The sequence below is a fragment of the Mesorhizobium sp. B2-3-11 genome (genome assembly GCF_006442215.1).
In the GTDB taxonomy this organism is placed as follows: Bacteria; Pseudomonadota; Alphaproteobacteria; order Rhizobiales; family Rhizobiaceae; genus Mesorhizobium; species Mesorhizobium salmacidum.
Map to the genome: position 1 here is coordinate 1 of NZ_VFVS01000025.1, position 82,971 is coordinate 82,971.

At 58.5% G+C, this 82,971-nt stretch carries 71 protein-coding genes, 1 tRNA gene and 5 pseudogenes; 31 read left to right on the forward strand and 46 right to left on the reverse strand.

Going from position 1 to position 82,971, the window contains the following annotated elements; translation table 11 throughout:
• Positions 1 to 1,332: sulfate adenylyltransferase subunit CysN (gene cysN / locus FJ960_RS26310; RefSeq protein ID WP_181174326.1), on the reverse strand; the 1,332-nt coding region annotated here is incomplete at its 3' end.
• Between the two features lie 2 nt (positions 1,333 to 1,334).
• Complete coding sequence (cysD, locus tag FJ960_RS26315; protein ID WP_140510434.1) at positions 1,335 to 2,240, reverse strand: sulfate adenylyltransferase subunit CysD; 906 nt, start codon at positions 2,238 to 2,240, stop codon at positions 1,335 to 1,337.
• A gap of 467 nt (positions 2,241 to 2,707) precedes the next feature.
• On the opposite strand from cysD, the gene FJ960_RS26320 reads away from it, so the two are divergent.
• Positions 2,708 to 4,033, forward strand: a complete 1,326-nt coding sequence (locus FJ960_RS26320; RefSeq protein WP_140717934.1) for an O-antigen ligase — start codon at positions 2,708 to 2,710, stop codon at positions 4,031 to 4,033.
• 17 nt (positions 4,034 to 4,050) lie between these two features.
• Positions 4,051 to 4,998, forward strand: coding sequence for an NAD-dependent epimerase/dehydratase family protein (locus tag FJ960_RS26325; RefSeq protein WP_140717936.1), 948 nt, complete (start codon positions 4,051 to 4,053; stop codon positions 4,996 to 4,998).
• Between the two features lie 45 nt (positions 4,999 to 5,043).
• On the opposite strand, the gene FJ960_RS26330 is transcribed toward FJ960_RS26325, so the two are convergent.
• From FJ960_RS26330 to FJ960_RS26340, 3 genes are all read right to left on the reverse strand, one after another.
• Entirely contained in the window at positions 5,044 to 5,583 is a 540-nt protein-coding gene (locus tag FJ960_RS26330; RefSeq protein ID WP_140718027.1) for a sugar transferase, read from the reverse strand.
• Positions 5,584 to 5,704: 121 nt separating this feature from the next.
• Positions 5,705 to 6,637 (reverse strand): glycosyltransferase family 2 protein, encoded by a 933-nt coding sequence (locus tag FJ960_RS26335; protein ID WP_140717938.1) that lies wholly within the window; start codon positions 6,635 to 6,637, stop codon positions 5,705 to 5,707.
• Positions 6,638 to 6,755: 118 nt separating this feature from the next.
• On the reverse strand, positions 6,756 to 8,744 hold the full coding sequence (locus FJ960_RS26340) for a nucleoside-diphosphate sugar epimerase/dehydratase (protein WP_181174327.1): 1,989 nt from the start codon (positions 8,742 to 8,744) through the stop codon (positions 6,756 to 6,758).
• A gap of 316 nt (positions 8,745 to 9,060) precedes the next feature.
• Here FJ960_RS26340 and FJ960_RS26345 point away from each other — a divergent pair, with 316 nt between their 5' ends.
• From FJ960_RS26345 to FJ960_RS26355, 3 genes are all read left to right on the forward strand, one after another.
• Positions 9,061 to 9,948, forward strand: a complete 888-nt coding sequence (locus FJ960_RS26345; RefSeq protein WP_245262344.1) for an ABC transporter permease — start codon at positions 9,061 to 9,063, stop codon at positions 9,946 to 9,948.
• Between the two features lie 134 nt (positions 9,949 to 10,082).
• The gene (locus tag FJ960_RS26350) at positions 10,083 to 10,655 is read left to right on the forward strand and encodes an ATP-binding cassette domain-containing protein (RefSeq protein WP_246672963.1); all 573 of its coding nucleotides are present in this window, start codon (positions 10,083 to 10,085) and stop codon (positions 10,653 to 10,655) included.
• Between the two features lie 208 nt (positions 10,656 to 10,863).
• Entirely contained in the window at positions 10,864 to 12,009 is a 1,146-nt protein-coding gene (locus tag FJ960_RS26355) for an acyltransferase (RefSeq protein ID WP_181166180.1), read from the forward strand.
• Between the two features lie 32 nt (positions 12,010 to 12,041).
• Here FJ960_RS26355 and FJ960_RS26360 read toward each other — a convergent pair whose 3' ends face one another.
• The 4 genes from FJ960_RS26360 to FJ960_RS26375 all read right to left on the reverse strand — a co-directional run bounded on the left by FJ960_RS26360 (position 12,042) and on the right by FJ960_RS26375 (position 18,949).
• Positions 12,042 to 13,871, reverse strand: a complete 1,830-nt coding sequence (locus FJ960_RS26360; RefSeq protein ID WP_140717944.1) for a rhamnan synthesis F family protein — start codon at positions 13,869 to 13,871, stop codon at positions 12,042 to 12,044.
• A 64-nt stretch (positions 13,872 to 13,935) separates the two neighbouring features.
• Entirely contained in the window at positions 13,936 to 15,828 is a 1,893-nt protein-coding gene (locus FJ960_RS26365) for a rhamnan synthesis F family protein (protein WP_140717946.1), read from the reverse strand.
• 50 nt (positions 15,829 to 15,878) lie between these two features.
• Entirely contained in the window at positions 15,879 to 17,831 is a 1,953-nt protein-coding gene (locus FJ960_RS26370; RefSeq protein ID WP_246672964.1) for a rhamnan synthesis F family protein, read from the reverse strand.
• 59 nt (positions 17,832 to 17,890) lie between these two features.
• Entirely contained in the window at positions 17,891 to 18,949 is a 1,059-nt protein-coding gene (locus tag FJ960_RS26375) for an NAD-dependent epimerase/dehydratase family protein (RefSeq protein ID WP_140717950.1), read from the reverse strand.
• 562 nt (positions 18,950 to 19,511) lie between these two features.
• Here FJ960_RS26375 and FJ960_RS26380 point away from each other — a divergent pair.
• A complete protein-coding gene (locus FJ960_RS26380; RefSeq protein ID WP_281406155.1) occupies positions 19,512 to 20,519 on the forward strand; it encodes a class I SAM-dependent methyltransferase in 1,008 nt (335 codons plus the stop codon).
• A gap of 38 nt (positions 20,520 to 20,557) precedes the next feature.
• Here FJ960_RS26380 and rfbD read toward each other — a convergent pair whose 3' ends face one another.
• From rfbD to FJ960_RS26415, 7 genes are all read right to left on the reverse strand, one after another.
• On the reverse strand, positions 20,558 to 21,436 hold the full coding sequence (gene rfbD / locus FJ960_RS26385; protein WP_140717952.1) for a dTDP-4-dehydrorhamnose reductase: 879 nt from the start codon (positions 21,434 to 21,436) through the stop codon (positions 20,558 to 20,560).
• A complete protein-coding gene (gene rfbB, locus FJ960_RS26390) occupies positions 21,433 to 22,503 on the reverse strand; it encodes a dTDP-glucose 4,6-dehydratase (protein WP_027145914.1) in 1,071 nt (356 codons plus the stop codon). Before rfbB ends, rfbD begins: the two co-directional genes overlap by 4 nt.
• A gap of 29 nt (positions 22,504 to 22,532) precedes the next feature.
• Positions 22,533 to 23,087: a dTDP-4-dehydrorhamnose 3,5-epimerase gene (gene rfbC / locus FJ960_RS26395; RefSeq protein ID WP_140717954.1), complete on the reverse strand. Its 555-nt coding sequence runs from the start codon at positions 23,085 to 23,087 to the stop codon at positions 22,533 to 22,535.
• A gap of 2 nt (positions 23,088 to 23,089) precedes the next feature.
• Positions 23,090 to 23,971 carry a glucose-1-phosphate thymidylyltransferase RfbA gene (gene rfbA, locus FJ960_RS26400; RefSeq protein WP_140717955.1) on the reverse strand — a complete coding sequence of 294 codons (882 nt, stop codon included), beginning with the start codon at positions 23,969 to 23,971 and terminating at the stop codon, positions 23,090 to 23,092.
• A gap of 241 nt (positions 23,972 to 24,212) precedes the next feature.
• Positions 24,213 to 25,025 (reverse strand): class I SAM-dependent methyltransferase, encoded by an 813-nt coding sequence (locus tag FJ960_RS26405; RefSeq protein WP_140718034.1) that lies wholly within the window; start codon positions 25,023 to 25,025, stop codon positions 24,213 to 24,215.
• A gap of 99 nt (positions 25,026 to 25,124) precedes the next feature.
• Positions 25,125 to 26,153 (reverse strand): NAD-dependent epimerase, encoded by a 1,029-nt coding sequence (locus FJ960_RS26410; protein ID WP_140718036.1) that lies wholly within the window; start codon positions 26,151 to 26,153, stop codon positions 25,125 to 25,127.
• A 95-nt stretch (positions 26,154 to 26,248) separates the two neighbouring features.
• Entirely contained in the window at positions 26,249 to 26,839 is a 591-nt protein-coding gene (locus FJ960_RS26415; protein WP_140717957.1) for a biotin transporter BioY, read from the reverse strand.
• A 114-nt stretch (positions 26,840 to 26,953) separates the two neighbouring features.
• Between FJ960_RS26415 and FJ960_RS26420 the strand changes: the two genes are divergently transcribed.
• Positions 26,954 to 27,862 carry an MBL fold metallo-hydrolase gene (locus FJ960_RS26420; RefSeq protein ID WP_140717959.1) on the forward strand — a complete coding sequence of 303 codons (909 nt, stop codon included), beginning with the start codon at positions 26,954 to 26,956 and terminating at the stop codon, positions 27,860 to 27,862.
• Between the two features lie 63 nt (positions 27,863 to 27,925).
• On the opposite strand, the gene FJ960_RS26425 is transcribed toward FJ960_RS26420, so the two are convergent.
• On the reverse strand, positions 27,926 to 28,711 hold the full coding sequence (locus FJ960_RS26425; protein ID WP_140717961.1) for a DUF1499 domain-containing protein: 786 nt from the start codon (positions 28,709 to 28,711) through the stop codon (positions 27,926 to 27,928).
• Between the two features lie 80 nt (positions 28,712 to 28,791).
• Positions 28,792 to 30,420, reverse strand: coding sequence for a fatty-acid--CoA ligase (locus FJ960_RS26430; RefSeq protein WP_140717963.1), 1,629 nt, complete (start codon positions 30,418 to 30,420; stop codon positions 28,792 to 28,794).
• A 320-nt stretch (positions 30,421 to 30,740) separates the two neighbouring features.
• Here FJ960_RS26430 and FJ960_RS26435 point away from each other — a divergent pair, with 320 nt between their 5' ends.
• Positions 30,741 to 31,094 (forward strand): hypothetical protein, encoded by a 354-nt coding sequence (locus FJ960_RS26435; RefSeq protein ID WP_140510466.1) that lies wholly within the window; start codon positions 30,741 to 30,743, stop codon positions 31,092 to 31,094.
• Positions 31,095 to 31,224: 130 nt separating this feature from the next.
• On the forward strand, positions 31,225 to 31,614 hold the full coding sequence (locus FJ960_RS26440) for a DUF427 domain-containing protein (protein ID WP_140717965.1): 390 nt from the start codon (positions 31,225 to 31,227) through the stop codon (positions 31,612 to 31,614).
• A gap of 94 nt (positions 31,615 to 31,708) precedes the next feature.
• On the opposite strand, the gene FJ960_RS26445 is transcribed toward FJ960_RS26440, so the two are convergent.
• The 3 genes from FJ960_RS26445 to ppdK all read right to left on the reverse strand — a co-directional run bounded on the left by FJ960_RS26445 (position 31,709) and on the right by ppdK (position 36,505).
• Positions 31,709 to 32,449 (reverse strand): polysaccharide deacetylase family protein, encoded by a 741-nt coding sequence (locus tag FJ960_RS26445; protein ID WP_140717967.1) that lies wholly within the window; start codon positions 32,447 to 32,449, stop codon positions 31,709 to 31,711.
• Positions 32,450 to 32,602: 153 nt separating this feature from the next.
• Positions 32,603 to 33,703 (reverse strand): glycosyltransferase family 9 protein, encoded by a 1,101-nt coding sequence (locus FJ960_RS26450; protein ID WP_246672966.1) that lies wholly within the window; start codon positions 33,701 to 33,703, stop codon positions 32,603 to 32,605.
• A gap of 123 nt (positions 33,704 to 33,826) precedes the next feature.
• On the reverse strand, positions 33,827 to 36,505 hold the full coding sequence (gene ppdK, locus FJ960_RS26455; protein WP_140717969.1) for a pyruvate, phosphate dikinase: 2,679 nt from the start codon (positions 36,503 to 36,505) through the stop codon (positions 33,827 to 33,829).
• A gap of 224 nt (positions 36,506 to 36,729) precedes the next feature.
• Here ppdK and FJ960_RS26460 point away from each other — a divergent pair, with 224 nt between their 5' ends.
• Together FJ960_RS26460 and FJ960_RS26465 are read left to right on the forward strand one after the other, a co-directional pair.
• Complete coding sequence (locus FJ960_RS26460) at positions 36,730 to 37,074, forward strand: VOC family protein (RefSeq protein WP_140717971.1); 345 nt, start codon at positions 36,730 to 36,732, stop codon at positions 37,072 to 37,074.
• A 127-nt stretch (positions 37,075 to 37,201) separates the two neighbouring features.
• Positions 37,202 to 37,276: transfer RNA gene (locus tag FJ960_RS26465), tRNA-Gln, on the forward strand.
• A gap of 142 nt (positions 37,277 to 37,418) precedes the next feature.
• Here the strand turns inward: FJ960_RS26465 and FJ960_RS30035 are convergent.
• The 3 genes from FJ960_RS30035 to FJ960_RS26475 form a co-directional block, all read right to left on the reverse strand.
• On the reverse strand, positions 37,419 to 38,015 hold the full coding sequence (locus FJ960_RS30035; protein ID WP_246672967.1) for a zinc ribbon domain-containing protein: 597 nt from the start codon (positions 38,013 to 38,015) through the stop codon (positions 37,419 to 37,421).
• Positions 38,009 to 38,830 (reverse strand): recombinase family protein, encoded by an 822-nt coding sequence (locus FJ960_RS30040; protein ID WP_246672968.1) that lies wholly within the window; start codon positions 38,828 to 38,830, stop codon positions 38,009 to 38,011. The genes FJ960_RS30035 and FJ960_RS30040 overlap by 7 nt, the downstream gene beginning before the upstream one ends.
• A 384-nt stretch (positions 38,831 to 39,214) precedes the next feature.
• The gene (locus tag FJ960_RS26475; RefSeq protein WP_181174328.1) at positions 39,215 to 39,922 is read right to left on the reverse strand and encodes a hypothetical protein; all 708 of its coding nucleotides are present in this window, start codon (positions 39,920 to 39,922) and stop codon (positions 39,215 to 39,217) included.
• Positions 39,923 to 40,041: 119 nt separating this feature from the next.
• Here FJ960_RS26475 and FJ960_RS26480 point away from each other — a divergent pair, with 119 nt between their 5' ends.
• Together FJ960_RS26480 and FJ960_RS30045 are read left to right on the forward strand one after the other, a co-directional pair.
• Entirely contained in the window at positions 40,042 to 40,293 is a 252-nt protein-coding gene (locus FJ960_RS26480) for a helix-turn-helix transcriptional regulator (protein WP_140717974.1), read from the forward strand.
• A 208-nt stretch (positions 40,294 to 40,501) separates the two neighbouring features.
• Positions 40,502 to 40,804 (forward strand): annotated as a pseudogene (locus FJ960_RS30045) (DUF4062 domain-containing protein); the annotation flags it as partial.
• Positions 40,805 to 40,926: 122 nt separating this feature from the next.
• Here FJ960_RS30045 and FJ960_RS30050 read toward each other — a convergent pair.
• A pseudogene (locus tag FJ960_RS30050) lies at positions 40,927 to 41,309 on the reverse strand (transposase); the annotation flags it as partial.
• A 225-nt stretch (positions 41,310 to 41,534) separates the two neighbouring features.
• Between FJ960_RS30050 and FJ960_RS30055 the strand changes: the two are divergent.
• The 6 genes and pseudogenes from FJ960_RS30055 to FJ960_RS26505 all read left to right on the forward strand — a co-directional run bounded on the left by FJ960_RS30055 (position 41,535) and on the right by FJ960_RS26505 (position 43,757).
• Positions 41,535 to 41,861: a hypothetical protein gene (locus FJ960_RS30055; protein WP_246672969.1), complete on the forward strand. Its 327-nt coding sequence runs from the start codon at positions 41,535 to 41,537 to the stop codon at positions 41,859 to 41,861.
• A 176-nt stretch (positions 41,862 to 42,037) separates the two neighbouring features.
• Positions 42,038 to 42,424, forward strand: coding sequence for a transposase (locus tag FJ960_RS30060; protein WP_246672970.1), 387 nt, complete (start codon positions 42,038 to 42,040; stop codon positions 42,422 to 42,424).
• Positions 42,421 to 42,597: an IS66 family insertion sequence element accessory protein TnpB gene (gene tnpB, locus FJ960_RS30305; protein WP_348642372.1), complete on the forward strand. Its 177-nt coding sequence runs from the start codon at positions 42,421 to 42,423 to the stop codon at positions 42,595 to 42,597. The genes FJ960_RS30060 and tnpB (FJ960_RS30305) overlap by 4 nt, the downstream gene beginning before the upstream one ends.
• 1 nt (position 42,598) lies before the next feature.
• Positions 42,599 to 42,775 (forward strand): IS66 family insertion sequence element accessory protein TnpB, encoded by a 177-nt coding sequence (tnpB, locus tag FJ960_RS30310; protein WP_181166150.1) that lies wholly within the window; start codon positions 42,599 to 42,601, stop codon positions 42,773 to 42,775.
• A gap of 253 nt (positions 42,776 to 43,028) precedes the next feature.
• Positions 43,029 to 43,328, forward strand: a pseudogene (locus tag FJ960_RS26500) (NAD-binding protein); the annotation flags it as partial.
• A gap of 45 nt (positions 43,329 to 43,373) precedes the next feature.
• Complete coding sequence (locus FJ960_RS26505; protein WP_140717978.1) at positions 43,374 to 43,757, forward strand: EamA family transporter; 384 nt, start codon at positions 43,374 to 43,376, stop codon at positions 43,755 to 43,757.
• Positions 43,758 to 43,828: 71 nt separating this feature from the next.
• Here FJ960_RS26505 and FJ960_RS26510 read toward each other — a convergent pair whose 3' ends face one another.
• From FJ960_RS26510 to FJ960_RS26530, 5 genes are all read right to left on the reverse strand, one after another.
• Positions 43,829 to 44,575 carry a WbqC family protein gene (locus FJ960_RS26510; RefSeq protein WP_140717980.1) on the reverse strand — a complete coding sequence of 249 codons (747 nt, stop codon included), beginning with the start codon at positions 44,573 to 44,575 and terminating at the stop codon, positions 43,829 to 43,831.
• Between the two features lie 117 nt (positions 44,576 to 44,692).
• Positions 44,693 to 45,559, reverse strand: coding sequence for a class I SAM-dependent methyltransferase (locus FJ960_RS26515; RefSeq protein WP_140717982.1), 867 nt, complete (start codon positions 45,557 to 45,559; stop codon positions 44,693 to 44,695).
• Positions 45,560 to 45,647: 88 nt separating this feature from the next.
• A complete protein-coding gene (locus FJ960_RS26520; protein WP_140717984.1) occupies positions 45,648 to 46,625 on the reverse strand; it encodes a hypothetical protein in 978 nt (325 codons plus the stop codon).
• A 220-nt stretch (positions 46,626 to 46,845) separates the two neighbouring features.
• Positions 46,846 to 47,511, reverse strand: a complete 666-nt coding sequence (locus tag FJ960_RS26525) for an acetyltransferase (RefSeq protein ID WP_140717986.1) — start codon at positions 47,509 to 47,511, stop codon at positions 46,846 to 46,848.
• Complete coding sequence (locus FJ960_RS26530) at positions 47,508 to 48,119, reverse strand: class I SAM-dependent methyltransferase (protein ID WP_140717988.1); 612 nt, start codon at positions 48,117 to 48,119, stop codon at positions 47,508 to 47,510. Before FJ960_RS26530 ends, FJ960_RS26525 begins: the two co-directional genes overlap by 4 nt.
• A gap of 251 nt (positions 48,120 to 48,370) precedes the next feature.
• Between FJ960_RS26530 and FJ960_RS30215 the strand changes: the two are divergent.
• Positions 48,371 to 48,723 (forward strand): annotated as a pseudogene (locus tag FJ960_RS30215) (MucR family transcriptional regulator).
• A gap of 247 nt (positions 48,724 to 48,970) precedes the next feature.
• On the opposite strand, the gene FJ960_RS26540 reads toward FJ960_RS30215, so the two are convergent.
• Positions 48,971 to 49,957 carry a glycosyltransferase family 2 protein gene (locus tag FJ960_RS26540; RefSeq protein WP_140717990.1) on the reverse strand — a complete coding sequence of 329 codons (987 nt, stop codon included), beginning with the start codon at positions 49,955 to 49,957 and terminating at the stop codon, positions 48,971 to 48,973.
• 247 nt (positions 49,958 to 50,204) lie between these two features.
• Between FJ960_RS26540 and rffA the strand changes: the two genes are divergently transcribed.
• From rffA to FJ960_RS26565, 5 genes are all read left to right on the forward strand, one after another.
• Positions 50,205 to 51,350 (forward strand): dTDP-4-amino-4,6-dideoxygalactose transaminase, encoded by a 1,146-nt coding sequence (gene rffA, locus FJ960_RS26545; RefSeq protein ID WP_140717992.1) that lies wholly within the window; start codon positions 50,205 to 50,207, stop codon positions 51,348 to 51,350.
• A 356-nt stretch (positions 51,351 to 51,706) separates the two neighbouring features.
• The gene (locus FJ960_RS26550) at positions 51,707 to 52,810 is read left to right on the forward strand and encodes a DegT/DnrJ/EryC1/StrS family aminotransferase (RefSeq protein WP_140717994.1); all 1,104 of its coding nucleotides are present in this window, start codon (positions 51,707 to 51,709) and stop codon (positions 52,808 to 52,810) included.
• A complete protein-coding gene (locus FJ960_RS26555) occupies positions 52,798 to 53,751 on the forward strand; it encodes a glycosyltransferase family 2 protein (protein ID WP_210243298.1) in 954 nt (317 codons plus the stop codon). Before FJ960_RS26550 ends, FJ960_RS26555 begins: the two co-directional genes overlap by 13 nt.
• Before the next feature lie 81 nt (positions 53,752 to 53,832).
• Positions 53,833 to 54,543, forward strand: a complete 711-nt coding sequence (locus tag FJ960_RS26560) for a class I SAM-dependent methyltransferase (protein WP_140717996.1) — start codon at positions 53,833 to 53,835, stop codon at positions 54,541 to 54,543.
• A gap of 145 nt (positions 54,544 to 54,688) precedes the next feature.
• Complete coding sequence (locus tag FJ960_RS26565) at positions 54,689 to 56,665, forward strand: acyltransferase family protein (RefSeq protein WP_140717998.1); 1,977 nt, start codon at positions 54,689 to 54,691, stop codon at positions 56,663 to 56,665.
• A gap of 165 nt (positions 56,666 to 56,830) precedes the next feature.
• Here the strand turns inward: FJ960_RS26565 and FJ960_RS26570 are convergent, their stop codons facing one another.
• The 9 genes from FJ960_RS26570 to FJ960_RS26605 all read right to left on the reverse strand — a co-directional run bounded on the left by FJ960_RS26570 (position 56,831) and on the right by FJ960_RS26605 (position 70,199).
• Positions 56,831 to 58,852: an acyltransferase family protein gene (locus FJ960_RS26570; protein WP_140718000.1), complete on the reverse strand. Its 2,022-nt coding sequence runs from the start codon at positions 58,850 to 58,852 to the stop codon at positions 56,831 to 56,833.
• Positions 58,853 to 59,107: 255 nt separating this feature from the next.
• Complete coding sequence (locus tag FJ960_RS26575) at positions 59,108 to 60,721, reverse strand: hypothetical protein (RefSeq protein ID WP_140718002.1); 1,614 nt, start codon at positions 60,719 to 60,721, stop codon at positions 59,108 to 59,110.
• On the reverse strand, positions 60,714 to 61,202 hold the full coding sequence (locus FJ960_RS26580; RefSeq protein WP_140718004.1) for a GtrA family protein: 489 nt from the start codon (positions 61,200 to 61,202) through the stop codon (positions 60,714 to 60,716). Before FJ960_RS26580 ends, FJ960_RS26575 begins: the two co-directional genes overlap by 8 nt.
• A complete protein-coding gene (locus tag FJ960_RS30220; protein ID WP_210242200.1) occupies positions 61,132 to 62,100 on the reverse strand; it encodes a WxcM-like domain-containing protein in 969 nt (322 codons plus the stop codon). Before FJ960_RS30220 ends, FJ960_RS26580 begins: the two co-directional genes overlap by 71 nt.
• Before the next feature lie 81 nt (positions 62,101 to 62,181).
• Entirely contained in the window at positions 62,182 to 64,995 is a 2,814-nt protein-coding gene (locus FJ960_RS26590; RefSeq protein ID WP_140718006.1) for a rhamnan synthesis F family protein, read from the reverse strand.
• Complete coding sequence (locus FJ960_RS26595; RefSeq protein ID WP_140718008.1) at positions 64,992 to 66,548, reverse strand: class I SAM-dependent methyltransferase; 1,557 nt, start codon at positions 66,546 to 66,548, stop codon at positions 64,992 to 64,994. The genes FJ960_RS26590 and FJ960_RS26595 overlap by 4 nt, the downstream gene beginning before the upstream one ends.
• A gap of 19 nt (positions 66,549 to 66,567) precedes the next feature.
• A complete protein-coding gene (locus FJ960_RS26600; RefSeq protein WP_210242201.1) occupies positions 66,568 to 67,587 on the reverse strand; it encodes an NAD-dependent epimerase/dehydratase family protein in 1,020 nt (339 codons plus the stop codon).
• 171 nt (positions 67,588 to 67,758) lie between these two features.
• Positions 67,759 to 67,920: a hypothetical protein gene (locus FJ960_RS29625; RefSeq protein WP_181174332.1), complete on the reverse strand. Its 162-nt coding sequence runs from the start codon at positions 67,918 to 67,920 to the stop codon at positions 67,759 to 67,761.
• A gap of 299 nt (positions 67,921 to 68,219) precedes the next feature.
• Complete coding sequence (locus FJ960_RS26605) at positions 68,220 to 70,199, reverse strand: hypothetical protein (protein WP_140718010.1); 1,980 nt, start codon at positions 70,197 to 70,199, stop codon at positions 68,220 to 68,222.
• 204 nt (positions 70,200 to 70,403) lie between these two features.
• On the opposite strand from FJ960_RS26605, the gene FJ960_RS26610 reads away from it, so the two are divergent.
• Positions 70,404 to 70,871 (forward strand): VOC family protein, encoded by a 468-nt coding sequence (locus tag FJ960_RS26610; protein WP_140718012.1) that lies wholly within the window; start codon positions 70,404 to 70,406, stop codon positions 70,869 to 70,871.
• 165 nt (positions 70,872 to 71,036) lie between these two features.
• Here FJ960_RS26610 and FJ960_RS26615 read toward each other — a convergent pair whose 3' ends face one another.
• The 5 genes from FJ960_RS26615 to FJ960_RS26625 all read right to left on the reverse strand — a co-directional run bounded on the left by FJ960_RS26615 (position 71,037) and on the right by FJ960_RS26625 (position 73,944).
• Positions 71,037 to 71,960, reverse strand: a complete 924-nt coding sequence (locus tag FJ960_RS26615) for a BBE domain-containing protein (protein WP_210243299.1) — start codon at positions 71,958 to 71,960, stop codon at positions 71,037 to 71,039.
• Between the two features lie 266 nt (positions 71,961 to 72,226).
• Positions 72,227 to 72,418 carry a hypothetical protein gene (locus FJ960_RS29710; protein WP_210243301.1) on the reverse strand — a complete coding sequence of 64 codons (192 nt, stop codon included), beginning with the start codon at positions 72,416 to 72,418 and terminating at the stop codon, positions 72,227 to 72,229.
• A gap of 70 nt (positions 72,419 to 72,488) precedes the next feature.
• On the reverse strand, positions 72,489 to 72,647 hold the full coding sequence (locus FJ960_RS30085) for a hypothetical protein (RefSeq protein WP_246672972.1): 159 nt from the start codon (positions 72,645 to 72,647) through the stop codon (positions 72,489 to 72,491).
• 17 nt (positions 72,648 to 72,664) lie between these two features.
• The gene (locus tag FJ960_RS26620) at positions 72,665 to 73,291 is read right to left on the reverse strand and encodes a DUF2182 domain-containing protein (protein ID WP_246672973.1); all 627 of its coding nucleotides are present in this window, start codon (positions 73,289 to 73,291) and stop codon (positions 72,665 to 72,667) included.
• Positions 73,292 to 73,317: 26 nt separating this feature from the next.
• Positions 73,318 to 73,944 carry a DUF1326 domain-containing protein gene (locus FJ960_RS26625; RefSeq protein ID WP_140718014.1) on the reverse strand — a complete coding sequence of 209 codons (627 nt, stop codon included), beginning with the start codon at positions 73,942 to 73,944 and terminating at the stop codon, positions 73,318 to 73,320.
• 798 nt (positions 73,945 to 74,742) lie between these two features.
• Here FJ960_RS26625 and FJ960_RS26630 point away from each other — a divergent pair.
• The 4 genes from FJ960_RS26630 to FJ960_RS26645 all read left to right on the forward strand — a co-directional run bounded on the left by FJ960_RS26630 (position 74,743) and on the right by FJ960_RS26645 (position 80,334).
• Entirely contained in the window at positions 74,743 to 76,191 is a 1,449-nt protein-coding gene (locus FJ960_RS26630; protein WP_140718016.1) for a TolC family protein, read from the forward strand.
• Between the two features lie 39 nt (positions 76,192 to 76,230).
• Positions 76,231 to 78,363 (forward strand): type I secretion system permease/ATPase, encoded by a 2,133-nt coding sequence (locus tag FJ960_RS26635; RefSeq protein ID WP_140718018.1) that lies wholly within the window; start codon positions 76,231 to 76,233, stop codon positions 78,361 to 78,363.
• A gap of 50 nt (positions 78,364 to 78,413) precedes the next feature.
• Entirely contained in the window at positions 78,414 to 79,703 is a 1,290-nt protein-coding gene (locus tag FJ960_RS26640) for an HlyD family type I secretion periplasmic adaptor subunit (protein WP_140718020.1), read from the forward strand.
• A gap of 79 nt (positions 79,704 to 79,782) precedes the next feature.
• Positions 79,783 to 80,334: a ribbon-helix-helix domain-containing protein gene (locus tag FJ960_RS26645; protein ID WP_281406156.1), complete on the forward strand. Its 552-nt coding sequence runs from the start codon at positions 79,783 to 79,785 to the stop codon at positions 80,332 to 80,334.
• 101 nt (positions 80,335 to 80,435) lie between these two features.
• On the opposite strand, the gene FJ960_RS26650 is transcribed toward FJ960_RS26645, so the two are convergent.
• Positions 80,436 to 81,389, reverse strand: coding sequence for a transglutaminase-like cysteine peptidase (locus tag FJ960_RS26650; protein WP_140718023.1), 954 nt, complete (start codon positions 81,387 to 81,389; stop codon positions 80,436 to 80,438).
• Between the two features lie 323 nt (positions 81,390 to 81,712).
• On the opposite strand from FJ960_RS26650, the pseudogene FJ960_RS26655 reads away from it, so the two are divergent.
• A pseudogene (locus FJ960_RS26655) lies at positions 81,713 to 82,971 on the forward strand (hypothetical protein); the annotation flags it as partial.

The following is an 82,971-nucleotide window of genomic DNA, read 5'->3' on the forward strand; positions in this document are numbered from 1 at the left end:
ATGGATGTTTTCGGCGCGGCGCAGCGAATGCAGGATCATGCCGGCGCCGACCGTGGCGTTTGAGATGCGGTCGACCAAGATGAAGGCGCCGGTGGTGCGGTTCTCGCCAAACGGATCGAAGGCGATCGGCGTCCGCGTCGAGATGTTGCAGATGCCGACTTCGTTCATTTCAAGCGACTTGGCCGCCTCATGGGCAAAGTCGTTGACGTTGATGCGGTATTTCAGATCGGTGACGGTGGCGCTGGTCTGATCGGTCTCGGTGCGCAGGATATAGGACCGGCCAGGCAGCAGCGCATTTTCGTCGAACCAGACGATGCTGGCGGCGAACTGGTCGGCGACCTGCGGCCGTGCGGCCGGCGAAACCAGCATGTTGCCGCGTGAGATCTCGACCTCGTCGTCGAGCACGAGCGTTATGGCCTGGCCGGCCACTGCCTGTTTGAGATCGCCGCCATAGGCGACGATGCGTTTGACATGCGAGGACTTGCCCGATTTGGCGACGACGACCTCGTCGCCTTGCGCAATGATACCGGACGCGATGGTGCCGGCAAAACCACGAAAGTCAAGATTGGGGCGATTGACGTACTGGACCGGAAAGCGGAACGGCAGCTCGGCCGTGGCTTCGTCGACCGACACGGTTTCGAGATGCTCGATCAGTGTCGGGCCGGAATACCACTGCATGGTTTCGGAGCGGCGGCTGACGTTGTCGCCGTAGCGGGCCGACATCGGGATCGGCATGATGGCTTGGAAACCGAGATCGCGCGAGAACTGCCGGTAGTCCTCGACGATCCTGTCGAAGACCGCCTGGTCGAAATCGACGAGATCGATCTTGTTGACCGCCAGCACGATGTGGCGGATGCCGAGCAGCGAGGCGATGATCGAATGGCGCCTTGTCTGGCGCAGCACCCCTTGCCGGGCATCGATCAGCACGATCGCCAGATCGGCGGTCGAGGCGCCGGTCGCCATGTTGCGGGTGTATTGCTCGTGGCCGGGCGTGTCGGCAACGATGAACTTGCGCTTCGGCGTGGCGAAGAAGCGGTAGGCGACGTCGATGGTGATGCCTTGCTCGCGCTCGGCCTCGAGGCCGTCGACCAAGAGCGCGAAATCGATGTCGTCGCCCGTCGTGCCGTGCTTGCGCGAATCGCGTTCGAGCGCGGCGAGCTGGTCCTCGAAAATCTGCTTGGTGTCGGACAGCAGGCGTCCGATCAACGTCGACTTGCCGTCATCCACCGAACCGCAGGTCAGGAAGCGCAGCAGCGACTTCTTCTCCTGCGCGGCCAGATAGTCGCGGACGCCGTCCGTGGGAGCGAGGCTTTTCGCCATGATGTGGCGCATGGTCAGAAGTACCCCTCGCGCTTCTTCTTTTCCATCGAACCGGCTTCATCGCGGTCGATCAGGCGACCCTGCCGTTCGGATGTGCGTGCCGTCAGCATCTCGCCGACGATGGCTTCGAGCGTGTCGGCGTCGGATTCGATGGCGCCGGTCAGCGGATAGCAACCAAGCGTGCGGAATCGCACCAATCGGTTCTCCACGACCTCGCCGGGCAGCAGCTTCATGCGATCATCGTCCTTGAGGATCAACATGCCATCGCGTTCGACGACGGGCCGCTGCTTGGCGAAATAGAGCGGCACGATCGGGATGTTTTCCTGCAGAATGTATTGCCAGATGTCGAGCTCGGTCCAGTTCGACAAGGGGAAGACGCGGATCGATTCACCCTGCGCGATGCGAGTGTTGAAGATCTTCCACATCTCGGGCCGCTGGTTCTTCGGATCCCACACATGCTGGGCATTGCGGAAAGAGAAGATGCGCTCCTTGGCGCGCGACTTTTCCTCGTCGCGGCGGGCGCCTCCAAAGGCGGCATCGAAGCCGTATTTGTCGAGCGCCTGGCGCAACGCCACGGTCTTCATCACATGGGTGTGGGTGTTCGAACCGTGATCGAACGGATTGATGTTGTCGCGCACGCCGTCTTCGTTGACATGAACCAGAAGGTCGAACCCCAGCTTCTGCGCCATCTGATCGCGAAATGCGATCATCTCGCGAAATTTCCAGGTGGTGTCGACGTGAAGAAAGGGGAATGGCGGCTTGGCCGGATAGAACGCCTTCATCGCCAGATGCATCAGCACCGACGAATCCTTGCCGACGGAATAGAGCATAACCGGCTTGGTGAAAGCGGCCGCGACCTCGCGGAATATGTGGATGGACTCGGCTTCAAGCCGCTGCAGATGCGTAAGCGCTGATATCATGGACCGTGAGCGTTCTCTCGTGCCTTGCAACAGAAGTTACTGCGTCAAATCATCGAGCCTTTTTGCGCCCGCTTCAAGCTTCGCTTCTGGACAAAGTGTTTCGTTCGGGCGTTCTAGCAGATCGTCGCGGCCCAGAACAATGCAGGACGAGCCCGGCTGCAGTCGGTTCGGGAATGAATTTTCCATGCTTGTGGCAAAATCCGGAAATTTCTGCTTGAAGGGCCTCCAGCTGGGAAAGGCAGGAAAAATATTGCCTGTGAGAGCGCCGCGGCGGCGCCGCAGGGGTCAACCGGCCCCGAATGCGGGATTTCGGCGGCAATCGATCCGGACGCACTATCGAAACAGCGACCCAGCCGCTATACGCTTTTCGAGAGTGGGCAAGTGCGTGATGAAGCACAGGCAGTTTCGAGGCGAGCACTTTCGAAGATGTGCCGCATAAAATCTCTCTGGAATAGCAGGTCCGAAAATTGAACCGGCTTTCATCCATTAGGCAGCAATTCACGCCTTCGCGGATCAATATCTACTTCTCCATTCTCTGCTTCTTTTCTCCCCCGGTCCTGGGATCGGTGGTTAGCTTCGTGTTCAATGGCGGCGGCTTGTGGTCCGTCCTGTTGATCGCCTTGAAGAGAAGACGCTTCAATGTCGACCGCGCGATGATGCCGCTGACGATCGCGATCTATGCCTATTGCGCAAGCAATGTCCTGGCGTCCCTCGTCAACCACGCGATCGTCAAGGACGCGCGGCATCTTATCCCGCTGATCACCTTTCTGTTTTTTCCCATCTCCTATTCGACCTGGAGCATTACGCAGAAGGCAACGCTCGTCCGCATCATTGTGCTGGCCAGCATGGCTGCCTGTTTCGGGGCGCTGCTGCTGGCGGTCTATCAGCAGTATCGGCTTGGCATACGCGCCGAGGGCGGGGCCGGGAATGCGATCGTTTTCGCTGAGGTCCTCTGCCTTGCAGTTGTGACCTGCGTGGCTGCTGCCCTGTCCGGTATAGAGAGGTACAGGATCGCCCTCATCTGCGCTGCACTCGGCGGAACGGTCGCCATTATCTACTCCGGTACGCGCATCGTCTGGCTGGCGCTGCTGATTGCCGGTATCGCCGTTCTGCTGATCAACCAGCAGAGGCTGAGAGGGAGAAATACCGTTCGCGTGCTTTTGCTGCTAGCCGCGATCGCAGTCACAATCGCGTTTTTCGGGTTCCAGACGATAGCGGGGCGTGTTGCATTTCTGCACTCCGACTGGGATGCGCTGGCGGCCCATGGTGACCACACGACTGCTCTGGGATCGCGCGTCGCGCTTTGGGATATCGGCCTGAAGGCATTTCGGGAGATGCCATTTTTCGGACATGGGGTGGGGGCCACTCACGTCTTGATCAAGCAGGGCTTTCAGGACCAGTTCGGGATGGACGAAGGTTTCAGTCATTTCCATAACGGCTTCCTGACCGCCTTGGTGCAAGCGGGAATCCTGGGTGCGGTGACGCTGGCGGCGATCTTTGTGGTTGCCGCCAGAAATGCCGCCCGGGTCCTTCGCGACAGCGCCGATCCGATCGAGCGGTTCGGCGCCACCATGATTATTGTCGTCGTGATCACCTATCTGACCGCCGGAATGACAGGCATCCTGATCGGCCATGACATTCTGGACTCGGTCTTTATGGTCTTCCTGGTGTCGGGAACATATCTTGCATGTGGGCGCCAGGCCGCGTTGGTGGAAGCACGGACGGTTTCACCAACAAACAGCCAAGCCGTTCCATCAGTAGAGGGCCTGGCACCCCGGCCAGCCGCTCGATAGCCGGTCCGGGCAAGACAATGAAAGTCCTGGTTACGGGCGCGACGGGCTTCATCGGCCGCCAGGTGGTCCACCGACTTCGTGAGGCCGGTGTCGAGCTTCGCCTCGCCTCCCGCCGGCCGAAGAGACTTGATGCGGGGTCCGACGCCATGCCGATGCCGGGTTTCGATGCGCCGGCCGCGGCTTTCCTGGCGCTGACCAGGGATGTGACGGATATCGTCCATTGCGCGGGTCTGAACAATGACCAGGGCAATGCCACCGAAGCCGATTTTCGGGCAGCCAATGCGCAATTGAGCGCACGTCTAGCACATGCCGCCGCCACGCAGGCAAGTGGACGGTTCATCCATCTTTCCTCGATCCGGGCCGTGATCGGCGCGCGTGCCAGCGCAACGATCGGCGAAAACACGGTCCCCGAACCGCAAGACGCCTACGGGCGCTCGAAGCGCGAAGCAGAAATCGCGGTGCTGGAGGCCTACGCCTCGCATGGCCGTGCCGACGCCGCCATATTGCGGCTGCCTCCGGTCTACGGGATCGGCATGAAAGGAAACCTGGCGACGCTGATGCGGCTCGCCGATACGGCTCTGCCGATCCCGACAGGCGCGTTGACGGCAAACCGCTCGCTGCTGTCATCGCAATCGGCGGCACGGGCGGTGTGGCATCTGCTTTGCCATTCGCAGCCGCTTCATCCGGTCTATACCGCCAGCGACGTGCCGCCGGTTTCCGTCGCTGCCATCATCGGTGCCTTTCGCCGCGGTTTCGGGAGGCCGACCCGCCTGGTGCCAATGCCGGCCGGACCGATGCGGGCGGCCGCCATACTGCTTGGCAAGCGGCTGTTCTGGGACAGCCTGACGGCGACACAGATATGCGACCCTTCCCTGCTTGCCTCGCAAGGCTGGGCGCCGGAATCCAGCACACTGGAAAGGCTGACCGAGATAGCGCGGCTCCGAAAGTCCCGACTTCCCGTTTGACCACTGGTCCAAGGACTGGTTTTTTGCTTCTGGAGCACGGCGCGCTCAGCCGCGATAGAGCGTTCCGAACAAGATTCGAAGGTCGAGCCAGAACGACGCGGTCCTGAGATAGCTGGCATCGATTTCGGCCAGAAGTTGCGGGTTCGACATGTCGATGCCCCTGATCTGGGCCAAGCCTGTCATTCCGGGGAGAGCCTGCAAAACCCCCAGCCGCCTGCGGTATTCGATCAGTTCTGTTTGGGTCGGCAGGCAGGGACGCGGCCCGACCAGGCTCATTTCGCCGCGCAGGACATTCCAGAGTTGCGGCAACTCGTCGAGCTTGAATTTCCGCAAGCCCTTTCCAACCGATGTCACGGCGCTCACCGGGGTTTCATGCGAGGGCAAGGATGGCGTTCCCTGGTACATCGTCCTCAACTTGTGGCAGCGAAAAAGCGCACCTTCGCGGCCAACCCGCATTTGGGAAAAAATCACCGGACCAGGTGACGATGCACGGACGGCAAGAATGGCAAGAAACAGAATCGGAGAGGATGCCACCAGCAGCACAGCCGCACCGGCGATATCGAAGATTTTCTTGGCTGTCGTCATGAGTGGCCGATGGGCTCCCTGCCAGGGCTTCACCCGGCAACCGCGAGCGAAACCCATCAATCCGGTCGGCGTAGCATGAGGTCGCGTTCCTGACCAAGCGCCGCCACACAGTCCGCAATATTCAGATACGACCCAGGATAAAGGCGAGATAGAGTCCAAGGGTCCCGGCAAAAGTCTGTCGATAGACGCCGCTTTTGTGCAGGGCGCCCAGGCGTTGGAAAAGGCTACCTTGCCGACCGTTCGCGAACAAATCGAGGCATGTCAGCGCATCCGTCGTAAGGAGGTCGCGATTGACGGCAAGGCCGGCGAGATTGAGATCGGTCCAGTCCGCGAACTGGCCCTTGAAGAGGCGGCCGAGCCGCGAGATCCGCGCCTGCCACGATGCATTGGCGCCGACCAGGTTTGCCGCATGCTGGCGGTAGCGCACCAATGGTCGCGGATCGTAGCGGACGACGCCGCCGGCACCGGTGACGATCAGATAGGCCCACCAATCATGGCTGACGAAACCGGTGCGAGCGGAGGCCTTGGCCAACAGATCGCGGGCGGCGCGGTTGAGCAGGATGGTGTTGCCGCCGGCAATGCTTTGCACCAGCGCGTTGCGGAAGGCCGGCGGGCGGCTAAACAGCGGCGAATGGCCGACCAGGCCTCCGGTTTCGGTCATGGTCGCGGTTCGCGAGCAGAACATCAGCGGTTGCGCCACGTCAAATGTCCGCATCCAGGCAAGGGCGCTTTCAAGCCTGTCGGGCTCCCAGACATCGTCCTGATCGCTGAAGGCGTAACAATCCGCGTCAATGCGCGGGTCAAGGATCATCGACCGGAAATTGGCGGCAAAGCCTTGCCGCGGCCCTTCCACCAAATTTATCCGACCTTTTGCCCAGCGGGGCTTCCAGGCTTCGACGATGGCAACTGTGCCATCGACGGAGCCGTCGTCGGATATCCAGAGGTCGACCAGAGGATGGGACTGGTCGAGCAGCGACTGCACTTGCTCGTCGATGAAGGCGGCGCCGTCCTTCGTGGCCATCAGGACGGCAATGCGCAGATCTGTCTTACCCACTGATGTCAAACGCCTTGCTGCGCGAGGAAAACCGCTACGCACTTTTCCCGGAATTGCTCATCTCTTGCCTTTGCGCAATTCCGGACGGAAAACCGCTACGCACTTTCCTGGAATTGCTTTAGCTCGCCTGCCCGGCCGTCTTCGGGACCGTGTCCTGCCGCGCGCTCGCCCTTGTCTTCGTCGCGCGGTCGAGATCGGCCAGGATGCTGAGCGAGGCGGCCTTGTCTTGGCTCTTCATGGATTGCTGCAACGCCGCAAGTGCTGCCTGGACATCCGACCACTGCGCGACATCGGTGCTCAGGCCAAAAATCTTGGCAATACTGAGCTCGACCAATTCCTCGTCTTCGCCGTGAAGGGTCTCGTGGAGCTTTTCGCCCGGCCGGATGCCCGTGAAGCGGATTGGAATGTCCGTATAGGGGCTTTTTCCCGCCATCCGGATCATCGTTTCGGCCACTTCGACGATCGGCACGGGCTTACCCATGTCGAGCATGTAGACGGCGTAGTCCTGGTCGGCCGGCCGCGACGCGGCATCGGCCGCCGACATGATGACGAGATCGACGGCCTCGGCGACAGTCATGAAATAGCGCGTCATGCGGCGGTCGGTTATGGTGACCGGCCCACCGGCCTCGATCTGCGCCTGGAATATGGTCGCCACCGAGCCATTGCTGCCGAAGACGTTGCCGAAGCGCACCGCGATGAACTTGGTGGCGGCGCGGCGGCCGCCCGGTTCGCCGGCCGGCGTTTCATGCAGGGCGCTGACGATCTGTTCGGCGGCCCGCTTGGTCATGCCGAGCACGGACGTCGGATCGACGGCCTTGTCGCTCGAGACCATGACGAATTGCGCCACGCCGCATTTGGCGGCGACCTCGGCGCAGACGAGCGTGCCGAAAACGTTGGTCTGGATGGCCGATTCCCAGTTCTCCTCCAGCAGCGGAACATGCTTCAGCGCCGCGGCATGGAAGAGGATGTCGGGTCTGAACTCCGTGACGACGCGCGTCATCTGGCGCCTGTCCGCAACATCGACGATGCGGACCTTGAGGCGGTCATGGTCCTTCTCGTCGACATACTGGCTCAGTTGGAAGATGCCGAATTCGGAATTGTCGGCGACCAGCACGGCCTCGGCTCCAAGCTCCAGCGACCGCTTGACCAGCGTTCGCCCGATGGAACCGGCGCCTCCCGTGACCAGGACGCGCTTGCCGCCGACGAAGGCGCCGATGCGCTCGATGTCGGACGGCACAGTCGGGCGGCGCAGGATCGTCTCCATCTCGACGGCATCGAGAACGAGCTTTCCCTCCTGGCCCACCTGCGAAAGCCCAGCGAACTGCACGACCCCGATGTCGCCGTGACGCGCGACGCGGACCAGCTCGGAATATTCCTCGATCTCGTGTTCGGCGCCGCTGCCGAAAATCAGCAGATCGAGGCTCTTGCTGCCGGTCGCATAGTCCTCCAGGACATCGATCAGGCGCGGCCGGGTCGCCACCACGGGAACCCCTTGAATGCGCGTGCCCAGCGGCGCGCCACGCTCGGTCGCCATGATGCCGACGATGGAATGCTCGGCGGGCTGCGCCGTACGCGTGAAACGAATGATCAGGTCGGCCTCGCCGAGCCGCCCGACGAACAGGGCCTGCTTGGTCCGCGCCATGTCGGCCTTGCCGTTCAGAATACCCCAGCTCGCGCCGTCACGCAGGAAGCGGTAGAACAGCCGGGGCGCCGAGATGATGGTGAAGGAGACGAGCAGGAAGACGATGAACTGGCGCTCGTTGAGGCCCGCGACGGGCTGGAAGAAACGCACGACCAGCGAAACGGCGTAGAGCACGAAGGTCAGGATCGCGCAGCTCTTCAGGATGTTGAAGAAATCAGGCGTCGAGGCGAAGCGCCAGACCGTGGTGTAGAGGCCGCAATATCTGAACAGAAGATGGCTGATGAGCACGATGCCGGCCCAGGTGAATAGACCCTCCGTGGAGAGCGCGCCGAACGAAAGATCCGACCGCGACAGGACGAGACTGAGCGCGACCGCGACCAGGACCATGGCCACGTCCTGGACCATGATGAAGGCGCGCCGCATCCCGGGCCTGAGTCCGAACACAGCTTCCAGGGAAGTATTCATTAGGCAGCACTAAACTCCAGACTGTCGGCATGACTACCAGCAAAGTGTGAACACGAGAAATCATTCGTGACCGTCACACTTCCAAGTAGCATCTCCGGCCCTCGCCTGCTGTATCGCATACTGCGGGGGACGAGGCATAGCCAGATGTTTTTTTGGAAGAATGGGGGGCAAGGGAAGCATGAAGCCCGATTCGTGGAAAATTGCCGCGAAGTCCACATTAGCCATTTCTTATAAAGAGTACGTCATCAGCATGTGTGTCCAGTTTTGCCGCAGTTGACTCTGCTCCAGACCCCGCTAGGACGCAATGCGTTGCCATATGTCCATCGAAACGGCTATTAGACAGGGGCTTGGTGGTTCGCTATGGCCAGCGAAGGACAATGCGCCGAAACAACAGATTGCGATACTCCCAGCTATGATTGCTGCACTAAACGGGGCTTTTGACGACATCTCAAAAGCCATGAAATTACACCGGGTCTGGGTGGCGCTTGCCCATGAAGACATTGGCGACCAGCACAGACGCACGACACTCGGCCCGCTTTGGATGCTGGTCAACTATTTCGCTTTCGTCGGCACGTTTGTCTTTGTTTTCGTCACCAAGGACGCGAGCAACCCCAGCTACATAGCCTACGTAGCCATCGGCATGCTGGTATGGTTCTATCTCAGCGAAACAATCACCGTGAGCGTGTCGCTCTTCCAGCGCGAGGCGAGCTTCATTCAAGGCACGACACTGCCGTTGTTCGTGTACGTGATGCGATTGACGATGCAAAGCGTCATCCGGGCTGGTTATTCGCTGGCGGGGTGCGTTCTTATTCTGTTGTTGAGCGGTTACGGCATCGACACGAACTGGCTGTTGTCGTTGCTGGGTCTGCTGCTTATCGTCCTGGCAACTCCTGCATTTGTCATGGTCTTCGCATTCTTGGGCGCTTTTTTTCCCGACAGTGAGTTCATCGTCGGCAACATGATGCGGGTTGGCATGTTCTTGACGCCGGTCTTTTGGGTCTATAGCGGGCAAGAAGGCATCCAAAAGTATGCCTACCATTGGAATCCGTTCACCTATTTCCTTGAGGGCGTGCGTGAACCGATCACGGCGGGCATCTTTCCGACGCATGCTCTGGCGGTGACAGGTTACATCTGTATCGGCGCCTGGGCTATTGCGTTGCTGCTGCTGGGCCGTTACCGCAAGCACGTCGTTTTCCTGATCTGAGCCTCATGACCTCCATCAAACTGAACAATGTCAGCCTCGTCTATCGGCTGTTTGAAAAGCTGACGCTTTCGGCGCCTGGCCGGCGTCGCAGCGCTCTTGGCGGCAACATAGCAAAGGCGGGCACCAAACAGGTCGTGCAGGCGCTCGACGGTGTCAGCTTCGAGCTCAAGGCGGGCGACCGGTTAGGGCTTGTCGGCCCGAATGGCGCCGGTAAGACCACCCTGCTTAAGGTTCTATACGGAATCTACCAGCCAACGGGCGGCACGATGTCCATCGCCGGCAAGGTCGATGCGCTGTTCAACATCAGTATAGGTTTCCGACCCGAGGCCACCGGGCGCAGGAACATCGTGCTGAGGGGATTGATCAGCGGCTGGACGAAGGCCGAGATCGAAGAGAAGATGGAAGAAATAATCGATTTCAGCGAGCTGGGCGACTTCATCGACCTGCCATTCAAGGCTTACAGCCAAGGTATGGCGGCACGGCTGGCATTTGCGGCAGCGACCACGCTCGAGCCTGAGATTCTGCTGATGGACGAATGGATCGGCGCCGGCGACGCCTCATTCCAGGACAAGGCCAAACGGCGGATGGACGAATTGGCGGAAAAGGCCGGCATCATCGTGCTGGCCAGCCACGACGACGCGCTGATCCAGCGCGTCTGCACGAAGAAAATGACACTTCGCGCTGGCCGGGTGGAATCACTTACTTAAGGCGCCTCACGATATTTGATATTAAGGTCGAGCCATGATCGCGATGCGCTACTCACGTCGCGCAATTGCGGCTAACGGCACCATTTCGACTGATAGGTGGTCTGTTTGCCCGAGGCTGACCCCGCAAGCCGGCAACTAACGAGAGGTCAAGTTGCCCCCCAGCTTCAATCCCTATAGTCGACAATCATCACCGTTATGTGGGCACCCAGTGCATACATCTGAAACGAAGACACAGGTTCGATACGCCTATCTCAGCGCCTTGCGGGGCATCGCGGCTCTTTGGGTGATATCGGTCCATGTCGCCCACATGCCGCAGCCTGTCATGGATTTGCCGCCCTGGCTGGATCTCTACGTGGCCAATGGCGTTTGGGGAGTCCAACTGTTTTTCGTCGTCAGCACGTTCTCTCTTTGCCTGATGCAGCCCAGTCATGCTGACGAGCAGCGGCCGCTCTTGGGTTTTGCCTTGCGCCGCTTCTTTCGCATTGCCCCGCTTTTTTATCTGCTAGTCGCATTCACACTGCTTTCCGCCTTCGAGCCGGCCGGCGAAAGCTTCAACTCCAATCCCGCCGGGTTCCCGCTCAACGCCAATACAATCCTCACAAACGTGACGTTCATCTTCAACCTTGTGCCGGGGTATGGCCATCAGACGTCAGTAGTTCTTGCCGGGTGGACGATCGGCACGGAGATGATGTTTTATGTGATCTTCCCACTCGTTTACGCCCGCACGAAGAGCATCTGGATGGCGACGACGGCAATGCTCCTCAGTCTGGCGATTGCAAAGGTCTTCAGCATGACGGTGTCCATGTTCACCGTAGACCCGGCCAATTACCAGATGTATTCGATCTTTCACCACCTGCCGATTTTCATGTTCGGTTTCGTAGCTTTTTGGGGATTGCCCTTGCTCAGAGACCGACCCAACAGCAAGCAGATTGGTGCCGCATTGCTGGCCTCGGTGCCAGTGCAGTTCTATGCGATAGTAGGAGGTTCGGTGCCCTTCATCGAGCCGTACCATTGGCTAGGCGTCATGTTCGCCTGCCTTGTCATCGGTCTGGCCCTTTATCCGATCCGGATTCTGGTCAACAAAGCCACGGTTTGGATCGGTGACATCAGCTACTCGGTTTATCTCGTTCACAGCCCGATCATCGTTTCCCTGTTCCCAGTCTACAAGCAGATACAGGCATCGGGAGGGGGCAGGATAGAAACGTTTGCTTCCTGCTTTGCGTTGACGTTGATGTGCGTCCTTCCGGTCGCCGCGCTGACCTACTATGGCTGGGAAAGATGGACTAACAACATGGGCAAGCGGCTTGCCTCTCGTTTAGCAGGACGAAAAGAGCGCCCGACTGGTCGTTCGTGACGCAGCCTCAGAAGGGGCAGGAAAGCCGACTACTAACCTCTACGTGTAATTATCCTTTGCAGGCAGCGATGGAGTGGCCTGAGGACCCTGAACGCTGTTGGCGATCTGGTCACGATTGATCGCTTGATCGAGAAGATGAGGCCATGAAAGGCTCTTCTCACCCCCAAGTTTCCAAATTCCACCGGAGCTCCATTGGCGCACAATGCCTGCAGTTTGGCCTCCAGCATAACGTAGTTATGAGCAGCGTGCCCCTCAGTCATAACGTGGCGGAAGGTATATCCGGCGTCGATTGCCACATAGGCTAAGATCCGCTCTATGGCGTGGGCCAAACTCCCATCCCGATAGTCCAAATTGGCAAAGTCATCCCAGTTCCATTTCTGTCCGAAAAGCTTCTTTAAAGCTGCGGGGCGAAACCAGTACATCCCACCATAAGGCGCGATGGGCGTACTATCGTCCAAATGAACGATCAGGCGCAGCTGTCTGGCCAGCTTTTCAACACTGGCTTTGTTACCGGCCCATCCATTTCCTAAGGTCGGATAGCCGATATGCACCACTGGCGGCATCACCAGACCGAGCGCTGGATTGTGAACAAAGAGCTCCAGCAAATTTTCAACATACCCAGTCGTGTGAAGAAGGTTGTCGAAATTGTGAAGCTTAAACAACTCTCCCCTTGGGCCGTCCTGGGGAGAGCGTTTTGAATGGATACGGCAGATCAGGTCGTAGCGGTCCTCAAGTATGTAGTCCCGGCACCCGACAAGGAGAGCTGAAGTGTCCCTGCCGTCGTTTGGAACGACCATAACTATCGAGCTTCTGGCGTTCGGCGCCTTCGCGACCGCTTGTTGGATCAACGCCTGCTTGTCGGTATTGTTGGTCGTGATGATCAGATCGTGGCCCTTCGGCACGTTTTCGGCGTAGCCCAGTATCTCATCGAGCATGTCAACGTGATATATATGCGCAAGAACCGCTATCCGGTAATTGTCCCAATTCCTTTGCATACCAATGCGGGTGTCCGGCAGGACGGAGAGCAACGCCGCATTGCCATTTAGCGTACGAGGTGGGCCAAGACGGCCAACGCTTTTCCATATCAGTGATAAATCGTAATCTGATTGGTTTTCTATGATCTCCAAGGCACGCGGCAGGTTGATGGCCTCGCGCTCGAGCGCCAGCGTGTCATGAAAAAAGAGGCGTCGCTTCAGGATCGGGCTACGGTCCTCCAGCGTTTTGTCCGGCTCCATGAAAACCGGGTATGGTGTCTTATATCGTTCCGGATCGAGCAGCACGGAACTGGTGAAGCCCAAGGCCTGGAAATGTTCCGTGAACACCGTCTCATGCTTCGCGACTGAATCCATATAGGAGTTGATGGGCGCCATCTGGTCCCAATAGTCACGAAATGCTCTCGACTGATGCAGGGACCGCCGCACCGCGATGAAATGGGAGTTGAGGTGAAAGGGCAGTTCCGATCTTCTGACGTCGATGGGATTGGGTCTCATCGCCCTGTGAGCGGAGATTCCCCAAAAATCACAGCTTCGTCGGTCCATCTCCGAAAACATTTCCGAGAACGGAAAAATCGGCCCGTAGAAGGTGTGGTTGAAAAGCAAAATCTCGTCGAAGTGTGAAAGCTCACCCCATCCGATGTGTTCGAGGCCAGTTCGATAGGCCCAAACATCGAACCCTTTGTTTTCCCTGATCAGGACGCTATCAGCTGTCTCGGAAAGCCGAGACTGAGCTTCTTTATCAACCGGGCCGTTGCAAACCACTAGGAGTTTCTCGACAAAAGGCCGAATCGACGCAATCAGGTGAAAATAGTAATCATCTACCTTGCCGTATTGATCGTAGTAAAATGCAATGGCCAGACGCCTCATCAGCCTCTCTCTCTGGTGGCTTGATAGATGATCCGCATGCGTATGCCTTTTTCGTTACGAAGTGTTACGATTTCGGCTTGAAAAGGGAGGCCATGCCGCGATGGATCGGCCTGAGTATTTTGAACAAGACAGGCGCTCTGAACTTCAGCGAATTTTTAACGGCGAAATTGAGCCCGGCCAGAGAATGGCGCACTGATAGAGTGTTTGCCGAGGGATAGCCGGCCTTTTTCCACTCAGACAACATATGACACTGCCACTGGAAGTCGCCTGAGGGCATCAGGCTGGCAAGCTTTTGCAGCTTGAACTCCAGCATGGTGTAGTTGTGCGCCGCCTGATGCGCGCACATGATGTGCTGCGTGGTATATCCAGCATCCTGAGCCGCGTAGGCAATCAGCCGTTCGAGCGCGTGAGCCAATCCGCCGTCGAGATGATCCGGCTCAGCATTGAACTCTTCCCATTTCCATCTGTGTTCGAACAGCTTGCGCAGCGCTCGCGGCCGGAACCAAAACATGGTGCCGTAGGCAGCCACCGGCGTGCTCTCATCGAACTTGACGTTGATCTTCAACAGACGCGCGATTTCCTCAACCTTGGGTCTGTTGGCAAACCAGGAATGCCCCATGGTCGGATACGAGATATGAAAGATCGGCGGAATGGCCAACCCGACCGAAGGATTACTCTGAAACATATCCAACACGTTGTGCACGTAGCCACGGGTATTCAGTAGATTCTCGAGCATGTGCCGCTTGAACAGATTGCCTCTCGACGACTGCACTTGCGGCGACTTCTTTGTATGCAGACGGCAGACGAGGTCATAGCGATCATCGATGAGCAAATCGCGCAAGGAGATGAAAAGCGAAGACATGTCACGACCGCGATTCTTCTCGATAACACGGACGATGGTCTGCTTTATGCCAGGGCGCTTTGCCAAGGCGGCTTCAATCTCTGCCTTTTTTTCCGATGTATCCGTGGTGGCGATAAAATCATAAGAAACCGGGATATTCTCGGTCAGGGCCAGCATCTCGTCAAGCATGTCGGTGTAGTAGACATGGGCGCAGACCGCGACGTTGCCGTAGTCGGCGGCCGCCCCATCACCCTTCGCACGTTTATCCGGCAAGACGCTCATCAGCGCAGCGTTTGTGTTGAGATTCCTCAACTCGGAGCTGCGTAAAACATTCCGCCAAACCAAATTAAGGTCATAATCCGAGGTCTCTTGGAGAACACGCAAGGCACGAGGCAAATCAATACCTTCAGCATTCAAGAACACCGGATCATGAAAAAACGGACGCCGCTTCAGCAAAGGGAAGCGGCCGACGATCGTCTCATCAACATTAATAAATGCGGGATATCGCGATCCGTACTGAACTGGATCAACATAAGCTTCAGCTGTATAGCCGATGTCTGTAAAATGCTTGGTAAATCGCGACTCGTGAAGCAAAATGGCGTCGATGTACGTTTTGATTTCTGGGAGGTTCTCCCAGTATTTTTTGAAGGCGCCCGATTTCAACATTTCTTTTCGAACAGCAATAAAATTCGCGGTAAGATGACGGGGCAGATGACCTGCGCCGGTAAATGGGTTTGGCGTTATTTCCTGATGGGCTGCACTGCCCCAGAAATCGCAATCTCGGCTTTCCATTTCTAGAAACATTTCCGAGAACGGGAAAAGAGGCCCGTAGCAGGTGTCATTTAGCAGGATAAGTTCGTCATAATCGGAAAGACCATGAAAGCCAATAGCTTCAATACCGGTCTTATATCCCCATACATCAAAACCCTCATTCTTCCGAACTAGGAGCTGATCACATTTATCCCTTATTGCTATTTCTGAATATTTTGAAAGGTTTCCATTAGAGACGACAAAAATCCTTTCAACAAACTCGCGCAATTTTTCCAGTAAAAAAATGACATAGTCGTCCGCTATTCCACGTTCGTTATAGAAAGAAAATATGGCGACGCGACGCACCTGACGCTCCTGAATAGACGCTGAAACTCTATTGTCTGATGCCCGCATTGTCACGAAATGCGCTGTCCATAGTTACGCCGCGATTTCGGCTTGAAAAGGGAGGCCATGCCGCGATGGATCGGCCTGAGTATTTTGAACAAGACAGGCGCTCTGAACTTCAGCGAATTTTTAACGGCGAAATTGAGCCCGGCCAGAGAATGGCGCACTGATAGAGTGTTTGCCGAGGGATAGCCGGCCTTTTTCCACTCAGACAACATATGACACTGCCACTGGAAGTCGCCTGAGGGCATCAGGCTGGCAAGCTTTTGCAGCTTGAACTCCAGCATGGTGTAGTTGTGCGCCGCCTGATGCGCGCACATGATGTGCTGCGTGGTATATCCAGCATCCTGAGCCGCGTAGGCAATCAGCCGTTCGAGCGCGTGAGCCAATCCGCCGTCGAGATGATCCGGCTCAGCATTGAACTCTTCCCATTTCCATCTGTGTTCGAACAGCTTGCGCAGCGCTCGCGGCCGGAACCAAAACATGGTGCCGTAGGCAGCCACCGGCGTGCTCTCATCGAACTTGACGTTGATCTTCAACAGACGCGCGATTTCCTCAACCTTGGGTCTGTTGGCAAACCAGGAATGCCCCATGGTCGGATACGAGATATGAAAGATCGGCGGAATGGCCAACCCGACCGAAGGATTACTCTGAAACATATCCAACACGTTGTGCACGTAGCCACGGGTATTCAGTAGATTCTCGAGCATGTGCCGCTTGAACAGATTGCCTCTCGACGACTGCACTTGCGGCGACTTCTTTGTATGCAGACGGCAGACGAGGTCATAGCGATCATCGATGAGCAAATCGCGCAAGGAGATGAAAAGCGAAGACATGTCACGACCGCGATTCTTCTCGATAACACGGACGATGGTCTGCTTTATGCCAGGGCGCTTTGCCAAGGCGGCTTCAATCTCTGCCTTTTTTTCCGATGTATCCGTGGTGGCGATAAAATCATAAGAAACCGGGATATTCTCGGTCAGGGCCAGCATCTCGTCAAGCATGTCGGTGTAGTAGACATGGGCGCAGACCGCGACGTTGCCGTAGTCGGCGGCCGCCCCATCACCCTTCGCACGTTTATCCGGCAAGACGCTCATCAGCGCAGCGTTTGTGTTGAGATTCCTCAACTCGGAGCTGCGTAAAACATTCCGCCAAACCAAATTAAGGTCATAATCCGAGGTCTCTTGGAGAACACGCAAGGCACGAGGCAAATCAATGCCGTTCTGCTCCAAAAAAATTGGATCGTTGAAGAATAGCCTTCTCTTTAAAATTGGAGCTCTACCTGCAACAGCTTCATCAATTTCAATAAATACTGGATATTTCGATGTAAATGCACTTGATTCGATATATATCGAAGACTTGTACAAAAGATTTTCAAAAAACTCTGTAAAGCGAGTTTCGTGAATCACCACTGAATCCGTATAGTTTCTAATCGTCGGCATGCTTTCCCAATAGTTCCGGAAAGCATGCGAGATAAGCATAGCCCTTCTTACTGCAATAAAATGAGAATTTAGATGGCTAGGCAAGCTCCCTTGTCCTGCAAAAGGACTGGGCACCATTTCTTTGTGGCCGGAGATGCCCCAAAAATCACAGTCTCGGCTTTCCATTTCCGAAAACATTTCCGAGAACGGGAAAAGAGGCCCGTAGAATGTGTGATTCAGCAGAAGGATTTCGTCAAAGTCGCCGAGCTTGTCGTAACCTATAAACTTGAGTCCATCGCTGTAGGCACCAACGTCGAACCCCGTATTTTCACGGATGACAACTTCGTCGGCAGCAGACCTGGCTGACATTTCTGATGATTTTGAAAGGTTGCCATTGGAGACAAAGATAATCGTCTCTACGAAGGGCCTCAGCTTTCCCAGAAGGAAGAATATGTATTCATCAGCAAGACCATCTTCATCGTAAAAGAAGAAAATTGCCGCACGGCGCATCCCCATACCCTCGCAACCAAATCCATGTGGCATAAGGGACCACGTCTCCCGCTAAGGCTTTTAGCATACTTTCGTGTAACGATGCCGCAGTTCTAGCCAAGCCGTGAATCGATCCACTCTGAAAGTTTGCCGATACCGCGCTCTACGTCATATAACGGTCGCCATTCCAGTTCGCGCACCGTCCTGTCAATGTTGGCGACAGAGCAGCGCACATCACCGTTCCGGAACATGCCGTTGACGTGCGGCTCGGGTGCCCCATACCGCTTCGCGATGATTTTCGCCAGATCAAGGACCGTGGTCTTGGAGCCCGTGCCGACATCATAGGCGAGCGATTGCGACAGATTTGTTGTCGTGGCCTTGTCGATCGCCGAGGCGACATCGTCAATGAAGACAAAATCCCTTCCGATATCGCCATCTTCATAGATCGGGATGCTCTTGCCTTCCTTGGCCATCCTGATGAACAACGACACAATTCCCGTGTAGCTATTCGTCAAGGACTGGCCAGGGCCATATACGTTTTGAAGACGAAGCACGTTGACGGCCGTTCCGAATGACAGGGCCCAGGCCCGCAGTATCTGTTCCTGGGTTAGTTTGGTCGCCCCGTAGATACTGGTCGGATTCGGTGTCGTTTTTTCCGCATCCATTGGCAGAGGTTCAAGGCCCGGAAAATCCCACTCCGCGCGCTCAAGCTGCTGCTTCGATCTCTGACCCGGATAGGTTACGTGGCCGGTCCCCGTTGGACGCCATGCCCCTTCTCCGTAGACGGCGCGGCTTGACGCCAGGACAAAGCGCTCAGGAACATGCGATGCGGTGGCGAAAGCGTCCAACATGCGGGTTGTCCCAAGGACGTTCGCCATCGCGTGGCGAGAGGCCTCTGTTAGCGATTGTCCGGTGCCCGTTTCGGCCGCAAGATGCACGACGATTTCAGGCCGGGCGGTTTCCAACGCCTGCGTCCAGGTGGAAGCCTCGGTCACATCCGCAATCACGAGTTCAACCCGCGGATCAAGTTCGGCGGGACGCTTACGCACAGCGTGAATCTGTGGGTGCAGGATGTCCACTACGATTACACGACCGAAACGATTCGCCAATTTGGTGGACAGCGCACAGCCAATGAAACCGGCTCCGCCAGTCACTACACATGTTTTAGACATTCAGCATACCCGGTTATTGATATGGCTGTTCGTTACCATCGTCGATCTCATTTGAATAGACGCAGAGGGGCTCAGTTCCAGATGGGCTGGCTTTAAGTGTCACGCCCCCCGTCCGCGCCTGCAAAAAGCTGCAACGGTTCTCCAACCAGATGCCCAATTTGACGACTTGGCACACGAACCGCCCGAATAGGTTTGACATGCATTCCAAACGCCACAAATCGGCGGCGTCCATGGAATTGTTGAGGCGATCGACTGCTAGCCCGTTCGCCGCTAGAATTCCGGATTCTCGCGGCCCTCTAACGCCTCATATCCCCGCTACTATACCGTCCATAACACTGTTTCGAGACATCGGTTGTTGGTTGGCAGGTAAGGAGGAGCATTTTTGACAGGTCACTTTGGAATACAGGTTTCCCCTTCGGAAACGGATGATTTTTTTCGGACACTTCTAAGTAGCGAACTGGATCCGGTCTTTTGGCCCACGGATTTGCTGGATAGAACAAGCGCGTGGTTTGGGCACATACCCTTCGCCCACTGGGTCGTCGGGGCTGCGAAGCCACGCGTCTTGGTCGAGCTAGGAACACACGAGGGCGTTTCGTATTCCGCATTTTGCTCCGCGGTGGCGCGAATGCAGCTGGCGACTCGATGCTATGCAGTCGATACCTGGCAAGGAGATGAACAGGCAGGCTTCTACGAGGATAGCGTATTCCAGAAACTAAGTACTTATCACGACCCACTGTTCGGACGCTTTTCCAGCCTTCTGCGGACAACATTTGACGAAGCGCATAGCCATTTTTCCGACAATTCAATAGATATTCTCCATATTGATGGTTTTCATTCCTATGAAGCGGTAAGGCATGATTTCGAGACATGGCGAGACAAATTGTCAGACCACGCGGTCGTCTTGTTCCATGACACTAATGAATTCGGAGAAGGATTCGGCGTGCACCGTCTCTGGGCAGAACTTGAAAGCGAATATCCCAGCTTCGAATTCTTACATAGCCACGGCCTTGGAGTTTTATGTGTTGGCTCGGCGTCCCCTCAAGCCATTCTGAGTCTATGCAATCTTTCGGAACGCGACAGTGATCAGCTTCGCCAGCGTTTCGATCTCCTAGGAACGCGTTGGGCAGCCGGTTCTCAGAACACTAGGCTGGCATCCTTGCTGCAGCTGGAACATCAGGCTGGCATGCAACACCTTCATGAACGGGAGCGCTTGGCCGCCGAAGTCCATAACCTCGAAGAAGAGTTAAAGCAGGCTCGCCTAACCCACGAAGAAATTCTGGAGCAAACTCGCCTGGCCTACACGGAACTTTTGACGCAGGCTGGCCAAGCTCAACAGGGATTGCAGCAAGATGTGAGTCGGAAGCTTCAGGAAGCTGATGTCAAGATGAGAGAAACCGAACGCGCTCTCAGCGTGAAAATCGCGACGATCGAATCAGAAAAGAATGCTCTTCTTGAATCGACATCATGGCGATTGACGCGGCCGCTGAGAGCGATGAGGACGGCCACGTCGGCGTTATCGTTGAGCGGGTTTGCCAGAAGGTGCTGGACCACGCTTGGGAGGCGGCGGTGACAAGCTGAGATCCCGTGGGTCTTTTCGCGGTGTCCGTGTCAAGAAAGCCGGCGCACCACCTTCTCCGTCGACTGCCGCCAGTCCGGCGCGTTCCATCCGAACACGCCGGCGAATTTCGCGCTCGATAGCCGGGAGTTGGCGGGACGGCGCGCCTTGGTTGGGTAGTCCATCGTTGTGATATCCCCTACCCGCGCCCAAGGACCACCAGACTTCAGGCTTGTGTCGAGGATATGACGGGCAAAGCCGCTCCAGTTGGTCTCGCCGGTGCCGGCCAGATGATAGGTGCCGAACGCGGCGAAGTCCTTGTCGCGGTGCAGCATGGCGGCCGCATGCAGGATCGCGTCGGCGATATCAAGCGCCGACGTGGGATTTCCCCATTGATCGCCCACCACCGAAATCTCGTCGCGGTCGGCGGCGAGCCTCCGCATGGTTTTCACGAAATTCTTGCCGAACGGACTGTAGACCCACGCGGTGCGCAGGATCAGGTGGCGCGGATTGGCTGATGCCACCGCCTGCTCGCCGGCGAGCTTGGAGGTTCCGTAGACACCGAGCGGCGCCGTCGGGTCGGTTTCGACATAGGCATCGGCCTTGGTTCCGTCGAAGACATAGTCGGTCGAAAGATGGATGACCGGCACGCCCAGCCGCGCCGCGGCCTCCGCCACCTTGCCGGCACCGGTCGCGTTCACCGCAAAGGCCAGATCGGGTTCGTCCTCGGCCTGATCGACGGCGGTATAGGCGGCGGCCGACACGACGAGATCGGGCTTCGCAACCGCGATGACGTCGATGACGGTATCAGGTCTTGCCAGGTCGAGCTCCGGGCGACCGAGGGCGACGACCTCCACGCCCGCGCGCGCCTGGCCGGCCTCGAGCAGGCTCGCCGCGACCTGGCCGTCGCGTCCGGTGACGAGGAGCCTCACGCGCCCACCTTGCGTGCTTCGCCCAGCCTTTCGCCGGCATAACGCTGTTCGCGGATCGGCCCCCACCACCATTTGTTGTCGAGGAACCAGTCCACGGTCCTGGCAAGGCCGCTGTCGAAATTCTCCCTGGGCGTCCAGCCGAGCTCGCGGCTTATCTTGGAAGCATCGATGGCGTAGCGGCGGTCATGGCCGGGGCGATCGGTGACGAAGGAGATCAACTCGCGATAGCGCCTGCCGCCGGCGCGCGGACGCCTGGTGTCGAGCAGGTCGCAGATCGTCTCGACGACGGCTAGGTTGGTGCGTTCCGAATTGCCGCCGACATTGTAGCTCTCGCCCGGATGGCCTTTCGTGGCGACCAGTTCCAGGGCACGCGCGTGATCCTCGACGAACAGCCAGTCGCGCACATTGGCGCCGGCGCCGTAGACCGGCAGCGGCCTTTCGTCGAGCGCGTTGAGGATGACGAGCGGGATCAGCTTCTCGGGGAAATGATAGGGCCCGTAATTGTTCGAACAGTTGGAGAGTACGACCGGCAGGCCGTAGGTCTCGTGCCAGGCGCGCACCAGATGGTCCGAAGCCGCCTTCGAGGCGGAATAGGGCGAGGACGGCGCGTAGGGCGTCTCCTCGACGAACATGCCGCCGTCGAAGGGCAGATCGCCGAACACCTCGTCGGTGGAGACGTGATGGAAGCGGAAGCGGGCTTTCCTGTCGCCGGACAGGCCACGCCAGTATTCGAGCGCGGCATTGAGCATCTTGTAGGTGCCGACGATGTTGGTCTCGATGAAGGCGCCCGGTCCATCGATCGAGCGGTCGACATGGCTCTCGGCGGCGAGGTTCATGACGATGTCGATATCGTCGCGGCGCAGTATGTCGAGCACCGCCCTTTCGTCACAGATATCGGCCTGGGCGAAGCGGTAATTGTGGACATTCTCAATCGGCCGCAGCGAGGCCAGATTGCCCGCATAGGTCAGTTTGTCGAGGTTGGTCACCCGGTAGGCCGGATTGGCGCACAGATGCCGGCATACCGCCGAACCGATGAAGCCGGCACCGCCCGTCACCAGAAAATTCATCCCGCTGTCCTTATGCACAACACGCTCCATCAGGCGAACACCTCGGCCGCGGCCAACATAGGCGCCTTGAGGTCCTTGTCGGAAAGCTGGAACCCGCCGGCCAGCGACGGCCATTCTATGCCGATGGCAGGATCGTCGAAACGGATCGACCGGTCATGCTCGGGCGAATAGGTGTCGGTCACCTTGTACAGCACCTCGGTGTCGGGCACGAGTGTGACAAAGCCATGCGCGAAGCCCTTTGGCAGCAGGATCTGGTTGCCTTTTTCGGCCGACACTTCGAGGGCGACCCATTTTCCGAAGGTTTTCGAGGCGCGGCGGATGTCGACCGCGACGTCGAGAATACTGCCACGGATAACGCGCAGCAGCTTGTCCTGGGCGCGCGGCGCAAGCTGATAGTGAAGCCCGCGCAAGACGCCCGGGGCAGCGGAATACGAGTGATTGTCCTGCACGAAAGTCAAATCAATGCCGGCCTGCGAAAAGCGCTCGGCATTGTAGGTTTCCATAAAGAACCCGCGTGCGTCGCCATGGCGTTTCGGAACGATTTCAAGCACCCCATCGATGCCCAGGGATCTCACCTCCAGCATCTCTAGCCCTCCGAAAGATCGACGACACGCCGGCGCAGATAGGCGGCGTATTCGTTCTTGCCCAGGCGGGCCGCGCGCTCCAGCACCATGTCCGCCGTCAGCCAACCCTGTTCGAAGGCGATTTCCTCCGGGCACGCGACCTTGATGCCCTGGCGATGTTCGATCGTGCGCACGAAGGAAGAGGCTTCGTGCAGGCTGTCATGGGTGCCGGTGTCGAGCCAGGCATAGCCGCGTCCCAGCCGATGAACATGGAGCTGGCCGCGCTCGAGATAGACGTTGTTGACCGCCGTGATCTCGATCTCGCCACGCGGCGAAGGGCGGATGGTCGGGGCGATGTCGACGACATCATTGTCGTAGAAATAGAGACCCGTGACGGCCCAGTTGGACTTCGGTGTTTGTGGCTTTTCCTCGATCGTCAGCGCGGTTCCGGTCGCCTTGTCGAAAGAGACCACGCCATAGCGCTCGGGATCCTCGACATGGTAGGCGAACACCGAAGCGCCCCTCTGGCGCGATGCCGCGGCGCGGCAAAGCTGCGACAGCCCGTCGCCAAAATAGATGTTGTCGCCCAGGATCATCGACACGCTGTCCTTGCCGATGAAATCGCGGCCGATGATGAAGGCTTCCGCGAGGCCATTGGGCTGCGGCTGCTCGGCGTAGGACAGTGCCAGCCCAAAATCCGATCCGTCGCCGAGTAAACCACGGAAAGCGGGCAGATCACGAGGCGTCGAAATGATCAGAATCTCTCGTATTCCCGCGAGCATCAACACGCTCAGCGGATAATAGATCATCGGCTTGTCGTAAATGGGAAGAATTTGCTTAGAGACCGCTAATGTTAGCGGATAAAGACGTGTTCCACTGCCTCCAGCAAGGATAATTCCTTTCAAAAAGCTCTCCTTGACATGCCAAAGCCCCCCGGGCCCTGAGTGCCTGTGCTTAGGTTTCATGCATTGGCTTGTCAATGCGGCACACGACAAATGCATCGACATGTTGAATACCGCCCATCGACGGGCACCTCCCGCTTCGGCCGAACCCGTCTGATCCCATCCTGGCAAAGGTCGAGACCCTGATTACCGATCGCACTTTCGGCTTTATCGAGGACGGGGCTTAGGGCACATGTATCAACACCTAGGCCACAGCCATGATCACATATGCCTGGATTTTGGCGGCAACTTCGCCGTTGCCATGTCTGTCTGCAATGGCGGATGCCGCGTAGTCGGTCGCGGCGTCCAGTTTTCCAGCGTCCCTGGCCTCGATTTCGCTGCGAAGAACGGTGCCTTGGCAATAAGCGACGGCCGGAAGGCGCGGCGAGGATGCGCGGCTTTGTTCGGCTCTCGTCTCGATCGCGACATCGGAGAAACCCGCGTCCTCCAGCTCGCGGCGGATCAGCACCTTGTCGTGGTAGCCGTGCGGCGTGCGTGCCAGGAAGCGCGGCGGATCGTCTGGGAAAATCCTCGCCAGCGCATTGGTCACGTCATCGGCGAACACATTCTCCTCGATGCGATCCCATACGTTGAACAAGAACCGTCCTCCCGGCTTCAGTACCCGCCTGGCTTCGCGGTAGGCGGAGGTGCGGTTTGGAAAGAACATCGCACCGAACTGACAACAGACGAGATCGAACGCCGCATCCTCGAACGGCAGCGCCATCGCATCCGCCTGGCGCCATTCGATGCGGCTGTCGGGTGTCTGCCGCGAAGCGGCGTAGTCGAGCATCGGCTGGTTCAGGTCGGTCACGACATAGCTTGCGTCCGGGGATAGTCTTGGTGCCAATGCGCGGGTGACGACCCCGGTGCCCGCAGCGATTTCCAGGACCGCGCCTGGCGACAGCGCCGCGGCTCGTTGCGCGATATCCACGGCGAACGGCTCGAAAATCAAGGGCACCATGTAGCGGTCGTAGTTTTCCGGAATCGAGCCCGCGAACACCTTGTCCGTTTCCAACATGGCAATCCCCACCATCCGATGACTTTGGAGACTAGCACATTTTTTTGGTCCCTGGTCCTTTTCGACCGAAGGCCGGCCTCTACGCGGCCAGGAGCGCGTTCATCGCGCCCGCCCAAAATAACCCTGGTACCACTCGACGAACCGCCCTACCCCCTCCGTGACGGAGGTGCGGGGGCGGTAGCCGACCGCCGCTTGCAGCGCCGAAGTATCGGCGAAGGTGTCGGGCACGTCGCCGGCCTGCAGCGGCAGGAGCTCGATGACGGCCTTGCAGCCGAGCGCATTTTCCAGCGCCTCGACATAGGCGGTCAGTTTCACCGGGTTGCTATTGCCGATGTTGAAGATGCGCCAGGGCGCGCTGCTGGTCGCCGGATCCGGATGGCCGGAGTCCCAGGCCGGGTTGGCCGCGGCAGGGCTGTCGCTGGCGCGAATCACGCCCTCGGCGATGTCCTCGACATAGGTGAAGTCGCGCGTGTGATTGCCGTTGTTGAACAGCTTGATCGGCTCGCCGGCCAGGATGTTCCTGGTGAACAGGAACAGAGCCATATCAGGTCGCCCCCAGGGACCGTAAACGGTGAAGAAACGCAGCCCCGTGGTGGGCAGGCCGAACAGATGGCTGTAGCTGTGCGCCATCAGTTCGTTGGCGCGCTTGGTGGCGGCGTAGAACTGCAAGGGATGGTCGGCCGGGCGATGCTCGGAAAACGGCATGTCGGTGTTGGCGCCATAGACACTGGAGGTGCTGGCATAGGTCAGGTGCCCGACACGGCTGCTGCGGCAGGCCTCGAGCATGTTGGTGAAAGCAACGATGTTGCTCTCGACATAGGCGCGCGGGTTTTCCAGGCTGTAGCGGACGCCTGCCTGGGCGGCGAGATGGATCACCCGGTCGAAGGCGTGTTCGGCAAAGCAGCCATCAACCACGCTATGGTCGGCGAGATTGCCGTGGATGAAATGATAGCCTGCATTGGTGCCGCGGCTCGCCTCGGCCAGGAGCCGCAGCCGCGCCTGCTTGATCTCAGGGTCGTAGTAATCGTTGATGCTGTCGATGCCGACAACCTCGTCACCGCGCTCCAGGAGCCGTCTGGCGACATGATACCCTATGAAGCCGGCAGCGCCGGTGACCAGAACTTTCATCACAAAGGCCCGTCCGTAACATGCCTGGTGACCAGGCCCGAGCTGACCGCAGGCCAAGCTCCGGCCCGGAGTGATCCGGGCCGGATGATCTCAAATCAGGAGCGCTTCAGCAATGACCAGACGGCGGGCACGAGGCTGGCCGCGAGAGCGACCTTGATCAGGTCGCCGACGATGAACGGCACGACGCCGAATTGCCAGGATTTTTCCGGACCGATGAGCAGCGCCAGCCAGGCGAAACCCATCGCCATCATCATCACTTCGGCAACCAGCATGGCGTTGAAAAGCTTGATCGGATGACGGTCCCAGCCGCGGTCGGCGGCCCAGCCGACAATCGCGGCCATGACCACGAAGCCGGCGAGATAGCCGCCGGTCGAGCCGAGCATATAGGCGATGCCTATGCCTTTTTCCGGCGTGCCCTGGAAGACCGGGAAGCCCATCGCGCCTTCCGCCATATAAAGCAGCAGGGTGGCGACGCCGAGCCGCATGCCGAAGGCGGCGGCGATCAGGAAGACGGCGAGCGTCTGCATCGAGATGTCGACAGGCCCGAGCACTACCTTGGTCTTGGCCGAAAGTGTCAACAGCAGCGTCCCGGCAATCGCCAGGACAAACTGCGTTGCCAGTCGCGCGGCACCTTCTTGCGGCAAGGCCAGAAAAACAAGCGGGCGGGTCGTCGTGGCGGTTGTCATGGTCTTCCCCATTCAATCTCGCCGCGAACCAACAATCGCGGCCTTGCGTTTTTCTATATTTGCTTGCGTGCTATGCGGCAATCGGTTTTGCCGTTCTTGGAATAATGTGGCGACATGGCCCTCAAATTCGATACCAGCTTCGACCCCGCTTATGGCCAAGGCGTAAGCGTGGCCCCAGACGTGCAACGCGTCACGGCTGGGAATCCCAGTCCCTTCACCTTTCATGGCACCAACAGCTATGTCGTGGGCCGCGACACGCTGGCGGTGATCGATCCCGGGCCGGATGACGAGGCGCATCTTCAGACCTTGCTCGACGTGATCGCCGGCCGGCCGGTCAGCCACATTTTCGTCAGCCACACGCATCGCGACCATTCCCCGCTGGCGGCCCGGCTGAAGGAGCGCACCGGCGCCCAGGTGCTGGCGGAAGGACCGCACCGGCCGGCGAGGCCCTTGCATATCGGCGAAACCAATCCGCTCGACGCCAGCGCCGACACCGCTTTCGTTCCCGACATCGCGTTGCCGGACAGTGAACTGGTCAGCGGCGATGGCTGGGCGATCCGGACAGTCCTGACGCCCGGCCACACGGCCAATCACGCGGCATTCGCGCTGGAAGGCACCGGCATCCTGTTTTCAGCCGATCATGTCATGGGCTGGGCAACATCCATCGTCGCGCCGCCGGACGGGGCAATGGCCGATTACATGGCATCGCTGGACCGGCTGATCGAGCGCGGCGATCGCCTGCTGCTGCCTGGCCATGGTGGACCGGTGGCTGCGCCGCGCGCTTTCATGCGCGGGCTGAAGACGCATCGCAAGATGCGCGAACGAGCCATACTGGAACGGATCAGAGCTGGTGACAGGACCATTCTCGCCATGGTCAACGCGATCTACAGGGATACCGATCCCCGGCTGCACGGCGCCGCCGGCCTGTCGGTGCTTGCCCATCTGGAGGACCTGGTGGGACGCGGCGTGGTGGCGACGGACACTGCCCCCGCCATAGATGGCGTTTTCACGCCGGGCCGATAGGCCTGCCCGCCCACGGTGTTCACCCGACCATCGTCGCCGGCGCGCAATTCGCCCGAAAAATGGCTATTGGGCCGGCGCCGCGCCGACCTGGCCGGCGACTTCCTGGTCCAGTTCCGCCAGGAAATCGGTGATGCGCGCGGCATTGTCGCCAAGATCGTGGCGGCCGTAACGCGAGGCAGATCGCATATCAACGATGACCGTGTCGCCGTCATCCCTCACGCGAATGGCGACGTCCGCAGGAAGGCCAAGAACGAAGCTCGAGGCGATGGCGGTAATGGTCACCTCTGTCTGCCCGGCGAGTTCGGGATAAGGCTCCGAAAGGTCCCAGCCGCGCCGGTCGAGCACCGTTTCAACGGCATTGACGACGGTCTCGAATGGCAGGTCATAGCTGCGTGCGGTGACCAATGGATAGCTGTCGGTCTGCAACGTCTGCTCACCCGGCGTCGGCGGGGACAGCACGTTCATGTCCCTGGTCCGGTCACCGACATCGAGCGCGGGCGGTTCATCGAAATCGGTCGAGATGTCGCGCAGCGGCGGATAGATCGTCGCCCAGTAGGCGGCAACGCCGTAGGGGGTGAGCACCAGCAGTGCCAGCAAGGCGCCGACGGTGAGATCACGGCCACCACGGTCACCAAAATTCCACAGCCTTGCAAAGGCCAGGCCGGCAAACAGCAGCGCGAGCGCCGCCAGCAGGGCGACAATGCCCAGCACCCACAGGAACACCGGCGTTTGGACGAGGCCGAAGCGATGGCCGACAAAGTTCGTCAGCAAAAGCACCATCGAAAAGGCGCCCGTGCGCCGCGACCAGCCGGCAGCCTTCGACGTTTGCCGTTCGGGAATGCTAACCATTATGCTCTGCGCTGCCCCAACCCGGATGGAGGTTTAGTGCCTTTTTGCGGCGGCTTGAAGCCGAAACACGCAACATCCCCTCAATCCGTCGGCAAGCGATAGTCCCTGAACTGCTGACGCAAGGTGATCTTCTGGATCTTGCCGGTGGCGGTGTGCGGTATCTCGCCGACGAAGGCGACGTCGTCCGGCATCCACCATTTGGCCACCTTGCCATCCATGAAATCGAGAATCTCGGCCTTGGTCGGTTGCTTGCCAGGTTTGGCGACGACGACCAGCAAGGGCCGCTCGCCCCATTTCGAATGCTGGACGCCGATCGCCGCCGCTTCCGCCACATCGGGATGGCCGACAGCCAGATTTTCCAGGTCGATGGTCGAAATCCATTCGCCGCCGGACTTGATGACGTCCTTCGCGCGATCGGTGATCTGCATGTAACCGCCGGCGTCGATATGAGCGACGTCTCCGGTATCGAACCAGCCATCCTCATCGAACTGCTCCGCGCCCACACCGCCATAATAGGCGCGGGCGACGGCCGGGCCGCGTACCTTGAGCCTGCCAAACGTCTTGCCGTCCCACGGCTGCGCGTTGTCATCGTCATCGGTCACCTTCATTTCGACGCCGAAGGGCGGGTAACCCTGCTTGCCCTGGACGTCGAGCCTCGCCTCGCCGTCCAGGCTTGCATAGTCCGGCTTCAATGTGCACAGCGTGCCGAGCGGCGACATTTCGGTCATACCCCAGGCGTGGATGACCTGGACACCGTACTTGTCCTGGAATTTCGCCATGATCGCGCGCGGGCACGACGAGCCGCCGATCACGACCTTGTTGAGATGGGGAAGCGCCTTGCCGGTCTCTTCCAGATATTGCAGCAGCATCATCCACACGGTCGGCACGGCGGCGCTGAATGTCACCTTCTCCTGATCGAGCAACTCATAGATCGAGGCGCCATCCATTTTGCAGCCAGGCATGACCAGCTTGGCGCCGGTCATCGGCCCGCTCTGGCCAAGGCCCCAGGCATTGGCGTGGAACATCGGCACCACCGGCAGGATCGTGTCGCGCGCCGACAGGCCCATGGCGTCGGGCATGGCAGCGATCATGGCGTGCAGCACGTTCGAGCGATGGCTGTAGACGACGCCCTTTGGGTCACCCGTCGTGCCGGACGTATAGCACATGCCGGCCGCGGTGCCTTCATGAAAGGTCTTCCAGGCGAAGTCGCCATCAACCTCGTCAAGCCAGTCCTCGTAGGCAACGACACCGGGCAGGGTCGTTTGCGGCATGTGCGCCTTGTCGGTGAGCACGATCACCTTCTTCAGCGATTGGACGGCACCCGCGATCTTCTCGAGCAACGGGATGAAGGTAAGGTCGACGAAGACGGCCTTGTCCTCGGCGTGGTTCATGATCCAGACGATCTGTTCAGGAAACAGGCGCGGATTGAGGGTATGGTAGATAGCACCGATGCCCATGATGCCGTACCAGGCCTCGATGTGGCGGGCGGTGTTCCAGGCCAGTGTCGCGATGCGGTCGCCCAACGCAAAACCGTCGCGCTCCAAGCGCTGGGCGACCTTGAGCGAACGACGATGGATGTCGGCGTAGGTGGTGCGCACGATCGGTCCCTCGATCGAACGCGACACGATCTCGCGCACACCATGCTGCCTTTCAGCGTTGTCGATCAGCTTGTGGCACAGTAGCGGCCATTCCTGCATTAATCCCAGCATGCCGTTCCCTCCCTCACGCTTTTCACGTCGCGCTTTTGATCGCATTGTGAAGCGAACCGGCGAATTGTCCAGCCACCTGCGGGCGCAGCGGACGAAAGTCGGAGTTCGACCTGTATTTGGCAAACGATTGAATCCGGACGCTTTTTGATTTCGTTTGGCGGGCCTTGCTGCCATTCGAGTGACAGGGCTTCAAATCCATTACGTCGACGCAAACTCTCGTGATCGGACCAACCGCAAAAACGTGTCATAATCCGGCCATCGTCGGTGTTAAGGTTCGTTAACGGGCAAAGGGGTGCGATTGGCGACTGAGAGAGGTTCGCATGGACGCGCTCGACGATAAGGTTCTCGAGAGTACGCTTGCCGAAAGCCTGGCCGATCTGGTGCCGGACGAAAAGACTGTTTCCGAAGACGAGTTCGTAGAAGTTGTCGGCGGCGCGCTGGAAGCGGTCGGCGGCACGCTGCTGTTCAAGATGTGCGTCCAGAACGAAGGGGAAGGCCAGCATGTCGCGGCGGCATCCGTCGGCGATGGCGGCAATCGCCAGTTCCTGCTGCTCACCTTGCCAACCGGCGGCGGGGCGCTGAAAGTCGAGACCATTTCCAGAAGCAGCAATCCGGTGGCGGGCATCGCGGCCGCCTATGCCGGGCTGATGGACGCCTTCAAAACCGCCGCCTGAATTTCCGCGGCCACGGGAAGGCAATCTTCGCGCCACGCACGAGCGCATGGCGTCTGTTTTGTTTGTGACTACGGGTCTTGCGCAATCCGGCCGTCCACCACACTTAAGGTCGGGGCAAGGAGGAACCAGCATGGACAAGATCGCCAACCCGGCACCCGGCTTCCAGCGCAATCCCGACAGGATCATCACGATAGAGCCCTATTCCGGCACCGTCACGGTCCGCGCCGGCGATACCGTCATCGCGTCATCCGCGAAGGCGAAGGTGCTGACGGAGGCCCCCTACCCCGCCGCCTTCTACATTCCGTTCACCGACATCGATTTCGACAAGCTCAGCCGAACGGACCACGCGACCCACTGCCCCTATAAGGGTGACGCCAGCTATTGGAGCGTGCTGCCGGCGGGCGAAGCGGGCAAGGACGCGATGTGGGCCTACCGGCAGCCGTTCGACGAGATGACCGAGATTCGCGATCACGGCGCGTTCTATGCCAGCAAGGTCACCATCGAAGCCAAGCCGGACTGAACGCTTCGGCCCGACGCACTTAAGGGTGCATTGAGATTCAGATCAGGCCCAGCCGTTAGAGCGGTTCGGCGGTTCTATCAAACACTGAACCGCCCTATTCAGTGGTGCCGTGATCGCCCGTCCCATCGGCGTCGTCGAGCCGCACGAAGGTCATGCCCTTGTCCTTGAGTGCCAGCAGGCCCTGCACCACGCCCTCGCCGGCGGCGTGGGTCGGCTGGTTGATGTGCGAGATAATGACGTCGCCATCCTTGGCAGCGGCGATACGCCTGGCGGTCTCCTTGGCGCCGAGTAGCGAGCCGCCGTCGCCATTGATCGAGAAGCCAGCAATCTTGAAGCCCAGCTTGCGGATCATCGCGATGGCCGAGGGGCTGTATTCGGCGGTTGCGCCACGGAACCATTTCGGCGCCGGCTCGCCGGTCGTGGCAAGAGCCGCGGCCCCTGATTCGACCTCGGCGAGCACAGCCTCCGGGCTGCCGGCGCTGCTTATGCCATAGATCTTCCGTGGCGTGTCGACCGCTGGAACATGGCGGCCGCCGTGATTTTCCAGTTCGAACAGGTCGGGATGCGCCCGCATGATCGCGACGGCCTCGGTGTTGCGCTTCAGCCAGATGCCGGTGACGAAAATGGTGGCCGGTATCTTGTTGTCCACCAGCGCCGAGAGAATGCGTGTATCGGTCTTGCCGCCGCAGGCATCGAGCGTGAGCGCAACGCGGCCGGTTCCGATTGCAGCCGGCTTGATGTGCAGCGTGGGTTCGACCAGCGGCGCGGCATGGGCACCGGAGATCAGCGCCACCGACATGGTGATCGTGCAGAGATGTTTTTGCAGCAGACGCATCAAACCAAATTCCCGACCGGCGACTTCAAGCCGCCATCCCAAAACCCGCATGAAGGCGGAAATCGGACGAGGGATAGCAGAAAAACGCCTGGCGCGGCAATTTGACCTCCGGCTTGGTGAACATTCGGCGACAGTCTTGCCGATCCATCGCCCTCAGACAACGCGTTCCTTTTTCAGATCGGTGCGTGCGAGGATCTCGCGCACGGCGTCGACGACCGGCTTCACCTCCAGACGCCAGACACAGCAAGCCTTGCTGGGGTCGGACCGGCGACACAAATCCCTGGCCACGCAATCGCAGGGCATTGACGGCCGAAGCGCGATGCTGGGCACGCCGACAGGTCCCCAGCGCGACGGATGAGTCAGGCCGAAAAGGCCGACAACCGGGGTACCCGCGGCAGCGGCCATGTGCATCGGACCGCTTTCGTTGCCGAGAAACAGCCGGGCCTGTTCCAGGACCGCCAGCAGGCTCTCGAGCGAAAGCGCTCCGACCAGGTCGACCACCGGCGTCGCGGTCCCGGAAACGATCCGCGCGGCGGTTTCACGTTCGCCTGGCCCTCCCACCAGGACGACGCCCAGTCCGGTTTCGGCCGCAAGCTGGTCAATCGCCTCGGCAAACCGTTCCGGCTGCCATTGCCGGCCCTTGAAACTCGCGCCCGCATGGACGGCGACGAAGGCGTTCGGGTGGATATCGTGCGTGCCCAGAAGCGCCAGGGCTTTCGCGGCCTCGAATGTCGACGGCTGGATGCTCGGTACCGTCACGCGCAAATCGATGCCGAGCGCTTCAAGTGGGGAGAGATAGCGATAGACAAAATGCTGGCCGCCAAACCCGTATGGTTTGGCAAACACATTGGCGGGCTGCCGCTCCAGCAGCTTCAGCGGCCTCTCGGGAGGATTGTAGCCGACACGCTTCCTGGCATTGACGAACCCGCTGACGACCCGAGAGGTCTTGGAATCGGTCACATCGATCGTCAGGTCGAAGCGGAAGCGGCGCAGCGCCCGCACCACGGCATAGACCTCTTTTCCACGCTCCAGCGGGTTGCCTCGCATGCGGGCCCGCCTGAACGTAACCACCTCGGAAGCGATGCCATGCGCAACCACGAAGCTCTCGAAGTGGGCTTCGCAGAGGAATACAATCCTGGCGTCGGGAAATTCGAGCCGCAAGTTCCTGGCGAGCGTCGAGGCGAGGACGATATCGCCTATGAACTTCGTTTGAATAATCAGAATCGAGCGGAACGGAGCGGGTGATATCTGCAACGTCTGTTTCCGGAGACAATTGGCGGTCATCCGCAAATTGGTCGCAAACAATGTCGAGATTACGCTCATGTCGCCAGCACGTTCGCGTGAGTTTTCATACAAAACCGTAAGCTTCGTACCGGTCTAGCCGCGTCCTGCCTTTGCCGCGTGCACCGCGGCCTGCGCCGCCGCCAGCCTGGCGATCGGCACGCGATAGGGTGAGCAGGAGACGTAGTCGAGCCCGACATCCTCGCAGAAGCGGATCGACGAGGGATCACCACCATGTTCGCCGCAGATGCCAAGCTTGATGCTAGGCCGCGTCGCCCTGCCCTTTTGCGCCGCCATGCGCACCAATTCGCCGACACCGTCGATATCGAGGGAGACGAACGGATCCTGCTCGATGATGCCCTTCTGGCGGTAGGTTTCCAGGAAGGAGGCCGCGTCGTCGCGCGAGATGCCGAAGGTGGTCTGGGTGAGGTCGTTGGTGCCGAAGGAGAAGAACTCGGCCGACTCCGCGATGACATGGGCACGGATCGCCGCGCGGGGGAGCTCAATCATCGTTCCAGTGAGGTAATCGATCTTGACGCCGCTCTCGTCCATGACGCTCTTGGCGACCGCATCGATGCGCGCCTTCACATAATCGAGTTCCTTCACCAGGCCGACCAGCGGCACCATGATCTCGGGAACAACCAGCGCGCCGGCTTTCTTGCCGGCCTCGACGGCCGCCTCGAAAATGGCGCGCGCCTGCATCTCGGCGATCTCCGGGTAAGACACGGCGAGCCGACAGCCGCGATGGCCGAGCATCGGGTTGAATTCGTGCAGCGCCTCGGTGCGCTGTCTGAGCTTGTCGGGCGACACGTTCATGGCGGCCGCGACTTCGGCGACTTCCGCTTCCGTTTTGGGCAGGAATTCGTGCAGTGGCGGATCGAGCAGGCGGATCGTCACCGGCAGGCCGGCCATGATTTCGAACAGTTCCAAGAAATCCGAGCGCTGCATGGGCAGAAGCTTGGCCAGCGCAGCGCGCCGGTCCTTCTCGGTGTCGGCCAGGATCATCTCGCGCATGGCGACGATGCGGGCGCCGTCGAAGAACATGTGCTCGGTGCGGCAAAGACCGATGCCTTCGGCGCCGAAAGAGCGCGCCATGCGCGCATCGAGCGGCGTTTCGGCATTGGTGCGCACCTTCATGCGGCGCACCGCGTCCGCCCACTCCATGATCGCGGCGAAATCGCCTGACAATTCCGGCTGCAGCATCGCCACGGCGCCCTTGAGCACCTGGCCGTTGCCGCCATCGATGGTGATGATGTCGCCCTTGCGGAAGGTTTGTCCCATCGAGAGCAGCGTGCCGGCCCTGTAGTCGACACGCAGCGAGCCGGCGCCCGACACACAAGGCTTGCCCATGCCGCGCGCAACGACGGCGGCGTGGCTGGTCATGCCGCCGCGCGTGGTCAGGATGCCTTCGGCCGCATGCATGCCATGGATATCTTCCGGACTGGTCTCTATGCGCACCAGGATCGCCTTGCGTCCTTGCGTCTTCAGGTCCTCGGCATCGCCGGAGGAAAAGACGATCTCGCCGGTGGCGGCTCCCGGCGACGCCGGCAGGCCGACGCCGATGACGTCGCGCGCGGCTCTTGGGTCGATGGTCGGGTGCAGCAACTGGTCGAGCGAAGCCGGATCGATGCGAACGACCGCCTCTTCTTTGGTGATCAGCCCGTCCCTGGCCATCTCGACGGCGATCCTGAGTGCGGCCTTGGCGGTGCGCTTGCCGGACCTTGTCTGCAGCATCCACAATTTGCCGCGCTCAATTGTGAATTCGAGGTCCTGCATGTCGCGGTAGTGCTTTTCCAGGCTGTCGGAGATGGTGACGAAGGACTGGAAGGCGTCCGGCATCAGCTTCTGCAGTGACGGCTTGTCGGAACCCGCCGCGATGCGCGCCGCCTCGGTGATGTTCTGCGGCGTGCGGATGCCGGCAACGACATCCTCGCCCTGCGCGTTGACCAGGAACTCGCCATAGAGCTGCTTTTCGCCGGTCGACGGGTTGCGGGTGAAGGCAACGCCGGTGGCCGAGGTCTCGCCCATATTGCCGAACACCATGGCCTGGACATTGACCGCCGTGCCCCAGCTTTCGGGAATATCGTGCAGGCGCCGGTAGGTGATGGCGCGGTTGTTCATCCAGCTCGAAAACACCGCGCCGATCGCGCCCCAGAGCTGCTCGTGCGGATCCTGCGGGAACGGCTTGCCCAGCTCTTCCTCGACCTTGGCCTTGTAGAGCGCGATGACGCCCTGCCATTCGATGGCCGTCAGCTCGGTGTCGAGCTCATGGCCGAGGCTGGCTTTCTGGTCTTCCAGGATTTCCTCGAACACCTCGTGATCGAGACCCATGACGACATCGGAATACATCTGGATGAAACGGCGGTAGCTGTCATAGGCAAAGCGCGCATCGCCGGAATCGGAGGCCAGCGCCTCGACCGTCTCGTCGTTCAATCCGAGATTGAGCACGGTGTCCATCATGCCGGGCATCGACGCCCGGGCGCCGGAACGCACCGAAACCAGGAGCAGCTTCGACGGGTCGCCGAACCGGCGGCCAGTCAGCCGGCCGATATGGTCGAGCGCGACGGTGACGTCGGCTTCCAATCCCGCCGGGTAGGTACGGCCATCGGCATAGTAGGCATTGCAGACCTCGGTGGTGATCGTGAAGCCCGGCGGCACCGGCAGGCCCAGGCTGCACATCTCGGCCAGATTGGCGCCCTTGCCGCCCAACAGATTCCTGTCGCCGGCACGGCCTTCCGCCGCACCATCGCCAAAGGTGAAAACCCATTTGGTCATGCTTTGCTCTCCGGTTGCAGGAGATTGGAAAGATTGGCGAAACGGAAAGCTCCGCCCGTGTCCGACTTCGAGCGATATGATGCTGCAGTGCGAAACGCAAGCGCCGGGCAAGTCGTCGGGTCGCTACAATCGATTAAGAAAAAGCCATCGCCCGGGATGCGTCAAAAAGACTTGCCACCTGATGGTTCCATGTCTAGAACATAAAGGGAACAAAGAGGTGCCTCATGAAACAGCCTGGAAAACTGGACTATCTTGAAATGCCGGCGACCGGCGGCACGCTGGACCGGATGAAAGGCTTCTACAGTGCCGCCTTTGGCTGGTCGTTCACCGACTATGGAGCGACCTATTCGGCCTTTGCGGAGGGGCTGGACGGAGGTTTTCAGGCCGATGTGGAAGAAGCGCCGGCCAAGCCGCTGCCTGTGCTTTACAGTGAGAATCTGGAAGAAACCCTTCGCGCCGTCGAAAGCGCCGGCGGAACGATTGTCAAGCCGATATTCCCATTCCCCGGTGGCCGACGCTTCCACTTTGTCGACCCAGCCGGCAACGAGTTGGCTGTGTGGTCCCTATGATCCGTTGCGGATCATCTGGCGGCAATCGCGCTGCTGGTCAGCCGGGTGCCTTCGCGGTCGCTCATAGGCATTGTGCTTTTCGGCTGCTCTGCTAATAACGCGCCGCACAGCGACTCTGACGGCTTATTGGGGCGTCGCCAAGTGGTAAGGCATCGGTTTTTGGTACCGACATTCCCAGGTTCGAATCCTGGCGCCCCAGCCAAATTGGATGCTCTGCCGACGAGACGGCCCCCGAGGCTTGCTGCGAAGACAGCGCCGTTGTCGTTTTGGCAAGTAAATCAAACGATTGTCGAAAAACAGCGCGAACCTCGCCGTCTGCCATGTGCAGTTCGACAGCAGCAGATTCAGAACCCGTTTCTTTTCACCTGGAGCCTGCCGGGCGAGCAGTTGGCGGGCGTTGCGCGCAACTCCAGCAACCGCACGCCATCCTCCATGTATGATTCCTCGGCCTCGCCATGCCGCTCGATCTCACGGAGTAGGCGCGTCTGCTCGACCCGCCATTGCGCTGACATTCGATCGTAGAAGGCACTGTCGATGCGTCCGTCGAGCTTATCCAGGTACATTGCCTGAAGCCGATCCTCGAGGCGCCTGTATTCCTTTTGGCACCGCAGGATCGCCTCTTCCTGCTCCTTCCGCTCATCGGCGTGGCTGGCTTTGAGCGCGTCACGGACCCAATCCAGCACCTCCTCATCGAAATGAAGTTTGTCCAGCAAGCCGCCAAAGGTCTCTTCGAGGACCTCCTCGCGGTCGTACTTGCGGCGGCACTCGCCATAGCCGCCGCGGCCTTTGTCGCTGTGGCCGGTGCAGTGGTAGTAGACGTATTTGCCCTTCTTGATCTCGGCCACTACCGCGCAGCCGCATCGGGCACAGGTCATCAGACCGCTGAAGGCAAACTCATGGCCATAAGAGTGGATAGGCGTCGCGTGACGGCCGGTCAGCACGCCTTGGACCCGCTCCCACAGCTCGATCGATACAAGAGGCTCGTGTTTGTCATGGTGCAGCTTCCCGTTCCATTGAAACAATCCGGTGTTGAGACGATTCGTAGAATCGAGTGCACCGTGCTCACGGGAACCGGATGCCCACTCTTCGGATATACAAGGCCTTCAGCGTGGGCTGCCTTCGTGATTGCCTTCAGAGAATATCCTCCGGTTGAGTAGCGCTCGAACAGCCTCGTGATCATCGGCGCCACTTCAGCGTCCGGTTCAATGACCTTCTTGCCGTCGCTCCGTGTGACGTTGAGATAGCCCAGCGGTGCCTTGGTAGGCCAGATCCCCTGCTCCGCCTTCTCCATCAGTACCTTGCGGGCTTCCTCAGAGAGATTGTCAATGTAGTTCTTTGCCATCAGCACCTTGATGCCGTGCATGAACTTTTCCGAAGAGCGCGAGTCCTGTGAGAGGATTACGCCTTCCTTAGCGAGGTGGATTTCGACGTCGAGATCGTCCAGCGTCACCCAATCTTTCAAATTGCGATACAGGCGGTCGGTCTTCTCAACCAGAACGACCCGCACGCCGGGGTGCTTTCGAAGATATTTGACCATCTCATTGAAGTTGGCCCGCCCGCTGCTTTTCGCGGTTTCAACGTCGATGAATTCCTGAGCGATACCAAACTGCTTCTGAGCCGCATACTCCCTCAGAAGCTTGCACTGAGCAGGGATGGAAAAGCCTTCCTTCTCCTGTTCTTTGGAGGAGACCCGAGCATAGACCAGCGCTTTCACCAAGCCGCTGCGAGTTTCGATCTGCGCAGTCTTCTTGACCATCTTCCCAGCCTCGTCTCCTAACCAGCCACGGCGGAGCGAGGGAAGGGACCTCGCTCAATCCTTATTTTGCCATTCGGCGAGGAGGCGGAAGAACCCGGTGACGTTTTCCACGATCTAGCGCGCATCCTCCCTGGTGAGTTTTCGGCCAGTCGCTGCTCGAACAACTGAGCCGTTCTATCCAGGAAGGTACGATCCACGGCGCGGTCATGGGGAGGCAAGGTCTCCTCAACCGATCGACGGACGTTCCTAGGTCTCTTCATCGTCTGTGCCCGGTTTCAGGCGCTTTGCAGCACCAGGCAAGGATCGCCGATCTCTCTCCAATCTCGAATGGCCGATGTGTACGCTTAAGCCGCCTTTTCCGCGCCGCCGCCTTGGACGGCTAGGCTAATCCCCTACCCTTCCCTTTCCGGGTTCCGTCGGTCTGGGCGCGGACGAAAAACAGTCTCGATCTGCCGACGCAAGGGCAGATTCTTGGCCCAGCCGCAAAACATCATCGAACGCCGAGCGAATCTGCGGCCACGGAAACTCTTCGCCCCCCTCCCGCACCTCGCTCTCAAGAAGCACCGCATTCAATTTGGCCGCTACGCCGGCAAGGGAGGTGGCAGGTGCCGCAGCCAAAGCTTCGAGCAATTCTTCGGCTCGATCAGCTGCCTTCCTTTCCGCCTCTGCCACGGACGAATAGCCAATTCGCCTCTCTGCGGCATCCCAACGTGCTTGATGAGCCGCCAAACGGGCTTCTGCCTCGACGTGAGCGTCATCGGCGTCGGCGCCGAGCACCTCCCGGAGTGCCCCGATGGAATTGATCGTTACGCTCTCGCCACCGGGCAACTGGACGCTCGCGCCCGGGAAGCCGACGGTCTCCACGAGCGTGCGCTCCAAGTGCGCACTCTGATCGCAAAGGCGCTCGCTCAGTTCGTGAGCGTTGTACCATTCCCGCCAAATCGCCAGCGCGGGATCGGAAGCTACATCTGCCGCCGGCGCCTTACCGGCAAAAGCGTTTCTTTCCCATCCTAAGATTGCAATCGCCGTTGCACCAAGTACCCTCCTGCGGGTGACGAAAGACAAAGGCGTGGTATTGTCGGAATCAGCCATGATCCGAGCTCCTAACAGCTTGGTTGTGGTCAGGCCGCACCGAGTGTATCGAGCACCGGTGCGGCCGCTAGCCGCCATTGCTTATGTCACTTTTTGTGACTTTTAACAAGATGAATGTCATGAAAACGGACATACTGCCGCAGCAGATCCGAGCAGCTCGGGCCTTGATTGACTGGACGAGAGAGGACTTGGCAAACGCCTCTGGAGTGACAGTTCGTACGCTCGCCAGAATTGAAAGCTTTCAAACGCTCCCTAGGCCGGCAACACTTCAGGCGATATCTTCTGCGTTGGAAGCGGCGGGGATCGAATTCATTTCACAAAACGGAGGAGGACCCGGCGTCCGCCTTGCCCATCGACTCGATGGTACGTGACATCAGCACTTTCGTCGAAACCGAAAGATCCAGACTTTCGGTTTGCTAGCAGACCGTCATCTCATCGGCAGCTTTCGGCGGTGATCGATAGATTGCTGCCTACGTCGACGGCCCAGCCCGGAGCAGATTTCCATGTCACATGTTGCGCGAGCTACCGACGGCCGAGTTGCGCCCGTTCCGGCCTTGGGAATAGTTGATCTGAGGCGCAATGTTCCCTTGCTTGACGCATTACGATACTTCTCCTCCATTGCGCACGTGCTGCAGGCGAGGCTCCGAGTTGGTCACCAAATATTCCGTTTTCATCAGTTCAACGTTCGAGAACTTGCGGGAGGAGCGTCGAGCAGTCCAGGACACGGTGATCGAGGCGGGCGACTTCCCAGTCCAGATGGAATCCTTCCCTGCATCGGACGATGCTGCTTTCGATCTCATAACCACTCTCCTTGACCAATGCGATTATTGCGTACTGATCATCGGCGGGCGGTACGGAGCGATTGCCGATGATGGCCACAAGGAATATCGATACGCCGTGGAGCGGCAAATCCCGGTTTTAGTTATGCTTCACGGTCAGCGCGGGCAAATACCCTCCGACAAGACCGAGCGTACGGACACCGGTAAACGCCTATTGGAGGAGTTCATCGAAGAAGTCTCGGCGACCAAGACACGCAAAACCTGGGCGAGCGTGGCGGAACCAGCCGGTGCGCATGATGTGGGCGATGCCGAGCGCATCGGCCTTGTCGGTCTTGTTGCGCTGCGCCGACAGCGCGGCGCGCACGTGCTGCGTCTCCAGGCAGATCGCCGGCAGGCCAAGTTTTCTTGAGTTCCGGATGCAGCCAAGACGACAGCGAGCCGGCCTCCTGCCCGACGCGCCGCAGTCGCGCGAGAAACGGCTTCAGCACCGCAAACAGTGCCTCGGGATCGGTCATCACCGCCGCCTCCAGATGAACCGCGCCCTGATCGTCGACGACGCAAACCGCCGTCTCGTCCATCGCCACGTCCAGTCCACAAAAGAATTCCATCGTTCGCCTCCTGCGCTGTTGGACAGACGCAGAATGTGCCGCCGAACTACCGGCCGTCGCCAGCGGCGCCGCGGCAGACACACAGCTTTGCTGTCCCTCCAGGCGCCCTCCCCGATTACGGGCGGCAATCCCTCGGTCGTTCGTAAGCGTCCGGTCCCTGCACCCAGATCGAGTAGTGCATCTGCGCGACATGTCGGGCTCCTTCGTAGCAATGGAGGATCTCCGGTGAATTTGAGACATTTCGAGAACGAAGCGCGACAATCCTGGTGGGTTGTTCACGTCGTGGCGTGGCAGCGCAGCGGTCTGATGCGGACCGCATATTGCCGTCAGCATCGCCTGACGAAGGACACGCTCGACCGCTGGCTGAAGTACTTTGCCGGCAAGGACGCTGCGCGTAAGCTCGCGGAATATCGGGCGGAATTGCGCCGTCAGAAGCGCCTGGAAGCGCAAGCCAAGCGGCGAAAGAAGCGTGCTCGACTGCGCTTTGCGGTGAGCACGGATGTGCGCAACCGTGCTGTCCAGGCGTTCTGGGCGAGCATGTCGAGGCGATGAACTGGAGCGGCATGGGTATTCGCGAATATGCAGCCGCGCCGCATCTTTCGCCGACGAGCCTGCGCATGGCGTGACCCGGCTGGACGACAGCGAGGTCGAAATCGACTGGCGGGCCCATCTTCATCCCTCCGCCCGTCGTTAGCCCTAGTGCTAGCGGAACGCCGCCGGAATCGAGCTTGACAGCACCATCAGACGATGATCCGGCACCACCCCGGCAACCTGCGCGGCGCTTCTTCAGCGACGAGGAAAAGCACGTCATTGCATTGGAGAGCGACCAGCCCGGTGTCAGCGTCTCCGAGGTCGCACGCAAGCACGGGATCGTCACGGGCATGCTGTCCCGCTGGCGTGTGCAGTTCGGTGTCGCGCAGAAGAAGCGCGCGAAGCTGGCGCCTGTCGCACTGCCTGATGGCACGCCAGCAGCACTTTTGCTGCGTGACCTCGTGCAACCGCAGGACGGAATGACAGCGATCGACCGGCCTGACGGCCGGCGTGTCTTCGCACCTGCCGGCAGCGATGGAGACGTCGTTCGTGAAATTCTTGAAAGCGAAGGAACAGGAAGATGATGATCGCTCCCGCCGGCGTGAAGGTGCACCACGCGCTGGGCTACACCGATATGAGTAAAGGTCTCGACGGGCTCGCCATGCTGGTGCAGCAAACGCTGAAGCAGGATCCGTTCTCGGGTCATCTGTTCGCCTTTCGAGGCAAGAAGGCGTCGATGCTGAAGATCCTGTTCTGAGATGGAAACGGACTGTGCCTGTTCACAAAAGCGGCTCGATCGGGGCAGCTTCGCATGGCCGGTGATGGCGGGCTTCGATGGCTCGATCACGCTGACGCCGGCGCAGCTTGCGATGCTGATCGAAGGCATCGACTGGCGCGCTCCCGAGCGTGTTTGGAGGCCTGCCCTGGCCGGCTGAAATCGGCGCGTCGACGGCTACGGAAAAGCCCGGAATCCTTGGACTTTGAGACCATTTGTGATGCGATCGACGCTTTGGCCAGAACCTCTACATCCTCGCTCAGCGTCGACGAGAAAGACATGCTTAATCAATGTCTCTCGCAGTGTAGGATTGGAGCATGGTGAACTACTGCTACAAAAAAGCAGCATGACGCTTACGTTCGGCTCCTGGAAATTCAGCGACGATAGCTGGGCAGATGGACACGGCTAGCGAGTGTGTGGCCGGCCGCGTCCAGGGTCTTGCTGAAGCATTCATTTCGAAAGAACGGGCTCGACTCGAGAAGATCGAGGTGATTTCCAAGGGTCCGACCGGTTCCGGGGAGATGGAGAACCATGAATGCCGGCAAATATCATTTCGGCTTCGCCGTCGACTGGATGCGCGAGGATCTCGGTGCCGACCGCAATGGTGCAAAACTGCCGGTGACAGCGCTCGTCGACAAGTTCTACAAGGATGTACAGGCAATGGGCGCAAGCGCTGGGACACATCCTCGCTGTTCGCGCGCCTGGAAAACTAGGTTTCGACGCGACGCGCTTTTGCGGGTAGGCCATGGAGAAGCAGCGTGGATAATCGTGCCATCGGAATCGTTCTTATTCTTGTGGCTGTGATGTCACTCACTGCGGCTCAGATCGTCATCAAGTCGCGTCTGACCCACCACGGAGTGGTGCCATTCAGTTTCGAGAGTGGCTGGCCGTATCTGCTCGGCCTCCTCGCCGACTGGCGGGTCTGGATAGGCGGCACCTGCTTAGTGGTCTCCAGCCTGCTTTGGTACGCCGCGATTTCCAGAATCCCGCTTTCGCTCGGGTTTCCGTTCGCGGCGTTGTCCTATCCTCTGGTTTTCGCCAGCTCGATCGTCTTCCTGCACGAACGATTTGGCTGGCAGACCCTTGCCGGCAATGGCCTGATTGTCGTCGGCGTGCTGCTGGCGGCGACCCAGACGCCGTAGCTGTCGGTTTTGTGCGCGCTCGGCAGGAGCGTGGGTGCCCCAAAGCGGCTGCGTTCTTTTGGCGACATGCATTATGTGCGCGAAAGCGGCGCCTTCATGAAGTCGCGAGCGTTGTCGCCCGTATTGAACAGCAGGTCGATGACTGACACACCCGGATCGAAGCTGCCGTGTAGTTGCGGATAGGTCGGATAACCGGAATAATCCATCCACTCCACCTGAACATTGGCGGCATCGAACTTGTCGGTCTCGAGATAGGCTCTGGCGGCGGGGCCGCTGAGGTAACGGGTGGCGCCAAGTTCACGGCAGATGCCCAGCAACCGATCGGTCTTAGCCCCGCCGGCGGTGAGTTCGCGCGACAGCACGAACTGCGTATCGAAGCCAAGATGCGACGCCAAGGCGGTAAGGAAGTGCCGATTGAGATCGCTGAGGTGGGTAAAGGTGGCCGCGGCCTTGTAGAGTGATTCGAGTTTCGGACCGAAGGTCTTGTAGTAAGGGGCTCGTGCGTAGGCATTGGTTATCGACTGCCAGTGCTTGTCGAGGAACGGCAGGGGCAGTTGCAAAGCGTCGATGTTCTGGAACGAGCCGTCCGCCTTCGACACCGGTACGGTCAGCCATTTCGGACCATGCTGCGTCTTGATGAGATTGCGGTTATGCCAGTGGCCCTTCTGGGGATATTGCACGTCGTCATACACAACGAAAATATCGACCGAGCCGATGATATCGAAATAGCCTTTCCAGGGAATATAGGCCGATTGCAGGATGGCGATCCGCTTGTCGGAAACGCGCCGCGGATTGCGGACTGCTGTTGACGCGGGCATCCCATGTTCTATCGAAACCATCGGGCATTGGTATATCGCGGCAGAGGGAGCAATCAAGTCACGATCTGTGCTGCGCTCTGACTCGGACCTTCGGGAGCCGCGGTGGGCAAGACCAGTTCAGGGTCGCCTTGCCACCACCAAGCGCGATCCGCCGGCTGGCAGGGTGACGCCCGTCGCCAGTATCAGGCTTTCGAGCCCCATGACCGCCCGCAAGGATGCGTTGGCTGCCGATCCGATGCGCAACTCCCTGCCGGCGTCGAACGGTTGGCCAGCGCTGTTGCGCCGTCGCGACAGGAACATCAGCGGCAACAGAAGCGAGACGAATGAGGTGCTGTAGACGATGTCGAGCCCGGCGCCTTCGATCTTTTTATGCAACTCCCTCATTTCATAGCGCCGGAAATGAAACGAATACTCGTCGAGTTCGCTCCACAGCCATTTGTGCTGAGGCACGGTAATGATCACGCCGCCTCCTGGCTTGACGGCATGTTTCAGATTGGCCAGCACCTCGACATCCTCGTCGATGTGCTCAATCACGTCGAATGCCCCCACCACGTCGAATTCCGCGGCATAGGGCAGTCTTCTCGCGTCCATCTGCGCAAAGCTTGCCGAAGGCACGCGGGCAGCCGCAAAAACCAGGCCGACTGTGAAGATTTCAGTTCCTACAAGGCGAACGTCGGGAAATGCACGCGCGACGCCACTCAGGACGAATCCCGTTCCGCAGCCAATCTCCAGGAACGACCGGAACTGCGGAAAAAACCGCTTCAGCGTCCGAGCGACGATGGCATTGCGGGCCTCGAACCAGAAATTTCCGGCCTCGCGCGTGGCGAGCTCTGAAAAAAAAGTCTCGTGGAATCCCCCGCCTGCTGTTGCAATTTCAGGGGCCCAGGCAGGGAAACCATCCTTGCTCGCAGGGAAAAAACCGCAGTTCGGACAGGCCGCGTCCGTGAATGCATGCTGCAGACTGCAATGCGGGCAAATGATCATGTGTTCAATCTAGTCTCGACACAGAAGCGCATCCGGCCCTTCCCGGAGGCAAAGGCTTTCTTCATGGCGTTTTCCGATTTCGGCTCCGTCACCGTTCCAGGATGGCGACGCCGAACCCATCCCTCCCATAACCATTGCCGTTGTAGAGCAGAAAGCTAGCCTCGGCAGCATGCAGCAGGCTGGCATAGCATACCATCTCGGAATCCCACCCACTGGTGCTCGTGTCGAGCAGTGGCGCGATGTCGCGCTTCCAGTCGATCCCGTCGACAGATGTTGCACGATATACCCGGTAAGTTTCGCCTAAGCGCCTGGCACAATAGAGCATTTCGTAGCCCACGTCAGTCTTTTGGACGACCGGCCGGGCGATGGCGTGCTCGCCCTCATGGAAGGGCACACAGATGTGCTCGTCAGTCATCCAGGTCATGCCATCGAGACTCGTCGCGTGTTTAATGGTGTAGTAGTGGATCGGTGCATTTTTCCCTTCTGGGTCGACCTCCCATCGCAGGCCGGACACATACCACATTCGGAAAGTGCCACCTTCCACGAGCACCCAGGGCGCGCCAGCAAGCAGGGGATCGTAATGGTTCCGGCCGAGCATCGGCGCATCGGATAGACGATCGAAATGAAGGCCTCCGTCGTGCGATTCCGCGACCCCGATAGAGAAGGTGAAAGGCACCGTGCGGGTGAGTGACCAGCCGGTATAATAGAGTAACAAGCGACCTTCGTGATTAACGAGGCAACCGGGCATGGCGCCGGCGTCATCGAATGTCCCCGGCTGGCCAATATCGAGGGACGGTCCATCTGAGCGAGCGATCGGTGTGAGGCCTTCGGCAGTCGCGGTGACCTCGACCCAGCCGCCCCGCGAGCGATTGCTGTCATCGCGACTTGCAAAATGAATACGGTATTTTTCGTTGCCGAGCCTCTGGGCAAAGGGGTTCTGGCAATGCGAGCGCTCCCAAGGAGAGCCGCTCGGCGAGCACAATAGCCCAGCGCGCTTGAAACGCCTTCCCGCCCCGACCGAGTCAACGCCCAAAGCGGAACTGGAATGGGTCGCATTGGGTTTCACTTTGGTCTCCCAGGTAAATCCGGCCTAAACGACGTGAACTCTCTGGGAGCATTGCGATACATCCCCGAGATCATTGCGATACATCCCCGAGATACCGAAATAGATTCCGAGCAGAGTGCGCGAGATGTGCTCGGCAATCGGCATGGTGGCGTGCGAACACATCCATCCGATATGATCTGTCGAGCAGAGCAGGCGGCTGAGTTCCTCCCTTCACACCGCGTCAAATCCTTCTGAGCCGCGAGCTCGGCACTTTTGACCGCTCCGTTGCGCTGCCGAGGTAGACGCCGCCGGGCGCCGCATCTCCCAGAATCAGCGCCCCGGCACCGATCACGCACTTCTCGCCTATACGGATATGATCGCGAAGTGTCGCATTGACACCCACGAAGCAGGCCTCTCCGATCTCGACCCCGCCCGAAACCACAATTTGCGACGCGAGAAAGCAATGGTCGGCAATGCGTGCATGATGCCCGATATGATTGCCGCTCCACAGCGTCACGTTGTTGCCGATGGACGCAAAAGGCTGGATGGTATTGTCCTCAAGAATGAAACAGTTTTCGCCAATTCTGCCGTCATTGAACAGGCTGGCTTTCAAACTGACATAACTGACGAGTTCATATCCCATTGCCTTGACCGCTAGGTATTTCTGGCGGCGAACCTCATTCAATTGGCCGTAACTCAGCGCCACGAACGCCGCGTATGCGTCTGGCGGATAGTCCTGCGCCAAGGCGTCGAAAGGTACGACGGGAAGCCCTGCCAGTCGATCCGCCCTCAGGAATGCTCTGTCTACGGTGAACGCGACGACATCATGCGGCGAATCATGCGTGAAATAGTAGTGGGCAAGTTCAGCGATTTCCCCTGCCCCAAATATGATGATCGGGCGCTTCATATCTTTCGGACCAGGATGGTAAACTCATAGAGACCGTAATCGTGCAGCAGTGCCACCCGCTGCGCGTATTTTGTCTTGCAGATGTCGAAAAGGCGCTTTGGATCCGCATAAAAGAGATCGGCTCTTCTCTTGGCTCGATCAGAATAAGAGGAAAGGCAGTTGAAGGCGAAGCCGCGTCGGCTGGTGGCATGGAGTACATCCAGCGCCGCCTCCAGATATGCCGCCCATTGATCGTCCGGACGGGTAAGCCTGACGTTGAAAACGCCACTCGCAAAGCCGAAATCTGCAACCTGCATAGGCGCTGATCCGACAGTAAACTGCGCGTATGAACGATCGCCAAAAAGACTGACAGCTACTTCGATCATCTCTCCAGCCACATCGCAGCCGTAGTACCGTACGCCGGGGAAGCGATCGGAGAGGAACGGTAGCAAGGCGCCGTAGCCGCATCCCAGGTCGTTGACCGTGAAGTCGCCCGGCAGGTCGATCAACGAAGCCAATTGCCTGAATCGGAGGATCTGACCTTCTTCCGTATTCCAGTCCACACCCTTGGGGCTAGCGCCGTGCGCCTGTACCTTGTCGCCATAGTAGCGGGCAACCTCAAGCAGCATTGCCCCACTTTTGTCAGGTGCCGGCGCGCCAATAGACGTCATAAGCATAACCATCGGTGGATTGTCACACAGAGAATCGTGTCGCGAAGTTTAAATGGACGGTGCCGCGAATGATACCGAAATTGAATTTTGTTTCCCTCTACCAAACAGCCGCTGACGAAGGCGCCGGACGGTCTTACGCTGTTTGGAGGGCCAGACAAGCGCTAATCCAGTCGCCAATCCAGTCGATTGCTTCAGCCTTTGATAACTATATGACCAACGAAGTCGAACAAACCAGCGCCGAATTCGCCGAGCTGACAGCAGGGGTTGTCTCTGCATATCTGAGCAACAATCCAGGGCCTGCCGGAACTGATCGCTTCGATCCATCATTCGATATCCGGCCTCAGAGGGGCTGCTTGCAGCGCCGTTTGTAGACCTGGTGCCGGCAGTCAATCCGAAGAAAGCGGTATTCCCCGATTACATTATCTGCCTGGAGGATGGAAAGAAGTTCAAGTCTCTCAAGCGGCACATCCGTACGGATTATGACCTGACGCCGGATACCTATCGCGCCAAGTGGGGCTTGCCGCGCGATTATCCCATGGTCGGACCAGCGTACGAATACTGAACGGCGCTTTCTATCTGATCAGCTTCTGGTGGTAAGGGCGAGCCACTCGATCTTGACATCCAATTCCCCGGACGGCGCGGCGGCTCACCCCGACCCGCTATTTCGGTAAGCTGCAAGGGTTTCGCCCGAATTGCGCGGCAAGGTGCTGGACGCGGCAGCTGCCGAAGGGATGTCGGTGGTAGGATGATTGGAGAAAACCTTGAGCACCGCGGTGCAGAATTCCGCCCATAATTCTGCGACGACAAATTTAGTCGACAACGCCGGGCGAACCGGGGGACGACTGATTTTCTCGCGCATCGTTGCCTGCCCCACCGACGCCGTGATGGATGTCTCGAATTATCGTATAGGGCCGCCGTTTCGCCTCCGACAGAATATTGGCGATGTAAACACTGAGAACGCCCAGTACGAGCATCGTCATGCCGCCGAAAAACCAGATGGAGACGATCAGCGAGGTAAACCCGGTCACGCCGATCCCTGACACAAGGTATCTCACGATATAAAAAAAGATCAGAAGAAATGAAAGGACGGACACGGACATCCCGAAATACAGAACAATGTATAGAATTCGTGTTGACGTCGTCATCAAATAGCGCACCGCCATTTGAACGCGACGGCTAACCGAATAGGTCGTGGGCGATAGGGAGTGCTTAGCGACAACCTGCGAACCCTGCCGGAAGCCGGTCAACTGAAATAAATGAGCGATGATAAACTCGTGATCCTGATGGCTGACAAGCGCGGTAACGTAGGCGCGCGTCATGAGCCGCGCGATCACCAGATTGCGTGGCAGCTGGAAGTCGCTCAGCGCATCGTTGATTAAGAAGAACAAAGCGCCAGTCCATCTCTCAAAGGCGCCACCACGTCGAGATTGCTGGACCCCATAGACCACATCGAGCTGGCGTTCCGACATCTGGCCGGCAAAGGGCAGCAGCCACTCGGGCTCTTCCTCGAGATCGCAGTCGATGAGAAAGACCCGACCGCCGATAGCATGGGCCAACCCAGTCATCATGGCCTTGTGGTGGCCGAAATTCCGTGACAGATCGATAATGGTCAGGTGTCGATCGACAGCGCTGCGCGCAAGCGCAAGATCCAGACTGTGATCCGGCGAGCCATCATTGACCAGGATGATCTCAAATTCATCGCCGACAAGGTGACGCGCGACGGCAGAGATCCGGTCGCAGAACTCGTCGATGTGAGCCTCGGACATGTAGAGCGTGCTGACGATGGAAAGCTTCATCAAGGAGCGGTGCCTATTATGCCATGTGTCTGTGATCGATGACTTTAAACTCGAAATATTCGTGAAAACATCGCGCCGTCACCCTGCCCTGCTTCGTTTAAGGCTCTCGTTTAATCTCGGAGCGACCCTGGTCGACTCGCCACTGGTGGAAGCGTGACCCTTCGAGTATAGCGCTACTTCGTTCCCACGAAACTGGAGCACCGCCGTTCCTAGCCGAATCGCGGGCCATCCTTCAAACTTGGTTTTGATGATCACCAAATCACTCCCCATCGGTTTCAACCGCCCCCACCTGACTGGTCGCGAGATGCTTTACATCAGTGAGGCCAGAGCGGCCAAGCATTTGTCTGGTGATGGCGAATTTACCAAGCGCTGCAATGCCTGGCTCGAGCAGCATCTGGGGTGCGCCAAGGCATTGTTGACCCATTCGTGCACGGCGGCGCTCGAGATGTCCGCTCTCCTTCTGGACATCACGGCCGGTGATGAGATCATCATGCCGTCATACACGTTCCCGTCGACGGCGAATGCGTTTGTGTTGCGTGGCGCCCAGCCGGTCTTCGTTGACATCCGTGAAGATACCCTCAACATCGACGAGCGGCTGGTCGAGGACGCGATAACCCCGCGAACGCGGGCGATCGTGGTTGTCCACTATGCCGGGGTGGGTTGCGAAATGGACGCCATACTTGATATCGCGCGCCGGCACGGTTTGAAAGTGGTCGAGGATGCCGCCCAAGGTGTGATGGCGCGCTACAAGGGCCGTCCGCTCGGTGGCATTGGCGATCTGGGAGCCCTGAGCTTTCATGAGACCAAAAATCTTATTTCCGGCGAAGGCGGTGCTCTACTGGTCAACGACGGCCGACTTGGCCAACGGGCCGAGATCATCCGTGAAAAAGGCACCGACCGAACGCGCTTTTTCCGCGGCGAGGTGGATAAATACACCTGGCAGGAGGTCGGCTCGTCCTATCTGCCCAGCGACTTGCTGGCTGCCTTTCTCTACGCCCAACTGGAGGATGCGGAATCGATCACCGCCGAGCGGTTGCGCATCTGGAGCCGCTACCATGAGTTGTTGGCGCCGCTCGAGTACACCGGTCAGTTACGCCGACCTGTCATTCCCGCCGAGTGCGAACACAATGCCCATCTCTACTACGTGTTGATGCCTCAGGGAGTGGATCGGCATGGTGTGCTCGCAACTTTCCGGCAAAACGGCATTGCAGCCATTTTCCACTACGTTCCGCTGCACATATCGCCCGCGGGGCGACGCTACTGCCGCATTCACGGCGATCTGCGGGTAACGACACAATCCGCGGAACGTGTCATCAGATTGCCGCTCTGGCATGGCCTCGACATCGCCGCCCAGGAACGTGTGGCAGCGGTTCTGGGCACCATTCACAACTGAGAAATCTGCATGCTTTAAGGGTTTTTGATGCGTCGCCTGAGGATCATGACGGCTGCGGCCCGGCGCGGCCGTCCCATCTTCGCTGCCACAGGCATCAGCGGTGCGATCAATTTCATTTCTCATCCGTCATAATCGGTTTCGCATCGCAGGTCTTTCCAGTGGGGGCTTCGTAGATTCCCGCTGGTTGCACTCGACGAAGTCCCGTGGAGGCGAAACAGCCTGCATGACCTTCAATGCAGACAAAGTTCGTTTGAATTCTGTGCTCGAATAAGCCAAGAACGCAGCTACGAAATCAAGCAACTTGGCGAGTCTAGCGCGCCCAAAGGTGACATTTGCCCTCCAACGCTTCCATTCCGATGAACGATCTCGGCCGGCTGTTCGCAGCGCATCAGCCGGCGGTCGAGGCAGCGGCCTTAGAGACATTGCGCTCGGGCTGGTGGCTCAACGGACCGAGGATGAGGTCTTTCGCCGACCGTTTCGCTGAGTATCTCGGCGTTTCAATCTGCATCCCGGTGGCCAACGGCACGGATGCGCTTGAACTGGCCCTGCGCGCGCTCTCGCATCAGTGCAGACCGGGCGCTGAGATCGTAACCGTCGCCAATGCCGGCGGTTATACGACTACGGCTTGTCGACAAGTCGGCTTGGTACCAGTGTACGCCGATATTGAGGTCAGCAGCCAACTGCTGGCCATCGAATCGGCTGTCGCCGGGTTGAGCGAGCACACCGCCGCGGTAGTGGCGACCCACCTCTACGGCAACACAGTAGACGTGCCAGCCTTGCGATCGGCGATGGATGCGGCCGGCTACAAACATGTGGCGATCATCGAAGACTGCGCGCAGTCGCATGGAGCAAGCATCGGCGCGACTATGGCGGGCGCGCTAGGCGATCTTGCGACCTTTAGCTTTTATCCGACCAAGAATCTCGGCGCGGTAGGGGATGGCGGCGCGGTCGCCACCAACGATCCGACACTCGCCGATACCATCAGGCGGCTACAGCAATATGGTTGGCGCACGAAATACGAGATCAGTCACGCCGGCGGCCGCAATTCGCGCATGGATGAGATCCAGGCGGCGATTTTGGAGACCATGCTGCCGCATCTCGACGCACAAAACGCCGAACGTCAGCAAATCCTTGACCGCTACAGCCTTGTGGAGAATGAACAGGTGCGTTTCATCGCCCGCCGTGACGGTTCAATCGTCCATCTTGCCGTTGCGCTTTGTTCGGATCGCCAAGGCTTCCGCAAGTTCCTTACGGAACGCAACATCGCTTCGGACATCCATTATCCCATCCTTGATACCGACCAGGCGGGCTGGTCCGGCCTGCCGATGCGGGAGTCATCGTCTGGACTGAAAGCGTCACGCGACAGCGTCGCTCGTATCTTGTCACTGCCCTGTTTTCCTGGGATGACGGAGGGCGAGGTCGATCGCGTCTGTTCGGCGATCGTCGATTGGAAAGCCTGATGACCACCCATTCGCTCGTGATCCCGGTCTACCGCAATGCCGAGAATATCCCTAGCCTTGCCGCAGCTCTAGAATGCCTCAACGCAAAACTCGGCGGCGATCTCGAAGTCGTCTTCGTCGTCGACGGGTCTCCGGACCGGTCCGGACAGCTCTTGATCGAGCTTGCGCCTAAAACGCCCTATACTTGCAAGGTGGTGTTCCACAGCCGCAATTTCGGCTCGTTCGCGGCAATCCGCACCGGGATGGAAAAGGCATCGGGAAAATACATCGCAGCGATGGCCGCCGACCTTCAGGAACCACCCGAACTCGCCCTCGAGTTCTTCCGGATTCTGGCCGCCGATCGTGCCGACATTGCGTTCGGCAAGCGCGAGGGCCGCAACGACCCGGCGCTGACGCGGTTCTTGTCGAATGCGTTCTGGAGCACCTACAGGGCTTTTGTGCTGCCTGATATGCCGAAAGGCGGCGTGGACGTCTTTGCCTGCAACCGGGCGGTTCTGGACGCCGTGTTGGCGATCGAAGAACCCAACAGTTCGCTGGTGGCGCAGCTGTTTTGGGTCGGCTTTCGCCGTGAATTCGTTGCCTATGCGCGCAAACCGCGCCTGCACGGCAAAAGCGCGTGGAATTTTTCGCGTCGATTTCGTTACATGATGGACAGCGTACTTTCCTTCTCTGATCTGCCCATCATGCTGGTTCTTTGGCTGGGAGCCATCGGCTGCGCGATAAGTTTGGTCATGGGTGTGGTAACGCTTATTGCGCGCATAACCGGCTATATCAGCCAGGCCGGCTATGCGACACAGATTGTGCTGACCTTGTTCCTCGGGTCCCTTATTCTGACTGTGCAGGGCATTCTCGGTCTCTACATCTGGCGCACGGCGGAAAACACCAAACGGCGGCCACTGCGCATCATCAGCCACATCGTTTCGGGAGGCAGGGGATCATGAGGGGTCGTGCGCTCTTCGGATGCGAGCAATTGTACCTCGTGATAATATCAAGTGAGCAGCCCTCCTTTTTAGGACTCTTGAATGACCTTCTGTTCGATCTGCGGCAGTAGCGACTTCCAAGACAGGAGCGTTCTCTGGCCTGAACTCATCGCGGAATGGAGGCTTTCGCCGGAGGAGGTACGCTATGTGGATTTGCAGCAAGGTCGGACCTGTCTCGGATGCGGCGGGAACCTTCGTTCCATTGCCTTGGGCCGGGCACTGATTTCTATATGGGACGCCGGGCCGGTCCTCGCCGAATTCACTTGCAGCAATCGGGCGGCAAGGCTTTCGTTGCTTGATCTGAACGGGGCCGCCGGCCTCTCTGATACGCTCCGGGGGATGTCAGGATACCGGTCTGCCAGCTACCCGAAAGAGGACATGCAGGCGTTGAGCTTCCCGGAATCTAGCTTCGACGTGGTGGTTCATTCCGACACGCTGGAGCACGTGCCAGATCCGACAGCTGGCCTAAGAGAATGCCTGCGAGTTTTGAAACCGGGTGGCAGCCTCTGTTTTACCGTTCCCATTATCGTCGGACGCATGACCCAGAGACGTGACAACCTCCCGCCCAGTTATCACGGTGATCCAACGCAGACCGGCGAAGACTGGCGAGTTTATACCGAGTACGGCGCCGACGTCTGGTGCGGGGTGATCGAGGCAGGTTTCGAGGGAGTTAGTCTAATCGCGGTCGAGTACCCGGCTGCGATTGCTCTCACCGCTAAACGCTCATCCGGCGTTAGCCGCCGAGCGCCATAAGTTTCTCGCAACGTCGCGGCAACGTGCCAAGGATTCTTTTCAGGCCAGAGTGTGATATCCGGCGCTGGCAGATTGGTTGGGCTTGCCGTATGGTCAGTCCTTCCGGCCTCGCGAGCAGGTTGATGATGTTTAGGATCCTCGGATAATGGTGGGCAGCGGCCGTCGATGGCCTACAGATACGGTAGCTACCCCATTCTCAATTTTGGTTCAGAGAACAGCACAGCGCACGTCATGGCCCACTGCGATCCAGTATAGAGGCGACATAGACGGGCTGCGTGCCGCCGCAGTGATCTTGGTCTTAGGCTTTCACGCCTTCCCGCATTTTGTTCCCGGTGGGTTCCTCGGCGTTGACGTGTTTTTCGTTATCTCCGGCTTTCTGATCACTTCGATCATTGTCAGCGACACATTCACGTACAAGAATTTCTACGCGAACCGGGTGCGTCGAATATTCCCAGCACTTGCCTTGGTGCTGGCATTTGCTTTTGTCATGGGGTGGACTTTACTAGATCCCGAAGAGATGACAAGACTTAGCAAGTCGATTGTCGCCTCGTCGCTCTTCATTCCGAATTTCCAGTTCTGGAGCGAGGCGGGATATTTTGATGCCGCAGCGGAGACAAAGCCGCTGCTCCATCTCTGGTCGTTAGGTGTCGAAGAGCAGTTCTATCTTGTGTGGCCGCTGTTTTTAGGGGTGCTGATCAGCTTCAAGCATCCCATTTTGGCAGCTCTTATCCTAGTCTCGCTGGTGTCTTTCGCGTTCGGTTTTTTGTTGTCCCTCCGAGATACTACCGCCGCATTCTATGCCCCCTGGGCAAGAGCCTGGGAGCTTTCGCTGGGCGGAGTTCTAGCGGCACTTAATCTTCGCTATGGCCACCTTGGCTACGACGTTGCGGGTTATAGAACCGACATTGTCGGGGTCACTGCGGTCCTCGCGATATCAGCGGCGGCATTGTGGTCCGGCTCAACGTCTCCACTTCCACACCTTGTTGCATCTGGTGGGGCAGCAGCGCTGATTTGGGCTGGACCGAGAGGGATCGTCGGCCGACTGCTTGGCGGCAAAGTCTTGGTCGCCGTTGGGCTGATTAGCTACCCGCTATATCTGTGGCACTGGCCGATCCTAGTCTTCGCAAGGTTGCACAATGGCGGCTCGATTCCGGTTGCGCAAACCCTCGCCTGCTTGGTAGGAAGTTTTTTCCTGGCAGCATCCACGTACTGGTTGATCGAACGGCCGATCAGATTGGGGACCTGGAACAGATGGAGCGTTGTTCCCTTGGTAGGCGCCATTGTCCTCTTGGGGACAGTGAGCTTCGCGGGAGTCTCCACGCAGGGGTTTCCGCTGAGATTTCCGGAGGGAGTTCGCGAAGTTCTCGCCTACGGCCACTACGAATATGCAAAAGAAGGTCGAGCTCTGGATTGCTGGGTCAGGGCTGGAGACCCATTTGAAGCTTTCAATTCGAAGTGTTTTCTCAAGTCTCCGACAGCCGGCCGGAAAAGAGTGATTGTATGGGGAGACTCCCATGCTGCGCGGCTCTACGCTGGGATGAGGCCGACGCTTGCGAGCGACCTCGACATCGCCCAATTCACTAAAGATAGCTGTCCACCTCTACTGAATTTCGCTGGACCATGTGGCGAAAGCAACCGCGCCGTCCTGGACGAAATCCGACACGGCCAGCCGGATACGGTCGTGCTGTTCGCGGCTTGGGGATTCTATGGCGACTGGAAAGAAGGTACACGACTCGATGGCGACCTGGCAGCGACAATAGCAGGGATAAAGGCTGCTGGGCCCGCAAGGATCGTGGTCGTCGGTCCCGCGCCTCGATGGTCGGATGCATTGCCCAAACTCGTATATTACGCCTGGCTGAACGGCGGAAAGGAATTACCCGACCGTCTCAACGGTGGATTTAGTCCGGATACCTTTGCCACGAACAACAGGATATCCGCCATCGCCAAAGCGGCTGACGCCGATTATGTTTCGCTCGTCGATTTGCTTTGCAAGGATGCTGGCTGTTTGACCCATGTCCCGGGAAATCTGAGCAAGCTCACGTCTTGGGATTACGGCCACCTCACCACTGATGGTGCGGCCCTGGTCACAAAATACATGGTTGAACGACAGCTATTGCCCTGACTGCCACCCGAAACTTGGCCCCCTTCTCGGGAACTGATCCGAGCACCTCTCATGTCATGCCATGGCTGGCCACTCGATCGCTGGCAGTTCTGCGAGGAAGCCGTCGACGGTAGGAACCTCGCGATCGCCAGCCGCCACTTTGTCAAGTTCGCCATAGGCAAGTTATCATTTCGATCCCATAACCCAGTCAAAAGTTTCTCGGTTCGCGTCAATGACGGCTCGAACTCCTGCGGGTAATAAATGATTGATATCTCTATATAAAATTGTGTTGTGGCGATACGGGCGGCACCAGGTGTCATCACACATAGCAGGTACAGGATCAATGATCCTTACGTATGGGAATTGGGCTGCAACTGCCTCCAGCAACTGCATTGCGCCGGTCCGTCGATCCTTTGACGCAGCTTGAGTAACCGAGCATAATTCGTCGACATCAAAACCATATCTCAATGCTCTAACGACGCAATCCGGAGCGAAACGAGGCATCTCTGGGACAGGAGCAAACAGCGCGATCCTTTCGACCCCCAGGGAATGAAGTTTCTCTATAGTTTCCGTGAGCTTGCGCTGATAAAAATCGCGCTGCGCGGGAGCTGGCGCATCAGCGCCTAAATCAGCAAGGAACCTACCTTGTTCACCGGGTCCAGGTTCGCCCGACCATTTCCCATACATTGTCCAGAGGGAGATCAAAATTGCACTCTTGGCATGAACATCGGTCTCCAATTGTGCGAGACCGCGCGACTTTAGGTCGACGCAGTTCGCTTCGGTAGTAGCCTGAAATCCGACTACTCGAATATCGAAAATCGATGGACAGTTAGGAAGCATTAGGCCGGCCATTGCGGGATTGTGATACGCGGCCTCAATAGCTCCGTAACTTACGCCCGCGTGAGAGTCCCCAAACACCAGGATTGGTCTTTTCCCATCGAGATAGGTTAAGCAAGCAGTTGTGCTTTCGATGACACCTAAATTGCAAGCCATTCCATTCGACGGGTAGGGTTCGATACTGGCAAGCAAGGGGGACAAATTCACCACAATCTTCGGAGCCAAATAGACGAATCCCAGGCCGGCGATACAGGCAATAATACAGGCAACTACCCCATTGATGGCTGGATACCAGCCAAGTCGGTATTTCCCCTTCTCTCGTCGCCATGTGAGAATCGGCCGCTCGATCCAGATGTGAGTGCAAATCGCGAGCACAAAGGACAAGACGCCGACCGCAGCCATCCATTTCGGGCTCGGGTTTCCGAAGTTGTAAATGCGAGCCAATGCAAGAGCAGGCCAGTGCCATAAATACCAAGCGTATGAGACAACACCAATGCCAACCATTGGTGGCGTCGCAAGCCACCAGGTCCCGACACCGCGTCGCAACGCGACGCCTGCACCAATTACCATCGCGGTGCCGACGACGGGAAGCATCGCCCAATAAGACGGGAAAGGTGTTTGTGAGTTGAAACAGAAAACGGCATAGGCAATCAGCACGATACCGAGCACGCCGATCACTTCGATTGCAACCGCCGGCAACCTTTGAAGATACGACACCGCCCCCAAAATCGCGCCCCCGACAACAAATTCCCATGCGCGGAACGGCATCAGATAGAAGGCGTAGTTCTTGGTGATGCCCGTACCTGTATAATAGATGCAGCCCACGAGTGACGTGATCGCGACCACGACGCCGAAGCCGAGGATCGAGATTCTCAGTCGGTACGCCAACCAGAGTAGGAGAGGTGCGAAAAGATAGAATTGTTCTTCCACAGAAAGCGACCAGAGATGAAGAAGAATCTTCGACCCGGACTCCGTATCGAAATAACCTTGCTGGTCGAGAAATAATTGATTAGCAACCATTCCAGCAGAATAGATAACCTCCTGCCCGAATTCTTCAAATTCGCTTGGAAGTACAAGGACGTAGAGGGCTACAATTGTGCTGGTTAAGACAACAAGAAGGTATGGGGGCAGTATCCGCAGCGCCCGTCGCGACCAAAAATCAGAAAAAGAAAATGAGCCCTTCTTCAATCCGAACAAAATCTGATTTATGATGAGGAAACCTGAGATGACAAAAAATATATCTACGCCGACGTACCCGCCTGATACATATGGAACACCCAGGTGGTAAAATACGACACTTGTTACAGCAATGGCCCGAAGTCCATCCACAAAACGGAAATACGAGCTTCCATTAAGGTCATTTGAAATCAAGTCTAAACCTCATTGCCTTGCCGACAGCTGGGCGCGTTCTAGTCCTACGCTTAGGCATTTTCATTGAGTGTCAATGAGAATTCCGCGTTGACGAGGTGCATGGATATCCAGTGACAATTTTCTTGGTGGGAATAACCGGTATTCCAAGCGTATCTATGTCCATATTGCGCGCACCACACATCTACTCGCTGTGATACGGCCGGCTACCTCGTTGGCTCGCTTCATGAATCGAACAGTCATACTCGCCTAGCTCGCTTAGATCGTTGGGTTCGGTGATCGAACGCCGATCCTCTTGAAGATCAAGATACCCCCACCGAAAGCGGCATCGGGTATTAGCGCTGGATCAGAAAATAATCCGCTCTGCTTAACGGCGTCGACAAAGCGTCGCCGAAACGCGGCACTCGCGGTGGGTAGGTTTGGAATGACGTCGGTGAAATCAGGTGTATAGGCGACGACTATATCTGCCTTCTGAATTTCTCGCTCATGCTCATCAAAATCTGCGCTCAATTGCGGAACGGTCCAGCGAGGAAGGGGAAGTCCCTTCTGGCGGTAATTGAATTCTAGTGTCAAGAAATTCGAGTAGTTTGAAGATGTCGAAAACAGGATAGTTTGGTCGTCCACGTTATCGCCAATAATTTCGGTCATCTTATCGACCAATGCATGTCGGGTATTTGCTTGCGCTGTAGTGACGTATGCGTGTGACATCGTGAATTCCCACTGAAACTGCCATAGCGAAACCGCTAGAACCAACGCGCAGAATGCTGTCGAATAGATCCGCGGCAAGCTGCGCGCAATTACAGTCGCCGCTAGCGCGGTAGACACTAGCAGTGCAGCCGCGAACGGAAATCCGTGCGGGCCCTTAAAGGTGGGGATTGTGACTGCGACATAAGCGATGAGCACAAGCGCAACAACCAATAGTGCTCTTCGCAGTGCTGTTATGTCGGCTCCGATCCAAAGGACTATGAAGGCGAGAAGGGCGACAACCGGCGCACCGTAAACCCACCAGCCAATCGATATTTTCCCGTAGTATCCTGTCAGGTAAAAGTTGAGGGTTTCGGCAAGAGGAAGAGGATGAACCCAGATATCAGCCTGGCTTCCCAAAACTACGGCATATATATACGAAACAACGCTATCTAGGGAGAAGGCATAGTACGGCAAGCTTATGGTTATCGCCAAGCCGAACACGACTATGGCGGAATAAAGAATCGCTTTATATTCTCTTTTGAAGGCTGCGGTAAGAGATATAAGCAGCACCGCGATACCATAAAGCGCGAGCGTGAGCGGAAATATCGTCGGCTTTCCCCATAGCGACAAACCGCAAAAGATGCCGCCGATTATTTGCGCTCGACGGTTCGCCACCCAGTCCGTTCGCGTGACGATATAAACGGTGCCAATGGCGACAAGCAGTGCCGCAAGCATGTCAGGACGAAACCATATCAGCGTCATGCCGATATACGGGCCGCACCAAAGAGCCGAAAGAAGCAGTGTGGACTGCGCTATCGTTAGGTCTCGTGCAACTGTAAGAAATAAACGTGAGAAAAATAAAAGTATAACTGCGTTCGTTACCGCTCCTATCCAATCGTGAACGCCGAAAAGCGCAAGTCCAGCGAAGGCTGCGCCTGTCGAAATCGGAGCGTGAGGTGGGCCGGCGAGATAGGTATCGAAAAGGCCGGTGAAGCCTTGAGTATCGAAGATCGAAAGATAGTACCCACCCTGGTTGAGGTAGGAGACGTCATCGAAGGTCGGTGGGAGAGCCAACCTGCCATGCTGCAACGACTGCCGAATCATCAGCGCGCTGAAGAACGCCGTCACTATCGCACCCTGTAGCCATAACGATCCCGAACTTCTCTGGACGCTCCTGTCAGTCATTGTCTATTCCCTCATGAATCTTGGCGGCCAGCGCTTGCGCAGCAGCGGAGCGCAAGATCAGATATTGTAGTGGAATCGCGGTAATGATTACGACAGCCATAGCAAGAAACGCTGGCAGAGCGAACATATTTACCAGTATATTCAGTGCTGTAAGGCCGTAGAAATATTGAAGGAGGTATGAGGCAATCACGGCTGCCGCCATTCGCTTGCTGTGCCCCGATCTAAAAACAAGAAAAGTGTTTAAAAGGTACGCTATGATAATACCAACGGAATAAGACAGCGTGTAAGAGAGTGATGAAGGGTAGGCCTGGTTGAGTATTAGAAACAAGGTGTAGGTAAGTCCGGTATTTAGCGCGCCAGACCCAAGAAATCTGATTATTTCCCATACCTTTTGTTGGGACATCTTTCGATCAATCGGCATTTGAACCGGAACAACGCTTCTGAAATTCCTCGTATGTTCGGATATAATCCGTCGGATCATAGAAGTGAGATGAAAAAACCAATAAGACCGATTCTTTAGAGTATTTATACTGAGTCCCCCAAATCATCTCAGGCATGTAGATGCCCATTCCAGGGCTGTCCAGAATTAATTCTCGGCGGAATTTGCCATCATCAAGCAGTACTCCTACAGACCCCTTCAGGCAGATCAGGAATTGCTTGCATTTTTTATGGGCGTGTTCGCCCCTGACTTCGCGAGAGGGGACGTCAAACACCACGAAATATCGTTGAGGTATAAAAGGAATGTCACGCTCGAACTCGCCGGCGGTAAGGCTGCCGCGCATGTCGGCCACCACTTTAAGATCATGCAAGGTGGCGCCGCCAACCCCCAAGTCCTGCACACCGCTCGCAATGGCACCCTGAGTCGGAGACAACGAGACGGGCTTGGACATTTGTCCGCCGCCTATCTGGACGTAGCCTTTTATTCGAGCTGGGTTGCCGGCTACGATCGCGTTTGGAGGTACACTTCGCGTGACGACTGCCCCGGCGCCGATCATCGCGCCAGGTCCGATCTCGATGCCGGGCAGAATGGTGGCATTGGCGCCTATGGAGGCGCCTTTCCTAACCATCGTCCTGTGAAAGGCTGTAGGATAGACCTTGCTGCGCGGAAACCGATCATTGGTAAACGTTGCGTTGGGACCGACGAACACGTTGTCTTCCAGTGAGACGCCATCCCACAGCTGAACGCCGCACTTGACGGTGACATTATCGCCCACAACAACATCGTTCTCAATGAAAACCCCGTCGCAGATATTGCATCCTTCGCCAATCTTCGCGTCAGGCAGGATATGGGCAAACGCCCAAATGCGCGTCCCTTTGCCAATCGTCGCACTTTCGCAGAGTGCTTTTTCATGCACGAAAACGTTGTCCATCTCGATCATTCGGCAGATCCCCTAATCACGTTCTGAGGATTGGAAAGCACGCGGGGCCGGAAGCTCTTTCGGCTGCCAGCCCAATTCCTGTTACCAGTTCGTGCCAGGCACGCGCAAACCAGCGGTATCGAATCCGGCCTTGCGCGCAACAAAAGGCAACAAGCGCTCGATCGCATGGAGGACGGTGCCGTCATAGGGAACGGGCTCCGATGGGTAGTCATTCCAATCGAGATCCAGTTCGAGTAGCGGAAACAACACCTTTGGTCGGCACCAGAACATGGTTCCCAGCGGAAAATCGAAAAAGTCCGCCAGCGGCGTGGTGATGCCCATCCGTCTTGCCAAATCTTCAGCGATTTCTCTGTTGTCGTTCCAACCGACGAGGTGTGGATCCTCCGCCATCAAAAGACCTATCACCGGGTTCGATGCGAAGACTGCTGCAGCCAGGTCGAGCATCGCATGTTCGCCGCCAACCAAGTTCTCCCAAAGGAAGTGACGCCATGCCTCACCCATAGCCGCGTCCGTGCCCACGCTCTTCTTGGCGTGAACGTGGCCGATTATATTGTAGCTGCCATCAAGCAATCGCGGTAAGAATTCAGTAAGAAGCGGTCCGACATCGCGCCCCCTGTTGGGGACGATTTTGATTTCAACCGAACCGTGGTGGTCGCCAAACGCGGCTCGAAGATGTCGGGCTTTGGCGTCGGTGTCCGTGGACAAAAACAGATCGCAGCGAGTGCGGTTACGCTTGAGCCGGAAAGCCAGGTCGTCAGCCAGATCTTCATAGTAGAAATGGGCATGAAGGGCCACACGCTGCATACCTTCCAAGGGCTGGTAAACACTGTTGGTAGGTTTGAAAACGTCCCGGGACCAAGAGCCGACGGGCCGCCCGGCGCGGAGCCAGTGAGCCAAGGGATGGGCTTGTCCCGGGCCGCACTCTTCTGGATTCGCTTGTGCATAGCTTTGCAGATTGAAGCCCGGACAAGGACGACGGAACTGTGGATTGGCTGTTGAATCGGTCGAAAGGCCCATGATGCTCCATTGCTGGAGTGTGCGCCGCGCAGCTTCCAACTCGTCGACGGGCGCCATACCTGGAGGAAGAACCATATCGAGATCAACAGCAGTAGCCTCCATCAGGGTGGCAAGATCCTCGTCATGGAGCGCTGCCGCAGCTGTTTTGCCCCATTCATCGACTTTTTGAACATACGTGTTCATGTTGTAAGCCAAATGTCCTACCCGCGCCACTTCGGCTCCCAAGGCCTTTGCCTTGTCGCGGTCGTCTGCCAGCCCGCACAGGATGACGGCAGCAGCATGAACGTCGAGATGAGGCGCGATGAGAGGGCGTGTCGCAACGTCGGCGCCTAGGATTTCCGCTGTTCCACAGGCGTCCTGGAAGCACACGGTCGGTATCCCACGCACAATCGTATCGATCGCCACATTTGGCTGCGGATCGAGGCGGGAACTGAGAAAGAAGGCGTTCGCAACGGCATATGCTGGCTCCAAATCGGATACCGCATCAAGCATGACCAAGCTATCTCCTAGATCCGACTTGGCTATCTGATAGGCGAGATACGCGGAATAGCCACTGTCATGTTCCGGATCGTACCCATGACCGATCCAGACAAATCGAAAGCGAACATTCGGTCGCAGTCGTTTCGCTGTGGCCGCTGCACTTACAAAAAGATCAACGCCCTTTCGAATATGCACCGAGCCGGCGCCAAGCACTAGAAAGGAGTTCTCCTCACCTTCGGGCTGCAAACGAAGCAGGAACTCGTCTCTTTTTTTGTCAGTCGGCTCATGAGCTAAGGATGTCGGGGGCGTATCGCTGCGCCCCTGAGCCATGACATGAATTCCGGGGCGCTTTTCGAGGCCAGGAAAGGCATCATACGAAGACTGCGCAACGATCTGGGCTGGAAATACGATATGCTTTGCCCAGTCATAAACGTTACGCATCTTGGCTACAGGACGCGTATAGGCAGCAAATTCGTGCACCAGGGCAACGCTCGGCACCCCAAAGGACGCCAAGGCAGGCACCATGATCTGCGTCTCTATACTGTTGGCGATGGCATAAAGTGGCTTGAATTCCTCTACGATTCGCTTGGCTAGGCGGGTTGCATCCGCAGCGTGCCAGTCCTCCCATGTCAAAGGACCAACGGAGGAGGCAGCAACAGCGATGAAGTCGTTTTCCAGTTCTCCACCGCGCATCATCAGGGAGACCACCGTTGCCTTTTTCGCCAGCTCCCGGGCAAGGTTCCAGCCCAACATCGGCGCGCCCGTTCTCGAAGCCTCATGAGAAATCAAAAGCACAACCGGTTTTTCGGATTGCGGCAAGGGAGGAAACTCTAACCTGTCAACGACGGACACTCCTCGCCGACCTTCGCGCCGGCCATGGCGGTCGAAATGCAGTAAAGGCGAAAACCCAGCGCTCGCTATTTCTGGGTACCGTTCTCGATAATAAGCCGCATCAAACAAAGGCGATGCGCGCCAGCCCAACGGCTCCCCGACCAGTGCATAGTGCAATACAGGGTCCATGCCGGCAGGCAAACGGTGGGCGTAAAATTCAGCATCTAAAGTCGGCGACAGTCGCAAGTCCGCAGCGACCTGGTCGGCCTCGTGTCTATTCGCGGGCAGCGGTCCCACCAGAGCAGAGAGTTCTAGCCAGACGTATGCAGGCGGCTTGAAAATTCCTGCCGCCTCGTAGAAGGGACGCAAGAAATCGCCGTTGAATCGCGCATTCGGCTCCAGCCCAATCCGCCAGCCAATTTCCGCATAGTGTCCCACTGGATCCCGCAGTTCCGGCCGGCCAAGGGAGGAACGATAATAGTCGGCATCCACGAACCCTGTCATTTCCAGCATAGCGACGAATTCCTGGCGAATTTCATCAGCTATTACGCTATCACGACTCTTCATTGTGTGCGTCCCGGTCCAAGAACTCGATTACGGACAAAGGCGCGGAGTGGGCGAGGAAAAAGCCGCGACGCGCTGAGTACCCCAAAGCGTTTCAGGATGGCCTCGAGGCGGCGCCGCAGGCCAAAGTAGCGTTGCTCCCATTCGGCAGCTTTGCGCTCCAATTCAGCATTCCGCTGTCGTAGTTCGTTGGCCTCCGTAGCTTGTCTGAGGCGCGATTCAGAGAGGATATTTGCGTGTCGAAAAGACGTTCTCAACACGTCTCGCTGCACGCCTGCCACGGCCAGTTCCGAGCGCACTTGTGTCAACTCGGCCCGTAGCCGCTCGAGTTCAGCCAAAGGTGCGGAGGCTGATTGAATTTCGATTGCCGCCCCATCAAAGGACCCGGTGGGATGCTGCTGGTCCTTAGCAGTTTCGGCGACGCTCCGCGGCTCCTTAATGTCCGCACGGCTCCCCGACTGAGCCAAACCAAAAGCGGCTTCCGTTTTTTCGACTTCTGCTTTGATGGTTTCCCTCGCCGTTTGGATACCGGAAACTAGCAATTCCGACTGCTCCATATGGCCGCGAAGCTCCGCGTGAGCGCCACTTCCTGCTCGCGCCAAGTCAGCACGGCTGTCCGGCGGAGCCAAGGCCAAGGCAGCTTCCGCTTTTTCGGCCCGTTCGATTTGTGCTTTGATGGTTTCACTAGCCGTTTCAATCTCGCGGCGGAGACCGGAAACCAGCAATTCCGTCTGCTCCATGTGGCTGCGTAGCTCCGCGTGAGCGGCCGCGCCACTCGCTGCTTGCGACAGAATTTCGCCGATCTCGCTTGTTTCGATGAACAACGAATTAGGAACACTGGGAAGGTCCGATTCGGACGCAATCGCAATGTTGTAAGGCGGCCGAGGCAAGCCGTGACTGACCTCGTAGTGCTTCACTCCTCGTCGCTCGAACGTTAGCGTTCTCGATATTCCAGCCTCGTCATCTGCGATGAGCGTTGAACCGAGCAGCGGTCTCTGCAGGAGTATCAAGACATTGCGGAATGCCCCCTTCAGCAGGGCTTCGAACTCGACACGCGAGAGTTCGTGCACATGATAGGGATTGGCAGGGCTTCCGAGCGGAGAATAGACATCTCGTTCAGGAGACGAAAGGATGAGAAAACCGTCTGGTCGCAAAACGCGCTGAACCTCTGCGATAAACAGATCATGTTCAAGAAAATGCTCGAGCGTTTCGAACGATACGACCACGTCGACACTTGCATCTCCCAACGGCAACTTGCGAGCGTCTCCTTGCTGATAGCGAAGGTTGGGCGCGACATACCCCCCCTGGGCGTGCTCTACTGCCTCGTCGGACAACTCGATGCCAACAACCGATCGCGCGACTTGAGCCAAGAGAGCGGAGCCGTAGCCCTCGCCTGATGCGACATCGACAACATCCAGGTCGCGGCAAAGAGCCCGGGCAAGAAAATAGCGATGAAGGTGCTCAATCTCCACCTGACCCGCCGTAGCGGTTGTCAACCGTTCGCCAGTCCACTCTAGTGCTTGCCGCGGCAGGACCCGTTCAAATATTTCTCCCATTTGATCTCCTCTCACTGATCTAGGGTGCCGCGCCACTTACCGCTGACTTGTCACGATGCGTCGCGCTACCACCAAGATCCGCAAGTGTCTGGCTCAAGCCTTCAGAAAAGGAGAGGATTGGTCGCCACCCCAACACTTCCCGAATAAGGGAGATATCGAGCACGCTCACTGGAACATCAAATTTCCGACCGCGCTCATAGCGAACATCCAATTTATGTGGGAGCTTTGATTCTAGTTCGGTAATGACCCCGTTCAGGCTGACGCCTTCGCCGCTCCCGATGTTGAATACATGATGGCTGTCGAGCGGTGCTGCGCGCGCCAGCGCAACCAAGCCTGCTGCTGCATCGGAGATGTGAATGAAATCGCGTACGACTTCGCCATCCCCCCAGACGACTATTGGTTGGTGCGACAATGCGTGGTGTAGGAACGTGGTTACCGCACCTAGGCCTTTTGCAAAATTCTGCCCTGCTCCAAAAGGATTGGCCAGACGTGCCACACGACAGTCGAGACCATACAGGGCTCGATAGGTCCCTAGATAAAGTTCAATCGCAGCTTTACCTGCGCCGTAGACGGTAATCGGGTTTAAACGGTGATCTTCATGCACCGGAACGCGCAGCAGTTTGCCATAAACCGTGCCTCCGGACGAAGCGAAGATCAGCCTTGGCGCCTGCGCCCCCTTTTTTCGAAGCGCCTCTAGCAAACCCAGCGTTGACGCCACATTGGTCGACAGATCAAGGGTGGGATCGTTGTTGGCGCTGGCAGGAACGGATGACCATGCATAATGGTGAATGACCGTGACCCCGTCGATGAGGCTATCCCATTGCGCGTTGGCAAGATCGAAACTGCGCCAAGCGATTCGCTCGTCAAGCACAGGCGTAAATGTCGGCTTCGAAAGAGAGCGCCCAGCTAGGACAACTTCATGCCCGCTTCGCACCAGGAGTGCAGCAACATGTCGGCCAATGAAGCCGCTTCCTCCGAGAATCAGGTGGCGTTCCACGACGCTGGGCTTTTCTACCTGAGATGACATGCGGATATGCACTGCCGCTCCGAATACGGTTGACTGCAATTGCGGGAAACAGCATAGAACCGCAATTCTTGACGGGCAGGAGTACAAGTCGCCCTGCCCAAGTAGGGCCGTACCCTGACTTCGCCAGCGCGTCAAAGCATATTGGTGACGGATGGATATTATCAGAGCCGTCGCATATTCTGCTCAGGAAGCTATCAGCGAAGCGGCGCAGCCGCAGGACCAGTCAGGAGCGGAGCGCGAATCCGTCGCAATCTTGCGCAGGTCCGCCTCGGTGGCGCCGGCCTTCACATAGCGGCGGAAATTGGCGAGCGTGACGCCCTTCATGGTGGCGCCACCGGTGAGCATTCCGTCCCCGACCCGAACAAGCCCGAGGCCGTCATTGCCTATGAAGAGCAGGTCGCTCGGGACATTCTGGAGAGTGGCGTCTTGAAGATCGACGGCTTTTCCGATGGCTTCTGGCGCGTTCCGGCCGGCTGGACGTATCAGGATGCCTTTCGAGCTTAAGTCCGCTCAAACCACCCCTACAAACCCGATATGAGCGCCGGCCGCTCTTTGAAGTAGAAGCTCGTTACAGGGCGGAGCCGGTTGTTGTCGAGTCACGGCTTGCTGTCGCAAAAAGACCGTAGAGGCCTGTTTCCGGCGCGCTATTTGTCAAACCGGAACAGCAGCCACTCGCCGGCCTTTAGGTCCGCTTTGGCCCCAGTCGGGTCCCATTGCGGCGGGCGACTGCTGTTTACCAGATACCATCGTATCCCGGCTCGTTCCAATAGTGACCCGGCCTTTTCGTAGCTGCTTGCCTCCTCCACGGACTTGAGGAGAAGCTCCCGCTGCTGAACTGTTTTCGCCAAGCTGTCCGATCTTAGCGAGTATACTTTCACTCGACTTACGAAGGCCGGCATGCCTGTCAGAGCGGTGACCACGGTCGCTTGATCCGCGAGCGTGACTTCCGGGTCAGGCCTGTCGAAGGTAAGAACATCACGGGGGCCCGCGTGAATACGAAGGTGCTCAGCGAGAGAAAAAAGCGCGGGGTCGACCCGGGTATTGAAAAAGTTCGCCGCCCATGCAAATCGGGGCGTCGACATTTGCCGGCCAAAGAGCAGGGGAACGGCAATAGCAGCGACCCCTGCCAAGCAGAAAACTAGATTTGCAAAGGTCCTGTTCGGGGGCGGGAATAACCGTCTGCAAAGCTCGACGACAGGGAGCACGGCCCACGGTACGATTATCGCATAGACGAGCACAAAGCCACGATGTTTGAATTCGGTGATGTCACCAGTCCAGGGCGGAGGTGCCAGAACTGTGACTGCGACAAACGACAGCACGAACAGGCCTGGAATGAAATCCGTCAGCTTTCCCTCATGACCGAAGAGCTTCTGCGCGAGATACGCGGCATAGAAGAGCAATGGAGCGCCAAAAGCACTGAGTAGCAGCACAGCGACGCCAAAGATGGCGGCAAGGACGACACTGTGGGCCTTCAGCAGCGTGTAAACGGTGTCCGTCCGCACCATCGCGTCCTGATGCTGGATGACGTCGAGGTATGGAAGCAGATCCAAGCGATAGCCAAGCGCTTCCCTTAGCGGGGCAACGAGGACGAAGGTCACGAGAAGGGTAAGCACAAGGGCGATAGTTGCGAGCTTGACTAGTTGCGTCTGCAACGAAGCGCCGCCCAATCGAGCGAACGTGACCGACGCCCACACAGGTGCGAAGAGCATCGTGCAATGGACGCGCAAGAGAACCGAACAAAGCCCTAGGACCGCACTGCCGACGAGCAGGAGTTTTCGCGGCCGCGATGTCCACAGCAGTAGTAGGACTGTGGCAGCGGACACGATTCCGATCCCGTACCCCGATCCTGGTGCGGTTACCAGGAGCCAGTGAAAGCCGAAGAAACCATTCCCGAGCCAGTAGAATGACGGATCAGGAACAGCGGTAACAGCCGCGACGCTCGCTATGGCAAGCGTTCCGCCGCGCAGTGCCGTTGCGACCGCAGCGACACCAAGCGTCAGCATGAGGAAGGACATCCCCAGCCAGGTTGAGACAGCCACCTGCAGTGGCGTGGCGTTCGAAAGGCTGGCGAACGTCGCAGGCAGGACATAACTGGCGAGATGATAGAATCCGGGGGCGACATCAACCATTGAGGCGAGCCCGCGCCCGAATGCGGGATAGGGCCCGAACCTGGCGATCTCACCGGCGTGAATGAAATAGTCTGTCCAGGCCGGAAAACGGCCTGTCACCACTAGGACGTCGGCTGCTCGACTCGTTGGCAGCGCCCATGCGTAAGAACTGGCGCAACATAGCAGGAAGAGGCCCAGTTCCTCTAGACGGGTCACGCGGAGGCCCGTGCGTGCAAGGCCGGGAAGGACACACACGGTAATGGCGAGGCTCCAAGCGGTCATGGCGCTCCAGGCGGTGAAGCCTGCCCAAGTGATTATCGGCAGGAGCGCCAGGCTGGTGGCTGCGATCCCGATGACAGTCTCAAGCATAAGGGCGGCCGGAAAATCCTTTGCGCGAAGGAAACCAAGCGCCAAGGAACCTGACCAGATCGTAGAGATGCACCACCACCACAAAGTGAGCCATTCGGGGATTCCGCGGACCGCGCTCGGATCGAGTGCGCCGATCATCGCGGCCATCGCCAATCCGGAAACGACTCGCGTGACAAGCGTTGCCGGCTCCTGATCTGATTTTGCTGCGTGCATTGGTTGTTCTATCGATCGTCGGTGTGATAACGCGCTCCTTGTCACGCCGACGGCTGTCGGACAAGGCCATAAAATGCGAAGGCGCTGCGCGGCTTCGCAGAGCCTTCATTGCGACAACGGGAAGGAAGGGAGATCAACATGAAAACCTTGCCGAAGGTGCTCGGCCCAACTGAACTCTCCAACAGTTTTCTCGGCAATCTCGTTCAGGTTTGCGTGTTCACGCGCGATTATCGCCGCACGCTCGAGGGCTTCATCAATCTGGGCGTCGGTCCCTGGACGATCCGCACCGTCGATTCGTCGAAGAACATCGAGGTGATCTATCGCGACCTACCGGCCGACTTCTCGGTGAAGCTATGCCTTGCGAACAGCCAGAACATGAATTGGGAGATCATCGAGCCGTTGCGGGGCCGGTCGATCTACGCCGATTTCCTGGAACGGCATGGTGATGGCCTCCAGCACCTTGCCTTCAGTTGCAACTCATCGGCTACGCCGAGCGCGTCCGCCAGTTCGAAGAGCGCGGCTACCGGTCACTGCAGCACGGCGACATCTTCGGCGGCATCGAGTTCCATTATTTTGCCGCTGAGGACGATTTACGCACCACGATAGAGATCTACCGGGTGCCCTCAGGTTTCGTCTTTCCTGCGCCTGAAGAATGGTATCCGGGGCCGCCGCCGGCGGCATCATAGGCGCGGGAATGCCACGGCGCAGGGTGGTGCCGGCTTCGCCTTGCCGCTTGCTAGTCTGTGTAGGCCTCGGTGATTCCCATCTCTGTCAGGCTGCGGCGGCCTTGATGTTCTGGTTTAGGCTAAAGAAATTCGTTGGATCGTATTTCCGCTTCACCTTGGCGAGCCGATCATAGTTTTGGCCGAACGACCTCCTGATCACATCGTCGCCTGCCTCGCTCTGAAAGTTCAGGAAGTGATTGCCACTCGAGTATGGCTCCAGAGCTTCGTACATCGCCCTCGCCCAAGTGATATGTGTGGCGCTTTCGGCCGGATCGGACCATTGCGCAGTGATGCCGATGTTGTATTCGGCCTGGCGCTGGGCGAAGGCGGACTCAGCAGCGCCCACCCGACCGGGCGCACCGCCATAGAATTCGACCACCACCGCCGAGAGGGCTGATTGCATGCGGTTGCCGTGCTCCACCAAAAGATCAATGACATCATCGGTCAGCTTGGGCACGAAACTCGCCTTCCAGTAGTTGTGAGAACCGTCCGGGAAAGCCATGTTGAGACGGCCTTGCATCGCAGGGAAAGGCATCGGCTGGGCTACGTCGAGGGCTGGTGGCCCATAGGCGCGCAGCGGCGCCAGTACGCGTTCTCCCTCGGCCATGTCGCCGCACCAGCAGCCAACCATGGCCACGGCCGGCATCCCATCCGGCGTCGTCACCATGGCAGCATAGGCGGTTAGTTCCTCAGGTGCCGTTGCCATGAAGTCGCGGTAGAAACGCAGCATCTCGCCGGCCCGGTCACGGGGATGCGCGATCAGTCCACCGAGGACCATGGAAATCGGCTGAGCCCGAAAGCGGAAGCGTGTCACGATGCCGAAGTTGCCGCCGCCCCCGCGAAGCGCCCAGTACACATCTGGGTTCTCTTCTGCACTGGCCGAAACGAGATCGCCTGCTGCCGTGACAACCTCGAACGAAATCACGTTGTCGCAGCTTAAACCGTGCTTTCGAACAGCCGACGCCGCCACCGAGCGTTAGCCCGGCGACGCCTGTCTTCGGAACGACGCCTGTAGGCACGGCTAGCCCGTGCAAGTGGGTCTCCCGATCAAGATCGCCGAGCATCGCGCGCCCTGCACCTGGACCGTTCGCGCTCGCACACCCACAAGCACCCCTCGCATGGCCGACAGGCCGATGACGATACCGTCGTCGCAGAGCGCCCGTCCTGCAACGTTGTGGCCACCACCGCGCACCGCGACGAGAAGGTCGTTCTCGCGGGCAAATTTCACCGATTGGATCACGTCGGCACACCGAGGCAGCGCACGATCAGCCCCGGACGGCGGTCGATCGCCGCATTCCAGATTTGGCGCGCCGTGTCGTAGTCAGGATGCGCTGGCTGGATCATCTTTCCGGCGAGACCGGCAGCAAACTCTTCGACTATCGCAGAAGCAATCGGCGCTCCGTTGCGGTTGCACAGCCTTGTCGCCATCGCAAATCTCCATTGTTGTGTTTTGGGTCGCTCCAAATTCCGAGTGTGTGGCCGTCGGAGTCAAGCTTCGTCAGTTTATTGACATGGCGTGCACCACCGGAAATGTCGGCAGCAGTTGTGGAAAGACCGGCACCGCCGCACCGTAGAGCAGCAAAGCGGTACCCGACAGCTTTGCTATTCTCTCTCCTCCCGGGAAGGTCTTTTCCGCAAAGATCAGCAGGGTGACCATGGCTATGACCGCAACATTCATGATCCCGAAAGGAAAAAGAGCAAGAAACAAGAGCCAACACAGCAGCCCAGACAAAAGAGCCCATGCTTCCAGCCCATGCGCACCGCGCCGGATTGTCCATCGCGCCATGAGGTGAGGATGAAACTCATTGGAGTATGGCATTTGGTCAGGCAGAGATCCTTCAGCGGCGAAAGTTGATAGGCGCCAGCAATGATCAGCAGCACGCCGCCGATGCGGGCGGCCGTCGCCGCGGACATTCCCGCCTGCGCGGCAATCATCTCCGCACCCGCCGCACCGGCAAAGACGAACATGCCCGCCGCACCCCAGACCAGCATGTAGCCCCCCACGAGCACCCAGGTTGAGACAAAGGTCTCACCGCGCCCCTGCCGACCGGCCTGGACCTGGTGAAACGTCAAGATCATAGGAGCGGCCGTCGGGAACATCATGGCGATCATCATGATGATCCAGACTGCAAGGAACAGCGGCGCATTCATGCCCATCGTGGGCGTGTTCATTTCCATCGGCATGTCCATGCCGCTCTGCTGCCAGATGAGCATGACCCAAGCCGCCGCCGCGAAGGTGATCAACAGCGCGACAATGATGTTTCGCTGCAGCGTCAGCGATGGAGTCCCCGCATTGGCCATGGGCGAGCCCCGTTCCGAAGCGCGGCCTATTGTTGGCCGGACCAATTGATCGGAGCGTAATGCCCGTTTCGCCGGGAATTGTCCCAGCGCATGCCGTGGTCGCTGAACGTGCTGCCCTGCACGCCCATCGCCATACCGAGCCAGTCGGGGTTGACGGGATGGCCGGTTGCGGCCCACATCTCGCCGTCCTCGCGCATTGTCGGCAGCGGTTCGACCGCTATCTGCATGACACCCGGAATCTCCACCGACCGCTTTTTGCCATCGATCTGATACTTGATCGGCACCTTCCTGGCTCCCAGGTTCGTGCCGATCAGGGGCGCGAGTATAGCCATCGGGCCACCGGCGGCCCCGGTGAAGATCGCCCCCAGCGCCTCCATCTGCCCTTCATCGGCCCGTTCGTCGATATAGACGGCAGCCGTCCAACTGCCGTCCGCCATCGGACCCGGCGTGTGAGCAATCATTGCAACGTTGAGGCCATCCAATCGAGCGTCACCGTAGTTGCCCGTATCGATATGGAAGGCCATGGCGACCTCGCAAACGCCTCGCGTCGGCCTTGATGTCAGCTGCGCGTTGGGCGACATCAGACAGGGACATACGACGTCGCAGCTACAATTCTCGAAATAGTTTCCGGACAATTGCGAACCGGTTGCCATCGGCTCCTCCCCATCGTGAGGCGCGTCGGCGTATCGCCGCTTTCTTGGCAGGTGGCGCCGCTTCACCTCAATTGGCGAGCGGCAAATAAGCCAACACGGCGAACGATCGGCGCGCTAGACCAGTCAATTCAGGCTACATCGTTGCCTGGATCTTTCAAGCTGCAACCGCCGCCAGCACCCCCGGCGCGGGTGCTTGATCAAGTTTGTCCCATTGCGTGTCCTGCTATCTCAATCTCTTTTATAAGGAAGCGCAATTCGGTTGGGGGTGCCAGAAGGAAAGTTCGAATAGCTTCCAGGAAGCCCAGCCAAGCGCAGACTTCATTGAGACTGAAGCACGCACCGAATCGACCCTGCTCCAACCAAGAAGTGTCCCGCTCGGCCGTGCCTCGGCGATCTCGCCAGCCACGTAGATGTCAAAGCGCGACCAGAACATGTTGGCAATGGGGGGCCGGACAAAACCCTCCTTCGCCTGGGTTTGTTAAGGGTGCCCTTATTGCCTGCGAGAGCAAGTTTATTTGCCGACGGGCGTACTCGTCAGCATGTTGTCAGAACAGGCTTGCTGTTTGCCATCTCCATATCTTGTTGCGGTGCTTCAAGTTTCGACAGCGGCACTTGATCCCGCCGACATCTCAAATGTGTGCTATTTTTGCTACATTTTCTGGCCGTCTGCCCAAAATCTATCATTTAGTCACAGCTTAATAATGAAACGTCCACGTTAATTTGTAAGATAGCGAACAAAGCCAGGCGCCGAGCCCGGCTGGGGCGCTCTTGAAAGAGCGGGGAAACGTGGGTGGGAAAATGAAGACGACAGGTCTGTCGACCAAGGTCATGGGCGTTGGCCTCTTGATGACGGCTACCATGCTGAGCTGCTGGGGCGCGCATGCATTGACGCTCAAGGAGGCCATGGCGGTTGCGGTGGAATCCAACCCGGAAATCGGCCAGGCCATCGAAAACCGTGAGGCGATCGAGTTCGAGCTGCGGCAGGCGAAAGGGCTTTATCTCCCAAGCGTCGACCTGCAGGCATCTACTGGTGCTCGTCGCCTGGACAACTCCTCCCGCCGAGCGCTCTCCATCGAGCACGATGCGCTTTATCCCGCGGAGACCGATCTGACGGTTTCACAAACGCTTTATGACAGCGGCGCAAGACGAGCCGAACTCAACCGTCAGGCCTCGCGAGTCGATGGCGCCTCGTTCCGCGTGCTGGAGCGATCCGAGTTCATCGGGCTGTCGGTTGTCCAGGATTACCTGGAATACATGCTTCAGGGCTCGATCGTGGTAGAGGCAAAGAAGAATCTGGGCTTTCATCAAGCGATTCTCCATGACATCCGGGAAGGCATAGCAGGCGGCGGGTTGAACGAAGCCGACCGGCAACAGGCCGAGGAGCGCTTGTTTGCGGCCAAGGCCCGCATGCAGGAAGCCTCCGAGGAACTCGAGGCCTCGAGGATACGCTTCTTCAAGACAGTCGGGAAACCGCTGACCAATGCTTCGCGGCCTGGCGATGTTTCCTCCGCGCTGCCAAGGTCCCTCGACGACGCACTGGGCATTGCGCGGGAGAACAATCCGCGCGTCCACATGGCCAATAGCGATATTGCGGCCGCGGCCTCGCAGGTTGACGCCGCTCGGGCGAAATACGGCCCTTCGATCGTCGCCGAAGGCACCGCCCGGGCCGGATATGACATTGACGGCGACAATGGAGATACCTCCGATTTGCAGGCACGGTTGGTGCTGCGTTGGAACCTGTACCGCGGCGGCATCGACAAAGCGAATGAGCAGGAGCAAATCCGCCGCGCCAGCGAGCAGCGGCTTGGGCTGCATCAGGTTCTGCGGGAGATCGAAGAGGCCGTTCGCACGTCCTGGGATCGCCGCTTCCGGCAAGCCGATCTGGCAAAGACCCTGAAGCTGCAAGCCGCTTCCAGCGAGAAGCTGGTTGCCTCTTATCGCGAGCAGTTCAAGGTCGGACAGCGCTCGCTGCTCGATGTGCTGGATGCGCAGAATACACGGTTCAACACAGCGACGCTGGCGGACACCGCGTCCTACGCATCCCTCTTTGCCCAATACCGGCTTCTGGCAGCGACCGGGCAGTTGCTGAAAACGATGGACATCCATCCGCCAAAGCAGGCCACGGCCTACGCCAAAGACGAATTTGCTGTTCCGGCGAACGCGGACACCGAAACCTATGCACGGACCCCGTCGGAACAGACGAACGATATACCTTTCGACATCCTTGCCCCGGTCAGGAAGAAGTGAGCCGGTGTAAGGGGGGTTGAGGGTCCTGGCGGGCGGGTCGTGAATCAGCAGCCACATATTCTGTCGCCCAAGGAGGCATTCAAGGCCTGCTTTTCGGCGGTTGCCGCCTATCTCGGCAGGCCGAGCGCGGAAACCGTGCTGTTTGCCGGGGTACCGATTTCGGACACGCGCATCGAGGTCACCGAGATCAGGCATCTTGCCGAACGCATCGGTCTCGAGACCCACGAATTCAACCATCGCGACTTCTTGCGCGGTCGCCTCGATCTTCCGGCAATTCTCTTCCGTGTCAGCCAGTTGCCGATCGCCCTGCTGGCGGAAATCGACGGTGACGGGTATCTCACTGCCCCGCAGGAAGACGGGCGCACGACTGTCGGCAAATCCGAGCTGGCCGCAAGTCACATCAGCGGCGGCGTATCCTTCTCGATCACCTATGCCAACGCCACCGAAGGCATGAAGGTCGGGTCGGCGCAGCAGATCGAACGGCGCCATTGGCTGACAGGAACGATGGGCGCTTTCTGGCGCACCTATTCGAAGGTCGTGCTGTCGGCGATCTTCATCAACCTGCTGGCCATCGCCTCGCCGATCTTCACCATGAACGTCTATGACCGCATATTGCCGAACAAGGCGATATCGACGCTTTGGGTGCTGGCGATCGGTATCGGTGCCGTCATTCTTTTCGACCTGCTTCTGAAGACGGCCCGGGCCTCGCTCATCGACTATGCCGGGCGCAAGGCGGACCTGCGGATATCGTATTTGCTGTTCGAGAAGGTGCTGAATTCATCCTTGTCCGCGCGCCCGGGCTCGACCGGCGAATATGCAAATCGCGTCACTCAATATGAGTTCGTCAGGGAGTTCTTCACCTCCAACACCATCAGCGTCTTCATCGACACGGCCTTCGTCTTCATCTTCCTGCTGGTCATCTACGCGATCGGCGATTGGTTGGTCATCATACCGGCCTTGGCATTCGTGGCGTCGGTGATAGTCGGCCTCGTCACGCAACGCCGCATCGGCAAACGGGTCGCCGCCTCGATGAATGAAGCATCCCAGCGCCAGGCCTTGCTGGTCGAGTCCATCTCCACGCTGGAAACAATCAAGTCCCTGCGCGCCGAAGCCTATTTGCTGAGGAAGTGGGGCGAGCATTCGAAGAACGCGGCCAACACCTCCGAGAAGATCAAGCAGCTCTCGGCGGCGGCCGGCAACATCACCCAGGCCATCCAGCAGCTCGTGACGGTCGCCCTGGTCGTGGCCGGGGCCTATGCCTTTTCGGAAGGGCATGTTTCGACAGGAGCCATTATCGGCACGGTGATGCTGGCGAGCCGGGCCGTGGCTCCGCTCGGCCAGATCGCGATCACCTTGTCGAGATTTCGCCAGGCCATGCTCTCCCTGAGAATGGTGAATTCCATCATGGCCCAACCGGAGGACCGGCCGGACACGGTGGGCTTTGTCAATCGCCCGATCCGCAATGGGGCGATGACGTTCAAGAATGTCGGCTTCGTCTACCCCGGCTCGGAAAACGAGGTTCTGTCCGGCCTGAACTTCTCGGTGAAGCCGGGCGAGCGCATCGGCATCATCGGCCGCATCGGGTCAGGCAAGACGACGATGGGACGCCTGATCGGCAGGCTTTTCCTGCCGAGTTCAGGCGAGCTGCTGCTGGATGGCATCGACATCCGCCAGTATCACCCGTCGGAGGTGCGCGCCGCCGTCGGTATCGTCGCGCAAGCCGGCGATCTGTTTTCGGGCACCGTGAAGGAGAACCTGCTCATGGCAGCTCCCGAGGCGACCGACGAACAGATCATCGAAGCCGCAAAAGCCGCCGGCGTCGACGAGTTCGTCTCTCGCCATCCACGCGGCTACGACATGAATGTCGGCGAGCGGGGCACCAATCTTTCCGGCGGGCAGAGACAGACGGTGGCGATTGCCCGGCTGCTTTTGACCAAGCCGAAGATCGTCTTTCTGGATGAACCGTCCGGCTCGATGGACTTGGCTTCGGAACGACAGCTGATCAAGCAACTCAAGACAGCATTTGACCGCAACACGACGCTGATCGTCTCGACGCATCGCTTCAGCATGCTCGAATTGGCTGATCGCCTTATTGTTGTCGAGCAGGGGAAGATCGTTGCCGATGGACCAAAAGAACAAGTCATTCAGGCGCTGCAGAGAACCAATACCTGAAGGAACAAATTATATCGGGCTGAAACCGATATAATAACGGGGCGTAGGAAATGCTTGCCAGGGAAGACCGCCCGCCGCTTTTTGCGACGGCGTCCATATTCATCATAGCGGCGCTCTTCGTCGCCTTTGTCGCTTGGTCATCATTCGCCGAGGTCGACGAGATCGCGCGTGGCGACGGCAAGGTCATACCGGCTTCCAAGACCCAGGTCATCCAAGCCAGCGAGCCGGGCGTCGTTCAGGAAATCGCCGTTAAGGTGGGGCAGGTCGTCAGGAAGAACGACCTTATCATTCGTCTCGACAACACTTTGAACACGTCCAGCCTCGGCGAACAGCAGGCCAAGGCGCGGGCCCTGCAAACACGGATCGCCAGGCTCAAATACGAACAGAGCGGCAGCATCACCGGATCGTTTCCGTGTCCGCAGGATATTCAGGCGGTGGCGCCGGAAATCTGCGACAACGAGCAAAATCTCCTCGTGGCCCGGCGCGAAAACTTCGACAACAAGCTGTCGGTGCTCAAGTCGCGCCTCGATCAGCGCGAAAAGGAACTCGACGAGGCGAACGCCAATCTCGACCGCCTGACAAAAAACCTGGCTGTGAGCGACCAGCAGGCGAAGCTGGTCGAGGCGATGGTCAAGAAAGGTCTGATGGCAAGGACCGAGCAGCTCAAGGTCGAGCAGGAGCAAACCGAACTCAACGGCCAATTGAACCTGGCCGGCGAGACGATAAAGAAAGCCAAGTCGGCGATCACCGAGGCGCAGCTTCAGGTCGAGGAACTCGGTCTGCAGTTGAAGCAGGAAGCGCTCGATGACCTGACGCAGGCCTTGGCCGATCTTTCGGTGGTGGACGAAACCATTCGCGGCGCGACCGACAAGGTCGCGCGAACGGATATCCGTTCTCCGGTGGACGGGATCGTCAACACGATGGAACTGAACACCGTCGGCGCCTTCGTCCAGCCCGGAACTGTCGTAGCCGGCATCGTGCCCACTTCCGAGACATTGCTGGTCGAAGCGCGTGTTTCGCCCCGCGATGTCGCCTTTATCCGCCCCGACCAGGATGCCTTGATAAAGGTCACGGCTTACGACTTCTCGATCTTTGGCGGCATCGAAGGCAAGGTTTCCAACATTACCGCGGACAGCCTGGTCGATCAGAAGACGGGCGAGCCCTATTATCAAGTGCGTGTTTCAACCGACAAATCGACACTGGAGCGAGACGGAAAGGCATATTCGATCATCCCCGGCATGATCTGTTCCGTGGATATCAAGACCGGACGCAAGACGATCCTGAGCTACCTGCTGAAGCCGATCAACAAAGCACGTCAGGAGGCAATGAGTGAGCGCTAGCGCCATCTCTCCCCCGCCCCCCGAAGACCGTTTGCTTCTGCCGCTGCCGACAGAAGATTTCGAGCTCGAGTTCCGCGTCGTGGCGCGCGGCGGCACAAGGCGCGGCATCCGTCTGGAACGGGCCTTCTGGCTTTCGCTGAAACAGATGGCCGAGAGCCGCAAATGCACCATCGGCATGCTGGTCGATGAGATCGCCGAAAGTCACGCGGAGAACGGAAACCTGACTTCGGCAATTCGGGTGGCCTGCATTCGCGCGTTGGGACACGAGAACCTGAATTTGCGCAGGCTTGCGTCGATCAGGACGGTAAACGCCATCCTGCTTGCCTGTCCGTCGCCGGCTTTCGCTTTGGCATCGACCAAGAAGATCGTGACGTTCAACGCGCCATTCCAGCAATTGGTCAAACGGCAGTTGCCGACGGCGTTCGACGGAGACACGCGGCAGGACCTGAAGCTGGCGCTGGATCTCAACGTGGCGGATATATTCGCGCGCCTCGACACCAACGGCGACGTTGCCGTTGCGAGCGGATTTGTGATCGGCGCCGGTGAGCGCCGTTACCGGGGTCAGCTTAACGTGGTGCGCGCGCCGGTGCTGGACCTGGAATTGCTGATGGCTTTTGTCTTCAACGGTTAGAGCCGCTCATCGTTTCGCAATTCCCGGCGGAAGCGCTATGCATTTTTCCTGAAATTGCTCTGGGCATTCGGCCAGGACAAAAACGCGGCCGCGCTTTGCCTTTACTTGACTTCCATCTGCGCGCCTTCGCCAGGCGCGACGGTTTCGAAACCGCCCTTGACGTCGGCCACCTGCGCGGCCCCCGGTTTGGACCCATGGATCCATGCCCGGTCGGTGCTGAACGAGTACAGTGGCTGATAGTCCGGAAGAGCGCTGTCCTTGAGCACCGTATTGTTGAGACTGTCGAGGATGTAAGCGCCGCTTGCAGTGCTCACCGAAAGCACGGCGTGGAAGAAACCTCGCTTGCGGTCCTGGAGAACGACGAGCGACATGCTGCGTGCCGGAATGCCGGTCCTCAGCAACGCCGTCATCTTCAGAATGGCGAAGTCCTCGCAGTCGCCGGCGCGATTGGCGAGGATTTCCGAAGGCTTCGCCCAATAGTCAAGCTTGCCGTAAACGACGCTGTCCTTCCTGTAGGCGATCAGGTGGTTGATGCCGCTGTTGATGAACGACAGTTTTTCGACAAACCCCTTGCCTTGGGCAGCCGAAACCATGGCCGCGAAGGCCGGGCTCTTGTGGTCGCAGGGACTGCCGGCGGTGCAACTGGTTATGGCCTGGTAGACCGGTGCCCAGCGCGCCGAAACCGGAAAATTGCGCATGGACAGCGCAACCGACCCGAACACGCCCGGGATAATCGACGCAGTCTGCATCGGGTCGATATCCCTGCCTTCTTGCGCCATCAAGGCGCTGGACCGGTCTTGCACGGAAACGGGATTGTAGCCGTTCAGGACGAGGCTGATCTGGTAGGCGGCGGCCGGCTGCCAGGGCTGGTACCCCCGCAGCGAAATGCCGCCGAGGCCAGGCGGCGCCTGGACCGTCCCAAGCAGTGCCGTTTCGGGCAGGAAATCCCTGATGACGGGCCCGGCAAGGGCTGGCTGCGCCGCGCCGGCCATCCCCAGCGCCAGCAGAAGCAGCTTGAGTTTTCTCTTCCCCGGAGCATTCTTTTGTTTTTTCATGACGCCCACCTTTGACCGTGGACGCTACCAATCTTGTCTCAAATTACTGGAAATGAAGGTGGATAACTTTCCCGCAAAGTGATTTTGCTATTTTGTGTAAAATTTTATACGTATTTATACTTCTATTTACCAAGTTTTTCGCGCTGGTCGTGGCAAAGCGCCGCGCATTCCAAGCAAGATATAACTGATTATATGTTCACAGTTTACCAAGCGTAAAAAAAGTCATCGAACGCATATCCAAATATATAGAATTGATTGACGGACCGTTGCAAAGTCGAGGCGCCGCCTGTCTCTTTCCGGGAAATGCCGGAGGGGTTAAAGCTATGACGACCAGTATTGAGTTGGACAACGTTTCGAACTCGTGGGACGAGCATTCCGTCTCCAACGATCACCACGACCTGACAGCGCCGATCCAGTTGGTGGCGCAGGCCGCGCCGGCCGAGCAAGCGGCGGCGCCGGCTCAAACAGCGCCGGCAGCGGCCGAGCCTGTGCCGGTCGATGTCGGCGGCGGCGCGCCGGCGGCTGCTCCGCCAGCGGCAAATGCCCCCCACGAATACGTGGCGGACGCAAGCAACGTCGTAAGGCTTCCCGCCAACGTCTCGATCGACAACATCAAGGTCGACGGCCAGAACCTCGTGCTCGAGCAGGCGGACGGCTCGGTCATCGTCATCAAGGACGGTGCCCTGAATGTGCCGACCTTCATCATCGGCGAAGTCGAAGTGCCGCGTGTGGCCTTGATCGCCGCGCTGGAAGCGAGCCATGTCGATGTCGCCTTCGGCGCGGACGGCTCGATATCGGCGGGCCCGGGAGGTTCGACCTCGAGCGCCGGCGGCAATTTCGAACAGCCTGCCGGCGGGATCGGCGACGGCTTCGGCCTGTCGGCCCTCCTGCCACCAACGGACCTGCAATTTGGGCAGCCGGATCATCGCGAATTGTTCCCGAGCCTCCTGGAAAACAATTCCACTCCCTCCATTGGCGCCATAGGGGAAGCGACGGTCCATGAGGCCGGCCTTCCGGCCCGTGGCGGCGAGTCGGCCGGCTCGGATGCAGCGTCGGACTCCGAGACGATATCGGGCACGATCGGCTTCACCTCGCCGGACGGCGTGTCGGAAGTGACGCTGGGCGGCCATGTGCTGACCGGTGCCCCGCAGACCTTCAGCGACGCTACCGGCTCGCTGACCGCAAGCTATGTCTATGATGCTGCCTCGGGCGTTGGCACGATCAGCTACTCCTATACTCTCGGCGACAACACCTCGGGCGACAATACGAGCGTGAATTTTGCGGTTGGGGTGACGGATGGCGATGGCGACACGGCTCCTCCCGGCAACCTGGTCATCAATATCATCGACGACGTGCCAACAGCCCATGCCGACAGCAACGACGTGACCGAGGGCGTCCTGCTCACCGTCACGGCCGCGGCCGGCGTGCTGACCAACGACGTCGCCGGCGCCGATGGCGCCACCGTCAGCGGCGTGCGCGCCGCTGGAGCGGACACTTCAACCGCAGTGACCGGCGGGGTCGCCACCGACATAGCGGGCCTGCACGGCACGCTGCATCTCAACGCCGACGGGTCCTACACCTA

Bases quoted from the DNA above. Each gene is read 5' to 3' on its own strand.
- FJ960_RS26550 (WP_140717994.1), top strand. From the start codon at position 51,707: ATGAACGATCTCGGCCGGCTGTTCGCAGCGCATCAGCCGGCGGTCGAG.
- FJ960_RS26375 (WP_140717950.1), bottom strand. From the start codon at position 18,949: ATGTCTAAAACATGTGTAGTGACTGGCGGAGCCGGTTTCATTGGCTGT.
- FJ960_RS26590 (WP_140718006.1), bottom strand. From the start codon at position 64,995: ATGAAGAGTCGTGATAGCGTAATAGCTGATGAAATTCGCCAGGAATTC.
- FJ960_RS26440 (WP_140717965.1), top strand. From the start codon at position 31,225: ATGGACAAGATCGCCAACCCGGCACCCGGCTTCCAGCGCAATCCCGAC.
- FJ960_RS26625 (WP_140718014.1), bottom strand. From the start codon at position 73,944: ATGGCAACCGGTTCGCAATTGTCCGGAAACTATTTCGAGAATTGTAGC.
- FJ960_RS26510 (WP_140717980.1), bottom strand. From the start codon at position 44,575: ATGCCCGCGTCAACAGCAGTCCGCAATCCGCGGCGCGTTTCCGACAAG.
- FJ960_RS26360 (WP_140717944.1), bottom strand. From the start codon at position 13,871: ATGAGGCGTCTGGCCATTGCATTTTACTACGATCAATACGGCAAGGTA.
- FJ960_RS26595 (WP_140718008.1), bottom strand. From the start codon at position 66,548: ATGGGAGAAATATTTGAACGGGTCCTGCCGCGGCAAGCACTAGAGTGG.
- FJ960_RS26420 (WP_140717959.1), top strand. From the start codon at position 26,954: ATGGCCCTCAAATTCGATACCAGCTTCGACCCCGCTTATGGCCAAGGC.
- FJ960_RS26620 (WP_246672973.1), bottom strand. From the start codon at position 73,291: ATGGCCAATGCGGGGACTCCATCGCTGACGCTGCAGCGAAACATCATT.
- FJ960_RS26330 (WP_140718027.1), bottom strand. From the start codon at position 5,583: ATGACGACAGCCAAGAAAATCTTCGATATCGCCGGTGCGGCTGTGCTG.
- FJ960_RS26410 (WP_140718036.1), bottom strand. From the start codon at position 26,153: ATGAAAGTTCTGGTCACCGGCGCTGCCGGCTTCATAGGGTATCATGTC.
- FJ960_RS26515 (WP_140717982.1), bottom strand. From the start codon at position 45,559: ATGATCATTTGCCCGCATTGCAGTCTGCAGCATGCATTCACGGACGCG.
- FJ960_RS26605 (WP_140718010.1), bottom strand. From the start codon at position 70,199: ATGGCCGCGATGATCGGCGCACTCGATCCGAGCGCGGTCCGCGGAATC.
- FJ960_RS26405 (WP_140718034.1), bottom strand. From the start codon at position 25,025: ATGTTGGAAACGGACAAGGTGTTCGCGGGCTCGATTCCGGAAAACTAC.
- FJ960_RS26565 (WP_140717998.1), top strand. From the start codon at position 54,689: ATGGTGGGCAGCGGCCGTCGATGGCCTACAGATACGGTAGCTACCCCA.
- FJ960_RS26445 (WP_140717967.1), bottom strand. From the start codon at position 32,449: ATGCGTCTGCTGCAAAAACATCTCTGCACGATCACCATGTCGGTGGCG.
- cysD (WP_140510434.1), bottom strand. From the start codon at position 2,240: ATGATATCAGCGCTTACGCATCTGCAGCGGCTTGAAGCCGAGTCCATC.
- FJ960_RS26475 (WP_181174328.1), bottom strand. From the start codon at position 39,922: ATGGCTGATTCCGACAATACCACGCCTTTGTCTTTCGTCACCCGCAGG.
- FJ960_RS26525 (WP_140717986.1), bottom strand. From the start codon at position 47,511: ATGAAGCGCCCGATCATCATATTTGGGGCAGGGGAAATCGCTGAACTT.
- FJ960_RS26345 (WP_245262344.1), top strand. From the start codon at position 9,061: ATGTCCATCGAAACGGCTATTAGACAGGGGCTTGGTGGTTCGCTATGG.
- FJ960_RS26650 (WP_140718023.1), bottom strand. From the start codon at position 81,389: ATGAAAAAACAAAAGAATGCTCCGGGGAAGAGAAAACTCAAGCTGCTT.
- rfbB (WP_027145914.1), bottom strand. From the start codon at position 22,503: ATGAATTTTCTGGTGACGGGCGGTGCCGGCTTCATCGGTTCGGCGGTA.
- rfbC (WP_140717954.1), bottom strand. From the start codon at position 23,087: ATGCTGGAGGTGAGATCCCTGGGCATCGATGGGGTGCTTGAAATCGTT.
- FJ960_RS26580 (WP_140718004.1), bottom strand. From the start codon at position 61,202: ATGATCCGACGGATTATATCCGAACATACGAGGAATTTCAGAAGCGTT.
- rffA (WP_140717992.1), top strand. From the start codon at position 50,205: ATGATCACCAAATCACTCCCCATCGGTTTCAACCGCCCCCACCTGACT.
- FJ960_RS26340 (WP_181174327.1), bottom strand. From the start codon at position 8,744: ATGAATACTTCCCTGGAAGCTGTGTTCGGACTCAGGCCCGGGATGCGG.
- FJ960_RS26425 (WP_140717961.1), bottom strand. From the start codon at position 28,711: ATGGTTAGCATTCCCGAACGGCAAACGTCGAAGGCTGCCGGCTGGTCG.
- FJ960_RS26540 (WP_140717990.1), bottom strand. From the start codon at position 49,957: ATGAAGCTTTCCATCGTCAGCACGCTCTACATGTCCGAGGCTCACATC.
- FJ960_RS30085 (WP_246672972.1), bottom strand. From the start codon at position 72,647: ATGGTCACCCTGCTGATCTTTGCGGAAAAGACCTTCCCGGGAGGAGAG.
- FJ960_RS26630 (WP_140718016.1), top strand. From the start codon at position 74,743: ATGAAGACGACAGGTCTGTCGACCAAGGTCATGGGCGTTGGCCTCTTG.
- FJ960_RS26325 (WP_140717936.1), top strand. From the start codon at position 4,051: ATGAAAGTCCTGGTTACGGGCGCGACGGGCTTCATCGGCCGCCAGGTG.
- tnpB (WP_348642372.1), top strand. From the start codon at position 42,421: ATGATGATCGCTCCCGCCGGCGTGAAGGTGCACCACGCGCTGGGCTAC.
- FJ960_RS30040 (WP_246672968.1), bottom strand. From the start codon at position 38,830: ATGGTCAAGAAGACTGCGCAGATCGAAACTCGCAGCGGCTTGGTGAAA.
- FJ960_RS26560 (WP_140717996.1), top strand. From the start codon at position 53,833: ATGACCTTCTGTTCGATCTGCGGCAGTAGCGACTTCCAAGACAGGAGC.
- FJ960_RS26640 (WP_140718020.1), top strand. From the start codon at position 78,414: ATGCTTGCCAGGGAAGACCGCCCGCCGCTTTTTGCGACGGCGTCCATA.
- FJ960_RS26460 (WP_140717971.1), top strand. From the start codon at position 36,730: ATGAAACAGCCTGGAAAACTGGACTATCTTGAAATGCCGGCGACCGGC.
- FJ960_RS26575 (WP_140718002.1), bottom strand. From the start codon at position 60,721: ATGACTGACAGGAGCGTCCAGAGAAGTTCGGGATCGTTATGGCTACAG.
- FJ960_RS26430 (WP_140717963.1), bottom strand. From the start codon at position 30,420: ATGCTGGGATTAATGCAGGAATGGCCGCTACTGTGCCACAAGCTGATC.
- FJ960_RS26370 (WP_246672964.1), bottom strand. From the start codon at position 17,831: ATGCCACATGGATTTGGTTGCGAGGGTATGGGGATGCGCCGTGCGGCA.
- FJ960_RS29710 (WP_210243301.1), bottom strand. From the start codon at position 72,418: ATGGCGACAAGGCTGTGCAACCGCAACGGAGCGCCGATTGCTTCTGCG.
- FJ960_RS29625 (WP_181174332.1), bottom strand. From the start codon at position 67,920: ATGCTCACCGGTGGCGCCACCATGAAGGGCGTCACGCTCGCCAATTTC.
- FJ960_RS26610 (WP_140718012.1), top strand. From the start codon at position 70,404: ATGAAAACCTTGCCGAAGGTGCTCGGCCCAACTGAACTCTCCAACAGT.
- FJ960_RS26480 (WP_140717974.1), top strand. From the start codon at position 40,042: ATGAAAACGGACATACTGCCGCAGCAGATCCGAGCAGCTCGGGCCTTG.
- FJ960_RS26435 (WP_140510466.1), top strand. From the start codon at position 30,741: ATGGACGCGCTCGACGATAAGGTTCTCGAGAGTACGCTTGCCGAAAGC.
- FJ960_RS26415 (WP_140717957.1), bottom strand. From the start codon at position 26,839: ATGACAACCGCCACGACGACCCGCCCGCTTGTTTTTCTGGCCTTGCCG.
- FJ960_RS30220 (WP_210242200.1), bottom strand. From the start codon at position 62,100: ATGATCGAGATGGACAACGTTTTCGTGCATGAAAAAGCACTCTGCGAA.
- FJ960_RS26530 (WP_140717988.1), bottom strand. From the start codon at position 48,119: ATGCTGCTTGAGGTTGCCCGCTACTATGGCGACAAGGTACAGGCGCAC.
- tnpB (WP_181166150.1), top strand. From the start codon at position 42,599: ATGGAAACGGACTGTGCCTGTTCACAAAAGCGGCTCGATCGGGGCAGC.
- ppdK (WP_140717969.1), bottom strand. From the start codon at position 36,505: ATGACCAAATGGGTTTTCACCTTTGGCGATGGTGCGGCGGAAGGCCGT.